General features: G+C 34.3%; 92 protein-coding genes, 2 tRNA genes, 2 rRNA genes and 1 riboswitch (1 of these 97 running past the window's edge). Of the genes, 33 read left to right on the top strand and 63 right to left on the bottom strand.

Going from position 1 to position 115343, the window contains the following annotated elements; all coding sequences use genetic code 11:
• Position 1: 1 nt before the first annotated feature.
• From ACSV4D_RS05795 to ACSV4D_RS05820, 6 genes are all read right to left on the bottom strand, one after another.
• Positions 2 to 2888: ribosomal RNA gene (locus ACSV4D_RS05795) — 23S ribosomal RNA — on the bottom strand.
• 216 nt (positions 2889 to 3104) lie between these two features.
• Positions 3105 to 3178 (bottom strand) — tRNA-Ala (locus ACSV4D_RS05800).
• Between the two features lie 149 nt (positions 3179 to 3327).
• Positions 3328 to 3401, bottom strand: a tRNA-Ile gene (locus ACSV4D_RS05805).
• A 134-nt stretch (positions 3402 to 3535) separates the two neighbouring features.
• Positions 3536 to 5049: ribosomal RNA gene (locus ACSV4D_RS05810) — 16S ribosomal RNA — on the bottom strand.
• The 16S and 23S rRNA genes sit together here with 2 tRNA genes alongside, the layout of an rRNA operon.
• Before the next feature lie 797 nt (positions 5050 to 5846).
• The gene (locus tag ACSV4D_RS05815; RefSeq protein ID WP_439227482.1) at positions 5847 to 7082 is read right to left on the bottom strand and encodes an ABC transporter permease; all 1236 of its coding nucleotides are present in this window, start codon (positions 7080 to 7082) and stop codon (positions 5847 to 5849) included.
• A gap of 118 nt (positions 7083 to 7200) precedes the next feature.
• Positions 7201 to 7698 (bottom strand): YkgJ family cysteine cluster protein, encoded by a 498-nt coding sequence (locus ACSV4D_RS05820; RefSeq protein WP_439227483.1) that lies wholly within the window; start codon positions 7696 to 7698, stop codon positions 7201 to 7203.
• 78 nt (positions 7699 to 7776) lie between these two features.
• On the opposite strand from ACSV4D_RS05820, the gene ACSV4D_RS05825 reads away from it, so the two are divergent.
• Complete coding sequence (locus tag ACSV4D_RS05825) at positions 7777 to 8481, top strand: class I SAM-dependent methyltransferase (protein ID WP_439227484.1); 705 nt, start codon at positions 7777 to 7779, stop codon at positions 8479 to 8481.
• A 46-nt stretch (positions 8482 to 8527) separates the two neighbouring features.
• Here ACSV4D_RS05825 and ACSV4D_RS05830 read toward each other — a convergent pair whose 3' ends face one another.
• The 8 genes from ACSV4D_RS05830 to ACSV4D_RS05865 form a co-directional block, all read right to left on the bottom strand.
• The gene (locus tag ACSV4D_RS05830; RefSeq protein ID WP_439227485.1) at positions 8528 to 9160 is read right to left on the bottom strand and encodes a 7-carboxy-7-deazaguanine synthase QueE; all 633 of its coding nucleotides are present in this window, start codon (positions 9158 to 9160) and stop codon (positions 8528 to 8530) included.
• 128 nt (positions 9161 to 9288) lie between these two features.
• Positions 9289 to 10959 carry a tetratricopeptide repeat protein gene (locus ACSV4D_RS05835; protein WP_439227486.1) on the bottom strand — a complete coding sequence of 557 codons (1671 nt, stop codon included), beginning with the start codon at positions 10957 to 10959 and terminating at the stop codon, positions 9289 to 9291.
• A 50-nt stretch (positions 10960 to 11009) separates the two neighbouring features.
• Positions 11010 to 11915 carry a PstS family phosphate ABC transporter substrate-binding protein gene (locus ACSV4D_RS05840; protein WP_439227487.1) on the bottom strand — a complete coding sequence of 302 codons (906 nt, stop codon included), beginning with the start codon at positions 11913 to 11915 and terminating at the stop codon, positions 11010 to 11012.
• Positions 11916 to 11917: 2 nt separating this feature from the next.
• The gene (locus tag ACSV4D_RS05845) at positions 11918 to 12148 is read right to left on the bottom strand and encodes a hypothetical protein (protein ID WP_408081843.1); all 231 of its coding nucleotides are present in this window, start codon (positions 12146 to 12148) and stop codon (positions 11918 to 11920) included.
• Entirely contained in the window at positions 12148 to 12960 is an 813-nt protein-coding gene (locus tag ACSV4D_RS05850; protein WP_439227488.1) for an energy transducer TonB, read from the bottom strand. The genes ACSV4D_RS05845 and ACSV4D_RS05850 overlap by 1 nt, the downstream gene beginning before the upstream one ends.
• 39 nt (positions 12961 to 12999) lie before the next feature.
• Positions 13000 to 13551, bottom strand: coding sequence for an ExbD/TolR family protein (locus ACSV4D_RS05855; protein ID WP_408081841.1), 552 nt, complete (start codon positions 13549 to 13551; stop codon positions 13000 to 13002).
• A 21-nt stretch (positions 13552 to 13572) separates the two neighbouring features.
• The gene (locus tag ACSV4D_RS05860) at positions 13573 to 14211 is read right to left on the bottom strand and encodes an ExbD/TolR family protein (protein WP_408081840.1); all 639 of its coding nucleotides are present in this window, start codon (positions 14209 to 14211) and stop codon (positions 13573 to 13575) included.
• Between the two features lie 40 nt (positions 14212 to 14251).
• A complete protein-coding gene (locus tag ACSV4D_RS05865; protein WP_408081839.1) occupies positions 14252 to 15070 on the bottom strand; it encodes a MotA/TolQ/ExbB proton channel family protein in 819 nt (272 codons plus the stop codon).
• Between the two features lie 383 nt (positions 15071 to 15453).
• Between ACSV4D_RS05865 and ACSV4D_RS05870 the strand changes: the two genes are divergently transcribed.
• Entirely contained in the window at positions 15454 to 16986 is a 1533-nt protein-coding gene (locus tag ACSV4D_RS05870; RefSeq protein ID WP_408081838.1) for a helicase HerA-like domain-containing protein, read from the top strand.
• A 66-nt stretch (positions 16987 to 17052) separates the two neighbouring features.
• On the opposite strand, the gene ACSV4D_RS05875 is transcribed toward ACSV4D_RS05870, so the two are convergent.
• Entirely contained in the window at positions 17053 to 18390 is a 1338-nt protein-coding gene (locus ACSV4D_RS05875) for an FAD-dependent oxidoreductase (protein ID WP_408081837.1), read from the bottom strand.
• A 263-nt stretch (positions 18391 to 18653) separates the two neighbouring features.
• Between ACSV4D_RS05875 and ACSV4D_RS05880 the strand changes: the two genes are divergently transcribed.
• Positions 18654 to 20471 (top strand): hypothetical protein, encoded by a 1818-nt coding sequence (locus tag ACSV4D_RS05880; RefSeq protein ID WP_439227489.1) that lies wholly within the window; start codon positions 18654 to 18656, stop codon positions 20469 to 20471.
• A gap of 59 nt (positions 20472 to 20530) precedes the next feature.
• On the opposite strand, the gene kynU is transcribed toward ACSV4D_RS05880, so the two are convergent.
• Positions 20531 to 21808 (bottom strand): kynureninase, encoded by a 1278-nt coding sequence (gene kynU / locus ACSV4D_RS05885; protein ID WP_439227490.1) that lies wholly within the window; start codon positions 21806 to 21808, stop codon positions 20531 to 20533.
• Positions 21809 to 21954: 146 nt separating this feature from the next.
• Between kynU and ACSV4D_RS05890 the strand changes: the two genes are divergently transcribed.
• Positions 21955 to 22689 (top strand): SIMPL domain-containing protein, encoded by a 735-nt coding sequence (locus tag ACSV4D_RS05890; RefSeq protein WP_408081834.1) that lies wholly within the window; start codon positions 21955 to 21957, stop codon positions 22687 to 22689.
• A gap of 84 nt (positions 22690 to 22773) precedes the next feature.
• Here the strand turns inward: ACSV4D_RS05890 and queA are convergent, their stop codons facing one another.
• The 11 genes from queA to rsgA all read right to left on the bottom strand — a co-directional run bounded on the left by queA (position 22774) and on the right by rsgA (position 37876).
• Positions 22774 to 23823, bottom strand: a complete 1050-nt coding sequence (queA, locus tag ACSV4D_RS05895) for a tRNA preQ1(34) S-adenosylmethionine ribosyltransferase-isomerase QueA (RefSeq protein ID WP_408081833.1) — start codon at positions 23821 to 23823, stop codon at positions 22774 to 22776.
• A 171-nt stretch (positions 23824 to 23994) separates the two neighbouring features.
• A complete protein-coding gene (gene aroA, locus ACSV4D_RS05900) occupies positions 23995 to 25224 on the bottom strand; it encodes a 3-phosphoshikimate 1-carboxyvinyltransferase (RefSeq protein WP_439227491.1) in 1230 nt (409 codons plus the stop codon).
• Positions 25225 to 25337: 113 nt separating this feature from the next.
• Positions 25338 to 25664, bottom strand: a complete 327-nt coding sequence (locus ACSV4D_RS05905) for a nucleotide pyrophosphohydrolase (RefSeq protein ID WP_035661076.1) — start codon at positions 25662 to 25664, stop codon at positions 25338 to 25340.
• 3 nt (positions 25665 to 25667) lie between these two features.
• Positions 25668 to 27668: a DUF3857 domain-containing protein gene (locus ACSV4D_RS05910; protein ID WP_439227492.1), complete on the bottom strand. Its 2001-nt coding sequence runs from the start codon at positions 27666 to 27668 to the stop codon at positions 25668 to 25670.
• A 4-nt stretch (positions 27669 to 27672) separates the two neighbouring features.
• The gene (locus ACSV4D_RS05915) at positions 27673 to 29694 is read right to left on the bottom strand and encodes a DUF3857 domain-containing protein (protein WP_439227493.1); all 2022 of its coding nucleotides are present in this window, start codon (positions 29692 to 29694) and stop codon (positions 27673 to 27675) included.
• Between the two features lie 6 nt (positions 29695 to 29700).
• Entirely contained in the window at positions 29701 to 31611 is a 1911-nt protein-coding gene (locus ACSV4D_RS05920; RefSeq protein WP_439227494.1) for a DUF3857 domain-containing protein, read from the bottom strand.
• Positions 31612 to 31752: 141 nt separating this feature from the next.
• The gene (locus tag ACSV4D_RS05925) at positions 31753 to 33258 is read right to left on the bottom strand and encodes an ATP-binding protein (protein WP_439227495.1); all 1506 of its coding nucleotides are present in this window, start codon (positions 33256 to 33258) and stop codon (positions 31753 to 31755) included.
• A 259-nt stretch (positions 33259 to 33517) separates the two neighbouring features.
• On the bottom strand, positions 33518 to 33898 hold the full coding sequence (locus ACSV4D_RS05930; protein WP_439227496.1) for a DUF7793 family protein: 381 nt from the start codon (positions 33896 to 33898) through the stop codon (positions 33518 to 33520).
• A 22-nt stretch (positions 33899 to 33920) separates the two neighbouring features.
• Positions 33921 to 36338 (bottom strand): aminotransferase class I/II-fold pyridoxal phosphate-dependent enzyme, encoded by a 2418-nt coding sequence (locus ACSV4D_RS05935; protein WP_439227497.1) that lies wholly within the window; start codon positions 36336 to 36338, stop codon positions 33921 to 33923.
• Positions 36339 to 36446: 108 nt separating this feature from the next.
• Entirely contained in the window at positions 36447 to 36899 is a 453-nt protein-coding gene (gene dtd, locus ACSV4D_RS05940; protein ID WP_439227498.1) for a D-aminoacyl-tRNA deacylase, read from the bottom strand.
• The gene (rsgA, locus tag ACSV4D_RS05945; RefSeq protein ID WP_439227499.1) at positions 36899 to 37876 is read right to left on the bottom strand and encodes a ribosome small subunit-dependent GTPase A; all 978 of its coding nucleotides are present in this window, start codon (positions 37874 to 37876) and stop codon (positions 36899 to 36901) included. The genes dtd and rsgA overlap by 1 nt, the downstream gene beginning before the upstream one ends.
• A gap of 290 nt (positions 37877 to 38166) precedes the next feature.
• On the opposite strand from rsgA, the gene ACSV4D_RS05950 reads away from it, so the two are divergent.
• A complete protein-coding gene (locus ACSV4D_RS05950; protein WP_439227500.1) occupies positions 38167 to 38742 on the top strand; it encodes a DUF3667 domain-containing protein in 576 nt (191 codons plus the stop codon).
• Between the two features lie 128 nt (positions 38743 to 38870).
• On the opposite strand, the gene ACSV4D_RS05955 is transcribed toward ACSV4D_RS05950, so the two are convergent.
• The 6 genes from ACSV4D_RS05955 to ACSV4D_RS05980 all read right to left on the bottom strand — a co-directional run bounded on the left by ACSV4D_RS05955 (position 38871) and on the right by ACSV4D_RS05980 (position 44803).
• Positions 38871 to 39395 (bottom strand): hypothetical protein, encoded by a 525-nt coding sequence (locus ACSV4D_RS05955; RefSeq protein WP_408081822.1) that lies wholly within the window; start codon positions 39393 to 39395, stop codon positions 38871 to 38873.
• 88 nt (positions 39396 to 39483) lie between these two features.
• Positions 39484 to 40563, bottom strand: coding sequence for a chorismate mutase (locus tag ACSV4D_RS05960; RefSeq protein ID WP_408081821.1), 1080 nt, complete (start codon positions 40561 to 40563; stop codon positions 39484 to 39486).
• Between the two features lie 54 nt (positions 40564 to 40617).
• On the bottom strand, positions 40618 to 41475 hold the full coding sequence (locus tag ACSV4D_RS05965; RefSeq protein WP_408081820.1) for a prephenate dehydrogenase: 858 nt from the start codon (positions 41473 to 41475) through the stop codon (positions 40618 to 40620).
• Between the two features lie 4 nt (positions 41476 to 41479).
• Positions 41480 to 42625 carry a pyridoxal phosphate-dependent aminotransferase gene (locus ACSV4D_RS05970; RefSeq protein ID WP_439227501.1) on the bottom strand — a complete coding sequence of 382 codons (1146 nt, stop codon included), beginning with the start codon at positions 42623 to 42625 and terminating at the stop codon, positions 41480 to 41482.
• Between the two features lie 80 nt (positions 42626 to 42705).
• Positions 42706 to 43533 carry a prephenate dehydratase gene (locus ACSV4D_RS05975; RefSeq protein WP_439227502.1) on the bottom strand — a complete coding sequence of 276 codons (828 nt, stop codon included), beginning with the start codon at positions 43531 to 43533 and terminating at the stop codon, positions 42706 to 42708.
• 259 nt (positions 43534 to 43792) lie between these two features.
• Positions 43793 to 44803, bottom strand: a complete 1011-nt coding sequence (locus tag ACSV4D_RS05980) for a M20/M25/M40 family metallo-hydrolase (RefSeq protein WP_439227503.1) — start codon at positions 44801 to 44803, stop codon at positions 43793 to 43795.
• 36 nt (positions 44804 to 44839) lie between these two features.
• On the opposite strand from ACSV4D_RS05980, the gene gldA reads away from it, so the two are divergent.
• A complete protein-coding gene (gene gldA / locus ACSV4D_RS05985) occupies positions 44840 to 45736 on the top strand; it encodes a gliding motility-associated ABC transporter ATP-binding subunit GldA (protein ID WP_408081816.1) in 897 nt (298 codons plus the stop codon).
• Positions 45737 to 45857: 121 nt separating this feature from the next.
• Positions 45858 to 46259, top strand: coding sequence for an energy transducer TonB (locus ACSV4D_RS05990; protein ID WP_439227504.1), 402 nt, complete (start codon positions 45858 to 45860; stop codon positions 46257 to 46259).
• Between the two features lie 187 nt (positions 46260 to 46446).
• On the opposite strand, the gene metF is transcribed toward ACSV4D_RS05990, so the two are convergent.
• From metF to ACSV4D_RS06040, 10 genes are all read right to left on the bottom strand, one after another.
• Positions 46447 to 47400, bottom strand: a complete 954-nt coding sequence (gene metF / locus ACSV4D_RS05995; RefSeq protein ID WP_439227505.1) for a methylenetetrahydrofolate reductase [NAD(P)H] — start codon at positions 47398 to 47400, stop codon at positions 46447 to 46449.
• A 124-nt stretch (positions 47401 to 47524) separates the two neighbouring features.
• Positions 47525 to 50206 carry a methionine synthase gene (metH, locus tag ACSV4D_RS06000; protein WP_439227506.1) on the bottom strand — a complete coding sequence of 894 codons (2682 nt, stop codon included), beginning with the start codon at positions 50204 to 50206 and terminating at the stop codon, positions 47525 to 47527.
• 234 nt (positions 50207 to 50440) lie between these two features.
• Positions 50441 to 51187 carry a hypothetical protein gene (locus tag ACSV4D_RS06005; protein WP_439227507.1) on the bottom strand — a complete coding sequence of 249 codons (747 nt, stop codon included), beginning with the start codon at positions 51185 to 51187 and terminating at the stop codon, positions 50441 to 50443.
• Positions 51188 to 51223: 36 nt separating this feature from the next.
• Complete coding sequence (locus ACSV4D_RS06010) at positions 51224 to 52273, bottom strand: homocysteine S-methyltransferase family protein (protein ID WP_439227508.1); 1050 nt, start codon at positions 52271 to 52273, stop codon at positions 51224 to 51226.
• Positions 52274 to 52522: 249 nt separating this feature from the next.
• Positions 52523 to 53575: an NAD(P)/FAD-dependent oxidoreductase gene (locus tag ACSV4D_RS06015; RefSeq protein WP_408081810.1), complete on the bottom strand. Its 1053-nt coding sequence runs from the start codon at positions 53573 to 53575 to the stop codon at positions 52523 to 52525.
• Between the two features lie 107 nt (positions 53576 to 53682).
• Positions 53683 to 54303: a precorrin-2 dehydrogenase/sirohydrochlorin ferrochelatase family protein gene (locus ACSV4D_RS06020; protein WP_439227509.1), complete on the bottom strand. Its 621-nt coding sequence runs from the start codon at positions 54301 to 54303 to the stop codon at positions 53683 to 53685.
• A gap of 10 nt (positions 54304 to 54313) precedes the next feature.
• Positions 54314 to 56404 carry a nitrite reductase gene (locus tag ACSV4D_RS06025; RefSeq protein WP_439227510.1) on the bottom strand — a complete coding sequence of 697 codons (2091 nt, stop codon included), beginning with the start codon at positions 56402 to 56404 and terminating at the stop codon, positions 54314 to 54316.
• Between the two features lie 67 nt (positions 56405 to 56471).
• Positions 56472 to 57716, bottom strand: coding sequence for a sulfate adenylyltransferase subunit 1 (locus tag ACSV4D_RS06030; protein ID WP_408081807.1), 1245 nt, complete (start codon positions 57714 to 57716; stop codon positions 56472 to 56474).
• Between the two features lie 97 nt (positions 57717 to 57813).
• Positions 57814 to 58713 (bottom strand): sulfate adenylyltransferase subunit CysD, encoded by a 900-nt coding sequence (gene cysD, locus ACSV4D_RS06035; protein ID WP_408081806.1) that lies wholly within the window; start codon positions 58711 to 58713, stop codon positions 57814 to 57816.
• 91 nt (positions 58714 to 58804) lie between these two features.
• Positions 58805 to 59506 carry a phosphoadenylyl-sulfate reductase gene (locus ACSV4D_RS06040; protein WP_439227511.1) on the bottom strand — a complete coding sequence of 234 codons (702 nt, stop codon included), beginning with the start codon at positions 59504 to 59506 and terminating at the stop codon, positions 58805 to 58807.
• A gap of 307 nt (positions 59507 to 59813) precedes the next feature.
• On the opposite strand from ACSV4D_RS06040, the gene ACSV4D_RS06045 reads away from it, so the two are divergent.
• Entirely contained in the window at positions 59814 to 60596 is a 783-nt protein-coding gene (locus tag ACSV4D_RS06045; protein WP_439227512.1) for a sulfite exporter TauE/SafE family protein, read from the top strand.
• Between the two features lie 78 nt (positions 60597 to 60674).
• Here the strand turns inward: ACSV4D_RS06045 and ACSV4D_RS06050 are convergent, their stop codons facing one another.
• From ACSV4D_RS06050 to ACSV4D_RS06080, 7 genes are all read right to left on the bottom strand, one after another.
• Positions 60675 to 61085, bottom strand: coding sequence for an RrF2 family transcriptional regulator (locus tag ACSV4D_RS06050; protein WP_439227513.1), 411 nt, complete (start codon positions 61083 to 61085; stop codon positions 60675 to 60677).
• A 140-nt stretch (positions 61086 to 61225) separates the two neighbouring features.
• Positions 61226 to 62398, bottom strand: coding sequence for a trans-sulfuration enzyme family protein (locus ACSV4D_RS06055; protein ID WP_408081801.1), 1173 nt, complete (start codon positions 62396 to 62398; stop codon positions 61226 to 61228).
• 114 nt (positions 62399 to 62512) lie between these two features.
• Positions 62513 to 62944 carry an OsmC family protein gene (locus tag ACSV4D_RS06060; RefSeq protein ID WP_439227514.1) on the bottom strand — a complete coding sequence of 144 codons (432 nt, stop codon included), beginning with the start codon at positions 62942 to 62944 and terminating at the stop codon, positions 62513 to 62515.
• A gap of 36 nt (positions 62945 to 62980) precedes the next feature.
• Positions 62981 to 63277: a hypothetical protein gene (locus tag ACSV4D_RS06065; protein WP_408081799.1), complete on the bottom strand. Its 297-nt coding sequence runs from the start codon at positions 63275 to 63277 to the stop codon at positions 62981 to 62983.
• An 11-nt stretch (positions 63278 to 63288) separates the two neighbouring features.
• Positions 63289 to 66675: a bifunctional aspartate kinase/homoserine dehydrogenase I gene (gene thrA, locus ACSV4D_RS06070; RefSeq protein WP_439227515.1), complete on the bottom strand. Its 3387-nt coding sequence runs from the start codon at positions 66673 to 66675 to the stop codon at positions 63289 to 63291.
• A 65-nt stretch (positions 66676 to 66740) separates the two neighbouring features.
• Positions 66741 to 66844, bottom strand: a riboswitch (SAM riboswitch).
• Positions 66845 to 67017: 173 nt separating this feature from the next.
• Positions 67018 to 67224 (bottom strand): hypothetical protein, encoded by a 207-nt coding sequence (locus tag ACSV4D_RS06075; RefSeq protein WP_408081798.1) that lies wholly within the window; start codon positions 67222 to 67224, stop codon positions 67018 to 67020.
• A 645-nt stretch (positions 67225 to 67869) separates the two neighbouring features.
• On the bottom strand, positions 67870 to 69144 hold the full coding sequence (locus tag ACSV4D_RS06080; RefSeq protein ID WP_439227516.1) for an O-acetylhomoserine aminocarboxypropyltransferase/cysteine synthase family protein: 1275 nt from the start codon (positions 69142 to 69144) through the stop codon (positions 67870 to 67872).
• 470 nt (positions 69145 to 69614) lie between these two features.
• On the opposite strand from ACSV4D_RS06080, the gene metK reads away from it, so the two are divergent.
• The 3 genes from metK (at position 69615) to ACSV4D_RS06095 (ending at position 73483) form a co-directional block, all read left to right on the top strand.
• On the top strand, positions 69615 to 70865 hold the full coding sequence (gene metK, locus ACSV4D_RS06085) for a methionine adenosyltransferase (protein WP_408081796.1): 1251 nt from the start codon (positions 69615 to 69617) through the stop codon (positions 70863 to 70865).
• Positions 70866 to 70953: 88 nt separating this feature from the next.
• Positions 70954 to 72711 (top strand): DUF4153 domain-containing protein, encoded by a 1758-nt coding sequence (locus tag ACSV4D_RS06090; protein WP_439227517.1) that lies wholly within the window; start codon positions 70954 to 70956, stop codon positions 72709 to 72711.
• A 157-nt stretch (positions 72712 to 72868) separates the two neighbouring features.
• Positions 72869 to 73483: a deoxynucleoside kinase gene (locus ACSV4D_RS06095; RefSeq protein ID WP_408081794.1), complete on the top strand. Its 615-nt coding sequence runs from the start codon at positions 72869 to 72871 to the stop codon at positions 73481 to 73483.
• 51 nt (positions 73484 to 73534) lie between these two features.
• Here the strand turns inward: ACSV4D_RS06095 and ACSV4D_RS06100 are convergent, their stop codons facing one another.
• From ACSV4D_RS06100 to ACSV4D_RS06115, 4 genes are all read right to left on the bottom strand, one after another.
• Entirely contained in the window at positions 73535 to 76018 is a 2484-nt protein-coding gene (locus tag ACSV4D_RS06100; RefSeq protein ID WP_439227518.1) for a sodium-translocating pyrophosphatase, read from the bottom strand.
• A gap of 110 nt (positions 76019 to 76128) precedes the next feature.
• Complete coding sequence (locus tag ACSV4D_RS06105; RefSeq protein ID WP_439227519.1) at positions 76129 to 76659, bottom strand: inorganic diphosphatase; 531 nt, start codon at positions 76657 to 76659, stop codon at positions 76129 to 76131.
• 117 nt (positions 76660 to 76776) lie between these two features.
• Positions 76777 to 79263 carry a DUF5686 family protein gene (locus ACSV4D_RS06110; protein ID WP_439227520.1) on the bottom strand — a complete coding sequence of 829 codons (2487 nt, stop codon included), beginning with the start codon at positions 79261 to 79263 and terminating at the stop codon, positions 76777 to 76779.
• A gap of 69 nt (positions 79264 to 79332) precedes the next feature.
• The gene (locus ACSV4D_RS06115; RefSeq protein ID WP_439227521.1) at positions 79333 to 80310 is read right to left on the bottom strand and encodes a pyruvate dehydrogenase complex E1 component subunit beta; all 978 of its coding nucleotides are present in this window, start codon (positions 80308 to 80310) and stop codon (positions 79333 to 79335) included.
• A 265-nt stretch (positions 80311 to 80575) separates the two neighbouring features.
• Here ACSV4D_RS06115 and ACSV4D_RS06120 point away from each other — a divergent pair, with 265 nt between their 5' ends.
• The 4 genes from ACSV4D_RS06120 (at position 80576) to ACSV4D_RS06135 (ending at position 84076) form a co-directional block, all read left to right on the top strand.
• A complete protein-coding gene (locus ACSV4D_RS06120; protein ID WP_439227522.1) occupies positions 80576 to 81322 on the top strand; it encodes an electron transfer flavoprotein subunit beta/FixA family protein in 747 nt (248 codons plus the stop codon).
• A gap of 139 nt (positions 81323 to 81461) precedes the next feature.
• A complete protein-coding gene (locus ACSV4D_RS06125) occupies positions 81462 to 82430 on the top strand; it encodes an electron transfer flavoprotein subunit alpha/FixB family protein (RefSeq protein WP_408081788.1) in 969 nt (322 codons plus the stop codon).
• Positions 82431 to 82566: 136 nt separating this feature from the next.
• The gene (locus tag ACSV4D_RS06130; RefSeq protein ID WP_408081787.1) at positions 82567 to 83187 is read left to right on the top strand and encodes a bifunctional nuclease domain-containing protein; all 621 of its coding nucleotides are present in this window, start codon (positions 82567 to 82569) and stop codon (positions 83185 to 83187) included.
• A 64-nt stretch (positions 83188 to 83251) separates the two neighbouring features.
• Positions 83252 to 84076: a thymidylate synthase gene (locus ACSV4D_RS06135; protein ID WP_408081786.1), complete on the top strand. Its 825-nt coding sequence runs from the start codon at positions 83252 to 83254 to the stop codon at positions 84074 to 84076.
• Between the two features lie 15 nt (positions 84077 to 84091).
• Here ACSV4D_RS06135 and ACSV4D_RS06140 read toward each other — a convergent pair whose 3' ends face one another.
• On the bottom strand, positions 84092 to 84388 hold the full coding sequence (locus ACSV4D_RS06140) for an isoamylase early set domain-containing protein (protein ID WP_408081785.1): 297 nt from the start codon (positions 84386 to 84388) through the stop codon (positions 84092 to 84094).
• A 239-nt stretch (positions 84389 to 84627) separates the two neighbouring features.
• On the opposite strand from ACSV4D_RS06140, the gene ACSV4D_RS06145 reads away from it, so the two are divergent.
• The 4 genes from ACSV4D_RS06145 to ACSV4D_RS06160 all read left to right on the top strand — a co-directional run bounded on the left by ACSV4D_RS06145 (position 84628) and on the right by ACSV4D_RS06160 (position 87456).
• Positions 84628 to 84972, top strand: coding sequence for a 2TM domain-containing protein (locus ACSV4D_RS06145; RefSeq protein WP_408081784.1), 345 nt, complete (start codon positions 84628 to 84630; stop codon positions 84970 to 84972).
• Entirely contained in the window at positions 84972 to 85472 is a 501-nt protein-coding gene (locus tag ACSV4D_RS06150; protein ID WP_439227523.1) for a dihydrofolate reductase, read from the top strand. The genes ACSV4D_RS06145 and ACSV4D_RS06150 overlap by 1 nt, the downstream gene beginning before the upstream one ends.
• A 535-nt stretch (positions 85473 to 86007) precedes the next feature.
• The gene (ubiE, locus tag ACSV4D_RS06155) at positions 86008 to 86745 is read left to right on the top strand and encodes a bifunctional demethylmenaquinone methyltransferase/2-methoxy-6-polyprenyl-1,4-benzoquinol methylase UbiE (protein WP_439227524.1); all 738 of its coding nucleotides are present in this window, start codon (positions 86008 to 86010) and stop codon (positions 86743 to 86745) included.
• A 9-nt stretch (positions 86746 to 86754) separates the two neighbouring features.
• Positions 86755 to 87456, top strand: coding sequence for a porin family protein (locus ACSV4D_RS06160; protein ID WP_439227525.1), 702 nt, complete (start codon positions 86755 to 86757; stop codon positions 87454 to 87456).
• Here the strand turns inward: ACSV4D_RS06160 and ACSV4D_RS06165 are convergent.
• The gene (locus tag ACSV4D_RS06165) at positions 87453 to 88184 is read right to left on the bottom strand and encodes a TrmH family RNA methyltransferase (RefSeq protein ID WP_439227526.1); all 732 of its coding nucleotides are present in this window, start codon (positions 88182 to 88184) and stop codon (positions 87453 to 87455) included. The two genes, ACSV4D_RS06160 and ACSV4D_RS06165, sit on opposite strands and share 4 nt — an antisense overlap.
• Before the next feature lie 37 nt (positions 88185 to 88221).
• On the opposite strand from ACSV4D_RS06165, the gene ACSV4D_RS06170 reads away from it, so the two are divergent.
• From ACSV4D_RS06170 to ACSV4D_RS06185, 4 genes are all read left to right on the top strand, one after another.
• A complete protein-coding gene (locus tag ACSV4D_RS06170) occupies positions 88222 to 90777 on the top strand; it encodes a BamA/TamA family outer membrane protein (protein ID WP_439227527.1) in 2556 nt (851 codons plus the stop codon).
• 60 nt (positions 90778 to 90837) lie between these two features.
• On the top strand, positions 90838 to 91905 hold the full coding sequence (gene fbaA / locus ACSV4D_RS06175) for a class II fructose-bisphosphate aldolase (protein ID WP_439227528.1): 1068 nt from the start codon (positions 90838 to 90840) through the stop codon (positions 91903 to 91905).
• Between the two features lie 82 nt (positions 91906 to 91987).
• On the top strand, positions 91988 to 92845 hold the full coding sequence (gene accD / locus ACSV4D_RS06180) for an acetyl-CoA carboxylase, carboxyltransferase subunit beta (RefSeq protein ID WP_439227529.1): 858 nt from the start codon (positions 91988 to 91990) through the stop codon (positions 92843 to 92845).
• Positions 92846 to 93001: 156 nt separating this feature from the next.
• A complete protein-coding gene (locus ACSV4D_RS06185; RefSeq protein WP_439227530.1) occupies positions 93002 to 93817 on the top strand; it encodes a hypothetical protein in 816 nt (271 codons plus the stop codon).
• Positions 93818 to 94063: 246 nt separating this feature from the next.
• Here the strand turns inward: ACSV4D_RS06185 and ACSV4D_RS06190 are convergent, their stop codons facing one another.
• Positions 94064 to 95314 carry an ABC transporter permease gene (locus ACSV4D_RS06190; RefSeq protein WP_439227531.1) on the bottom strand — a complete coding sequence of 417 codons (1251 nt, stop codon included), beginning with the start codon at positions 95312 to 95314 and terminating at the stop codon, positions 94064 to 94066.
• 195 nt (positions 95315 to 95509) lie between these two features.
• On the opposite strand from ACSV4D_RS06190, the gene purH reads away from it, so the two are divergent.
• The 6 genes from purH to rodA all read left to right on the top strand — a co-directional run bounded on the left by purH (position 95510) and on the right by rodA (position 102716).
• Positions 95510 to 97036, top strand: a complete 1527-nt coding sequence (gene purH / locus ACSV4D_RS06195) for a bifunctional phosphoribosylaminoimidazolecarboxamide formyltransferase/IMP cyclohydrolase (RefSeq protein ID WP_439227532.1) — start codon at positions 95510 to 95512, stop codon at positions 97034 to 97036.
• A 54-nt stretch (positions 97037 to 97090) separates the two neighbouring features.
• The gene (locus ACSV4D_RS06200) at positions 97091 to 98119 is read left to right on the top strand and encodes a rod shape-determining protein (RefSeq protein ID WP_408081772.1); all 1029 of its coding nucleotides are present in this window, start codon (positions 97091 to 97093) and stop codon (positions 98117 to 98119) included.
• 82 nt (positions 98120 to 98201) lie between these two features.
• The gene (gene mreC, locus ACSV4D_RS06205; protein ID WP_408081771.1) at positions 98202 to 99029 is read left to right on the top strand and encodes a rod shape-determining protein MreC; all 828 of its coding nucleotides are present in this window, start codon (positions 98202 to 98204) and stop codon (positions 99027 to 99029) included.
• Entirely contained in the window at positions 99022 to 99528 is a 507-nt protein-coding gene (locus ACSV4D_RS06210) for a rod shape-determining protein MreD (protein WP_408081770.1), read from the top strand. The genes mreC and ACSV4D_RS06210 overlap by 8 nt, the downstream gene beginning before the upstream one ends.
• Positions 99525 to 101468 (top strand): penicillin-binding protein 2, encoded by a 1944-nt coding sequence (gene mrdA / locus ACSV4D_RS06215; RefSeq protein ID WP_408081769.1) that lies wholly within the window; start codon positions 99525 to 99527, stop codon positions 101466 to 101468. Before ACSV4D_RS06210 ends, mrdA begins: the two co-directional genes overlap by 4 nt.
• A gap of 15 nt (positions 101469 to 101483) precedes the next feature.
• A complete protein-coding gene (gene rodA / locus ACSV4D_RS06220; RefSeq protein WP_408081768.1) occupies positions 101484 to 102716 on the top strand; it encodes a rod shape-determining protein RodA in 1233 nt (410 codons plus the stop codon).
• A 21-nt stretch (positions 102717 to 102737) separates the two neighbouring features.
• Here rodA and ACSV4D_RS06225 read toward each other — a convergent pair whose 3' ends face one another.
• Together ACSV4D_RS06225 and ACSV4D_RS06230 are read right to left on the bottom strand one after the other, a co-directional pair.
• Entirely contained in the window at positions 102738 to 103568 is an 831-nt protein-coding gene (locus ACSV4D_RS06225; RefSeq protein WP_439227533.1) for a DNA/RNA non-specific endonuclease, read from the bottom strand.
• 83 nt (positions 103569 to 103651) lie between these two features.
• Positions 103652 to 105913 (bottom strand): carboxy terminal-processing peptidase, encoded by a 2262-nt coding sequence (locus tag ACSV4D_RS06230; RefSeq protein WP_408081766.1) that lies wholly within the window; start codon positions 105911 to 105913, stop codon positions 103652 to 103654.
• A 183-nt stretch (positions 105914 to 106096) separates the two neighbouring features.
• Between ACSV4D_RS06230 and surE the strand changes: the two genes are divergently transcribed.
• The 4 genes from surE to ACSV4D_RS06250 all read left to right on the top strand — a co-directional run bounded on the left by surE (position 106097) and on the right by ACSV4D_RS06250 (position 110642).
• The gene (surE, locus tag ACSV4D_RS06235) at positions 106097 to 106876 is read left to right on the top strand and encodes a 5'/3'-nucleotidase SurE (protein ID WP_439227534.1); all 780 of its coding nucleotides are present in this window, start codon (positions 106097 to 106099) and stop codon (positions 106874 to 106876) included.
• An 85-nt stretch (positions 106877 to 106961) separates the two neighbouring features.
• Positions 106962 to 108077, top strand: a complete 1116-nt coding sequence (gene lpxB / locus ACSV4D_RS06240; protein WP_439227690.1) for a lipid-A-disaccharide synthase — start codon at positions 106962 to 106964, stop codon at positions 108075 to 108077.
• The gene (locus ACSV4D_RS06245) at positions 108070 to 108576 is read left to right on the top strand and encodes a C40 family peptidase (protein WP_408081764.1); all 507 of its coding nucleotides are present in this window, start codon (positions 108070 to 108072) and stop codon (positions 108574 to 108576) included. The genes lpxB and ACSV4D_RS06245 overlap by 8 nt, the downstream gene beginning before the upstream one ends.
• A 38-nt stretch (positions 108577 to 108614) precedes the next feature.
• Complete coding sequence (locus tag ACSV4D_RS06250; protein ID WP_439227535.1) at positions 108615 to 110642, top strand: ComEC/Rec2 family competence protein; 2028 nt, start codon at positions 108615 to 108617, stop codon at positions 110640 to 110642.
• A 15-nt stretch (positions 110643 to 110657) separates the two neighbouring features.
• On the opposite strand, the gene ACSV4D_RS06255 is transcribed toward ACSV4D_RS06250, so the two are convergent.
• The 4 genes in view from ACSV4D_RS06255 to ACSV4D_RS06270 are tightly spaced (at most 46 nt apart) and all read right to left on the bottom strand, a layout consistent with a single transcriptional unit that may run on beyond the window.
• On the bottom strand, positions 110658 to 111125 hold the full coding sequence (locus tag ACSV4D_RS06255) for a thioredoxin family protein (protein ID WP_408081762.1): 468 nt from the start codon (positions 111123 to 111125) through the stop codon (positions 110658 to 110660).
• Positions 111126 to 111171: 46 nt separating this feature from the next.
• A complete protein-coding gene (locus ACSV4D_RS06260; protein WP_439227536.1) occupies positions 111172 to 112977 on the bottom strand; it encodes a peptide MFS transporter in 1806 nt (601 codons plus the stop codon).
• A gap of 5 nt (positions 112978 to 112982) precedes the next feature.
• Complete coding sequence (locus ACSV4D_RS06265; RefSeq protein ID WP_439227537.1) at positions 112983 to 114527, bottom strand: peptide MFS transporter; 1545 nt, start codon at positions 114525 to 114527, stop codon at positions 112983 to 112985.
• A 14-nt stretch (positions 114528 to 114541) separates the two neighbouring features.
• On the bottom strand, positions 114542 to 115343 hold the 3' end of the coding sequence (locus ACSV4D_RS06270; RefSeq protein ID WP_439227538.1) for a S9 family peptidase. 1364 nt of this gene lie beyond the right edge of the window; the window shows 802 of its 2166 coding nt (coding positions 1365–2166); its start codon lies off the right edge, out of view; it ends in the stop codon at positions 114542 to 114544.

Here is a 115343-nt window from a genome sequence, read left to right on the forward strand (position 1 = left end):
TGTACATAAGCTTACAGGTTATTAGTACTACTCGACTATGACATTACTGCCTTTACATCTATAGCCTATCAACGTGGTCATCTCCCACGACCTTTAAAAGAAATCTCATCTTGTGGTGGGTTTCGCGCTTATATGCTTTCAGCGCTTATCCCTTCCAAACGTAGCTACTCTGCGGTGCCACTGGCGTGACAACAGATACACTAGAGGTTTGTCCAATTCGGTCCTCTCGTACTAGAATCAGATCCACTCAAATTTCTAACGCCCACAGTAGATAGAGACCGAACTGTCTCACGACGTTCTGAACCCAGCTCGCGTGCCACTTTAATGGGCGAACAGCCCAACCCTTGGGACCTTCTCCAGCCCCAGGATGTGACGAGCCGACATCGAGGTGCCAAACCCCCCCGTCGATATGAGCTCTTGGGGGAGATCAGCCTGTTATCCCCGGCGTACCTTTTATCCTTTGAGCGATGGCCCTTCCATGCGGAACCACCGGATCACTATGCTCTACTTTCGTACCTGATCGACCTGTATGTCTCTCAGTCAAGCTCCCTTATGCCATTGCACTCTTCGCACGGTTACCAAGCGTACTGAGGGAACCTTTAGAAGCCTCCGTTACTCTTTTGGAGGCGACCACCCCAGTCAAACTACCCACCAAGCAATGTCCTCTCTAAAAGAGAGTTAGGCCTCAGATAAACAAAGGGTTGTATTTCAACAATGACTCCACAACGCCTGGCGACGCCACTTCATAGTCTCCAACCTATCCTACACATCATTTATCCAAGGTCAATACTAAGCTATAGTAAAGGTGCACAGGGTCTTTTCGTCCCACTGCGGGTAAACGGCATCTTCACCGTTACTACAATTTCACCGAGCTCATGGCTGAGACAGTGTCCAGATCGTTACACCATTCGTGCAGGTCGGAACTTACCCGACAAGGAATTTCGCTACCTTAGGACCGTTATAGTTACGGCCGCCGTTTACTGGGGCTTCAATTCAATGCTTCTCCGAAGATAACATCTCCTCTTAACCTTCCAGCACCGGGCAGGTGTCAGGCCCTATACTTCATCTTACGATTTGGCAGAGCCCTGTGTTTTTGATAAACAGTCGCCTGGACCTCTTCACTGCGGCCTCGTTATCGCTAACGAGGCGACCCTTCTCCCGAAGTTACGGGTCTATTTTGCCTAATTCCTTAGCCATGAATCTCTCGAGCACCTTAGAATTCTCATCTCGACTACCTGTGTCGGTTTGCGGTACGGGTACTATTAACCTGAAGTTTAGAGGTTTTTCTTGGAAGCCCTTAGGTACACTATCTCTTTGTCCGAAGACGCCGAGTACTATCGTATTTCCCCAAGCCGCGTGGATTTGCCTGCGCAGCCTATAGGTACGTACTTTAACGAACTATTCCGTCAGTTCGCGGTACTTTCATCACTCCGTCACCCCATCACAGTTAAAAGTAGTACGGGAATATTAACCCGTTGGCCATCGACTGTCCCTTTCGGGTTCGCCTTAGGTCCCGACTAACCCACAGCTGATTAGCATAGCTGTGGAAACCTTAGTCTTTCGGTGTGCGGGTTTCTCGCCCGCATTATCGTTACTTATGCCTACATTTTCTTTTCTAACCAGTCCAGCATGCTTTACAACACACCTTCAACCCTGTTAGAATGCTCCCCTACCACTTTGTATTACTACAAAATCCATAGCTTCGGTAATATACTTATGCCCGATTATTATCCATGCTCGTCCGCTCGACTAGTGAGCTGTTACGCACTCTTTAAATGAATGGCTGCTTCCAAGCCAACATCCTAGCTGTCTGGGCAGACAAACCGCGTTCTTTCAACTTAGTATATATTTGGGGACCTTAGCTGATGGTCTGGGTTCTTTCCCTCTCGGACTTGGACCTTAGCACCCAAGCCCTCACTGCTGGTAAACATTATATAGCATTCGGAGTTTGTCAGGAATTGGTAGGCGGTGAAGCCCCCGCATCCAATCAGTAGCTCTACCTCTATATAACTTATAACCAGCGCTGCACCTAAATGCATTTCGGGGAGTACGAGCTATTTCCGAGTTTGATTGGCCTTTCACCCCTACCCACAGATCATCCCAAGACTTTTCAACGTCAACGGGTTCGGTCCTCCACTGTGTGTTACCACAGCTTCAACCTGTCCATGGGTAGATCACACGGTTTCGCGTCTAACACTACTGACTAAAGCGCCCTATTCAGACTCGCTTTCGCTACGGATCCGTGGCTTAACCACTTATCCTTGCCAGCAACGTTAACTCGTAGGCTCATTATGCAAAAGGCACGCCGTCACCCCACGAAAGGGCTCCGACCGCTTGTAAGCGTATGGTTTCAGGATCTATTTCACTCCGTTATTCACGGTTCTTTTCACCTTTCCCTCACGGTACTGGTTCACTATCGGTCTCTCAGGAGTATTTAGCCTTAGCGGATGGTCCCGCCAAATTCAGACAGGGTTTCACGTGCCCCGCCCTACTCAGGATACCACTATTTATTATACTCGTTACCCATACGGGACTATCACCCTCTGTGGTGTCACTTTCCAGTAACTTCCGGTTCCTTGTACATAAAATATCGTGGTCCTACAACCCCAACATTGCCGTAACAACATTGGTTTGGGCTAATCCGCGTTCGCTCGCCACTACTTACGGAATCACTTTTGTTTTCTTCTCCTCCGCCTACTTAGATGTTTCAGTTCAGCGGGTTTGCCCACCTATCGGTGTACTATGTCTTCAACATAGTGGGTTGCCCCATTCAGGTATTTACGGATCAAATCTTGTGTGCAGATCCCCGTAACTTTTCGCAGCTTATCACGCCTTTCTTCGCCTCTGAGAGCCTAGGCATCCCCCATACGCCCTTATTTTGCTTATTGTACTTTTTTCTAGTGATTAGTCATTAGTAGTTAGTGATTAGCCCAAGCTAATTACTTTTCTCTAGTTACTAATTACTAAAAAGTGTTCTTTCTACTTTTTAATATTTTTCTTATCTCAATATGTCAATGAACTTTTTCTTTAGAGGAAAGAGCAAAGATAAAAGAACAAAGACTAAATCTTTTTTCTTTTCTCTTGTTTCTATCTTCTTTAGATAGTGGAGAATAACGGAGTCGAACCGTTGACCTCCTGCGTGCAAGGCAGGCGCTCTAGCCAGCTGAGCTAATCCCCCAATTTTTAGTTGTCAGTTAACAGTTTTCAGTTAACAGTACTTAAAACGGTTACTCAACCTCTAAAATTTCCTTTATTTAAGCTTTTTACAGTTCTTTTTAATCTTTTAATTTTAAAATCTTTCAATCTTTAAATTTTTAGCTTAAAAAGTAGTCCCGGGCAGACTCGAACTGCCGACCCCTACATTATCAGTGTAGTACTCTAACCAGCTGAGCTACGAGACTCTGTTTTTACTTAAATTCTTATTCTTTTTTTTAAATTAACAGCAAGAGTAATAAAACTTTTAAATCCTAAACCAAAAGACCTTTTCGTCTTTTTCCTAAAGGTGTTGTTTGCACAACTAACAATTAGGCTCTAGAAAGGAGGTGTTCCAGCCGCACCTTCCGGTACGGCTACCTTGTTACGACTTAGCCCTAGTTACCAGTTTTACCCTAGGCAGCTCCTTGCGGTCACCGACTTCAGGCACCCCCAGCTTCCATGGCTTGACGGGCGGTGTGTACAAGGCCCGGGAACGTATTCACCGGATCATGGCTGATATCCGATTACTAGCGATTCCAGCTTCACGGAGTCGAGTTGCAGACTCCGATCCGAACTGTGACCGGCTTTATAGATTCGCTCCTGGTCACCCAGTGGCTGCTCTCTGTACCGGCCATTGTAGCACGTGTGTAGCCCAAGGCGTAAGGGCCGTGATGATTTGACGTCATCCCCACCTTCCTCACAGTTTGCACTGGCAGTCTCGTTAGAGTTCCCGACATGACTCGATGGCAACTAACAACAGGGGTTGCGCTCGTTATAGGACTTAACCTGACACCTCACGGCACGAGCTGACGACAACCATGCAGCACCTTGTAAATTGTCTTGCGAAAAGTCTGTTTCCAAACCGGTCAATCTACATTTAAGCCTTGGTAAGGTTCCTCGCGTATCATCGAATTAAACCACATGCTCCACCGCTTGTGCGGGCCCCCGTCAATTCCTTTGAGTTTCAAACTTGCGTTCGTACTCCCCAGGTGGGATACTTATCACTTTCGCTTAGCCACTGAAGTTGCCCCCAACAGCTAGTATCCATCGTTTACGGCGTGGACTACCAGGGTATCTAATCCTGTTCGCTACCCACGCTTTCGTCCATCAGCGTCAATCAATTAGTAGTAACCTGCCTTCGCAATTGGTATTCCATGTAATCTCTAAGCATTTCACCGCTACACTACATATTCTAGTTACTTCCTAATTATTCAAGTCCTACAGTATCAATGGCAGTTTCCCCGTTGAGCGGGGAGATTTCACCACTGACTTATAAGACCGCCTACGGACCCTTTAAACCCAATGATTCCGGATAACGCTTGGATCCTCCGTATTACCGCGGCTGCTGGCACGGAGTTAGCCGATCCTTATTCTTACGATACCGTCAAGCTCCTTCACGAAGGAGTGTTTCTTCTCGTACAAAAGCAGTTTACAATCCATAGGACCGTCATCCTGCACGCGGCATGGCTGGTTCAGACTTGCGTCCATTGACCAATATTCCTCACTGCTGCCTCCCGTAGGAGTCTGGTCCGTGTCTCAGTACCAGTGTGGGGGATCTCCCTCTCAGGACCCCTACCCATCGTTGCCATGGTAAGCCGTTACCTTACCATCTAGCTAATGGGACGCATGCTCATCTTTTGCCGTTGTGACTTTAATTATAATATGATGCCATACTATAATACTATGAGGTATTAATCCAAATTTCTCTGGGCTATCCCTCTGCAAAAGGTAGATTGCATACGCGTTACGCACCCGTGCGCCGGTCTCTAGTTCCGAAAAACTATACCCCTCGACTTGCATGTGTTAAGCCTGCCGCTAGCGTTCATCCTGAGCCAGGATCAAACTCTTCATCGTATATTATGCGTCCGCCGTGGCGGACTATTTATTTTTGACTCAAGCTCTATTGGTTCATTCTGAATCTATCGATTCTATTACTCTTATTTTATTTGTTCCGATTTGCATCGGAACGGCTGTCAATTCAATATGTCTACGAACGTGTATTCTTCTTTTCGCTTGTTTCTCAAAGCGGCTGCAAAAGTACAACTATTTTATTTACTCGCAAGAAAAATTTAAAGTTTTTTTTCGATTTATTTCTCGAAGTTCAACTCCATCTTCCTTGTCAGTATTTCAAATAACTTGCGTGTTTTGCGGGGCGCAAATGTAAAACGTAAATTAATTTCTCGCAAGCTTTTTTTGAACTTTTTTTCAAACTTTCGTTTGATTTAAATTCGTTTTTCTTGCCAGTCTTTATATGAACGTCTGCGTTGTTGCGGGTGCAAAAGTAGTTACTTCATACCGTTATTCAATACTTTTAAACCAACTATTTTTAATCTTTTTTTTAACTCACTGAAAATACACCACTTGGATTTTAGGTTTTTTATCATTTGTAAGAATTTAGAAAAAAAATATTACCCTATTTCAACACGATTTCCATGAAAAAACAGAGACCCGCAGAGCATTTTTGAATCAAATACCACTCTTTACTATATATTAATGATGAACATTTTTCTTGTAAGCACCATCCCCTAGCCCTGATAGCAGCGGAAACCCTTACTTGCCGGGGTTCGGCGAGTAAGATTGAAGCGGATAGCAGGAAAGAGCTACATAAAAAAGATCAAAAAAACAACGAATACTGTTTGTAACAACCTGCATTAATCGAAACGAATTGCTTTTACAGGTGTAATTTTAGTTATGATATAGGAAGGAATTAGCAAAACCAAAAAACAAACCCCAACCGTTAAAAGATTCAACAACAAAATATAAAAAACATTTATATATACTGGCGCTTCATTTACATAGTAATTTTCAGGATTAAGCTCAATAATTCCAAAGTATTTTTGAATAAGCAAAATACTCACACCTATTAAATTCCCCCAGAGCAATCCGCGAAAGATTAAATAAGAAGCATTATAAAGAAACATTTTTCTGATAGACCAGTTATTTGCACCAATAGCCTTTAAGATTCCTATCATTTGAGTTCGTTCCAAAATCAAAACCAACAATGCCACTACCATATTTATAGTTGCTACCAATATCATTATAATTAGTATAACAACAATATTAAAGTCAAACAATTGTAACCATTCAAAAATATAACTGTATTTTTCTACAATCGTTTTTGCATCCAAAGTAGAACCTGTATGCTCATACACTTTTTCTCCAACTTCTTTTATATCATCAAAATCATTCACAAAAACTTCAAACCCCCCTACCTGATCTGGTTTCCACTTATTTATTCGTTGCATGTGCCTGATATCGCCTAACACATAAGTAGCATCAAATTCCTGAAAACCAGAATTAAAAATTCCGACAATCTTAAATCTTCTTACATTAGGCAGCTTATTCTCCCCTTCTTTCATGAAGAATGTATTAAAACGATCTCCAACTTTAAGCTTTAATCTATTTGCCAGATATTGAGAAATCAACACCTCAGAATTAAGAGCATCTACTAAATTAGGCAATCTGCCCGAAACAAGATATTCACTAATATTATCCCATTTATAGTCAGCACCAACACCCTTAAAAACAATTCCCTCAAATGCATCAGCTGTTCTTATAATTCCGGCCTTACTGGCAACAGCCTGAATATGATTTACTTCAGGAACCGAATTGAATTTTGGATAAAATTTTTGATTCTTGGACACCGGAACCAAAGTTGTTTCCGACTGATTACTATCATAGTTAGCAATGATGATATGACCATTGAAGGCTGAGATTTTCTCTCTGATTTTTTGCTGAAGACCAATACCTGTCGCCACAGACACAATCATCATAATCATTCCGATTGCAATAGCTGAAATTGCAATTTTTATTATAGGTGCAGAGATACTGCTTTTATTTTCTTTAGCAGTTATTAATCTTTTTGCGATGAAATATTCTAGATTCAAGTGTTCTAATTTCAAAATTGATTTTCAAAAATACTGTTTTATTCTTGCTTATTAAGAGAACTTACAAGAAAAAAAGCAATCAAAGAACAACAATGCATATATCCGCAAACAAAATCACTTACAACGGTAATTTCCTTTTCATTTCTTCGACAATATTATATACTGCCGGACAAATAGAAATATTTTTTATTGTTATTGCTGAAATTTGCTGAAACTTTTTCCTGTCAGTATGAGGAAATTCACGACAAGCCTTAGGACGCACATCATAAATAAAACAAGTGTTATCGGAATCTAAAAAAGAACAAGGAAGAGTCTGTAACACATAATCATTATCTTCATCAATGCGTAAATACTGATCAATAAACTGTTGTGGTTTCTGACGAAGATGCTTTGCTATGCGCTCGATATCGGCAGAAGTAAACAACGGACCGGTTGTTTTACAACAATTAGCACATTCCAGACAGTTTGTTTTTTTAAATTCAGCCTCATGCAAATCCTGCATTATATAATCTAAATTCTTCGGCGTTTTCTTTTTAAGCTTATCAAAATACTTTTTATTCTCGAGTTGCTTATCTTTGGCCAGCTTTTGTAGTATGTCGATTTGTGGATTTGCCAATTTAATTACTTGATAAATGAGCTGCAAAATTACACAAAAACGAATTAACAAATAACCGAATCAACAAAATAAAGTACCATGAAAGACCTTTTTGGCAAAGCTATTCTAGACTACCAAACAAATAATACTCCGGAAGATTTGATTACCGAAACAACTATTTCAGAAGAAGACGAAATGAGTGTTACTTATTTATTTAGAAATTTCAATGAAATGCCAGCTATAGAACAAAAGGCATTACAAATGGCAAAAGGGAAAGTTCTGGATATCGGCTGTGGCGCAGGAAGCCATAGTTTGTATTTACAAAACGAAAGAAAATTAGAAACTACAGCAATTGACATTTCTCCAAATGCCATACAGGTATGTCAACTTCGTGGTCTAAAAAATGCTTTTGTCCAAGATATTTTGACTTTCGAAAATGAAAAATTCGACAGCATTCTACTTTTAATGAACGGAACAGGAATTTTTGGTACTCTAAAAAACACTCCTAAATTTCTTCAAAAATTAAAGTTTTTATTAAATCCTGGAGGACAAATTTTAATTGACAGCTCCGATATCATTTATATGTTTGACGAAGACGAAGACGGTGCTTACGAAATTCCTGCCAATGTCTATTATGGAGAATTGGAATTTACAATTAGCTACAAAGGAGAAAAAGAAGACACTTTCCCCTGGCTTTATCTGGATTACAACACACTTCAAAATGCCGCAAATGACAATGGATTGCAATGCGAATTGATTTCAGAAGGCGAACATTATGATTATCTGGCAAAGCTATCGATATAAAAAGCACAAAAAAATCCCAAACACTGAAATTAGTTTGGGATTTCTATTATGGTATATTCAAATATTTATGTGTTTGCAACGAAACCCTCCATTTTGGATTATTCATCACATAATCTACAATTAAAGGAGTCATTTCTTCTTTTTTACTCCATTCGGGCTGCAAAAACAAAATGGCATTCTTATTTACTTTCTGCGCTTGCTCTTCAGCAAAAACAAAATCGTGCTTATTATGAATAATTACTTTTAATTCGTGAGCAGCATTATAAACTGTTTCTGTTGGCAACTTGTTTTTTTTTGGCGAAAGACAAATCCAATCCCAAGAACCTGAAAGCGGATAAGCACCCGACGTTTCTATATGAACTTTTAGATTTCTACTTTTCAGCTTATGTGTCAATAGCGTCATATCCCACATTAATGGCTCACCACCAGTAACAACTATTGTGTCAGCATACTTATCTGCATTATCTACAATCTGATGAATATTTGTAGGAGGATGTAATTCAGCATTCCAGCTTTCTTTGACATCGCACCAGTGGCATCCCACATCACACCCGCCAATTCTAATAAAATAAGCTGCTGTTCCCGTATGAAATCCTTCTCCCTGAATAGTATAAAATTCCTCCATCAAAGGCAACATAGCACCTTTGTTCACTTCTAATTGAATTTCTTTTGATAGCATTTTTTCAAGTTAAGGGAGCAAAGATAACTAATTTACAAAAGACATCGCTCAATAAACTACAAATGCTTACCATAGAAATCTAAAAAAGCCAGTATTTCTACTGGCTTTCATCATTTTATTTAAATCAATTACTGGAGTGTCTTCAATGCCTGAATTGAATATTCATTTGTAGGATCAACTTCTAAAGCTTTATTAAAATACTCTATCGCTTTAGGTTTATCAAAGTTAGCATATCCTGCAGCCATAGTACTGTAAGCTTCGACTAATTTTGCTTTAACCGTTGGTTTAGCTAATTCTTCAGCCCCTTTAGCAGTAACATGGTCTATATATTCCTGATAATACTTAATCATCGCCTGATCATCTTCTAACAAACTATTGGTTCTTGCTCTGGACACATACGCATCAACAGTTTCAGGAGAAGCTTCTAATACATTTCCATAAGCAATATCAGCTTTCTTCAATGCAATAGTATCTCTTTCAGCCACAGGTTTTCCTGCATTATCAAAATAAATTGCATTTCCTAAATAATAATTATCAATCAAGAAACTTCTGCTTTCTTTATAAGAAGTAGCAATCTCTAAAATAGCTGCTGCTTCCTTAAACATTTTTTTCTCGTAATATTCCTTACCTAAATCACCTAAACCGTCAGCCACAGAAGGCTCCAGTTCAACCGCTTTCTTAATAAGCTCGATTCCCTCTGCATACAATGCCGGATCTACAGCAGTTGCATCAGCATTAGTTCCTTTTTTAATTTTAGCCTGTCCTAAATATAAATAATCCAAAGAAATTACTTTATTAGATGGGCTTTTAATAAAATCTTCCAATGAAGAAATAGCCTCATCAATATGACCGTTTTCAAAAGCAGCATAACCTAAATATCTAAGAATCCTTGGATTTACTTTATCCAATTCTTTCATTTTGTTAGCCTCAATTTCTAAAGCTTTATAATCTTTTGCTAAGATTAAGAAATCAGCATGTCTCATACGGGAATCTAATGAATAATCTGTAAGAGTCATATATTTTTCATAATAAGACAAAGCTTCTTTTATATACTGATCGTAACGACCAGGTACATTTAATGCCCAGTAATAATAAGTTTCAGCTAATTCTCTGTAAACCGGAGCATAATTAGGACTTAAAGCAATTACCTCATTGTAAGCAGCTACAGCTTCCTGATAAGCTTTGGCTCCTTTTAACAAAACACCTAACTGTACTTTTGCTCTAATCAAACTATTGTCGGCCTGAAAAGCATTACGGTAATTTGAAAATGCCTGATTCTGATTTTTGTCTCCATAATATGCATCTCCAAAAGTTAAAAGAACTTGTGGTTCATCAGCATTTTTTTCTTTTGCTAATTCTAAAGTAGCAAGAGCAGCTTTATAATCCGGATTAGAATTATTCATATAAGCTTTAGCAATATAAATATATTCTTCGAAATCTTTTTTACGCATTTCTTTTTTTACAGATTCGAATTTAGCTTTTGCTGCTGTTGGATTATTGTTTTCCAAATCAATTTGCCCCAGTCCAATATTATTAAAATGAGCATTGTCTTTCGCTTTCAAACCTTCATCGTAAGTAATCTTGGCTGAATCAGCAATACTTTGTTTTAAATAAATATTTCCTAACAGAAAATAGGCTTTACCTTCAGAAGGATCTCCTTTTATAATTGATTTTAAAGATGTTTTTGCTTTTTGAAATTGCTCTGCATCAATTTGCTTTTTTACTTCATCAATATCTTGCGCATGCAACAGAGAAGCAGATGCAAAAAGTGCAACACTTAAAAATTTAATTTTGTTCATTGTAACTTTATTTAATTTATTCATTTTCATATTTCACTCTCATTATTATTTCAATTTGTTTTAATCAAAATTTTTCTACCAGGCATATTAGCCGGTAAAAGCCCCGATTTCAAAACAATTCTTTGTCCGATTTCACCCGCTAAAAATGAAGAAAACCCCATCCCTAATCCTGAATAACCCTGACAATTAATAATAAACAAATCACGTGCCAAAGGATAAGTTCCTTCTGCCAAATTGTTTTGAGAAGGCGCAAAATAAGAATTTTTATTTAAACCTTCAACATCCAAGACGTTAATATTAGTTAAATAATCATTAATATTAGCTGTAGGCTGAAACAACCAATTAACACCAATAACACCTATCATACCTTCATTTTCAGCTACAAATTTGATAACCTCTTCATTAGACTTAAAAGAATACACCCACTTTTTAGGCAATTCCGAAATTCCTGCTAAAGCCGTAAAATAACGAACAGTACTTGAATTGGGATTATCAAAAACCAAACCTTCAATCTTAGTCTCAAGATCACCCTTGAGAAAAGCCACAATATCTTTAACAGCAATTAAAGTATCCGATTCTTTTTTATTGGAGATTAAAGCAATGGCATCAGTAGCGAATTTAGTGGTCTTAGGTTTAATTTTTGCTTTTTCAAAAAACTTTAGTTCGTCGGGATTCAAAGGTCTTGACATTACCACAACACGAGAAGTATCTTTAAGCAAAGATTGCATTAATTCCTTTTCGGATTTAGCTTCAAGAATAATTTTTGCCTTATAAGTACTTTCAAAAACAGCTATCTGATCTTCAACTAAAGGTTTTACTGTCTCGTCTACAAGTATCGTAATCGTACCTTTAAGAATTGATTCTTTATCTTTTTGAGAGTTTGATTGCTTACATGAAATAAAAAAAACTATTCCAAAAAACAAAAGACCCAACCATAACAGTGCTATTTTTTTCATACCTATTCTTTATTATCATTAATAATTCTTATGCATCGAATAAAAGCATACACAATCAAAAGCAGTCCAAAAGCAATTCTGTAATTCTTTGGCATATCCAATGGCAAATCCTTCATAAACAGAACAATCAAACCTAAAATCAGATAGATTACAAAAAACAAAATGGCTATAACGAGAAGAAATCGCTCTTTAAGCGATTTCTTCTGAATGTTTATAATAAATCTCTTTAACATTAATCCTGACTTACAATTGTAATTGGCAGAGAGTACAATACCCTAACCGGTTTTCCGTTTTGGATTCCCGGATTCCATTTTGGGCATTTTTGCAGAACTCTTATCGCTTCTTTTCCTGTTCCATAACCAATATCTCTCAATACTTTAATATCAGTTAAAGACCCGTCTTTCTCAACAACAAAAGTCACATAAACTTTACCTTTTAGACCACCTTCATCCGGTGTACGATAGTTTTTACCAACAAAAGAATAAAATTTATCCATACCACCCGGAAACTCAGGCTTTACTTCAATACCGGCAGTGTTATAAACCTGATCATCAGACTCTTCTACTACCTGACTTGTTTTAGGACCTTTTCCAGCCGGAGCTACAGTTAATACCGCATCAGGATCTCCCTTGATTGTTTCTGCTCCGATTTTCTTGTCTTTGATTTCTTCAATCTTAGGTGGCTCTTCTACTACCTCTTCAGCCTTCGCCACAACTGGCTTAACAAATTTCACCTGATCTACTGCCGGTGGCGGTGGTGGCGGTGGTGGCGCATTCAATTTTGGAGGCTCTACCTTCTTAGGAGGCAATTTAACATCTGTAAGCTTAACTACTTTTACTGAAACATCCTCTTCTTCTTCCCCTTTAGGAATCATGCTGATAATAAGAGGAGCGCTAACCGCCAGACTAAAAAATAAAGCCCCAATGATAAGTGCCTTAGTTGATGTCTTACCGCTAGACTTTCTCAAGTCATAAGCTCCATAAAGTTTATTACGTCCTTCAAAAACGATATCAACCCATGAATTTTTTAATATATCTAATTTCATTTTTCTTAATTATTAGGTTATTAAGAAATAAGATTGCTCTTATTTTCCTTCTAACAATTTTTGTTCCTCAGGTAAAAAATCATTACTGATTGTATAGGTAGGAATTGCTGAAATTGCCATTTCATCTAAAATATCAACAACGTTTTTGTAAGTTGACTTTTTAGTAGGTTTAATAATAACAATCATTCCCTGATCAGGCTTCCCTTTAGCTGCAGTATAGGCCGCAACTTCTTTTTTTCTTTTCAACAATTCTTTACGAATTCCTTCTTTACCGTAAGCAATTTCTTTTGGTACCATCGGAGTATTAATTATACCCATATAATAGTACATTTTATCATTATCTCCCAACATGACAGTCATCGTACGATTCTCATCAACCTTCATATCTTTCGATTCTTCTTTGGGGTTTTTATCTGGCAAACCTAAACTCATCGCTTGAGGTTTTGATAACGAAGTGGTAAGCATAAAGAAAGTAATTAGCAAGAAAGCTAAATCCACCATAGCAGTTAAATCTACCTTCGAATTTTGTTTTTTACTTCTTACTTTGCCGCCTTTTCCACCACCACTGTCGCCGGTATTTAATTCAGCCATTTTAGTGTGTTTTTTTTTTAATTAAAAATCTTTTCCTCTTAATCCGGTTACTAAGCTAAAAGTATTTACATTTTGATCTTGCAAAATATCCATTATCTTTCTGATAACAGGATACTCTTCTTTAGCATCGCCTTTTATTGCAATCTGCAATTCTTGCTTACTTCCTATAGAATTATTATACTCATTATTAGCTTTACGAGCATTATAAATCCATTCTTTCAATTGATTATCAAGAGAATCCATGGGAATACCAGGTTGATCTGCTTTTATTCTGTCCGCAGATTTCATATCGATAATTTGCTTCAGACTTCCTATTGGCACACCAAAATCAGACATTAATGCAAATTTATCTTTATCCTCATCTGAAAAAGTAACTCCGTACTTTTCGGACATCAACTCTAATGTTCTTTTACGAACATCCTTGCCTTTTAAATCAAAAAACACTTTATTTTTACCATTATCTTTACCTACAATAACTGTTGCTAAATCTGAATCCGGCAACTTTACTTGCGTGGTTGATGCAGGTGTATCCACAGGCAGTGCCTCAGGAATTTTAGCAGTAGCTGTCAAAATAAAGAAGGTAAGCAAAAGGAATGCAACATCACACATGGCAGTCATGTCTGTCGATGTCGACTTCTTTTTCATTTTTATTTTAGCCATTCTTTTTATTTTTTATTTTGATACAATGATATCAAAATGATTATTGTTTCAAGCTTCCTCTGAACTTTCTGTATGTATTTACGATTGTAGTTCCTGCCTCATCAATTGAATAAGTTAAATCATCAATTTTTGAAGTAAAGAAGTTGTAAGCAATAATTGCCAAAATAGAAGTAGCAATACCTGTTGCTGTATTAACAAGTGCTTCAGAAATACCAGTTGCAAGTGCCGCCTGATCCGGAGTTCCTGCAGAAGCTAATGCACCAAACGCTTTAATCATCCCTGATACTGTACCTAATAACCCACCAAGTGTACCTAAAGATACTAATGAAGAAATAATAGTCATATTTTTCTCTAACATTGGCATTTCAAGAGAAGTAACCTCTTCTACTTCTTTATGGATAGTTTCAGAAGCTTCCTCACTGTTGAATCCTTCTTTCTTAACATCCTGATATTTCACTAATGCTGATTTAATTGCATTTGCAACTGAACCTTGTTGTTTATCACAAGCAGCAATAGCCTCTTCAATATGCCCACCTTTGATGCTTGATTGTACTGACGCCATGAAAGTATCTAAATTCCCTTTACCAGCAGCTTTAGTAATTACAAAAAATCTCTCAATAGAAAAAGTGATTACCATTAATAACATTCCTAATAAACATGGTACAATGATTCCTCCGTGATAAACCATTCCCAGCGTATTAATTGGGTGACCAGTTTCTGGATTTCCTCCCTCAAAGTTAGCAGGCGACCCCATAACAAATTTCCAAATCAAAATTCCCACCACCACACATAATACAATAATGATTCCTGAAACCATTCCTCCACCTTTTGAACTGCTTTCTTTTTTAACGTTTGCCATTTTTTTTTAAATTTTAATAGTTTTAAATAATTTTATTTTAGTTATTATTAACTTGTAGTCCCGCAAATTTATATGTTTAGTTCAAATAAAAAAATTTTTTTTCGTTATATTCAAATTAATCATTTGTAAATTGGTGTTAAAAAAAACTAAACATTGTTTTATTATCAATATCATCATAAAAATTCAAAGATTTTGATAAAATAATTTATTAAATTATGCATTTATAGCGCAATATTTCAACATCTGATTTCTTTATAAAAAAATAGATTTTTTTAATATTTAACAAAAAAAAAGGCTTAAAATTACAGTATATACTAATATTACACCACTCAAACAGTATTAAACACAGTACATCTAAACTTTTCAAATTAACTTAGATTCTTATGAAAGAAACCGAAAAATTCATCGAAAGTATCATTAAGGGATACCAATTTAAAGGAGAAAGCATTTTATTAGGAAGCGCTATATTAGAAGGAGAAACTTTAAGCGAAGCTGCTGTAAAAATCCCATTAAAGACATTAAACAGACACGGATTAATTGCCGGAGCAACCGGAACAGGCAAAACAAAGACGATACAAGTACTGTCAGAACAATTATCCTCTTTTGGAATTCCTGTTTTAATGATGGACATCAAGGGTGATTTTAGCGGAATTGCCAAAGAAGGAGAAGAGAAAATTTTTATAACTGAACGGCATAATAAAATCAACATTCCTTATAAAACAGCTAAATTCCCTGTTGAATTACTAAGTTTATCCGAACAAAGCGGTGTACGTTTACGAGCAACAGTATCAGAATTTGGTCCCGTATTATTCTCACGAATACTCGATTTAAATGATACTCAGTCAGGTGTTGTTTCTATTATATTCAAGTATTGTGATGACAACAAGATGCCCTTGCTTGATCTTAAAGATTTCAAAAAAGTCATTAATTATATTATAGAAGAAGGAAAAGAAGAAATCACTCAGAATTATGGCAAAATCTCTACCTCTACTACTGGTATTATTTTAAGAAAAATCATAGAACTAGAACAACAGGGAGGCGAACTTTTTTTTGGAGAAATGTCTTTTGATATTCATGATTTAATGCGAATTGATGAAGAAGGAAAGGGATATATAAATATTCTTCGTCTGACAGACATTCAGGATAAGCCTAAATTATTTTCTACATTCATGCTGAGTTTACTAGCAGAAGTATACCAGCAAATGCCCGAAAAGGGAGACGCAGAACAACCTGAATTAATCATTTTTATTGATGAAGCACACTTAATATTCAAAGAAGCCAGCAAAACTCTATTAGACCAAATTGAAACTATTGTAAAATTAATCCGCTCCAAAGGCATTGGAATTTATTTTATCACTCAGAACCCAATGGATGTTCCAAGCGGTATATTAGCGCAATTAGGTTTAAAAATCCAACATGCTTTAAGAGCTTTTACGGCTAAGGACCGACAGGCTATAAAACAAACAGCAGATAATTATCCCAGCTCTGATTTTTACAACACCAGCGAAATAATAACTAGTTTAGGTATTGGCGAAGCGCTGGTAACAGCTTTAAACGAAAAAGGAATTCCAACACCTTTAGCCGCAACAATGTTAAGAGCACCAATGAGCAGAATGGATGTACTAACCGAAAGTGAAATTCAGGAAATTAATACGAATTCAAGATTAGTAAAAAAATACAGTGAAAATATAGACCGCGAAAGTGCTTATGAAATTTTAAATAAAAAGATTGCTGAGGCAGAAACCGAACAAGCAAAGAAGGAAGCAGAAGAAAAAGAAGTAAAACAAACAAGAACCTCCACCAGACAAGCACCAAGCACCACAGAAGTAGTAGGAAAATCTGTTTTAAAAGTATTAACAAGTGCCACTTTCATAAGAGGAGCCTTTGGAATTTTATCTAAAATTCTAAAGAAATAAGATCAATATCAACATCAAAAATCAATTTCATTCTAGCTATTGGAATTGATTTTTGATATTGATTTTTTATTGTAACAACTCTAAAATCTTATTCTCGACTTCGGCAGAATCCCAAACAGATTCAATATTATCCATTTTTAAAACTTCTTCCATAATCGTATTTTGATAATCCCCAATTGCCAGAGCTTCCACATATGGACGATCACTGAAAGTTACTCTGCTGTACAGCGGAATCCATTTATCAGGATGTTTTTCAGAAAACCATTTTTCAATCTTCTTTTGCAACAAAAATTTATCATCTGCGGTTTTAGAACTCATTTCCATAAAATTACGATACGACAGTTCAGCAATTGCATCTGCATTAGGTTTACGGGATTTTTGGTACTCCGAAAAAATACGTTCCCAGTCTTCTCCATATTCCAAAATCATTTCATAAAGTACCGTTATATCTTCAAAACCAGCATTCATCCCTTGTCCATAAAACGGAACAATCGCATGACAGGCGTCTCCTATCAAAGCTATTTTATCTTCATACGTCCAGGGATAACACTTCATAGTCACTAAAGTGCTTGTTGGATTTTTGAAAAAATCTTCGGCTAGATTTGGAATTACTTCAACTGAATCCGGGAAGTTTTTTTCAAAAAAAGCTTCCACATCTTTTCTGTCTGTCAAAGAAGCAAATGAATTTTCTCCTTCAAAAGGCATAAATAAAGTACAGGTAAAACTCCCGTCTAAATTAGACAACGCTATCAACATATACTCACCACGAGGCCAGATATGAAAAGAGTTCTTATCTAATTTATGGGATCCATCCGCATTAGCAGGAATATTCAATTCTTTGTACCCGATATTTAAAAATTCCTGTGAATAATTAAACATACTCTGACGTTGCATACGGTGACGAATTCTTGAAAAAGCGCCATCGGCCCCAAAAACCATATCGTATTTTCGTTCTTCCCACTCTCCTCTTTCTGTTTCTCCAATATGCAAAGTAGCCGTAGCTAAGGTTACATCCCAAATTTTTTGTTCAAAGAAAAATTCGGCACCCGCCTGTTCAGCAAGATCAATCATTTTCCTGTTCAATGTTCCCCGCGAAATAGAATAAATACTTTCTCCCTCTTGTCCGTAATTTTGAAACTTCAAATCATCCACAAGATGAATTGCTCTTTTATCCATCGGAATTGCAATTTCCCTGACAGCATCTCCTACTCCAACACCGTCTAATGCTTTCCAGCCGCGGTTTGACATGGCCAGATTAATAGAACGACCTGAGAATTGTATTTTTCTAATATCCGGACTTCGATCATAAATATGAACCGTATGCCCTGCTTTTTTTAAGTAAATAGCTAATAGGGAACCTACTAAACCAGAACCTACTACCGCTATTTTTTTGGGAGTTTGCATTGTTTTTTTTATAAAAAGTTAGGCAAAATTACTGATTTATTATTTGAACAACGCTCTATAACCTCAGTTTTTACTTGAATTTCAGATATATTTTGTTAATCAATTATTATTACAGATACTCTAACTCAAAATCGCATCGTCTATTTTATCTAATGTAAAAATCTCAAAGATAAGTTAGTATCTCCAACACCAATATGATATTTATCAGTTTTTAAGCCAATGCTTTTTATAAACTTTGCACTAATTATAATGAATGTAATAACATGACAGAAAACTCAAAACCACTACACAATTTCCATATTCCGGTTATGGGATTAGCATATACCATAGACAGCCCTATCCGAGTGGCTCATTATGGAATTTCATCTGTAATTTCTATAGCAGATGATGAACTGATTGAAAAAATGAATGCCTTTTACCATCAAAAATTCAATCTTCCATATCAGGAAATATCTCAAAAAGTTTCCGATTACAGAGCCAAACGCATCACTTCTTATTTGAATTTAGTAGATCGGATTGTAAAAGAAAAATTTGAAAATTTTAAAAATGAATTGGTCGAAAGCAAAGAATGCTTAGAAAACTATATTACCATGTTGCCCAATAAATCTGAAATCAAAAAAGGGCTGCAATCTTTTATTGATGAAGGATTTCATTGGAAAGAAAATATTAAAAATTACATAGAAAAACATTTATCTGCCGGAGCTGTTGATGTTAATATTATGACCAAATTAGACAAAGACAATTTTGAAAACAAGGAACAATTGCCTGTTATTTTCAATGATGCCCATGCGGCTCTTCGAGGTTTTGCCTATAGTACGGTAAATTCATCCATTGTACTTTCGGCAGGAATGAATCCGAGATTATATAGTTACTTTGAAAATTTTGATGCTTTTTTCCCTGATGAGAATAATCAGTTAAAAAAGAAAATCACTTTAAAAGTGAGCGACTTTCGATCGGCAATGATACAGGGAAATTTTTTAGCCAAAAAAGGACTTTGGGTTTCAGAATACCGAATCGAATCAGGATTAAATTGTGGCGGACATGCCTTTGCTACCGAAGGTCTTTTATTAGGTCCTATTATGGAAGAATTCAGAGAAAAAAAAGAACAACTCGTACAATCCGCTCATGAATTGATGGTAAAAGCTTTAGAACAAAAAGGAAAAAACATTCCTGAACAACCTTTAGACTTGAGAATTACAGTTCAGGGTGGTGTAGGAACTTCGGAAGAACATGATTTTTTGTTGAATTATTATCAGGCGGATTCTGTGGGTTGGGGAACTCCTTTCCTATTAGTTCCTGAAGCAACATCCGTTGATCCGGATACCCGTAAGCTATTGATAAATGCGAAAGAAAAAGACTTGTATTTAAGCCATATTTCGCCTTTGGGAGTTCCGTTCAACACTTTGAGAGGCACTACAAACGAAATTATCAAACAAAAACGCATTCAGGAAAGAAAAGCCGGTAGTTCGTGTCCTAAAAAATTCTTAGCATTAAGCAAAGACAGCCAAGGCAATGGAATTTGTACCGCTTCGAAGAAATACCAAGATGGAAAACTGGAGGAATTAGAAGCTACTAAAAACATTCTTTCAATAGCCAATTATGAAAAAGAAAAACACAGGATTACCGAAAAATCATGTCTTTGTGTAGGTTTAGCCAATGCTTCTTATTTGGAAAACAACATAAAAATTAAAGGTCAGGATCAAGGAGTCGTGATTTGTCCGGGACCTAATATGGCTTATTTCGATCAGGAAGTTTCACTTTCTAAAATGCTGCAGCATATTTATGGAAATACAACGGTTTTAAGAACTACAAATCGTCCTCATTTTTTTGTAAAAGAACTAAAAATGTACATCGACTATTTAAAAAGTGATATTCAGACTATTGGTAACGAAATAAATAATGCAAAAACTAAAAAACTGGAATCTTTTAAAAACAATCTTTTAGAAGGAATTGCATATTACCAAATTTTATTCATTAATGTTCCTGATTTTCAAAGCACAAAAAAAGAAATAATGAGCCAATTCGAATACTATAAAAAGGAATTGCAATCTATCGAAATCCCCAAATTAGAAATAGCTTGATCTAAAAAAGCCATGAATTCAGGAGCATATATGTATTCCTGAATTCGTGGCTTCACGAGTTATTTTTCTAAAATTCCTTTTTTTAATATTTGTCCAAAATGGTACATATCTTCAAAAGAACAATATAAAGGAACCGGCGCCAGACGAATGACATTAGGCTCTCTCCAATCAGTAATCACACCGTTTTTCATTAAATAATCAAATAAACTACGCCCTTCACCATGAAGAAAAACGGATAATTGACTGGCTCTTTCGGCTGGATTTGATGGTGTAATAATTTCAAAATTACTATCGACTTCCTTGTCAATTTCGTGCAGAATGAATTCTAAGTATGCTGTAATTTTATCTCTTTTTTCAATCAGCGCTTCCATTCCTATTTTGGCAAACATTTCTACCGAAGCCAGATAAGGAGCCAAAGACAAAACCGGTAAATTACTAATTTGCCAGCCATCAGCGCCCTGAACTGGATCAAAATCAGGTTCCATTTTAAAACGCCGCTCTTTATTATGTCCCCACCATCCGGCAAACCTTGGCAAATCCGGATTATTATGATGTTTCTCGTGAACAAAACAACCGGAAGCATTTCCTGGTCCTGAATTCATATATTTATAACTGCACCAGGCGGCAAAATCTACATTCCAATCATGCAATTCTAATTTAACATTCCCTGCTGCATGTGCTAAATCCCAACCTACGTAAGCTCCTACTGCTTTTCCCGCAGCTGTAATGGCTTTCATATCAAAAACCTGACCCGTGTAATAATTTACTCCGCCTATTAAAACCAAAGCCAGTTCCTCTCCAACTTCGTCAATTTTAGCAATTACATCTTCTGTACGAATATTATGTTCTCCATCACGCCGTTTCACTTCTACAATTGCATCTTCGGGCTTAAAACCATGAAAACCGACCTGACTTTGAAACATATACTGATCCGAAGGAAAGGCTTTTTCTTCGCAAATAATCTTAAATCTGTTTTTGGTAGGACGGTAAAAAGAAACCATCAGCAAATGGAGGTTTACCGTAAGAGTATTCATTACCGTAACTTCAGACGGTTTTGCACCTACAATTTTACTCAAAGGCTCAGCAAAACGTTCCTGATAATCCCACCAGGGTTTTTTAGCATAAAAATGACCTTCAACCGCAAGATTTGCCCAGTCATTCATAATTTCGTCAATATAAGCTTTAGTACGTTTGGGCTGTAAGCCTAAGGAATTACCTGTAAAATAAATAACCTTTTTATTATTTACTTCAGGAAAATAAAATTCGTTTCTGTATTTGTGTAAAGGATCCTGCGAATCCAATTGCTGCGCAAATGCTCTGGTATTTTCAAAAATCATAATGTGACTTGCATTTTGTTTTGTAAAAGTAACTAAAAAAGGAAAAACTACCTTATAAAGAATCCTATCAAAATTAAATTACAGTTAAATCATGAGGCTTCAAAACCATATTTTATTATATTTGATTGAATCTAAACCCTTTTGTTATGCTTAAAAACAACCTCAATGTGATCATTATTGCTATTGCAATGGTAACATCAGCCTATTTATTTTCGAATGCGTTTCAGAATCGGAATAAAAACACTGATACGATAAGTGTAACGGGATTAGGAAAAACTGATTTTGTTTCAGACTTAATTGTCTGGAGTGGTTCCTTTTCCAGAAAAAGCCCTACGTTAAAAGAAGCCTATGCCTCATTAGATGCCGACAGAGAAAAAATTAAAAGTTATTTATCCGGCAAAGGGATTACAGCCAGTGAAATCGTTTTTTCGGCAGTAAATTTCAATAAAGATTATGAGACTACTTATAACGAAAACGGAACGGTCAGACAAACTCTTTTTAGCGGATTCACCTTAACTCAAAGTGTCACTATTCAATCTAAAGAAGTCAATAAAATTGAAGATGTATCAAGACAATCCAGTGAATTAATCAATTCAGGTATCGAATTTTACTCTAATGCACCTGAATATTATTACACTAAACTGGCGGAATTAAAGATAAAAATGATTGCCGAAGCTACAAAAGATGCCAGCACCAGAGCTAAAAGCATTGCTGAAAATGCAGATGCTGATTTAGGAAATTTAAAAAAATCAGACATGGGGGTTTTCCAGATTATTGGTCAGAATTCCTCTGAAGATTATTCATATGGTGGCTCTTTTAACACACAATCTAAAAACAAAACAGCAACTATTACGGTTCGATTAGTATATCAGGTTGATTAGACTAAAATCTTTTTTAAAACAAAAAACTCGTCTCATTTTTTAGAACGAGACGAGTTTTTTTTAGTGAATTAACCTTTATTGTGATTAGATGATTAACATTGCATCACCGTAAGAATAGAATTTATATTTTTCTTTGATTGCTTCTTCATAAGCTTTTTTCATTAAATCATGACCACAGAATGCTGAAATCATCATTAATAAAGTTGATTTTGGAGTATGAAAATTAGTAATCATACAAGTTGCCACACTAAAATCATGCGGTGGAAAGATGAATTTATTGGTCCATCCTTCAAAAGGATTTAAGGTATTTTGTGAAGAAACAGAACTTTCGATAGCACGCATTGATGTAGTTCCTACAGCACATACACGCTTTCTTTTTCCTTTTGCCTCGTTAACAATATCACAAGCTTCCTGAGTAATTTTTAATTCCTCAGAATCCATTTTATGTTTAGACAAATCTTCTACCTCAACCGGGTTGAAAGTTCCTAAACCTACGTGAAGGGTAACTTCTGCAAATTTAACTCCTTTAATTTCCAATCGCTTTAATAAATGCTTGGAAAAGTGCAATCCTGCAGTTGGTGCTGCCACAGCTCCTTCTTCTTTAGCATAAATTGTCTGGTAACGTTCCGCATCTTCCGGAGTTACCTCTCTGTTGATATATTTAGGAATTGGAGTTTCTCCAAGTTCAGTAAGTTTATTTCTGAATTCTTCATAAGAACCATCATAAAGAAAACGTAATGTTCTTCCTCGGGAAGTTGTATTATCAATCACCTCTGCAACTAATGAATCATCATCCCCAAAATACAATTTGTTCCCGATTCTGATTTTACGTGCAGGATCTACTAATACGTCCCAAAGACGTTGTTCCGCATTTAATTCTCTTAACAAAAACACTTCAATTCTTGCTCCTGTTTTTTCTTTATTCCCGTATAAACGAGCAGGAAAAACTTTAGTGTTGTTCAAAATCATTACATCTCCATCGTCAAAATAATCGATAACATCTTTGAACATTTTGTGCTCGATGGTTTGTTTTTTACGATCAATAACCATTAAACGAGCTTCATCTCTGTTTTCTGCTGGAAACTCAGCCAGAAGTTCTTTGGGTAAGTCAAAATTAAAATGTGATAATTTCATATTATAGATTAAATTGTAGATTTTAGATTTTAGTTTACAAACAACTAAAAAATCTTTCGGCTGCAAATATACGATTGTGAAACAGGCGTTGTCAAGTATTTTGCTGTTTAATTTAAAATTAAAACAACAAAGTCTCAAAGAGTCAGTATTTTAAGGATGTAACCAGAAGTTTTACCCAACCAAATCAGAAACTTTATAACCTAATTTTTCCATATCAGTCCAAAAATCAGGATATGATTTAGAAACTACATCGGCATTTTCGATGATAATCGGCACTTTTAAGGCTAATGGAGCAAAAGCCATAGCCATTCTGTGATCATTATAAGTCCCAATACGAATGTTTGAATTAATATCTGAAGTAGCGACTAAAGTCAAACTATCGTTAGTTACTGAAATATTAGCACCTAGTTTACTCAACTCAATACGCAAAGCTTCTAGCCTGTCGGTTTCTTTAATTTTTAAGGTATGAAGACCTGTAAGGTGACAACCAATTCCTAAACCAAGACAGGTAACCACAATAGTTTGCGCAATGTCCGGAGTATGATTCAAATCGAAAGTGACATCTTCGTATTTGAATTTTTTAGTTTTTGTTAAAGTAATAGTATCGCCATTAAACTGAGTTTCAACACCCATTTCTTTATAGATTGTTACTAAAGCCGAATCCCCTTGCAAGCTAGATTCTTTGTAGCTTGTTAATGAAATAGAAGCTTCGTCTGACAGAGCTGCCAAACTAAAAAAGTAAGAAGCCGAACTCCAATCGGACTCCACAGTCATTACTTTTGATTCTACATCTTGTTGAGGCCATACTTTAATTACATTGCCCTCAAAACTGGTTTGAATATTTAGATCATTCAATAAAGCCAGCGTCATTTTGATATAAGGAATAGAAGTGATTTCTCCTTCCAACGTTAGCTCGATACCGTTTTCTAATTTGGGAGCTACTAATAATAAAGCTGAAATGTACTGACTGCTTACATTAGCAGCCATATTTACTTTAGCCTTAGTGATTTTTTGTCCTTTAATTTTAATGGGCGGATACCCTTCTTCTTTTAAAAAAGAAATATCGGCTCCTAACTGACGTAAAGCTTCCACCAAAATTTTCACAGGACGCTCCTGCATACGGCTGGAACCGGTTAAAACCACTTCGCGACCTTCTTTTACCGCAAAATAAGCAGTAAGAAAACGCATAGCTGTTCCTGCATGATGAATATCTACTACTTCTTCATTCCCGCTCAATGCCATTTGCATTACTTCGCTATCATCAGAATTAGAGGTATTCGCCAAAGTAATATTAGGGAACAAAGCCTGCAATAATAATAATCTGTTCGTTTCGCTTTTAGATCCTGTAACTGCTATCTGAGCATTTAGGTTGTTATTAGTTGCCTGAAGTAGTAAATTCATTTTTAAAATTATTAGTGATAAAATTACTCGTTAATGTCTATGCAATTAACGTATATAATTTGAGGGCGCAATTTAGCACTCCTCACTCACAATTCATAATTCGCAACAGATATTTATTTCAATTTCTCGTTGTTTTTGTGACGGTCTTTATCGCGAACCGATTTCAAATCCATTTTTTTATCAAAAGCAGCTTGCAAATCGATTCCCGTTTGATTTGCCAAACACAACACTACAAAAACCACATCGGCTAGTTCTTCGCCTAAATCTTTATTCTTATCTGATTCTTTTTCCGATTGCTCACCATAACGTCTCGCAATAATTCGGGCTACCTCTCCTACTTCTTCCGTAAGCTGAGCCATATTAGTTAATTCGTTAAAATAACGAACACCGTGTTCTTTTATCCAGGTATCTACGTCTAGTTGGGCGTTTTTTAAGTTCATTTTTTATATTCTTTTAAGCACTATTTTTTCATGTTGCATTTCAATCATTTTTTGATAGAAACTTTTTAAACCCTCATAAAGATCCGCAGCAGCGATTCCAATGTTTATTTCTTTTGAAACAGCTATCTGAATATTATCCCCATTCACGACACTATTGACAGAAAAAATTAAAGACTTGTCCTCAGTTGCCATCTTTAGTTGTTTAGGAATAGACTCCACTTCATAGCCTTCCGGAATTTTAAAATTCAAATTGTATTTTTCTTGTCGCGGATATCCAAAATACACAGGCATTTTTCTTTTTTCCTGAACAAAAGGATTTTTATCTATTGTAAAAAATAACATTGGATTAATATACATCTTTCCTCCTATAACTTCACAATGATTATTAGTGGCAAAAGTAAATTTTTCAACAACAGCTTTTGACAAATTTATATCCTTATTTTCGACACTATAATCACTTATGCTAATTCCATTAAACTCATTTTCTTTTTTTTCAAGATAATTTTCGCTTTTCATATTAGCTTCTCTTTCTCTAAAAACCAGTGCCTCATAATCTGTTTTCTGCACTAAATATTTTCCGGATATACTACCGTCATCAGCAACAGAAACTATTAAATTAAAAAACTCCTTCGATGGCTTATCAGGTATTAGTTTTATCTCCTCAGAAGTTTCATCCTGTCGTATGAGTCTTCCATTCCAGTTTAATGCATATAAAGGTAAAACATTGTTGGTGGTATATTTGTTAGCTGCATCTAATAAAATCCTTTCACCGTTAACTTCAACAGCAGCGACAACATAATTAAAAACAGTTCTGTTAGGAAAAACAGGAATTCCATGTTCAACAGTACTTAATAAGACAGGATTAGCTGTAATCCCTGCCAAATTCAGCATATTTATTAGGTTAAAATTAATTTCAGCAACATTTCCTGTCCTGTCAAGATAAGCTTGTTTCACTCCTTTATCGGTGTAATATCCGTATTTGCCATTCCAGTTCATTTTATTTTGAATAAACTGGAAAACAATATTTGTTTTTTCAGAATCCGATATAGTTTTATCCTGATTATTGATAATTCTCTTTAAATCTTCTATAAGATACAATCGCTCCTGTAATTCTTTACCAAAAGTTTTATCGGCATAAATGGTTCTTGCTACACCATCCCATGTTTGAGAATAATCTTTGACCGGCTGATTAGGATACCTGGTTGTCTCTAACTCATATTGCAACGATGATTTATAATTATTGATATTATCTACATAATTTTCTTTCAACAACGGTGGTACATCATCTACATCGAACGTTGACTTTATTTGCTTATAACTAAATGATGATGTCTGTTTGTATTCATTGTCATAAGTTTGAGAAGCATATTCCATCTTGGAATCTGATTTTACTTTTACATAGCCCGTAAGTAATGGTTTGTAAATGAAATATTCCGGAATTTCACTACAATATTCTACATGATTTGCCGGGATAGGATATTGAATCTGAAACACAGGAAATTTAGTTAAATTCTCCGATATAATGATGTATTTAAGCTCAATAACCGATCCCACTTTTACATTAGGCATTGTTATTGTTGCTTTTTTCCAGTTTTCATTAACATTATCTTTAAAAGTACCTTCATTATTTAGTTTAGTTTTTACTATAGACCCATTTTCAATATTATAGGTAACTCCGTCAGAAAAACGAACCATTTCATCACTTAAATTCTGATACCCCACATAGTATGGAATTTCAAAATTAGCCCAATCTAAACCTTCTTTTTTGTATATTTTAATTCTAATCTGGATTTCATGATTAACATAAAAACCCTTTTTAATATCATAATTAAAATATGTTCGTCCTCTTTTAAATAATATAGCCCCAACTGCTGAAGAGTCTTTTGGATGTATTTTTTCTTTTAGTTCTCCAATAGAAACTTTTCCTAATCGAAAGTCCTGTGCGTTTATACTAAGAACCATCAAAAGCAACAAAACCGTAATCATTAAAATCTTATTTTTCATGGTTTCAGATTTTAGTTAAAACGATTTTTTCATTCTGCTTTTCAATCATTTTTTGATAATACGATTTTAAAGCTATATAATCTTCTGAAAGAACCATAGAAGAATTTATTTGATTTGAAACCGAAACCTGAATAAAATCTTCATTCAAATTAGTTAAATATCTAAACACACCTAAATCGTCATTCATTTTCAATGTTACAGACTGAGGTAAGCTCTCTACTTTATAACCCTTAGGTATTTGAATATTCACAGCATACTTGTCCTGAAAAGGATAACCATAATCTACCGGATATTCTCTGACATCCTGCTTAAAAGGATTTTGTCTTCGGGTAAGAAACAATAAAGGATTAATATAAATTTTACCACCTATAATCTCACTTAAATTATTCCCTGTAAAAGAATAAGTTTCAATTACAGGTAAATTAATTTCTTTGTCATTTTGTATAGAATACTCATTTATTTCAATTTTATTATTGTTGTTTTCTAATTTTTCAAGATAATCGTCCTTCTTAACGCCCTTCATTTCGTTTCTAAAAACCATTGCAGTATGTGCTGTTTTTTGACTCCTCAATTTTCCTAAAACTTCTCCTTTATCATTAATTGAATAATTCAAAGCTTTTAGTTCCAGAGAGGATTTTTTAGGCATTAAATCCACAGCTGTTGAAGTTCCGTCTTTTCTAATCAGTCTTCCTAACCAATTTAAAGTTCTAAAAGGCAAAACATCTGGCTCTGAAAAAGGATCGGATCCATCTAATAAAACCATGTTATCCCCATTTTCAACGGCGGCAATTACATAATTAAAAGCAGTTCTGTTAGGGAAAAACGAAATCCCATTAGATCTTGTACTCAACAAAACCGGATTAGCATTTAAGCCTGCATACCGGAGCATTGCTGTAAGCATTAAATTAATTTCGGCTATATTTCCTGTTTTATCCTTATAAGCTTTTTTTACTCCATCATTACAGGAATAACCATAATACTCATTCCACTTCACAGCCGATTTTACAAATTTTAATATTGCAGCGATTTTTTCCTGTTGTGTATTTAAACCGGAAAGAATAACTTTTAAATCATCTTCAAAATATCCTGTTTTATTTAATTCAGGACCAAAATCTTCATACTCATATATTGTTTTTACTACAGCCTCCCAATTATTCGAATACATTTTCTGCATAGTATTAGGAAATTTAGTCATAGATAATTCCTGCTCCAAACTAGTGGTGTAATTTCTGATGTTATTAACAAAAGCTTCATCTTGTATAGCCGGCATATTCTCGGCCAAATAAGTTGTTTTTGTTTCTGTATAGTCTATATCCTCGCTTGTATAATTAGTACTTACTGGTCCACCAAAACCGTTAGCTACTCTTTCCTTAGAATCAATTCTTATTGACCTTGAATTCTTAACAACATTTATTGTTGGACGTATAAATCCTTTCACATTAGTATTGAAAACAAAATATTCAGGAACATAATTACTATATTCCGAATAATTTACCGGGATATCTGATTGAAAATGCCAATCTTTAGGACTTCCTATATTAGGGGAATGCAAGGTATATTGATATTCAATTATTGAACCTTCTTTAACATTCGGCATTGTTATTTTTTTTTGTCCCCAATATTTATTTATTACCTCATCAAATTCTCCATCACTTTTGAGTTTTGTTTTTTCTATTTTACCGTCTACCAAATTATATGTTACTGTTTCTGAAAACGAAACCTTTTCTCTTAAATTATTAACTAAATAATAGCTGACTTTTTTATTAGCCCAATCATAACCTTCTTTTTTGTAGATTTTTATTCTGGTTTTAACCACTAACTCTATTTCGAAACCTTTATCCTGGCTGTAAACAAACCTATTTTCTGCTTTTTCAAAAAGAACCGCTGCTACTGCCGAAGAATCTTTCGGATGTTTTTTCTCTTTTAATTCTTCAACAGAAACTTTACCCAGTCGAAAGTCCTGTCCTTTAGAACTAAAAATTATCAAAAAGAAAAAAACAGTGGTTAATAAAAAATTTGTTCTCATATACTTTTAGATTTTGGTTAAAATAATTTTAGCATTATCATTTCTGGAAACCTGTTCCATAAAAAGACGGTATTGATCATATTCAGTATTAGAATAAAAACCTTTATGGATATGTAAGGTTCTTCTATAAACTAAATGATTGGTATCTTTTTTTAAAATTTCAGTCTTATACTCCCCGAACTTAGAATTTAATTCAAAATTAGACGGCAGAAATTCAATAGCAAACCCAGTTGGTAACATCAATGCTATCTCATCTACATCCACATATCCACGCTGAATTTCAAATGGGTTTTTACGATTCCTTATTCTCTTAACACCACCAGTATTTTGATTGTAAGCATTAATAACAAAAATCATCTTTGCCCCCGAAACCGTTGCATAACTGGCCGCATTCATGGTAACATCTTCTACAAAAACCACTTTATTTTTATCATTATAGAAATTGATTTTAGCTAATTTCAAATTATTAATACTACTCCAATAGTCTTTATAATGCATTTCTTTTTGATTAGGCTGGCTGTTTTCTAATCCGGCTTTGTTACTGTATTGAAAACCTTCTGATGCAATAGTTATATTCCCTGACAGATTCCCTTTCTCATCAATGCTGTAAGTTCCTTTGCTGTCCTGCAAATTATCTTTATCTTCATAAACTTTAGTTCTGACGATTTCCCCTCCAGTTGGTTTTACTACTAATACGGATCTGTCATCTGTAAATTTACCCTGATATCCAAAAGGATTATCCTGACTGGTACATTCCAACCATATATACCCCTCTTTATCCGGTATTGCTAAAATCATATGATCACCCTGTATCGAAACAAAATCAGCAATAATATCTCTTTTATAAGTATCGCCGTAAAGAATAGTATTGTAAGATGGAACATCGACTACATCCAAAAGTGCTCTGGTATAATTGGTTAATGCTTTACAATCTCCATAACCCAAACGATCAACATCATTAGCCAGCATAGGTTTCCATCCTCCTATTCCCACCTGAATACTTACATATCTTGATTTTTTCTGAACATAATCATATACAATCCGGGCTTTACTAACAGGATTTTTTTCATCCCCTACAAGTGCTTTAATTTTATTAACTGTTTCAGGAGACAGCTGAGTGGTACCTTTTAAAATTTCATCATAATACCATTTTCCAAATTCTTCCCAGGATTTTGCAGTACCATCTTCACCTTCAAGATGAAACTTTTCTAAGCTCATCATTAATCGCGGAAAAATTGTTGAAGCAGCACAATAAGGTTCTTTCTTTTGAGCAAAAATTGCTGCAGCCTTATAACTCAGCTGCGTATTTGTATCTACTGTTTTCTGAATATTAAATCCTGAAAAATTAAATTCTTTACTCTTAAAACCAAGATCATCCGGATAAGACACATTTAGGATACTTTGTTCTGTCCCAACAAGAAAATCCTTAACAGGAAACCAGCTAGGAATAAAAGCAGTATTTGAAGTTTCTACTTCGCTATCATAAATTACAGTAAAAGGATATTGCACAGGAGTATAATCTAAATAAATATACCTAGCATCTGAAAAAAGAGTGCTCCCACTTATCGCACTTACGTCTTTAAAATCTTTCTTTTTGATTTTTTTAATTTCATTACCAAAAGCATTGATAATTTTTGCTTCTACACTTTTAACCGAAGTCGTTTTGTCATAATTTTCAAAAGCATCAATAGCCGACAAGCCATTTTCATTAAAAACAGTTATAATTTTGTGAGTTCTAATGGTCATGCTTTTTTGGGAAGAAATAACGATATCCAATTGATTTAATCGGATTACTGCGTTTGCATTTTCTTTTAAACTATCCGCAATAAGAGAGACGGCATATTCATTTTTCTGAGCCTGTAGTTTACATAAAAAAAACAACAGTACTATAACAAACCAATTTCTTGTGATTTTCATAATGAATTTAAGAATAGATAGAATTATCAAAAATAGAAAAAATCAGACAAAACACAAATAATCTGATATTTATTATTAAGATACTTATTATTAATATGAAATAAAAAACCGGATTGTCTAAATCAGAGGAGAAGTTTTGCTTTAATTTTTCTTTTCAAGCAATTCTATAATAATCTGATGCAATTCTTCTGGATTAAACGGTTTTGAAACATAACGGTTAATACCCACTGCTTTACAGGCTTCATCGACCAAACCTGTTACCACAGCAGACAATGCTATAATGGGAGTATTTTTCTTAGTATGATTTTTCAGGTCTCTAATGGCCGAAGCTGCTTCGTAACCATTCATTACAGGCATCATCAGATCCATTAAAATCAAGTCAAAATCTTCTTTCATCAAGGCCTCAATTGCTAATTTTCCGTTAGCAACAATCACACAATCCATATTAAACTGTGATAATACTTTTTGCGTCAACATTTGATTCACATGATTGTCTTCGGCTAATAAAATCTTAATTTTTCTTTTCCGGTTACCTTGTACCGGCTTTTTTTCATTTTTTACTAACTCTTCTGATGCCTCAAAATAATATGCTCCTTTAGGGAATGGAAGCAATACTGTAAATTTAGTTCCTACATTTAATTTACTTTTTACCTGAATGTCGCCATTCATCATATCGATTATTTTTTTAACAATCGCCAAGCCCAGACCTGTTCCGTTTTCAATCTCCGCAACACTATTACTGACCTGAATATAAGGATTAAAAATACCCTGTAACTGATCCGAAGGTATTCCTATACCGGTATCTTTTACAATTATTTTTATAAGATAAGATTCATCTTCTTCAATCAGTCTGATTTTTAAACGGATTTTACCTCTTTCAGGAGTAAATTTGACTGAATTGCTTATTAAATTAAACAATATTTGAGAAATTCTAACTGAATCTCCAATAAGTATTGCAGGCACATTACTATTTGTTAATACCTGAAAATCTATATTTTTCTCTTGTGCTTTAATTGCAAAAGAGTCATAAATTAACCGGGTAAGCTGAGATAAACTAAATGGTTTGTTAGTAAGTATTATTTTCCCTGATTCTATTTTGGCTAAGTCCAAAATATCATTAATGATGACCAGCAAAATATCTCCTGACATTTTAATGAAATCTAACTGTTGTTTTTGTTCAGGATTTAACGACGGATTATTCAACAACAAGTTTGTAAAACCTAAAATTCCATTAAGAGGTGTTCTAATTTCATGGCTCATATTAGACAAGAACTGATCTCTTGCTGAAGCCAGCTGCTCAGAACGGTCTTTTTCTTTTACTAATTTTTCATTTATAGATTCTAATAGTTTTTTAGAAACCATGACATCTTTTAATTCTTCCACATAAGTATTAAACCCCATGCAAAAGACATCTAATTCATCATTAGCATCCGAAACAGGCAGATAATTAAAAAAATCACCTGCATAACAGTTAGACATCTGCTCAATAATACCTTCTGTTCTGTTCTTTTTTGAAGTCATTTTTTCAGATAAAAAGACTAATTCTTCATAAACATCATCCAAAGTATCTCCATGAGTGAGTTGCTCCTGAAACTCATCTTCATTTATAGACCGTACTAAGGCTAATATTTTCTCTAATTTAGACATTTGATATTTATCTCATTAACTTCATTAAAAACTATTTTTCGCATACAAAAATAAACGAAAACAAATCTTACTTATTAAAACCGAAAGATAGTAATTGTCTTTCAAAAAAAAGAACATTTTGCAATAATTTTAAATTAAAATATTTACAATGCCATACTAAATCAAAAATCAAGTACTTAGTAACTTAAAAATTAACCGATTATTTTTTTAATGTAATTTTCTTTCATACTTTCTAATTAACTCTAATCTGTCACAATTATTATATTTTTTCCTGAATTTCTCTCAACCAATTCACTGCATTCTCTTGCTTAGTAAAGCCTTTTAAAGGAATTATAGGTCTTTTTAATTTCATAAAAGCATTGAGAGTAAATTTTGTAATATGAGAATTCAATAATACTGCACAGGCATGTAAATATTCCTGTCCGTGAATATCGGCATAATCACGGGCATCTTTATCATAGGATTTAATGCCATCAAAATCATAACACCAATATTGTTTTTCACCGGCTGATATCTGATGACGCAAATCAATTAAGATTTTTACTTTTTCTATATCAATAATCACCGGTTTTTTAAATTGAGAATAAAGAATACCATCTTCTATCCAAAATTTAACAAAATCATTTGCCACTTCTTTCATATTCGCAATTTATTTTTTGTATTCAACCTACGTTTGAATACGATTCAATTAGTTCTAAATTATAAGTTTCGTCTACCTTTAAATAAGCCCATGTAGGAATTGTCAAAGCTAAATATTTTTGCTTTTCAAAATCAGCTGTCAGTCCTAAATATGTGATTTTTTTATTAAGATCATTTCCCCTCTTTACCATTTGAAACATTGCCTGTTTATATACATGATGTGAATCGATATAATTATAATCCAATCCAACAATTAACGGACAATAATGATGATCTCCAACATAACTAAAAACAACAGCAACTAACTGATTATTCTCCTTCAGACTAATTTCAATAAATTCCCATTCTTTGTATTTAGAAAGAATTTCAGGCATTTTAGCCGGATACTGAAAAAAGTTATAGGAATAATTCGCTTTCTTAACATTTTCAAATAAATTAAAATACAAAATTGCTTCTTTATCTGTAATTTCATTTTTAATTTTTATTTCAAACTTGTCCAGATTTCTAATGGCATATTGTTTAATATTATCACGTTTCTTTTTGGATTTTATCAGTGTCATTAAATCATCAGGAGTTTCCCATTTAGGATTCTGAATAACATTAGTATTTGGCATTCTCATTTTGGCGAATCCTTCCTCTTCTATTATTTGAGTAAGTATATTCTCTTTTTCAAAATCTCTAAATATAACAGTTGTCGCCTTAATCTCTTTTTTTGTTTTTGATACAAAATCAAATAAACAATTAACCGAATTTCTCCATTCAGGATGTTGCGTATCCTGATAAATAAAATCACCCTCACAAAACAAAGACCCCATTGCCAAAGTTTTAGAACATAAATAATACGGATCAGTCTTACGTACTTCTTCTATTTGTTTAGACACATTTTCCGGCGCAACTATATCGTCCTTATAAATGGCCCCTGTAAAAAAAGTAGCTAATATTACCTTAGCTGCTTTATCTCTAACTATAATATAATGAAAACTCCAGTTTTCTTCCGGCTTCTCATTATCGGAAAAAATTTCTTCCATTGCCCGCATTCCTGAATGACTGATATTTCCTCTGTCCTGAAACATACAGTCCCAATCGGCAGGATTTATATCATGTATACTTGTATATTCTTCAACAACTAAGTTCGAATTATTTATCGGTTTAATTAATGAATTATTTGCCTTTTTTTTCAAATGAAATCCAAATTCCTGATACACTCTTTCAACACGATCTCCTTCTTCTTCAATCGCTTTAGGCAAATGATATGCCATCGCATCAGTCAACAGCTCAATATCAGCTTTTGTATTATGACGGGTTAATGTAAATCGAAGTCCTGATTTATCATTAGGTACCACCGGAAAAGTAGCTGTGTTCACATAAATTCCTTGCTGTAAAATACGATGAACAAAATTACGCGTTACTTTATTCAAACCACTCCCTATAAAATAAATAGGAGAATCCGGTGATGAAATATTAGGCAGATTTTTTTCTTTTAAACACCCATTCATGTAATGCATCAAATCTCTCAATTCAGCTTGATAGGTATAAATATCATTTGACAAATGAATTTTTGCAGAAGCAATAGCCGCACCAGCACTCGCTGGCGATAGCGGATGAGAATAACTTAATGGGCCTCCAAAAATATCGGTTCTTCTGTACATCTCCGAATCAGCAAAAATAGCCGTTCCTCCTACACAACCAAACCCCTTAGCCAATGTTGAAATTATAACAATACGTTCGTTAACTCCTAATTGCTCATAAATATAGCCTGCACCATTTTTTCCAGCCCAACCCATTCCATGTGCATCATCAAAATACAAATGCAATTTAGGATATTTGTCCAGTAACTGTTTTAAAATAGTGGTATCCGGTAAATCGCCGTGCATTGAATAAACCCCATCAGCCATATACCAGATACGGTTGTATTTGTTGTAGTTTTCCCGAATCATTTCTTCCAGCATTTCATAATTAGAATGCCTTACCATTTTTACTTCTGTACCTAGTAATTTAGCATTTTTACAAGGGAATTGTACACTAAAGTGAACCTGCTGATCCAGAATTATTAAATCGTCAGGTTTAATGATAGTAGCAATTACAGAAATATGTGCATTGGATGTTGATGTATAACAAATCACCTTGTTTCCATCAAAAACCTGAGACATTAATTCTTCCAGTTCCTGAATATAAGTGGGACGTATATAAGCCCGGGACATCGATAATTGTGTTCCAAACTTTTTTGTTAACTCAATTGAACCCGCTATCAAATCGGGATGAGTTTCTAAAGCTAAATACCCACAGGTTCCAAAATTTATTAAATCACGACCTTTAATCCTGAATTTTTCACCATTAAAACTTTGTTCCTCCGAATTAATATGCATGATTCCTTTTTCCTTTGCAGAGGTCCACATATTATCAACAACATCTAAATAATTATTATGGTTTATTTTGGCCAAGATTCTTGTCTTTATTAAGTTATAACGAGGTCTTAAATTTGTTGCAACCTCAAATTTAACAATTAAAAAACAATAAAAAAATCAATGGGAAAGTATACTACAAAAAAGCTATTCCTTGTTTTTAGTATCCATGATAATAGTTACTGGACCATCATTAATTAAGCTCACTTTCATATCGGCTCCAAACTGACCAGTTTGCACTTTTTTACCGATTTCCTGTTCTAATTTTTGAACAAAATTTTCATAAAGCGGAATAGCAATTTCAGGCTTTGATGCCTTAATATAAGAAGGGCGATTTCCTTTTTTAGTAGCTGCATGCAATGTAAACTGACTTACCACAATAATATCGCCATCAATATCCTGAACCGATAAGTTCATAATATCATTTTCATCACCAAAAATGCGAAGCTTAGCGATTTTAGCCGTTAGCCAATCAATATCTTCCTGAGTATCGGCATCTTCAATACCTACAAGAACCAATAACCCTTTTTGAATCGAAGCTACTATTTGGGAATCTATCGTAACAGAAGCTTCAGTAATTCTTTGAATGACTGCTCTCATTAACCTCTGGATTTATCGCTGTTTTTCCTGTCATCATCATAAATATCTGTTCGATAATGCTCATCATCACCCTCTAATAGTTTTAGGTAACTATTATAACGGGACCAGGAAATCTCTTCGTTTTCCAAGGCTTCTTTTACAGCACATTTGGGTTCTTCTTTATGCAAGCAATTATTAAACTTGCATTTATCTTTTAGTTTAAAAAACTCGGGAAAATAATCACTGATTTCTTCTTTTTCCATATCAACCACTCCAAAACCACGAATTCCTGGCGTATCGATAATTTTGGCACCAAAAGAAAGATCAAACATTTCAGCAAAAGTTGTAGTATGTTGTCCTTGCGAATGCGAATCTGAAATTTGTTTGGTTTTTAAATTCAAGCCCGGTTCGATAGCATTTACTAAAGTGGATTTCCCCACTCCAGAATGACCAGAGAACATGCTCACTTTATCTTTCATTAAAGCAGTCAATTTATCTAAGCCTTTGCCTTCCTGAGCAGAAACACGCAAACATTGATAGCCTATTTTTTCGTAAGTATATTGTAAAAACAGTTGTTCATCTAAAGCCTCTTCATCAAAAGTGTCTATTTTATTAAAAACTAAAATAGCCTCAATTCCATAAGCTTCAGCAGTTACTAAAAACCGATCTATAAAACTAGTCGTTGTAGGCGGATTATTAATCGTGACTAATAAAAAAACAATATCAATATTAGAAGCAATAATATGCGTTTGTTTAGAAAGATTAACCGATTTTCGAACAATATAATTTTTCCTGTCCTGAATGGTATTAATCACTCCTGTAACTTGATCATTAGATTCTTCCAGTTCAAAATCAACCCGGTCGCCCACAGCTATAGGATTAGTACTTTTAATACCTTTCATCCTAAACTTTCCTTTTATCCTGCAATCCACAAAATTCCCTTCATCGGATTTTACGGTGTACCAGCTTCCTGTTGATTTATAAACGATTCCTGTCATTTGCAATTTTAGATTTCTGAATTCAGATTTTAGATTAGAATGTTTGCAAAGATAAAATTTTGTTTTAGGTTTACAGTTGAAAGTGCTTTTTATCTATTAAAAAGGTTTGATTTCTATCAAAATGACTTTGGTAACAATATCTTACTCAATAATATAATTGATAAACAATGGATGTAATATGCAAAAACTGTGGTCAAATTTACACTGGACATTATTGTAATAATTGTGGACAGCCCGCAGCCACACATCAATTAAATTCTCATTTTTTATGGTAAGAAATCCGACGCAGCTTGCTACATTTTGATATTGGAATTTTATACTCTGTCAAACAACTATTCACAAGACCTGGTCATTCTATAAGAGAATTTATTGAAGGAAAGCGTGTTAGACATTTCAAACCCATTTCTTTAGTTCTTTTAATGGCAACATTATATGGTTTTTTGTATCATTATTATAATATTAGATTTTCAAACACTACTTCTGGAACGGGTGTGGATTCTGCTGAATTTAATAACTGGATGGGTAGTCATTATGCTTGGGTAACACTTTTGACTATTCCGCTTTACACTATTGGAACCAAGATTGCTTTTAAAAAACAACGTTATAATCTAGTTGAATATTTCATTCTTAACACCTACATCGCCTCTCAAAGGCTAATCGTTCATATTGCCCTATTCCCTTTACTTTATTTTTACAATGGAACGAGCACAATGAGAACTATTACTCTAATTATTTACATTATTGATACGGTATTCATTTTTTGGGTTAATGGACAATTTTTTAATAATTTAAGCCTGAAAAGAACATTCTTATTGACTTTATTAGGCCAATTATTATTTTTAATTAGCTTGACTATAACAATTTAATATCTATTTTTATCTACGAAGCAGTAATAAACTAAGCTTTTCAATGAAAATTTAGCATAAAAAAATCCCTTTAACTTTTTTAAGTCAAAGGGATTTCTGCTTTTATGAATAAAAAATACTGTACCAAATTAGTACTTATACCCAATACCTTTTTTAATAGCCTGAGAACCACCTAATTGATTAGAATTAAAACCAACCGTCGCTTTATCAGCGGTCATTAATATAAATGGGCAACCAACAATTGCAGCTGCTTTTTTTAATTTCATTTCCGCTTTTTTATCTGCCGTATTTCCAGTATGATAATTAATCAAACCTGTTTTACCTCTAACTTCTTCTCCTTTTTTAAGACCAGCTGCATATCCTTTATCTTCTAAAATAACTACTTTTTCCCAATCTTCTTCTCCTTTAATCTCAATTTTATCCGTAATATTCTCTACACGACCACTTTTTCCATAGACAATTTTTTCAACTGCATATTTGCTTAAAGTATTTTCAGCATCTTCTCCGTCATATTTAAACACAATTGTATATTCTTCAAGTTTTACAACTTTTCCGTTCACAGTTTCTCCATTGTGTTTTGTAATCACATCATTCTGAGCATTCATAACATTTAAACCTAAAATCAAAGCACCGACTAGTAAAATTCTTTTCATAGTTATTTTTTTAATTATTTGACAATGCAATGATACAAAAAAACCTACAATCACTTGTAGGTTTTTTATAAATATGATTAAAATTCAATTATCCGTTGATAATTTTTTCCTGGTGTTCAATACTTTCCTGGTGAATTGATTTGAATAATTTAGTAATAAATTCTTCTGACAATCCTTTTTTAGAACCTTCTGCCACCATTTTCTCCTGGATTTCATTCCAACGGTTGTTTTGCAACACAGCTACATTGTTCTCTTTTTTCACCTGACCAATTTCGTCAGCTACTTTCATTCTTTTTCCTAAAAGCTCTAATAAATTAGCATCTAAAACGTCGATGTTAGCTCTTAATTTTGTCATTTTATTTTCAAAATCGCTATCTCCGCTTACTTTTCTAATTTTTAAGTCTTTCAGGATTTGTTTTAACGCATCTGGAGTAACTTGTTGAGCAGCATCAGACCAGGCGTTATCCGGATCAATATGCGTTTCGATAATCATACCATCATAGTTCAAATCCAAAGCTTCCTGAGTTACTTCAAGAATCATGTTACGGTTTCCAGTAATATGAGATGGATCGATGATTAATGGTAAATCAGGGAATTTATTTTGCAATTCGATAGCAATTTGCCATTCCGGAATATTTCTGTATTTTGTTTTCTCATAAGTAGAGAAACCTCTGTGAATAACTCCTAAATTTTTGATACCAGCCATGTGTAAACGCTCCACACCACCTAACCATAAAGCCATATCAGGGTTTACCGGGTTTTTAACCAATACAATTTTATCAGTACCTGCTAATGTATCAGCAATTTCCTGAACTGCAAATGGGTTCGCTGTTGTACGAGCTCCAACCCATAATACATCGATATCATATTCTAAAGCTAATTTACAGTGAGCAGCAGTAGCAACCTCAGTTCCCATCAACAATCCTGTTTCTTCTTTAGCTTTTTTCAACCATTTTAATCCTATTTCTCCAATTCCTTCAAATCCTCCCGGACGAGTTCTTGGTTTCCAAATTCCTGCTCTAAAAACGCTTACGTCAGAATTTTTCAATTCGTGAGCAATTTTCAATACTTGCTCTTCTGTTTCAGCACTACAAGGTCCTGCTATCACAAATGGATGATTCAATTTGAAAGCATCCAACCAATTTCTCATTTCTTTCTTGTTTTCCATTTTTTTTAATTATTTATTTCCTTTTTTTATTGTGTTGTTTTTATTTTCTGTTCTCTATTTTTTAACGCTTATTCCGTTTAATATTTCTCTAATTTTATTTACACTGGCCATTTCATCATATATCGCTTTGTAATCATCCTGAGCTAATAAATCTCTAAATTGTGACAGATTAGAAATATACTCTTCTAATGATTCCAAAACCTGAGCTTTATTTTGTTCAAAGATTGGTGTCCACATTGCCGGTGAACTTTTGGCTAATCGCACCGTACTTTCGAAACCGGAACCCGCCATGTCAAAAATATCCTGTTCGTGCTTTTCTTTTTCAATTACCGTCTTTCCTAACATAAAGGAACTGATGTGCGATAAATGCGAGACATAAGCAATATGTTTATCATGTGATTTTGGATCCATATAACGTATACGCATTCCCAGATTTTTAAAAACTTCTAATGCTTTTTCCTGTAACTTGAAAGCCGTTTTTTCTACTTCGCAAATGATATTTGTTTTATCTCTGAACAAATTTCTCAATGCTGCCGAAGGCCCTGAAAATTCCGTCCCTGCAATAGGATGAGTTGCAATAAAATTTCTTCGTTTAGGATGATTTGCTATTGCTTTGCAAATTGGATTCTTTGTCGAACCCACTTCTAAAACAATGGCGTTATCATCAACCAAATCCAGCACTTGAGGTAATAAACTAATAGCAACATTTACAGGAACCGAAACAATTACAAAATCAGCCTGAGCTAAATCTTCCATTGTAGCCGCAACATCAATAACACCTAACTTCAATGCTTGTTCAACATGGTTTTCATTAGTGTCTATTCCGTAAATTGTAGCTTCAGGATAAAGTGCTTTGATGTCTAAAACCATCGAACCCCCTATTAATCCTATACCTATTACAAATACTTTCATTTTATTAAAATCTGTCTATTGCTTCCTGTACTTTTTCTTCTTTTACACATAATGCAAATCGAATATATCCTTCTCCATTAGAACCAAAAATAGTTCCCGGTGCAATAAAAATATATTTCTCATGCAAAATCTGATCAATGAATTGCTCCGCTGATTGTATTCCTTCCGGCAATTTAGCCCAAACAAATAATCCAACACCTTCCTTATATACTTTACAACCTAGTTTTTCAGCCAATTGCTCGGTTAAAACACGGCGTTTTTTATACATTTCATTCATGGAATCAAACCATGATTGAGAGCTCTTTAATGCTTCGATAGCGCCTTTTTGAATTCCATAAAACATTCCGCTATCCATATTACTTTTAACTCTTAAAACAGCATCGATTAAATCCGCATTTCCGGAAACCATTCCTACACGCCATCCTGCCATGTTAAAAGTCTTGCTCAAAGAATTTAACTCTAAAGCTACATCCTTAGCTCCTTCCACCTGCAACAAACTCATAGGATTGTCGTTCAAAACAAAACTATACGGATTGTCATTTACTAACAATATGTTGTGTTTTTTAGCAAATGCTACTAACTTTTCAAATAAGTTTAAACTTCCTCTGGCTCCTGTAGGCATGTGAGGATAACCTATCCACATTAACTTTACCTTAGATAAATCTAATTGTTCTAAAGCTTCAAAATCAGGTTCCCAGTTATTACTTTCTTTTAAATCATAATAAACAGCTTTTGCTCCTACTAAATTCGTTACCGAAGTATAGGTTGGATAACCCGGATTAGGAATCAAAACCTGATCACCTTCATTTAAGAAAGCTAATGAAATATGCATAATTCCTTCTTTCGAACCCATCAAAGGTAAAATCTCTGAATTAGGATTTAGATCGACATCAAAATTATTCTTATAAAAATCAGCTATGCTTTTTCTTAGCTCAGGTAAACCCTGATAGCTTTGATAACCATGTGCATTTTCATCTTGTATTGCTAATGCAACCGCATCAATTACAGCCTTTGAAGGGGCTAAATCCGGACTTCCAATTCCCATATTGATAATTGGTTTTCCTTCTGAAGCCAACTGCCTTACTTCTCTCAATTTTGATGAAAAGTAGTATTCCTCAACTGTATTTAATCTATTTGCTGTTGTAATCATTTTATTCTCTTGATATTGAACTATTCCCGACATTCCTGAATCGATAATCTGCTTTGCTTTATTTTTTAAATCAAAAATAATTAAGGCTTTGTGTTTCTGTACTCTCCCAAAACTTTAAAATATTCTGCCATTATTGCTAACAATGATTTTGCTTTAGCATAATCTTCATACTTTTCAAAAGTAACATCCACAAAAAAGGAATACTTCCAGGGCGTTTCAATTTTTGGCAACGACTGAATTTTAGTCAAATTCATTTTACAATCACTCATCACATTCAAAACTGCCGCTAAACTTCCGCGTTTATGATCCAGTTCAAATTTTAAAGAAGCTCTGTTAATTTCGTTTTCCGGCACAAATGAATTCTCCTTTTTTATAATAACAAAACGCGTCATGTTATTTTTTATCGTTTGAATCTCCGGAGCTAAAATCTCCAAATCATACATTTCAGCTGCTGTTTTACTTGCAATTGCAGCCACTCCTTTTAGCTGTTTTTCCTGAATTCTGCGAGCCGTTTCTGCAGTATCTTTATCTTCAACTAATTTGATGTGCGGATATTTTTTCAGGAAATCCATACACTGCAATAACGCCATTGGATGCGAATAAACTTCTTTGATGTCTGAAATATCCTGTCCTTTTAAAGCCATCAGATTTTGATGAATTCTTAAATAATGCTCCCCAATAATATGTAAATTATTCTTGTCAATTAATGCATAGTTTGGAATAATTGGACCTGCGATAGAATTTTCTATAGCCATTACAGCCTGGCTTGATTTACCAGACAAAAGGCTGTCTACTAATTCATCAAAAGACAGACACTCATCTACCTCTACATTTTGCTCATAATATTCCTGAGCCACCTGATGATGAAAAGAACCTAGTATACCTTGTATCGCAATTTTTGTTTCCATTTAATCAAAAAAAAATCCTGATTTTCATCAGGATTGTATATTAGTTTTATTTGTTTTTTATTATATTTTCAAATTACCATAGCACAATCCTTATCTCTCGCTAAAGAAATAAAAAGAAAAGCTAAAATAGAAACGGTTATTTGACATCTTAATTAAATATTATTCTCTCGAATGATTATTTTTAACGCTGGCAAATATATAACATATTTACAATTGCACAAAAAATATTTTTGTTTTTTTTTTCAAAAAAACAAAAAAGCTATTTAATCACTCTCGAAGGAGTATCTTCTCCCCTAATAATACTTGTTGAACTTGTAGCTATAGCTTTAATTATCTCAGTCATATTATTTAAGTCCAATGTCTCAACCTCATCCGACAACTGATGATAATTAGGTTCCACATCCATTTTAGAAGTAGATATCGTATGCGCGGGCACTCCTAAAGCAGCTAATCTGGCATTATCTGAACGATAAAATAAATTCTGACTTGGGTACGGGTCCGGATTAAAATTAAAATTAGAACCTTTTAAATTTCGCTGTAAAATCTTTCCGAAATCTGATTTTTCAAAACCTGTTATATAAGCAGAATTTTTTCCCCACTTACTTTCAGTACCAATCATTTCAATATTAAACATAGCAACTACCTGTTTCGGATTAATATTATCAGAAAAAAACTTTGCCCCAAAACCACCTACTTCTTCTCCGGTAAAAGCAACAAAAATAATTGTCCTTTCATTTTGATTATTTTCTTTAAAATATTTAGCCAATGCTATTACTGCAGTAGTTCCGGAAGCATCATCATTTGCTCCATTATACACTTTGTCTTTTCCCTTTCTCTCCAAACCCAAATGATCATAGTGTGCTGAAAAAACAACATATTCTTCCGGTTTGGTTCGACCTAAAAGCACTCCAATGACATTATTTGCTTTTTTACCTTTTACATTAAACTCTTGTCGATAATTCTGCAAATCTCCATAAAAAGAAAGTCCTATATTTTTAAACTCATCTTCAATAAAGACAGATGCTTTTTCTATGCCTGGAGTAAAAATTGCTCTCCCCTCCATTTCATCTGCGGCTAATTTTGTTTCGATTCTAACAACATTATTTTTGTCAATCGTTGGCTGAATTTGCGCTTGAGAAACACACCCTAAAAAGAGCCCTAATAAAATACTAGTTTTTTTCATATGTAAATTTAAGAAGTGATTATTGACAACATTCAAATATAGGAATCCAAACAATACATTTTTAAAATTCTTAAAATAATAATTCAAACAAATTTCTGTTTACTTTTGCAAACAAAAAAGAGCATGTCAATAGAAGTAAAAAATATTTCCAAAAGTTATGGCAACCAAAAAGCTTTGGACAGCATTTCATTTACTATAAAAAAAGGAGAAATTGTAGGCTTTCTGGGACCAAATGGAGCTGGGAAATCAACCTTGATGAAAATATTGACCACTTATCTTGCCGCCGATGAAGGAAATGCTTTAGTAAACGGACAGGATATAATCACTAATCCAAAAGCGGTTCAGCTTTCTATTGGCTATCTACCGGAACATAATCCGTTATATCTGGATTTATACGTGAGAGAATATCTGGCTTTTAATGCCGATGTTTACAAAGTTTCCAAAAATAGAATTGATGAAGTTATTGCGTTAACAGGATTAAACCAGGAAGCTCACAAAAAAATAGGCCAACTTTCTAAAGGCTATCGCCAACGTGTAGGATTAGCGAATGCTCTATTGCATAATCCTGATGTATTAATTCTGGATGAACCTACAACCGGATTAGATCCAAACCAATTATTAGAAATACGCAACGTTATTAAAAATGCAGGAAAAGACAAAACCGTTTTTCTTTCTACGCATATCATGCAGGAAGTAGAAGCCATTTGCGACCGTGTTATTATCATTGACAAAGGAAAAATTGTTGCCGATAAAAAATTAGACTATTTAATCTCCGAAGACAAACAACAAATCATTGAAGTCGAATTTGATTATAAAATCGAAGAACAAGCCATTGCTAAAATTGAAAATTTAGTCTCTTTTAAAAATACGCACGACATGACTTGGCAACTCACATTCCAATCCGAAAAAGACATGCGCCCAGCTGTTTTCGACTTTGCCACTGCCAATGGTTTAAAAACATTACAACTGAACCAAAAGAATAAAAACCTAGAAGCTATTTTTAGGGAAATCACTAAGTAAGCCGGCAGATTTCAGATAGCAGTCAAAGTTTACAAACAAAAAAAATAAGCATACTTTTAATTGAAGTAATAAATAATTCAAAATAAGGAATATATTTATAAAAAAATTAAAAATCTTTTAAATGAAAAACTTTTTACTACTAGCAGTTTTATTTTTTTCGATACAATTAGGCTACGGACAAGAAAGAACAATACATCCTAATCAGAATTCTCTCTATAATTCGGCCGGAATAGACGTAAAACCAGATTTCCCCGGAGGAATCAAAAAGTTTCACAAGTACGTTGCAAAAAATTACATAACCCCTGGTGAAGCTAAAGAAATAAAAGGAAAAGTATATGTAACTTTTGTAGTTGAAGTAGACGGAAGCCTCTCTGATATAAAGGTTTTACGAGATCTAGGCTTTGGTACAGGAAAAGAGGCAATTCGTGTTTTAGAACAAAGTCCAAAATGGATTCCGGGACAAAAAAAAGGAATGCAAGTTAGAACTCTTTTTAGTTTACCGATTTCTATTAATGGATTTTAATTTAAAAAAAAGATTTCTTAATTAACTAAAAAAGCATCGTCTCTTGTGGAAACAATGCTTTTTTTTGACATAAAACCAACTGTTTTTGTATAAAATCAAATGCCCTAGCGCAGATAGCAGTAAAAATCCTTTTCTTATCTCTTTTTGGAGATAAGAAAAGATTGTAACGAATAGCTGGATAAAGCTCCTAAAAAATCGCGCTTGCTATTTTATGAATATTATCTGACTTACCCATTGAATAATAATGCAGACAAGGCACGCCAAATTCAATTAATTCTTTTGACTGCTGAATAGCAAACTCTACCCCTATCTGACGAACAGCAGTATTGTCTTTTGCATTTTCAATTTCGCTAATCAGACTTTCAGGCATATCCAGCCAAAAAACCTGTGGCAATAACTGCAAATGACGTTTTACGGCTACTGGTTTAATTCCCGGAATAATAGGTACGGTAATTCCGATAGCACGAGCCGCTTCAACAAACCTGAAATAACGCTGATTATCAAAAAACATCTGCGTTACCACATAATCAGCACCGGCATCTACTTTTTCTTTCAGTCTTTTCAAATCGGCTTCTAAACTTGGTGCTTCAATGTGTTTTTCAGGATAACCTGCTACACCTACACAAAAATCAGGCGCATTAGCAATAGGTAATTCTCCATGTAAAAACTTACCGGCATTCATTGCCTTAATTTGTTTTACTAAATCTACAGCGTATTGATTTCCACCAATGGCAGGTTCAAAATATTTTTCACCTTTCATTGGATCTCCACGCAAAGCCACTAAATTATCAATGTTTAAATAATGACAATCTACTAATAAATATTCAGTTTCTTCTTTGGTAAAACCACCACACAATACGTGTGGAATAGCATCCACACCATATTTATGCTGGATAGAAGCACAAATACCAACTGTTCCCGGGCGCATACGTGTAATTCGACGGTCAAAAAGCCCGTCTTTTTCAATATACACATACTCTTCTCTCGAAGTCGTTACATCAATAAATGGCGGTTTAAACTCCATTAATGGATCAATATTTACGTATAAATCATTGATGTTACTTCCTTTTTGAGGCGGTACAATTTCAAAGGAAAATAATGTTTTTCCCTTTGCGTTTTCTATATGCTGTGTTACTTTCATTTTTCCTCCCCCAACCCCTCCGAAGGAGGGGAGACTGGGTGTTGTTATTTAATTGAACAATTATTTTTTCCTCATCGACTCATCGACTCATCGACTCCTCCCCTTTGGGGAGGCTGGGTGGGGATTAATCTGCTATATTAGGACTCAACCATCTTGTGGCTTTGTCTGTTGAAATACTTCTGCGTTTTGCGTAATCAATCACCTGATCTTCTTTGATTTTCCCCAATCCGAAATACCTGCTTTCAGGATTAGCAAAATAATACCCCGATACCGAAGCTGCCGGCCACATGGCCATACTTTCGGTCAAAGTTACACCAATTTCTTCTTCTACTTTTAACAATTTCCAAATGGTTGGTTTCTCTAAGTGATCCGGACAAGCCGGATATCCAGGTGCCGGACGAATTCCTGCATACACTTCTTCAATCATGGCTTCCGTTGTTAAAGACTCATCCGGTGCATAACCCCAAATTTCTTTACGGATTTGCTCGTGTAAATATTCCGCAAATGCCTCCGCCAGACGATCTCCTAAAGCTTTGACCATAATCGAATTGTAATCATCCAGATTATCACGGTATTCATCAGCCCATTCGTCAACTCCAAAACCTGTTGTTACACAAAAAGCGCCCATATAATCCGTTACTCCATTATCTTTTGGCGCAATAAAATCGGCCAAAGCGATATTTGGCGCTCCTTTAGTTTTTTGTGCTTGCTGACGCAAAGTCAGGAATTTTTCTAACTCTTTTCCGTTTTCGTCATACAATTGAATATCATCATCATTTACTTGGTTTGCCGGATATATCCCGTAAATTCCTTTAGCAACGAATTTTTTCTCTTTCAAAATCACTTCTAACATGGCTTTTGCATCAGCAAAAACTGAAGAAGCTTGTTCCCCCACTACTTCATCCGTTAAGATTGCCGGATATTTCCCGAACAATTCCCAAGTTCTAAAAAACGGTGTCCAGTCAATATAAGGTACTAACACATCCAAATCTACCTCGAAACTTTTAGTCCCAATGAAATTTGGTTTTTTTGGCGTATAGTTTGCCCAATCCAACTGTAATTTATTTTTACGGGCGTCTTCTATACTCAGGAAATTTTTATCTCTCGAACGATTCAAAAACTGCTCTCTAAACGCATCGTATTCTTCACGAATTCCAGCCGTATAAGTTTCTTTATTATGATCTAATAAATTTCCTGCAACGGTTACCGCTCTCGATGCATCGTTTACGTGAATTACGGTTGCTTTGTATTGTGGTGCAATTTTCACAGCAGTATGCGCACGCGAAGTGGTTGCTCCACCAATCATTACTGGTATTTTCATGTCTCTTCTATCCAATTCTTTGGCAAGAAATACCATTTCGTCCAACGAAGGCGTAATCAAACCGCTCAAACCGATAATATCTACTTCATGTTCTAATGCAGCAGCAATAATTTTTTCCGGAGCTACCATGACACCAAGGTCAATGATTTCATAATTATTACAAGCCAATACCACCGAAACAATGTTTTTCCCAATATCATGTACATCTCCTTTTACGGTTGCCATTAATATTTTTCCATTCCCTTCTTTGTCTCCTACCTGTTTGGCCGCTTCAATAAATGGCAGTAAATAGGCCACCGCTTTTTTCATGACACGTGCCGATTTTACTACCTGTGGTAAGAACATTTTTCCGGAACCAAACAAATCTCCAACCACATTCATACCTGCCATCAAATTGATTTCGATAACCTCAATTGGTTTGGCTGCCGCTAGTCGTGCTTCTTCTACATCTTCTTCAATAAAAGTATCAATACCTTTTACTAAAGAGTGGGTGATTCTTTCCTGAACAGTTCCAAAACGCCATTCCTGCACTTCCTTTTCATTTGTTTTAGGACCTCCTTTTACATTCTCAGCAAAATCCAGCAAACGTTCCGTAGCATCATCGCGTCTATCTAAAATCACATCTTCTACATGTTCTAATAAGTCTTTTGGAATATCATCATAAATGGTCAACATTTCCGGATTAACAATTCCCATTGTCATTCCGTTTTGAATGGCATGGTACAGAAAAACCGAGTGCATGGCTTCACGAACTACATCGTTTCCTCTAAAAGAGAAAGACACATTACTCACACCACCACTAATGTGCGCGTGCGGTAAATTCTCGCGAACCCACTTCGTTCCTCTAAAGAAATCCAAGGCATTCAAACGGTGTTCTTCCATTCCTGTTGCCACCGGAAATATATTCAAATCGAAAATAATATCTTCAGGCGGAAAACCAACTTTGTTTACCAAAATATCATAGGAACGTTGGCAAATCTCTACTCTACGGTCGTAATTATCCGCCTGACCTACTTCGTCAAAAGCCATGATAATTGCCGCTGCACCGTAACGCTTGATTAATTTAGCATGATGAATAAATTGTTCTTCGCCTTCTTTCAACGAAATTGAATTTACCACACATTTTCCTTGTGCTACTTTCAACCCCGCTTCAATAATATGCCATTTAGAGCTGTCAATCATGATAGGCACACGGGCAATATCCGGTTCGGCAGCAATTAAATTCAGGAATTTCACCATCGCATATTCACCATCAAGCATTCCCTCATCCATGTTGATATCGATGATTTGCGCTCCACCTTCTACCTGCTGTCTGGCGATATCTAAGGCTTCATCGTATTTCTCTTCTTTTATCAAACGAAGAAATTTACGAGAACCTGTTACATTGGTACGCTCTCCCACGTTTACAAAAACACTTTCCGGCGTAATAATCAACGGTTCCAATCCCGATAAAACTAAATTTTTTCTTGCTTCTGCTTCTGCCATTTTTTTATTTTATTTTTATTCGTCCAAGTCATTGCGAGGAACGAAGCAATCTCACTATCTGTATTCTCATTTTGTCATTCCTACGAAGGAGGAATCGCATCCTTTGCTCTCGTTATGTGATTCCTCCTTCGTAGGAATGACACAAACTGAACTTTTTTTATTCTCTGTGCGGGCACGGATTCCAAATCCGCGCTATCGGGAGTTGCAAAACCGAGCTATATATTAAATAAACTTTTAAGCTGGTAAAACACATAAAGTTAAATCCATTGCATGTTCATTTTTATAATCTGATTCGGGAGTCCGAACATGAACAAGTATATTTACAAAACTGCCTATTAAATTTGGCGTTATTACAAAGCGAAACTTGTTTGACTTTTGCACCAATAGAAAATCTGATCCTAATGCAGATAAACAATATTCAATTTCTCTATCTTTAGGATCGTTAGCTTCAATATTTATTTCATACTCATCTCCTTCTCGTAATATAGGCCGCTCACTTCTTTCTAAAATTGATTTTCCCCAAGAATTTCCAAGATTATCAGTAATACGGACTATTTCAATAAAAAAATCTTCTTTCATGTTATTCTTATTATGAAATATTGTAATAGTATTTTTCAAATCCATTACTATTCCTGACAATAAATTCTCTTGACTTTTAATCAATTGTCTACCATGAGCAATAGTATTTCTGTACTTTTCAACTTCTTGAAAAAAAACTAACCACCTTTTTTTATCATTTAAAACAGGTAAAAAACTTTCCCAATTCTTATCTATAATTGTTTGCAAATCATAAAAATCAGAATAAAAAATTATCCTATTTTCAAAAAGAATTCCATTATTTTTTTTCTGTTCAATATTTCTCTTTTCAATCCATTGATTAATTCTATTCTCAGTAACCTTATACTTTCCTACATCCTTATCCCCACCTCCAAGAATATTTATAATTAATCTTCTTAGCGTATTTTCATACTCATTTATCATACAAATACATTTAGAAAAGATTAATAAAATGGCTCACTACAAACTCGCCGTCGATACTCTTGGCTTATACTCACTTGCAGCTTCTGCAATCAAACGGATATGATCTGGGGTTGTACCGCAACAACCACCAATGATATTTACCAAATTATCTTCTAAATATTCTTTAATAAAAGCCTGCATCTGCTCTGGTGTTTCGTCATATTCCCCAAAGGCATTTGGCAATCCGGCATTAGGATGTGCTGAAACATTAAAAGAAGTATGCGAAGACAGGGTTTGCAAATAGGGTTTTAACAAATCGGCACCTAAAGCGCAATTGAAACCAACACTCAACAACGGAATGTGTGAAACCGAAATCAAGAATGCCTCTACTGTTTGTCCTGAAAGCGTTCTTCCTGAAGCATCGGTAATGGTTCCAGAAACCATGATTGGAATATCAATTCCGCGTTCTTCTTTTACTTCTTCGATGGCAAAAAGTGCTGCTTTTGCATTTAGTGTATCAAAAATGGTTTCAACCAATAATAAATCACTTCCTCCATCCATCAGCGCCTCTACCTGTTGTTTGTAAGCAATACGCAAATCATCAAAAGTTACCGCTCTGTATCCAGGATCATTCACATCTGGAGACATAGATGCCGTACGGTTTGTTGGTCCGATCGAACCCGCTACAAAACGAGGTTTCTCCGGATTTTTGGCGGTGAATTCATCGGCTACTTCACGCGCAATTTTTGCCGACTCGTAGTTTAACTCATACACCAAGTCTTCCATGTGATAATCGGCCATACCGATTGTTGTGCCTGAGAACGTATTGGTTTCCACAATATCGGCTCCTGCTTCAAAATAAGCAGCATGCACCTCAGCAATGGCTTTGGGTTGCGTAAGCGACAATAAATCGTTGTTTCCTTTTAGGGAATGCGGAAAATCTTTGAAGCGTTCGCCTCTAAAATCTTCTTCCGAAAAATTGTAGCGTTGCAACATGGTTCCCATGGCTCCGTCTAAAACGAGTATTCTTTTTTTGATTTCTTCCTGAATATTCCCCCTAACCCCCGAAGGGGGAACTCCTGTATTGTCTTTTAAATCTTTTGTCATCAGTTGTTATTTTTTAACCCCCAAGGATTTAGTAAATTAAATACTAATCAAAACTTTACATTCCCCCTTTGGGGGCTAGGGGGATTTTGGAAATGCAAAGTAAAGCAATAGCCTTACCACTTGCAAGTGTTTTTTTTCAGGTCACTTAGTTGCTTAGACCCTAAGATTTTAAGTCATTTAGAAACTAAAAAGGTTCTGAGTTACTAAAAAAACTTAGCAACTCAGAACCTCAGTATCAGTAACTTTATTTTAGTTAATCGCTTTTACGACTGCTTTAGGTGCTTCTTTACGAGTTCCGTCAAATCCATCCACTCCTGATACAGTTGTGTATTTCAACACATAACGTTTTCCTGGATTAATGATTTGGTATGCCGCCTGACACATTAAAGTAGCTTCGTGGAAACCACAAAGGATTAACTTTAATTTCCCTGGGTACGTATTGATATCTCCGATAGCGAAGATTCCGGGAATATTAGTTTGGTAATCCAAAGCATTATTTACTTTAATCGCGTTTTTCTCGATTTCTAATCCCCAATTTCCGATAGGTCCTAATTTAGGCGTTAATCCGAAAAGTGGAATAAAATAATCGCAATCAATTTTACGGTGTGCTCCGTTTTCATCTAAATCGATAGATTCTACGTGCTCCGCTCCGTTGATTCCCACTACCTCAGCAGGAGTGATCATACGGATTTTTCCGGCATCTTTTAATTCCTGTACTTTTTCAACAGAATCTAAAGCACCACGGAATTCATTACGACGGTGAACTAAAGTCACTTCTGAAGCTACATCAGCTAAGAAAATACTCCAGTCTAAAGCAGAATCTCCTCCTCCGGCGATAACTACACGTTTGTTTCTGAATTCTTCCGGGTTTTTAATAAAGTATTTTACTCCTTTATCTTCGTAAAAATTGATTCCGTCAATTAATGGTTTTCTTGGTTCAAAACTTCCTAAACCACCTGCAATAGCAATTACTTTAGCATGAAATTCTGTACCTTCATTAGAAGTTACGATAAAAGTACCGTCTTCTTGCTTTTCGATTGTTTCAGCGCGTTCTCCCAAAGTAAAACCTGGTTCAAACTGCTTGATTTGTTCCATCAAATTATCCACTAAATCTCCAGCTAATACTTCTGGAAAACCCGGGATATCATAGATTGGTTTTTTAGGATACAATTCAGCCAATTGACCACCTGGTTGTGGCAATGCATCTAAGATGTGGCATTTTAATTTTAACAATCCTGCTTCAAAAACGGCAAATAAACCAGTTGGACCGGCTCCTATTATAAGGATATCTGTTTCAATCATTTTCTATTTATTTATAATCATTCTTAATAACTGCAAAGAAACGAAAAAAAATCAAATCTATTAGCTGATTTATACCATTCGTTTTTTTACAAATTACACTTTACTATTTATTTTTTTAATGATTGAGTAATCTCATTCATTTTTTGAACCTTATCTTCAAAATCTCCTTTTAAAGTTTTGCGATACTCATTTAAGTTTTGTACCATTTTATTAATATCCTCCGGAATCACTTCCTCAAAAAACTCTCTCAGGCGTTTTGCTGTTGTAGGTGACTTTCCATTGGTAGAAATAGCAATTTTCACATTGCCTTTGGTTACAATTCCACCTAAATAATAATCACATAAATCCGGTGTATCAGCGATATTGCAAATCAAATATCTTTTTCGCGACAACTCATACACCCGTTTATTTACTTTTAAATCATCAGTACAGGCAATGACCATATGGCGCTTTTTTAGCATTTTTTTCCTGAATCTTTTCTGAGTCAGTTTTACGGAAGTATGTGCTTCGGCAAGACTAACTAATTCTGGTAAAAAACGGGGAGCAACCACTTCGACATTTGCATTAGGACTAGACTTAAGCAAGAAAGACAGTTTTTCTAAACCTACATTTCCTCCACCAACAATAAGTACGCTAAGGTTGTGTAATTTTAAAAATACCGGATACAATTCATTACGCTCTTGTGCTGCTGATTGTAAACCACTCTCTGTTGCATCTTTCTTGCTCATGATATTTTGATTATGCTTTTGCTAAATCTGCTGCTCTGTATGCTTCTAATTTTTCAAAAAACGTAATCGCTTCCTGAATGTATTGTTTTGCGAAAGCTTCTGTTGGTTCATTTTTATTGATTTGGTACACTAAATCTTTGAAAGAAGATCCCAATTCAATTTTATTTGCATCAACAAAAACAGTGTCAAATGAATCAACGATTCCAGCGTGTGTATTTGTTTTTTGTTTTTCAGCTAACAATAATGCTTTAGCTCCATTTACAAATCCGGCATAAGCTAAGTAAATAGCATCTGACCATTTATTTTCACTCAAGACTGCATTAGCAGAATCTATTTTTTCTTTAGCTTCGAATAACAAAGTCGCTACTAAGTCGATCACTACACCGGCACATTCTCCAACACCAACTGCTTTTACGTAGTTATCTGCATTACCCCAATCCACAAAATCTTCTTCGGTAAGATTAGTAACATCTGCTAATGGTTTTAAGAATTCGTAGAAATACTTTTCACCTTTAGCATCATAATAATCAAGAAACTTCGCTCCATTAGCATTTGCTTCAAAATCATTTAAAATTAAACGCAAAGCTTCTGGTCCACGACGGCTAGGAATTTTGATTACCTTATCGGCAAAACGACCATTTCCGTTTGTTAAATTTCCACCACCTAATAATACTTGTAAAGCTGGTGCTACTAGTTTCCCTGCATTGATAGACATTCCCTGGAAACCAATTTCAGCCATGTTGTGTTGCCCACAAGCATTCATACAGCCACTAATTTTAATAGCAATTTCGGTGTTATTAAGATATTGTGAGTATTCTGTTTTCAACACTCTTTCTAATTCATCAGCAATACCAGTACTACTTGCAATCCCTAAATTACAGGTATCAGTTCCAGGACAAGCTGTAATATCACCAATTGTGTTGTATCCTAAATTAACCATATCTAATTTGGCTAATTCCTGATAGAAGAACGGTAAGTTTTCTTCTTTAATATTACGGATTACAATGTTTTGACGTAATGAGAAACGCAATTCATTAGCTCCGTAGTTTTTGATCAAATCAGCTAATAATCTTGCTTTGTCAATATAAAAATCTCCTAAAAGCACTTTTACACCAATAGCCACATAACCTGCTTGTTTTTGCGCAATAACATTTGATTTTTTCCAAGCTTCAAAAGCTGTTACATCTTCAATAGTAACTGTTGGTACTTCTAATACAGGTTCCGTAATAGGTCCTTCAAAAGCTGCAGTATCTATTTCATAAGAATGAAATGGTAACGCTTTTTTCTCTTCTTCAACCAAACGCAAGAATTCATCACGACCTAGGTCTTTGATTAAGAATTTCAAACGTGCTTTTAGACGTTTTGCTCTTTCTCCATAACGGTCAAAAATACGAATTACACCTTCGGCAGTTGGAATAATTTGGTTTACAGGCACAAATTCAGAAAGTAATTCGGCATGAGAAGGTTGTGAACCTAAACCACCACCTAACATGATTTTGAATCCTTTTTGTCCATCAACAATTCTAGGAATAAATCCTAAATCGTGTAAATAACTCAAAGCCGTATCCTTCTCAGAAGATGAGAACGAAATTTTGAATTTACGTCCCATTTCCTGACAGATAGGGTTACGCAATAAATATTGGAATAAAGCGTGAGCATAAGGGGTTACATCAAATGGTTCATCCACATCCACACCTGCTAATTCACTTCCAGTAATATTACGAACGGTGTTTCCACAAGCTTCTCTTAATGTAATATCGTCTTTAGCCAAATCTGCCCAAAGTTCAGGAGTTCTGTCCAAACTTACATAGTGAATCTGGATATCCTGACGCGTAGTTATGTGTAAACGACCTGTAGAATATTTTTCTGAAACATCAGTAATTCTTCTTAATTGCTCGCTCGTTACTTTTCCGTAAGGCAATTTAATACGAATCATTTGCACTCCTTCCTGACGTTGCCCGTAAATACCGCGAGCTAAACGAAGACTACGAAAACGCTCGTCATCAATTTTTCCGCCACGGAATGCATGTATCTTTTTTTCTAAATCGATAATTTCCTGTTGAACTATCGGATTTTCTATTTCTGTTCTAAAACTTTCCATTTCTTTTACTTTTACCATTCACCGCTGTCATCAGCTTGAAGAATGGTTGTTGTTTTTAAGGCTAAAATTATCTAATAAACCCTACTCCTGCAGTTGTATTAGTATTAGGATCAATCAAAATAAACGCTCCATTTGACTTATTCTCTTCGTAAGTATCAAAATATAAAGCTTTACTTAATTTAATAGTTACCTCACCAATTTCGTTAATAGCTAATTGGGAAGCCGGAGTAGTACCTGAATAATCAGTAGCAATTATATTATTAATACTATCCACTTTTGCTAAAACTCTGTTCGTATTGTGTTGAATCAGATATTTAGTTCCAGGAACTAATTTTTTGCTGTCCATCCAACAAACCGTTGTTGTAATGTCTTTTTCTATCTTTGGCAACTCATCTGATTTTACAATCATATCTCCTCTGGTCACATTGATGTCATTTTCTAACTCAATAGTGATTGAAGAACCTGCAACTGCTTCGTCAAATTGCTGATCAAAGAAACGAATGTTAGATACTTTAGATTCAGTTAAAGATGGCAATACTGTTACAGCATCTCCCACTTTGATATTGTTTCCGTATAATTTTCCGGCATAACCTCTAAAATCGTGGTACTCTTCCGTTTTAGGACGAATAACTGTCTGAACCGGGAAACGTGTTTTACCCGTATCATAAATATCTTTTGACTCTAAAGCTTCTAAATGCTGTAAGATTGTTTGTCCGGTATACCAAGGCATTTTCCCTAATGAATCCACAACATTATCACCTGTTAATGCACTTAAAGGAATATAGCTTACATTTTGCTCTTTATAATCGCTTTTTTCATTCAATGCCTGGAAATCAGCTTTGATTTTATTGAATACTTCCTCAGAATAATCCACTAAATCCATTTTGTTTACAGCAACTATAACATCTTTTACTCTCAATAAATTATTGATAAAAAAGTGACGGTACGTTTGCTCAATTACTCCTTTACGGGCATCAATCAAAATGATAGACACCTGAGAAGTTGAAGCACCTGTAACCATGTTACGAGTGTATTCTACATGACCAGGAGTATCGGCGATAATATAACTCTTCTTAGCAGTAGAAAAATAAATATGGGCTACATCAATAGTAATTCCTTGTTCTCTTTCAGCAACTAATCCATCAGTCGCCAATGAAAAGTCTAAATAATCATAGCCTTTTTGTTTACTGCTTTTTTCAATTGCTTCTAATTTATCGGTAGTTAAAGATTGTGTATCGTATAATAATCTCCCGATTAATGTACTCTTTCCGTCATCTACACTTCCTGCCGTTGCTATTTTTAAAACTTCCATTTTATATTTTTTGTTTCAGGTTTAAAGTTTCAAGTTCTAAAAACTCCTTTCCTTAAATCTTTTAATTTTTAAATCCTTAAATCTTTCAATTACTATTTTAAAAGTATCCTTGTTGTTTTCTTTTTTCCATTGCAGCCTCAGAACGTTTGTCGTCAATACGTGCTCCACGTTCTGAAATAGTAGAAGCTCTGATTTCACCAACAACTTCAGAAATTGTGGCAGCGTAAGAATCCACCGCAGCGGTACAACTCATATCTCCAACAGTTCTAAAACGAACAATTCTCTCTTCAACAACCTCATCCTCATCCTGATAAACAAATGGAGAATGTGACCAAATCATTCCGTCTCTTATAAACACTTTACGTTTGTGTGAAAAATAAATGGATGGAATCTCAATTTGCTCTTGCTCAATATAACTCCAGACATCAAGTTCTGTCCAGTTTGAAATAGGGAACACACGTACATTTTGCCCATTTTCAATTTTTCCGTTTAACAAATCAAACAATTCAGGACGCTGATTTTTTTCATCCCACTGACCAAAATCATCACGAACAGAGAAAATACGTTCTTTCGCTCTGGCTTTTTCTTCATCACGACGCGCTCCACCAATACAAGCATCAAATTTAAACTCTTCAATAGCATCTAAAAGTGTTGTAGTCTGCAAACTGTTTCTGCTGGAATATTTTCCGGTTTCTTCAACTACTTTTCCTTCATCAATAGCATCCTGAACATTTCGAACGATTAATTCCAATCCCAGTTCCTCTACTAATTTATCTCTAAATGCAATAGTTTCCGGAAAGTTATGTCCTGTATCAACATGTAATAACGGAAAAGGAATTTTAGCCGGAAAAAAAGCTTTTTGCGCTAATCTCACTAATGTAATAGAATCTTTCCCTCCGGAAAAAAGCAGTACTGGCTTTTCAAATTGAGAAATAACTTCTCTGAATATGTAAATCGCTTCGCTCTCTAAAGCATTTGTTTTTAAAACTGAACTCATTTTTTTAATTTAAAAATTGAAAGATTTAATGATTATAAAATTCTCTGCATTCTAAAATCTATTCTCTTTATTCTGTTATCTTTTCTCTTTATTATTTTCCGTGCAAACCACACTCTTTATGACTTTGTTCCCAGTACCATCTTCCCGCTCTTATATCTTCACCCGGCGCTACAGCACGTGTACAAGGAGCACAACCAATACTTATAAAACCTTTTTTGTGCAGACTGTTTTGTGGAACATTATTATCATCAATGTATTTTTGAACTTCCTCTAATGTCCATTTTAATAATGGATTGAATTTTACGAGGTCAAAATTAGCATCATATTCAAACAAATGCAAATCGCTTCTGTTTTCTGACTGCTCTGCTCTTAAACCCGTTATCCAGATTTTATTTCCGGCTAATGCTTTTTTCAACGGCACTACTTTACGGATAAAACAACATTCTTTTCTGTTTTCAACAGACTCAAAAAAACTATTAGGCCCTTTTTTCTCTAACAATTCCTCTACCGCCTTGGCTTCCGGAAAATACACTTTAATAGGTAATTTGTATTTTTTTTGTGTTCTGTGAAAAACATCATAGGTTTCCTGAAAAAGACGACCGGTATCAAGAGTAAAAATAGTTATCGGAGCCTGACTCTTTGCAATTATTGCGGTTATCACCTGATCTTCCTGACCAAAAGAAGTTGAAAAAACCACCTGATCTTTATATTCATTAGCCAAAAAAGCAAAAGTTTCCTCTATAGAGAAATCTTTGGTTTTTTCTAACAATGCCTGAACTATAGCTGTACTCATTTTATTTTTATTTTAATCCAAATCTATTACCCTATCGGTTTAGTAGATTACTCCGCAAAAGTACTACTTATTTCGAAATTACAAAACAATATCACAGTTTTTTTAATATTGAAACTCAATAGGTATCAACACATTAAATCTTCAGCACATCTAAACAATACTATTTTTGACTTTTATTACTTTACACAGCTTATAAAAATGGGAATTTTAGATATTAATTGGTTCGATTCTAAAATATTTTTACAAACTCTACTTCGCCTATAGGATTATTATAAAATAATTGTATTTTTGTCAAAAAATTTAATTTATGGATTTTCAAATAGGTTTAGTTATTGCTGGTTTGGTCGTGGGTTTTGTTGTTGGACTCACTGGTGTAGGCGGAGGCTCTCTGATGACTCCTATCTTACTATGGTTCGGAATCCCTCCAACAACCGCCGTTGGAACCGACTTATTATATGCAGCATATACTAAAATGGCCGGTGTATTTGTACACAATAAAAAAAAGAACATCAACTGGAAAATAACCGGGTTTTTATCTTTAGGAAGTATTCCCGCAGCTCTTTTAACTTTATGGATATTAGACAATATAAAAACAGATGTAACAACGATAAACCAGGTTATCAAATACAGTTTAGGATGGGCGCTGCTATTTACGTCAGTAGCTATTTTATTCAAAACAAAAATTGCTAAATTTTCAAAAAAACATGCCGGAGATAAGTTTCATCATGAGAGCAAAACGCAAAATATATTAACTATTGCCATTGGAATCATGCTGGGTGCGACAGTAACATTAACCTCTATAGGAGCCGGAGCATTAGGGACGGTAACTTTATTTTTCCTGTATCCGCTTTTACCAACTCCAAAATTAGTTGGTACCGAGATTGCTCATGCCGTACCTTTAACTCTTGTTGCAGGTATAGGACACGCCTCAATGGGAAATATGGATTATTTATTATTAGGACAATTATTAATGGGATCGCTTCCGGGAATTTTTGTAGGAAGTATGTTAAGCGGAAAAATCCCTGACTTATACCTAAGAAACGCCATAGCCATCATGTTGTTTTTTGCAGGATACAAATTAATTTTCTAAATAGGAAAATCAATTTACAGAAAAGCCCTTTCATTACTTTTTTAATGAAAGGGCTTTTTTTATGGCAGAATAACTTGTTTAAAAAGCGATATCAGCCAGCGTATTATTTTCCAAAATCATCAGGGTATTATCACGTACTTCTGTCATCAGTTTTCTAACCGCACAACTAGCTTCATCGGTGCAATCATCACAAGGCTCATAGAAATTATGACTGGCACAAGGCAACAAAGCAATAGGTCCTTCCAAAATCCTATACACTTTTGCCATATTAATATTCTTTGGTTCTTTGATTAAATAATAACCGCCACCTTTTCCTTTTTTAGCTCCTAAAAATCCTGAATGACGCAATAGCAACAGAATACTTTCCAAAAACTTAATCGAAATATTTTCAGACTTTGCAATATCTGCAATAGCAACCGGCGTCTGATCTTCCTGGCGTGCCAAAAAAGTCAAAGCTTTAATTCCGTATTTTGTTTTCTTTGAAAGCATTTTAAATTTAGATGTATTACAATCTATTTTTCTTCATTAATAACAAAAATATGTTTTTTGAATTAATAAACACAAAAAAAACGATTTTTGATTTACAGAAAATCTGAAATCAAAAATCGTTACCATTAAATCTTGAATAACTAAGAAAGCGCCTGCTCTAAATCGGCAATGACATCTTTTACGGTTTCTAAACCAACAGAAACACGTACCAACCCTTCTGTAATCCCAACAGCTAATTTTTCTTCCGTTGACAATTTACTATGTGTTGTTGAAGCAGGATGTGTGACAATTGTTTTAGCATCTCCAATATTTGCTGAAAGCGAACATAATTTTATTTTGTCCAAAAACGCTCTTCCAGCCTCAATACCACCTTTAATTTCAAAAGCAATAATATTTCCGCCTAAAAGCATTTGTTTTTTAGCCACTTCATATTTAGGATGCGACTTCAAAAACGGATATTTCACGCTGTTTACATTCGGGTGACTTTCCAAAAACTCGGCCACTTTCATTGCATTTTCGCAATGTCTGTCCACACGAAGCGACAAGGTTTCTAAACTCTTCGACAATACCCAGGCATTAAATGGCGACATTGCAGGACCTGTATTTCGGGAGAAAAGGTAAATCTGACGAATCAAATCGGCGTTACCAACGGCAACCCCACCTAAAACACGCCCTTGACCATCCATTAATTTGGTAGCCGAATGAATCACAATATGTGCTCCGTACTTAATAGGCTGTTGAATGTATGGTGTTGCAAAACAGTTGTCAATAATTAAAATCAGATTGTGTTTTTTAGCAATTTGTCCTAACAATTCTAAATCAACCACATCCACACCAGGATTTGTTGGTGTCTCAGCATATAAAATCTTAGTGTTTGGCTGAATAAAACTCTCGATTGTTTCCGGCTGATTGATATCAAAATAAGAAGTGGTAATATTCCATTTTGGGAAATACGTCATGAACAATGCATGCGTAGAACCAAAAACACTTCCCGCCGAAACAATATGATCACCAGAACTCAACAAAGCTGCAAAAGTTGAATAAATAGCTGCCATTCCGGTTGCAAAAGCATAACCAGCTTCGGCGCCTTCCATAGCACAAACCTTATCTACAAACTCCGTTGTGTTTGGATTGCTGAAACGACTGTAAATATTACGCACTTTTTCCTCAGTAAAAGAAGCTCTCATATCCTCAGCATCTTCAAAAACAAAGCTTGAAGATAAAAACAAAGGTGTTGAATGTTCCTGATACTGTGTTTTATCAATATGTGTTCTTATGGCTTGAGTTTCAAAACCAAATTCTTGTTCATCCATTCTATTTTAGTTTAAAGTTTAAAGTTTAAAGTTTATCGAAATGACGATACAATTTAAACTCAAAACTAATTATTTTTAATCTCTTTTAAAAAACTACTTACTAATAGCCAAAGACTATTTAACTAATTCTACTCCATTCAAAATCACTTTATAATGAATAGTTGCAGTAGGTTCTACTGTTTTAGAAACCGAGCAATATTTTTCGAATGACAATTGCGCTGCTTTAGCCGCTTTGTCTTCTTTAATATTTCCTTCCAAAGAAAAAACCACATAAATATCTTTGAATGGTTTTGCTTCTCCTACCTGAACGCGCTCTCCTTCAACATCCGCTTTGAAAGAAGTAATTTCCTGACGTTGCTTTTTCAGAATCGAAATCATATCAATTCCGCTACATCCTGCCACTCCCATCAATACCAATTCCATAGGACTTGGTCCCATATCATTTCCTCCAAAATCCGGGCGTGCATCTACATTTACTATATGTCCACGTTCATTTTTCAATTGAAAGTGGAAGTTTTCGTTTACTCTGTCTAATGTTATTTTCATTGTGCTGTTTTTATTTTTTACCTTTTATCATCAAAGTTAAGTTCCTTTTATGGACAAAACCGATTTTATAGACTGTTCTTTCAAATGAAGAAACTTTTTTCGCTCTTCATCCTGCTTAAAATTCTCGAAATCTTCTTCAGAAGCAAATTCCACCAAATGAATTTCATACGGTTTTTCAATATTACCTTCAATATAACTTTTCTCATCAGGTCTAACCCGAAGCAATAATTGTCCATTATACTTCAAAATTGTTGGAATGGCTATAGCTTCAAACTGGTGAAAAACTTCTTCCTTTCCTTCAAATACGTATATAAATTGTGTTATAAATATCATTTGCTAAAATCTTATCCTTTGTCAGACAATCTTAAAATATCTCCAAAAACACCTCTCGCCGTTACTGCCGAACCAGCTCCAGCTCCTTGAATTACGATTGGTCTGTCTCCGTAAGATTCTGTATAAATCTCGAAAAATGAATCCGAACCTTTCAATCCCCCTAAAGCCGTATCAGAAGGAACAGAAACTAATTTAACTTCTAATATTCCTTTGTCATTTTGCAAATCTCCGGACAATTCTCCTATATAACGCAACACGTGATTAGGCTTTTGATTTTCTTTTATTGTATTATAAATTGGATCAAACTCTTTTAGTTTGGTTAGAAAATCAGCTACATTCCCTTCCCGTAAATGTTCCGGAATCAGGTTCTGAATGGCAACCTCATCAAATTCATTTTGCAAATCCAATTCGCGTGCTAAAATCAATAATTTTCTACCTACGTCGTTTCCGCATAAATCTTCTCTTGGATCCGGTTCGGTATATCCGTTATCAATTGCTTCTTTCAAAATATCGCTAAACGGAACATCTTTAGCCGAAAAATTATTAAACAAATAACTTAACGTTCCGGAGAAAACTCCTTTGATCTTCGTGATGTTTTCACCTGAAAGATGCAATAATTTAATCGTATCAATTAATGGTAATCCTGCACCAACATTCGTTTCATACAAATAATTCTTTTGATTATCAACTAACACTTTTCGTAATTCTTTATAAAAACCGTAACTCAATGTATTAGCGACTTTATTCGAAGAAACTAAATCGAATCCATTTTCCACTAATGGAATATAATTTTCCACAAATGCAGCACTTGCTGTATTATCAACCGCAATTAAATTCTCTAAATGATGCTCATTAGCATAAGCAATAACATCATTTATTGTATAAGAGAAACCATTGGTTTGTATTTCATTGATCCAATTTGGTGTTACGCCATCTTTGTTTAATAAAACACTTTTAGAATTTGCAATAGCAAAAACATTCAGTTTGATGTCTTTTCGGTTCTCAATAGCAACCGCTGATTCTAAAATTTGATTAATGAGCGTTCCACCGACTAATCCATGACCAAAAACGGCAATATTGATTTTTTTAGCTACCCCAAAAATCTCTCCGTGAATAACATTTAGTGCTTTATTCAGCTCTGATTTATGCACAACCAAACTCACATTTTTTCCGGTCACCGTATTATTAAACAAAATAGGTACAATTTTATTACGAATCAAAGCCGTATAAGGTTTATGAAACGTACTCAAATCCTGTCCAATGATTGAAATCACAGAAACATCATCCGTTACCGAAATTTTATTAACATCCTTAGAGTAGAAATCATTTTCAAACTCTTTTTCTAATTCAATCATTGCTTTAGTAGCTTCTCCGGAATTAACAACCAGACCGATTCCTCTTTCGGAAGAACCCTGAGAAATAATACTCACACTGATATTATTATCTCCCATTACTTTAAAAATACGGGCATCAACACCTGTTTTTCCTAATAATCCACGTCCTTCTAAGTTTACCAAAGCGACATTCTCTAAAACAGAAAGTGTCTTAATCCCTTCCTGATTTGACTTTGAGGTTATAAGTGTTCCTTTGTTTTCATTATTAAAAGTATTTAAAATTCGCAACGGAATATTTTTTTCTAATAATGGAATAATCGTTTTGGCATGTAAAATGGTAGCACCAAAATTAGCCATCTCATTGGCTTCATTATACGATAAATGCTCGATTTTTTTAGCATCCGGAACCATCTCAGGATTGGCAGTATATATTCCGTCAACATGAGTATAATTTTGTAACTCTTCGGCATTGATGTAATTCGCAATCAAAGAAGCCGTATAATTGCTTCCGTTTCTGCCTAAAGTAGTCGTTTCATTTTTGGAATTCGAACCTATAAAACCGGTAATTACTAAAACAGCATCTTTATTTTCTTTGAAAAACTGAATAACATTTTTCTTAGAAACAGCATCTAAAGGCTGAGCATCCCCAAAATTCGAATCGGTTATAATTAATTCTCTTGTATCGGCTAATTTTGCAGAAATTCCTTTTTGCTTCAGTAAAAACACTAACAATTTAGCCGAAAGTAATTCGCCCTGAGCTAATATCTGGTCACGGATTTTAGCACTAAAATCACCAATCAGACTTACTCCTTCAAACAGATTATCCAACTTAGCAAACTCATGAGAAAAATCAACAGCCTCAAATCCGTCTTTCTGATAACTTTTAAAGCTTTCCAGCAAAGGCTTGTAATTTCCGTTTTTGGCAGCAATCAACAGAATATCATCCAACTCATCCGTTGCATTTCCTCTTGCAGAAACTACAATTGCAATTTTTTCTTCCTGCTTTATTTTATCAACAATAATATCCAAAACTTTATTGATACCTTCGCCATTGGCCAAAGATTTACCGCCGAACTTTACTACTTTCATCTGTTTTTTATTTTTGAAAACAACCTCTAATAAATTGTCTAATTGTTCGTATTCCATTAAAAAGGCATCGTGCCCGTGTTGAGAATCAATCTCGCTGTAGAATACATTATTTTTAAATTTTTTAATCTCATTGTAGGTTTCCCTATTCTCTTTTGCCGTAAAAAACAAATCCGAATTAATGCCTACAATATATATATTAGCTTCCACTTTTGAAATAACATCTTCTAAAGATCCACGGTTACGGGTAATATCAATCGTTTTCAGCAATTGATTCATCATTTTATAAGCGGAAAGCTGAAATCGTTTTTCTAATTTTTCACCGTGATAATTTAACCAGCTTTCTACCTGGAAAGTTTCCAGTTTTTCAGTGGTATTTCTATTAAACTTTTCTTTAAAAGACTCTGGCGTTCTGTAACATAACATCGCATGAATGCGGGCGTCTTCAATTGGTTTTTTAGAATTATTAAGAATTTTTTCCTGTAAATAACAATTAGCAATCAACCAGTCAGTTGATTTCCAATCGGTGGCAATAGGAATAAAATTCTGTGCCAATTTAGGTTCCAATGCCAAAATTTCCCAGGCAATTCCGCCTCCTACAGAACCGCCTATAAGCGCAAACAAATTATCAATTTTTAAAATGCGAAGCCCTTCAATAAAAATACGGGCAATATCTCTGGCAATAAAATCCTGATAATTTTCAATTATAATAGAATTGAATCCATTTCCAGGCACATCAAAAGCAATTATAGTATATTTTCTGACATCAATAGTTTTGTCAATTCCAACCAAATCGTTCCACCAGCCGGCTTCTCCAACAACTTGTGAATTTCCGGTCAGGGCATGATTAATCAAAATAACAGGTGCTGTATGCAAAGGCGCACCAAAAACCTGGTACGAAAGATTCAGAGAGGGGTATTTTGCACCATTCTCGGTGACAAAATCAGATATAATAAGATGTAATGGTTTATTTTCCAATTTCAAATCTTTAAAAGGATTGATGATGGAAACATTAGAAAGAAAGTCAGAAGTAAACTTTATTGTCGTTATCTTTTCCGCTGTGCGGATAGAATGTAGCACCTTCTTCGTTTGCAAAGGGTTGCTAAGCTTTCATTGGGTCTATTCCCTCGAGCTTTCTTTATAACATTTCAATACGTTTATGAACTTTCAGGACACAAAGTAACTACTATTTTTTCAAACAAACAAATTTTGCTGATTTACTTTTAAAACAGCTGTAACAAAACAAACAAACGCAAGCCATTACTGAACACAAAATTCAGAAATCACCTGCGTTTGAAACCTATATTTACAATGCTATGTTTAGATAAAAAGTGTTTCATTTTCTTTAGAATACATCAAAAACGTTAAAGAATCAGATGCCTTTTTTTGTTCTTTAAAATCAGCATCCGCATTAATACCAAATCTATTATTTGTTAATTCTATTCTATTTTCTTTTTCTTCATTGTTATTAGTCCTTATCTCCCTGATAAAGTCTAATGCTCTAGTGATTAATCTTCTTGTGTTCATGATGTTTAAATTTAATTAATTATTGACTATTGTTGTTTGTGATTTAAATATATTCCTAAATAAAAAACCCTTTTGGATTATTATACCAAAAGGGTTTATATACTATAAACGATTCTTTTGGATATCAACAGACCAGCATCTTTGCGCAAAGCATAGAGACTGTAAACTGTTTTTGCTGTTTAATGTTAATAATAATCATCTATTATTCTTTTTTTGAATTTTAATTATTTGTCTTTTTAACAAAAAAGCCTCCCGATTTTTCAGGAGGCTTTTGCTATATATTTTAATCTTATTTGAATAAATAAATTAAGCTATCGCACTCCTGCAGATTTCCTTAGTCTGAACCATCGATTTTATACAAATAATAAAATTCATTTTGTCTTTTTATTTAGAGTCACAAAGATATAAATTATTCTTTACAACCCGTATTTTTTTAAAGATTTTTTCTGTTAGAATAACTAATTAACAGTTCTTTATGTTTTTTAACGACAATTTACTATTGTCAACCAAAAATACAAACCAAACAAGAGCTTTTTTACTCCAGAAAATTTAAAAATTAACTCTATTCCACTCTTTTGATTTGTTATTTCAAAGATATAACCGAAAACACAATTAGATATTAATTCTATTTTAAATTAATATTAATTATAAAGTATCAAAAACAGCTTTTAAATCAGCTTTTAAATCATCGATATCTTCAAGACCTACTGACAATCGAATTAAATCTTTAGAAACTCCTGAAGTTAATTGTTGCTCTTCTGATAACTGCTGATGTGTAGTGCTTGCCGGATGAATAACCAATGATTTGGTGTCACCTATATTGGCCAGCAATGAAAACAATTTTGTTTCATCGGCTACTTTTTTAGCAGCATCAAAACCGCCTTTTAATCCAAAAGTTAATAATCCGCTTTGCCCTTTTGGTAAATATTGTTGTGCTAAATCATAATACTTGCTGGATTTCAATCCCGGATAATTTACCCAGGCTACCTGATCCTGAGATTCTAACCATTGTGCCAGTTCCAGCGCATTCTGACTGTGTTTCCGGATACGTACTGATAAAGTTTCTAATCCCTGAATAATCTGAAACGCATTAAACGGGCTCAAAGCTGCTCCGTAATCACGCAAACCTTCAATTCTGACTTTAGCAATAAAAGCTGCAGCTCCTAATGCTTCGTGATAAACTAATCCGTGATAACCAGCATTAGGCTCTGTAAATTCAGGAAAACGACCACTGCTCCAGTCAAATGTTCCCGCATCAACAATAGCACCTCCTAATGAAGTTCCGTTTCCGGCAATATATTTTGTCAAAGAATGAATAACAATATTTGCCCCATGCTCAATTGGTCGCAATAAAGCCGGAGAAGCTACCGTATTATCAACAATCAACGGTACTTTTATTTTTTTTGCTTCTGCCGAGATTGCTTTTAAATCCAACACATCTAATTTTGGATTTCCTAAACTTTCCACAAAAAACAATTTTGTATTTGCTGTAGCGGCTTTAGCAAAATTAGCCGCATCTGAAGGATCTACAAAAGTGGTTGTAATTCCCAAACGAGGTAAAGTTGAACTAAATAAATTAAAAGTTCCTCCGTACAAACTGCTGGAAGCCACAATATGATCTCCGGTTTTAAGTATGGCTAACAACGCTGTAAAGATCGCTGCTGTTCCTGAAGCAGTAACTACTGCTGCAATTCCACCTTCTAAAGCAGCCAGACGCTGTTCTAAAATATCATTAGTAGGATTGTTCAATCTTGTGTAAATATAACCCGGTTCTGCCAGACCAAATAAATTAGCCGCATGTTCTGAATTATTAAACACATAAGAAGAAGTCTGATAAATAGGAACAGCTCTTGTTCCGGCGTGTTTTGTCACATCATGTCCTGCATGTAAAGCATTAGTTTCAAATTTTAAGGTACTCATGTCTATTTTGTTTATGATTAATTAGTAAAAAAAAAGCCTCCAGGTTTCCCGGGAGGCTTTGCTAAATCTATATTTTAAATTTAAGCAATAGTGAACCCGCAGAATATATTCTGTTTCATGGTACACATCATTGCTTTTGATATTTTCATTTTTTTTTAAATTTCTGAATCAAATTTACGTAAGTATTTTTTCAAAATCCTATTATTTTTAAATAAATTAACATTTTTCAAGCCTGCTTTTTTTCTTTAAAAAATTAGCTAAGATTAATTTACATTTCAAAAATGGTTTCATACCTTTGCACCTCAAAATACAAGAGGAAAAATTTGAACTGATTGCAACCTCTTCATAATGAAACGAATTCATTATGAGTACTGAAAAATTTTCAGTAGAAAAAAATGCTAAAGCAGAAACTCTCCTTTAGTCCTTTTTGCAATTATTTTTCCTCGCTTAATTTATAAAAAATTATAATTATGGCCTATTTATTTACGTCAGAATCTGTGAGTGAAGGACATCCGGATAAAATTGCGGATCAAATTTCAGATGCTTTAATTGATAATTTCCTGGCATTTGATGCTGACTCAAAAGTTGCCTGCGAAACTTTAGTAACAACTGGTCAGGTGATTCTTGCCGGAGAGGTGAAATCAAATACATATCTTGATGTTCAGCAAATTGCCCGTGATGTAATCAAAAAAATTGGTTATACCAAAAGCGAATATATGTTTGAAGCTAATTCATGCGGTATTCTTTCGGCTATTCACGAACAATCAGCAGATATTAATCAGGGGGTTGACCGTAAAAGTCCTGAAGAGCAAGGAGCGGGTGATCAGGGAATGATGTTTGGTTATGCTACTAATGAAACTGAAAACTACATGCCTCTGGCTCTTGATTTATCTCATAAACTTTTAAAAGAACTGGCTGCTTTAAGACGTGAAAATAATGAAATTACTTATTTACGTCCGGATGCTAAATCTCAGGTAACTTTAGAATACAGTGATGACAATATCCCTGTTCGCATTGACGCAATCGTAATCTCTACGCAACATGATGATTTTGATGAAGAAGCTGCGATGCTTGCTAAAATCAAAAAAGACATTGTTGAGATTTTGATTCCGAGAATCATTGCTAAAAACCCGGAACATGCTCACTTATTTAATGATAAAATCAACTACCATATTAACCCAACAGGAAAATTCGTAATTGGAGGACCTCACGGAGATACCGGATTAACAGGAAGAAAAATCATTGTTGATACTTACGGTGGAAAAGGAGCTCATGGTGGTGGTGCTTTCTCCGGAAAAGACCCAAGTAAGGTAGACCGTAGTGCAGCTTATGCGACACGTCATATCGCTAAAAACTTAGTTGCAGCAGGTGTTGCTGATGAAATTCTGGTACAGGTTTCTTATGCAATTGGTGTTGCCGAACCAATGGGTATATTTATTGAAACTTACGGAACTTCCAAAGTGAATTTAACAAATGGAGAAATTGCTAAAAAAGTGGAAGCTATTTTTGACATGCGTCCTTACTTTATCGAGCAACGTTTAAAATTAAGAAATCCTATTTACAGCGAAACAGCAGCTTACGGACACATGGGACGTACTCCTGAAGTTGTTACAAAAACTTTCTCAGCTCCCGGAGGTGAAGAAAAAACTGTAACTGTTGAATTGTTTACCTGGGAAAAACTGGACTATGTTGACCAGATAAAAACAGCATTTGGATTATAACATCTATCATACTATTACATTAAGGCTGCCTTTTTAGGCAGCCTTTTTTTGTAGGATTATTTTTTGTTACTTAGTAAAAAAATAATCTATGGCTTCATTTCCTTCTTTTCAAAAAATAATCAAAGAAACGCATACTACTTTTTTACGATTTCCACTCGAAATTATTATTGCTATTACCGGTACCATTTTCGCAATTGATGCTACTAATGAAACCAATCGACATACTGAAGAGTTGTTTACGAAAATTATTATGGGATGCTCCCTGTGTCTGGTTTTGTTCTTATCAATTTCTTTATACTTTCTAAATGATAAAAAAAGTAGCATACTCCGATTTATTAGTAGTTTAATTTCAGGGGCTTTGGTTTTTGTGTTCGTATTTCAATTTTCAGAACGTATCAAGCAATTCGAAACCTATCAGTTTCTGGCGCTCAATCTGGCTTTGCATTTACTGGTTTCTTTTGCTGCATTTATTAATAAAAAATATAATGAAGGTGCTTTTTGGGAATTTAACAAACAACTCTTCCTTCGTATCCTGACTTCAGCTTTATACAGTATAGTTATTTATGCGGGACTTTCATTTGCTTTACTGGCAACTCATCATTTATTTAATATTGATTATTACAATGAAATTTACCTTGATTTATTTTATGTGATTTTTGGAATCTTTAATACCGTATTTTTTCTTTCCGGCATTCCAGAAACAAACAACCCAAATGCACCATTACACTTAAACTACCCGATTACTTTAAAAAAATTCACTCAGTTTGTCCTAATCCCTTTAATTAGTATCTATTTCTTGATTTTATTATCTTATGAAATAAAAATTATTGCTTTATTTTCTCTGCCTGTAGGATGGGTTTCTAATTTGATTTTAGTTTTTGCCATTTTTGGAGTTCTTTCTTTATTATTAATTCACCCTATTGCAAATGAGAAAGGAAATGTTTGGATGCGTACCTTTCACAAATGGTTTTATTATTTATTAGTTCCTCTGATAGGACTTTTATTTTGGGCCATTTTGTACAGAATCAATCTTTATGGATTTACACATGAACGCTATTACGTATTAGCACTTTCGATTTGGCTGACTATTTTAACAGTATATTTTATTTTTAATCAAAAATCTCAAATAAGATTTATACCTATTAGCATGTGTCTGATTGCCCTGTTTACTATTTTAGGTCCGCAAAGCGCCGATTCGGTTTCAAAAAGAAGCCAGTTAGATCGCTTTGAAAATTATATTACGAGACAAAAATCTACTTTAACTATTGAAGAAGAAAAAGACTTAAGCAGCATTGTAAGCTTTATTAACGACAATTACGGCATCAAAGAATTAATTCCTATCGCTAACAAATTAGCTGATTTAAATAAAAAAGACAAAAACCCAGGCGATTCTCAAATCATGGAAGTCCTGGGCTACACTTATCGCGGGAGATACTATAATGAAAATGATAAAAAAGAAAATTTTTATTACAGCTATTACAATGCTGACGGAATGAATATTGAAAAAGTTCAGGGATATGACTTTGCTTTTGAAATAAGCAATAACAATAATTTAAACTGTGAAAATTGTTTGGATTTAAATGGAAAAAAATATTCAATTACCTACAGTAAAAAGGATTATGGAATTGAATTAAAAATCAATAATGATATCATTCCGCTACCAATAAATAATTTCATTCTGCAAAACAAAACTTTGCTTCATGATAATAACAAAAAAATCGTCCAGACAGTTATCACCAAAGATTATGACATTCAATTGAATTACCGGTCCTTAGATGGAGAAAACAAAGACAACAAAATAACACTAAACTGGTTTTCTATAAATGCTTTATTAAAAATGAAGTAAAATATAAGAATGGTATATCTCAAAAAAACATCTGAATTTCAATAAAAAACCTGTTTTTAATCAAAATAATTTAGTTTAAAAAAAAGAGTGACAAAGTTTAAAATTTACCTATTTTTACAAATCAATAAGTAAAAACCCCTAAAATCGTAACACCGTAATGCACATAGCAGTAGCAGGAAATATAGGATCAGGAAAAACCACTTTAACCGCTTTACTATCCAAAAACTTTAAATGGGAACCGCATTATGAAGATGTAGTAGACAACCCTTATCTGGATGATTTTTATCACCAAATGGAACGCTGGTCTTTCAACCTCCAAATTTATTTCCTCAACAGTCGTTTTCGTCAGGTGATGCAAATTCGCGAAAGTGGAAAAAAGGTAATTCAGGATCGCACCATTTATGAAGATGCTTACATCTTTGCTCCCAATCTTTACGCCATGGGATTAATGACGAACCGTGATTTCCAAAATTATTCTACTCTTTTTGAGCTAATGGAATCTACTGTGAAAGCACCTGATTTATTAATTTACCTCAGAAGTTCTATTCCAAATTTAGTGGGACAAATCCACAAACGAGGACGCGAATATGAAAACTCTATTTCGATTGATTATCTAAGCCGTCTGAATGAACGCTACGAGGCCTGGATTCACACCTATAACAAAGGAAAATTACTAATTATTGATGTCGATAAAATTAACTTTGTTGACAATCCGGAAGACTTAGGAAACATCATTGAACGCATCAACGCCGAATTAAACGGATTGTTTTAAATTCATATAAAAAATGCCCCGTAATTGCGGGGCATTTTTTATATGATAAATTTACTTTTTATGAGCACAACAACTTCCTTTAGAAGTTCCTGAAGGTATAATAAACTTTCCATTTGCATCATAATGAGATAAGCACATTTCTTTTTGTTCAGGAGTGCATTGCAAACTATCACACATTTTAGCACATTCCTCTTTAGACATTGTTGCCATTTTAGACATATCACAATGTCCTATCGTAGCATGATTATGATGCTCACAGTTTTTATTGGTACAACCTTTGGCAATGCATTCTTCTTCAGACATAGAAGTACAAGTTCCGATAGTCCTGCAACAAGAAGCAGTTGTTGCAATGGTATGGCTTCCATTTCCCAGAATGGGAGCAATAACTAAGCCTATCAAACAAGTTAACTTAATTAAAATATTCATTGAAGGTCCGGAAGTATCTTTAAAAGGATCCCCAACAGTATCGCCTGTTACTGCTGCTTTATGCGCATCAGAACCTTTATAGGTCATTTCTCCATTAATCATTACTCCTGCTTCAAAAGATTTCTTTGCATTATCCCACGCACCTCCTGCATTGTTTTGAAAAACAGCCCAAAGCACTCCGGAAACTGTTACACCAGCCATATAACCTCCAAGCATTTCGGCAATTAACTGGTTATTGCTTCCATAAACTAATTTACCCAGTAAAACAATTGCTATTGGAAAACCGATTGTCAAAACTCCCGGTAACATCATTTCGCGAAGCGCCGCTTTGGTAGAAATATCTACGCATTTAGCATATTCCGGTTTTGCCGTTCCTTCCATAATCCCCGGAATTTCTTTGAACTGGCGACGTACTTCATACACCATATCCATTGCTGCTTTTCCAACTGAATTCATTGCTAAAGCCGAAAAAACCACCGGAATCATTCCGCCTACAAATAACATCGCTAAAACTGGTGCTTTAAAAATATTAATTCCGTCAATTCCTGTAAAAGTGACATATGCAGCAAATAATGCTAATGAGGTCAAAGCTGCTGAAGCAATAGCAAAACCTTTACCGGTTGCTGCGGTAGTATTCCCTACTGAATCTAAAATATCAGTACGGGTACGAACTTCTTTAGGCAATTCACTCATTTCGGCAATTCCGCCGGCATTATCTGAAATAGGACCAAAAGCATCAATAGCTAATTGCATGGCTGTTGTAGCCATCATAGCCGAAGCTGCTAAAGCTACTCCGTAAAAACCAGCCAAAGCATAAGAAGACCAAATTGCTGCTGCAAATAATAAAACGGTAGGAAAAGTAGAAATCATTCCCGTAGCTAAACCTGCAATTACGTTTGTTCCTGCTCCTGTTGAAGATTTCTGAACAATTGCCATCACTGGTTTTGTTCCGAGGCCTGTATAATATTCTGTCACAGATGAAATTACGCCACCTACAACCAAACCAATGATTGTCGCATAAAAAACACGCATCGAAGAAATATCCTGACTCCCTTCACCAAAAAACTCCATTTTCATGGTTTGAGGCAGCATATACTGAACTAAAAAGAAACAACTCACTGCTGTTAAAACAATGGCAACCCAGTTCCCAATATTCAAAGCTTTTTGAACCTGAGCTTCCTTAGCATTATCATCTGAAATTTTCACTAATAATGTTCCAATAATAGAAAATAAAATTCCAAAACCTGCAATAGACATTGGTAATAAAATAGGGCCAATTCCGCCAAAAGCATCCTGAATATTTCCGCCCATATCTTTAATAACATAGTTTCCTAAAACCATAGCTGCCAAAACGGTTGCCACATAAGAACCAAACAAATCAGCTCCCATTCCGGCAACATCACCAACATTATCACCAACATTATCAGCAATAGTAGCCGGATTTCTTGGATCATCTTCCGGAATTCCTGCTTCTACTTTCCCAACTAAATCGGCTCCTACATCGGCAGCTTTAGTATAAATACCGCCACCCACACGGGCAAAAAGAGCTATAGACTCCGCTCCGAGCGAGAACCCTGCTAATGTTTCCAGAACAATAGTCATGTCTTCTGTAGAAGTCCATGTTCCGTCCATAAAAAAATGAAAAAAGAAAATAAAGAAAGAAGTTAATCCTAAAACAGCTAAACCGGCCACACCCAATCCCATTACAGTTCCGCCGCCAAAAGAAACTTTTAAAGCCTGAGGTAAACTGGTACGGGCTGCCTGAGTAGTTCGAACATTAGTTTTAGTGGCGATTTTCATACCCATATTTCCCGCTAATGCAGAAAAAAATGCGCCAATTATAAAGGCAATTACGATCAATAAGTGTGTTTTAACACCCGGCAAAAAAGTAATCCCTGCTAAAACAATACTGGCAAAAAACACAAAAACAGCCAGTAAACGGTATTCTGCTTTAAGAAAAGCCAGAGCACCTTCATAAATATAATCAGAAATTGAAGCCATTTTGCCGTCGCCGGGATCTTGTTTCAGTACCCAGGCACGTTTAACAAACATAAAAATAAGTCCTAATAATGCCATAAAAACTGGCACCCAAATCATAATTGCATTCATAAATTCGTTTTGGTTTAAGGTTAATATTCAACAGTATACGAACGAATTTAAACAAAAAAAGCAATACTCCGGAGGAATATTGCTTTTTTTATAAAATATACAGGTAAAAATTATTTAATACTAAATAATCCTCCCGGTTTGTTTTCAATTGCATTAAATCGATCTGTACATTCTTTGATGATGTTTTTAGCCTCGCTTAAATTACCCCAGCCTTCAACATCTACCTTTTTATTTTCAAGATCTTTATACACCTGAAAAAAGTGTTCAATTTCTTTTAGCAAATGAGGGTTTACATCTGACAAATCATTCAATGAATTCCAGATAGGATCAGAAACAGGTACGCAAATAATTTTTTCGTCCGGACCTTTATCATCTGCCATGTGAAAAACTCCAATAGGCTTTACTTCTATCACACATCCCGGGAATGTTGGTTCATTAATCAAAACCAATACATCAAGAGGATCTCCGTCTAAGGCTAATGTTTCAGGAATAAATCCGTAATCAGCAGGATACATCATCGAAGAAAATAACATTCTGTCAAAACGCATTCTTTTAATTTCGAAGTCGTATTCATATTTATTTCTACTTCCTCTTGGAATTTCGATTAAAACATCGAAAGTGTTTATTTTGTCTGCAGTCATTTTTATTTATTATCTTAAGTTGAATTTATTTGGGCACAAAAGTAATTTAAATCCTCTTTTATAGCAAAACATTTCTATTTAAAAGACATTCAAATTATTCTTTTACTTTTTGTTTATCTAGAAATAAAATCCGAAGGAACCTTTTACAGAAAATCGTTGGGTATCAGGTGTGTTTAAATAATTTCCACGCCAGGCAAAATCAATTCTGAAAACTTTAAAAATATTCCCTATTCCGGCACTGTATTCCCAATATATATCTTCTGGTGCTACATAGGTTAATCCGGAAGCATTTATAGCCCTGTTAGCGTCTGAAATAGTTCCGTAAACGGCTCGTGCACCTATAATTTCTCTCCAGTTTAACTTTCGCATAAAAGGAATTCTGGAAAACAAACGTCCCTGAAAATTATGTTCCCATTGCAGTGTTGCATACTGATCAGAAACAAATTCATAAAAGTTAAGATTACTAAAGGTATTCTCGATTGTAAAGTAAGATTGATTTCCCGGAATCACACTCAACAATCCTAATGGGACTGTTCCGTAAATTTTACCTAATTCTAATGTGAGATCAGTTCGCCCTAAAGGTCCTATGATTACTGGCTGTTTGTAATACAATTGCAGTTTATCATAATTAAAATCACTATCCAGCAAACCTTTAAAACCATGACTGTAATTGATAAAAAAGCGACTAAAAGGACTGTCTACATTGCTTCTTTCTACTCCGTAACCAATCGTTTTTCTGTTAGGGGTGAATTCCACCTGAAAATTTACTTCGGATTGTTTTACATCACTTCTGGTTGTCGTTTGTGAGGCATCAGTAAAATAATCCAGACTAAAAGTATCTGAAGCCGATTCTAAAGTTCTATATGAAAATCCGGTTTGAAAAGTCAAATTTTTAACGGGCTCTATTTCTACAGCTGCATTAGACAAATTTATATTAGTAAGCTTTCCATTATTTCCTGTTGAAAACAACGAAGATGAAGCAAAACTTCTTCCTAAAACATCATTCGTAGTAGTCAAACTCGCCCCTATTTGTTCTACATCCCGCCTGTTTCCTGCTGAAATAATAATTCGCTTTTTCTTATCAATCATCCATTTTCCGGACAATCCGTATTTAAATTTATTATCATCAAACCCATAAGCAGTATATCCTTGCAATCTCCATGGATCATTAGGACCAAAATACGTTCTTCCTCCGGTGCGGATTCTGATACCTTCTACTTCATTGTAACCAAATGTGGAAAAAATAGGTCCGTAATCAAAATGCCCAAACTGAATGTAACCGCTTCCCAGTATAGAGACCAGATTATATAATTGCTTGAATTTTTTTACCGTTTGTAAGGTATCCAGCATTTTATAAATACCTCTTTCGTCTTTATTCAGGTTCTCAAAACGATTTTCATCCCAATATCTATCGGATTTATTATAGACCTCATTATCAATAAAATTGACTTCTTCTTTATAGAAAGAAACCGGTTTTTCAATATTAAATTGATGATTCTGATACAAAGTAGTTCGTTTTCCATATACTCCTTTTGATGCTTCTTTTTTATTTAAAGCAAAATCAGACATCATATGATCACGAGTCAACAAGAAAACAGAATCATTTTGCACCTCAAATTCCTGTTCGATATAAATATCTTTGACCCAGTTAATATTAGCACTCTTAGTAACTGCCATATTAATTTTTTTGATTGCAAAAGTGGTATCGTTAACCCAGAAATCTCCTTTAAAAGTCAGCTCATTTTTTCTTCTTGGATAAAATAAAATATTGTAGCACCATTTTTCATCAATAAAAGCACTGTCAGTCAGTACATAATTATAGACATCAATTCCTGTTTTAGATAACGGACTGGTAAAGCTTTTATCAAAAAAAGTTAAATGATTATTATAGATATCATAATCCGAATACAAATCTTTCACAAAAGATAAAATTTGCTGATTATCACTAAATCCGGAATTCTTGTTAGCTTTCAGTTTCTCTTTTACCTTATTAAGCTTATTACTTCCGTAAACATCTGACAAAGATTCGTTTATAAAAATAGGCAAATAAGTTTTCCCTGTAACTTTAGAAGTATCGACATGCTTAAAAACAAACTCCATTCCTTTAAAGAGTTTACTTTTCATAAAAGCACTATCAATAGTGTTCATGTCAAATTCCACTTTTTCATACTTTTCCATTTGATACTGATCAAACTGGTACAATCCGTTCTTTCGCTTTCGTTCCCAAATTTTTCTCAGAATATCTAATGCCGGATTATTTTTTTTGGAAGTTTTTCCGGTATAAATAACGACTTCTTTTAATTCTTCGGTATCTTTAAGTATAACCTTAAAATTATAGTTTACGGCTTTTTCTAACGTGATTTCACTATCAGAAAATCCTACTGAAGTAACTTTCAGAGTAGTAAAAGTTTTAGGAGATTCAATATAAAAACGACCGTCTTCATTGGACATTACCCCTAAATTAGCTCCTTTCAACACTACATTTGCGAAAGGAACCGGCTGATTGGATTTATCAACTACTATACCGCTCACTTTGGTCTGAGCAAAAAGGCTTGAAAAAACAGTGCATATAAATAATGCTAAAAAAAGGTATTTCTTATCCATGTAGTAAATTTAAAAAAAAAGCTTCATCAAACTAACGTAAGATGAAGCTTCAATAGTATCTGATATGTATTATTTATACATTACTTTCTTTACTGCTTTTACAACATCAGCTGCATTAGGCAACCAATCTTTCAACAATACAGGAGAATAAGGTGCCGGTGTATCAGCAGTTGTAATTCTCTGAATTGGAGCGTCAAGAAAATCAAAAGCCTGTTCCTGAACAACATAAGTAATCTCAGAAGAAATACTGGCAAACGGCCAGGCTTCTTCAAGAACAACTAAACGATTTGTTTTCTTAACTGATTTTAAGATAGCATCTTTATCCATTGGACGAACCGTTCTTAAATCGATAATTTCACAAGATATTCCCTCTTTAGCCAATTCATCTGTAGCAATAAATGCTTCTTTGATAATTTTTCCAAAAGAAACAATAGTTACATCAGTCCCTTCTCTTTTCACATCAGCAACTCCAATAGGAATTACATATTCTCCATCAGGAACTTCACCTTTGTCACCATACATTTGCTCCGATTCCATGAAAATCACCGGATCATTATCACGAATGGCAGATTTTAAAAGTCCTTTTGCATCATACGGATTTGATGGAACAATTACTTTAAGCCCAGGAGTATTAGCAAACCAGTTTTCTAAAGCCTGAGAGTGAGTAGCTCCTAATTGCCCTGCAGAAGCTGTTGGTCCACGAAAAACGATAGGCACATCAAATTGTCCACCTGTCATCTGACGCATCTTGGCAGCGTTATTAATAATCTGATCAATACCTACTAAACAGAAGTTAAAAGTCATGTATTCTACAATTGGTCGGCAACCATTCATGGCAGAACCTACGGCTATTCCAGTAAAACCAAGTTCAGCAATTGGAGTATCAATAACTCTTTTTTCACCAAACTCAGCAAGCATTCCTTTCGAAGCTTTGTATGCTCCATTGTATTCTGCAACTTCTTCGCCCATTAAATATATGGATTCATCGTGACGCATTTCTTCGCTCATCGCTTCACAAATGGCCTCTCTAAATTGTATTGTTCTCATATTTATATTGTATGTTGAATTTTCTGAAGAGCAAAAATAAATATTTTAAACCATTTAATGCATAAATTAACTTAAATAATCCGCCCTAAAATCTAACATCTTATTGTTGGTATGTGAATATCCCGCATTTATACTGTTATTTCTTCCTTTTCAAAACAACAAAAAACAACAGTCTCTCATTGGTAAGTGTTTATTGATGACTAATTATTCGAAATATTGTTCTAATTTTGTAATTCAATCTACGAATATTATAAAATATCCAAACATGAAAATACTAGTTTGCATCAGTCATGTTCCTGATACTACCTCAAAAATTAATTTTACTAACGCTGATACTGAATTTGATATTAACGGCGTACAATATGTTATCAATCCAAATGATGAGTTCGGACTAACACGTGCCATCTGGTTTCAGGAGCAACAAGGAGCTACTGTCACTGTAGTAAATGTTGGCGGACCGGAAACTGAACCTACATTAAGAAAAGCCTTAGCCATTGGAGCTAATGACGCAATTCGTATCAACGCTAAGCCTACCGATGGTTTTTTTGTTGCTAAACAATTAGCCGAAGTAATCAAAAATGGCGGTTATGATTTAATCATCGCAGGAAAAGAATCCTTAGATTATAACGGAGGAATGGTTCCGGGAATGGTTGCCGGAATTTTAGGATATAATTTCCTGAATTCATGTATCAATATCACTGTTGATGGTTCAAATGTAAAAGCTGTACGTGAAATTGATGGCGGAAAAGAAACTATTACAACTTCATTACCATTAATTATCGGAGGACAAAAAGGTATTGTTGAAGAAAAAGATTTACGCATTCCGAATATGAGAGGTATTATGACTGCCAGAACAAAAACTTTAAATGTTTTTGAACCGATTGAAGCTACTGTAAATACAAAAGCGGTAAAATTTGAAAAACCAGCTCCAAAATCAGCAATCAAAATGGTCTCTGCAGATAATTTAGACGAATTAATTAATTTGTTACACAACGAAGCAAAGGTTATTTAAGATTTTAAATTGCAGATTTTAGATTGCAAACTGCAGTTTAAAACCTCTCTTAATCCTTAACTTAAAATATAATATAAATCGAGTTTTTAGTTTCCAGATTCTGAAATCTGAAATCTAAATTCTGAAATCTGAAATCATCATGTCAATATTAATATATGCCGAATCAGCCGAAGGAAAATTCAAAAAAGTAGCCTTTGAAATTGCTTCCTATGCTAAAAAAGTAGCTGAATCCCTTGGAACAACTGTTACTGCTTTAACGGTAAACATCGAAAATGTTTCTGAATTATCTAAATACGGAGTAGACAAAGTATTAAAAGTAAGCAACGATAAATTAACTGAATTTAACGCAAAAGCTTACGCTGACGTTATAAAGCAAGCTGCTCAACAGGAAAATACAAAACTTGTAATTCTTTCTTCCAGCACAAACAGCATCTATCTTTCTTCCTTACTGGCGGTAAGTTTAGAAGCCGGATTTGCTTCAAATGTGGTTGGACTACCGGTAAGCACCAGCCCGTTTCAGGTAAAAAGAAATGCTTTTTCTAACAAAGCATTCAACATAACCGAAATCAATACCGATGTAAAAGTAATTGGCTTAGCTAAAAACTCTTATGGGATTTTTGAAAACGCATCAGCTTTAACTGAAGAAACATTCAGTCCAAACATTGGAGACAATGATTTTGGAATAAAAACAGAATCCGTTGAAAAGTCATCAGGAAAAGTTGCTATTGCTGATGCCGACATTGTAGTTTCCGGCGGTCGCGGATTAAAAGGCCCGGAAAACTGGGGCTTAATCGAAGATTTAGCTGCTGTTTTAGGAGCTGCAACAGCTTGTTCTAAACCAGTTTCAGACTTAGGATGGAGACCACATGCAGAACACGTAGGACAAACAGGAAAACCGGTTGCTACTAATTTATATATTGCAGTTGGAATTTCCGGAGCCATCCAGCACATTGCAGGAATCAATGCTTCAAAAGTAAAAGTGGTTATCAATACAGATCCTGAAGCTCCTTTCTTTAAAGTGGCTGACTACGGAATTGTAGGTGATGCATTTGAGGTTGTTCCTGAATTAATTGAAAAACTAAAGGTATTCAAAGCACAAAACTCATAATACTATTTTCAATCTAAAAATTCTGCCCAGTAAAATAAGATAGTTGTATCTTTGCTTATTGGCAGATTTTTTAATTAATATTGCAGCCGGAAAATAATTTCAAACAAAAAAACCTACATTTTTCATTTCAACAATTATGAGCTTAGTCAAACTATCCATAAAAGGAATTTCATACAGCCAAACACAAAATGGGGCCTACGCTTTGATTTTGAATGAAGTAGACGGCGAGAGAAAATTACCTATTGTAATAGGAGCTTTCGAAGCACAATCCATTGCTATTGCTTTAGAAAAAGAGATAAAACCACCACGTCCGCTAACCCACGATTTGTTTAAAAATTTTGCTGAGCGATTTGACATTGTAGTAAAACAAGTTATCATTCACAAACTTGTTGATGGCGTATTTTACTCCAGTATCATTTGCGAAAGAGATAAAATTGAAGAGATTATAGATGCTCGAACTTCTGATGCTATAGCTTTAGCCCTTCGTTTTAACGCTCCTATTTTTACCTATAAAAATATTCTGGACAAAGCCGGTATTTATCTTAAAACAAATCCTTCAGAAACCGATAAAGAAAATCAGGAAATGGATGATATTATTTCCAATCCGGAATCTTTTACAGGCGAAGCAGAAAGCGGAAGAGCTTACATCAAATACAGTCTTCAGGAATTAAATGATTTATTAATTCAGGCTGTTGAACAGGAAGATTATGAAAAAGCCGCAAAAATAAGAGACGAAATTTCAAAAAGAGAATCATAATGGATAATTTGGTTATTTGTTAATTCGAATAACCAAATTAGCAATAACCAAATCAACATTAGTAATGAAGCAATATTTAGATTTAGTAAAACATGTGATGGAAAACGGCTGCCAGAAAGGTGACCGTACAGGAACAGGAACTAAAAGTGTTTTTGGTTATCAAATGCGTTTCGATTTGAGCGAAGGTTTCCCAATGGTTACTACCAAAAAATTACACCTTAAATCTATTATACACGAATTACTGTGGTTTCTTAAAGGGGAAACTAACATTAGTTATCTTAAAGAAAACGGAGTAAAAATATGGGATGCATGGGCGGATAAAAACGGAGACTTAGGTCCTGTATATGGTCACCAATGGCGTAATTGGAATAGTGAAGAAATCGATCAGATCTCGGATTTAATTCAGGAATTAAAAACAAATCCTAACAGTCGCAGAATGCTGGTTTCAGCATGGAATCCTTCGGTATTACCGGATACCACAAAATCTTTTGAAGAAAATGTAGCTAACAATAAAGCTGCTTTACCTCCCTGTCATGCCTTTTTTCAGTTTTATGTAGCCAATGGAAAATTATCCTGCCAGCTATATCAAAGAAGTGCTGACATCTTTTTAGGCGTTCCATTTAACATTGCTTCTTACGCCTTACTTACTATGATGATTGCACAGGTATGCGATCTGGAACCGGGTGAATTCATCCATACTTTTGGTGATGCACACATTTATAACAATCATTTTGAACAAATCGAATTGCAGTTATCACGTGAACCAAAACCATTACCAAAAATGATTTTAAATCCCGAAATAAAAGACATTTTTGATTTCAGCTATAATGATTTTACCCTCGTGGGCTACGAACCTCACGAGACCATAAAAGGAAACGTAGCGGTATAAAAAAAGCGTTTTAGATTATACCTCTAAAACGCTGTTTTCAGCTCCTGCAAATTCGTTCCACTTAAAAGAATCCGCTTCACTTTCGTTGATATATTTACCGTCAACTAAATATTTAAATTCATAAGCGGTATCTTTATTTAAATCAAAAACCCCCTTAAAAGTACCATTTTTCAATTTACTTAAAGTACCTGCTTCAGGATTCCAATTGTTAAAATCGCCTACAACAGAAACTTCTGCAGCTTCTTTTGCCTCAATAGAAAATGTAACTTTACAAACTGGTTTTGATTTTATAAATTGTTTTTTAATTGACATAACTGTTTCATTTTTAGATTTATGAAACAAAGTAAAACATTTTAATTGAAGTTTTAACATTCAAAAGAACGATTTAGCATAATACTTAATAAAATGTTAAAAACTAGCAAATTAAGCAAATATTGAAGGATTAAATTTTTAAAAAACAAAAAAGCATAAAGCTAAATTCTATTTATTCTCCTGCGCTAACAAGCATTTCCAAATTAAATTTTATCTTTATAGTCAAAAAAAAGCAGCCTATGAAATCAGATCAACATGAATTATACGAATATGCCAGAAAACGTATAAAACAAAAAAAAAGGGTTTATTTTCATTTTGTTTTATTGTTTTTAGCAGGCATCTTTTTATTTGTATCGACAAAAGTTTTTCACTTTAATGAAAATGCAAATTGGCATATCTGGTTAATTACAGCATGGTTATTTTTATTTATTTTACACTTTATAAAAGTTTTTATAACCGATCGTTTTATGAGTAAGAATTGGGAAAGAGAACAAATCGATCGTTTAGTTGCCAGACAACAACAAAAAATTGACGAATTAAGCAATCAATTAAACGAAGAACATCCTACTATAAATAAGCATTAATGATTACAATGATTGCAGCTGCTGCTGAAAACAAGGCTCTGGGAAAAGACAACCAATTAATCTGGCATTTACCTAATGACTTTAAACGATTTAAAAGCCTGACTACGGGACATCATATTATAATGGGAAGAAAAACTTTTGAGAGTTTTCCAAAGCCTCTTCCTAACCGCACACATATTATAATAACCCGGCAAAACGATTATCAGGCAGAAGGCTGTATAATTGTTGACAGTATTGAAAAAGCTATTGAAAAATGTCCTAAAAACGAAGAGTCTTTTATTATTGGCGGAGGAGAAATTTATAAATTAGCCATTCCTTTTTCCGATAAAATTGAACTTACGGTAGTACATCATCACTTTGATGCAGATGCTTTTTTCCCAGAAATAAATCCGGAAGACTGGGAATTAACCCATAAAGAATTTCAATCTAAAGATGAAAAACACCTTTATGACTACAGTTTTGAAACATATATCAGAAAACAAAAAACACCTCCACAATAAGAGGTGTTTTTTTATTTGCTACAATAATTTAGAAAAAAATGTTCTATTCCTGAAAGACAATCTGACATAATAATATCAAATTTACAAATACCAAACTCATCCCCGAAAGGAAAATGATTTTGTTTGCAATCTTTTGAGAAAACATCTCAAAAAACCCCTTAATACCAAATACCACAAAGGTACTAAAGGAAATAAAGATAAAAATTTCCAAAAACAAATTTAATCCTAAGAACGTATTCTGCGTTTCTTTTAAATTACCGCTTTTATATAAAACGGCACCATCAAAATAGCTGACAAGAACAAATGAAACTATCAACGCAAAAAACAGCCATCTGAGTTGAATCATTAATTCCTTATTAATTATTGTAAACAAAATCATGCAGTAAACTTCTGCATTATAAATCAGTCGTACAATACCCACTTTTAGTGATATTTGCAAACAAATTCACACAATGAATCAGATGAACAGTAAATTGAAAATCAATTTGAGCTCTAATTTAAAAGGCATTATAGTATATTTGTGAAAATTTAAAAAATGTCAAAAAATATCACCCCTTATAAAGACTCTGAATTAGGTAAAAAAGAGCAGGTAGCACAGATGTTTGATACCATTTCAGGAAACTATGACAATCTGAATCGCGTTATTTCTTTTGGAATTGATGTTAAATGGAGGAAGAAAGTTTTAAAAATAGTTACGGACAGTCAACCTAAAACCATCTTAGATATTGCTACAGGAACAGGTGATTTAGCTATTTTAATGGCCAACACCAATGCCGAAAAAATTACAGGTCTGGATATTTCGGCTGGAATGCTGGAAGTAGGGGTAAAAAAAATTGCTCAGAAAAATCTATCCAACAGAATCGAAATGATTCTTGGCGACTCAGAGAAAATTCCTTTCGGCGACAATTATTTTGACGCCATCACAGTTGCATTCGGTGTTCGAAACTTTGAAAACTTAGAAAAAGGTTTAGCTGAAATATTACGTGTTTTAAAACCAAATGGAACTTTTGTCATTCTGGAAACATCAGTTCCTGACCAAACCCCTTACAAGCAGGGATACCGTTTTTACACCAAAAACATCCTTCCTCTTATTGGTAAATTATTTTCTAAAGACAATGTTGCTTATGGTTATTTATCTGAATCTGCAGCTGCATTTCCATATGGTGAAGCATTAAACAATATTTTAAGAAAAATTGGGTTTATAGATGTAAAAGCAATGCCACAAACTTTTGGAGTTGCCACTATTTATGTAGCATCAAAAAAAATAATCTAAGTTAATTACATGAAAAAAACAGCTGTCTTTACTTTATTCCTGCTTAGTTTTTTAGGATATTCACAATCTAAAGGAATGTTTAGTAAAGATCCTATTATCCATTTGGAAAATTTTCAAAAACAGCGACTTTATTTTGGATATTATTTAGGTTTTAACTCCTTTGATTTCAAAGTTGATTACAAAACCGTAGGTCCGGATATTCAGGTAAAAAAAACAACGGGATTTAATGTAGGAGTTGTAGCTGATTTAAAACTGCAGGAATACATCAATCTGCGATTCGAACCCGGTTTGTATTATACTAAAAGAACATTACATTATCCCAACTTTACTAATGAAACTGATGCTGTAAGAGATGTGAACAGTACATACATTCATTTTCCTTTACTGGTAAAATTCTCTTCTGTGAGAACAGGAAATATACGTCCGTATATTTTAGGAGGATTATCAACTACTCTTAATTTATCCTCAAATTCAAAATCTATTGACGATAACGAGCAGCAAAAATTCCGAGTAAAATCCTGGAGTACTAATTATGAATTAGGTTTTGGAATTGACTTTTTCTCTGAGTATTTTATTTTTTCTCCTTCAATAAGAGGTTGTTTTAGCCTAAAAGATGAACTTATCCGGGACAATGACCCAAACAGCCCGTGGACAGGAAATATAGAATCTCTTAAAAGCAGAGCTATATTTATTAACTTCACTTTTCACTAAGCTAAATTTCGTTTAAACTCACTCAATACAATTGCAGTTGCTGTAGCTACATTTAAACTTTCTGTTTTTTGTAAATCACCAAACCGCGGAATTGAAATCCGTTTTTCTATTAATTCTTCAACTCCTTCTGATATACCATTCGCTTCATTTCCCATAATAATAACTCCTTGCTGAGGCAGATTACTCTGATAAATATTTTCTCCATCCATAAAAGTACCAAAAACGGTTAAATCAGTTTCTGCAATATAATGCTCAAGATCAACATAGGCTACATTCACTCTTGTAATAGAACCCATAGTCGCCTGAACCACTTTTGGATTATAAATATCGACTGTTTCTTTCGAGCAAACCACCTGCCGGACTCCAAACCAGTCACACAAACGTAAAATTGTTCCTAAATTTCCCGGATCCCGGATATCGTCTAAAGCAATTATCAAACCCGAAGTAGCTATTTCTTTTTCCTGAGGTATTTTAAAAACGGCCAAACAACTATTAGGAGTTGCCAGCGCACTAATTTTTTTCAGATCATTTTCATGAATCAACGATTTTTTAATTCCTGAAACTTCTTCAAAATCATATTGGGTAGTATACAAATGTTCCAGTTCAAAATTTGAGTCTAAAAGCTCCTGAATTACCTTTACACCTTCTGCAAAAAATAATTGATGACTAATCCGATACTTTTTTTGCTGTAAACTAGTTATAAGTTTTATTTGGTTTTTACTAACCATAAAAATATGTACTTTTGAATTAAATATTTTAGACCTCTTGAAAAAAATTTCAACAAAAATATCACTATTTATTCTAATAGGAATAATTATATCTGCCTGTAACGCTGAAAAAAGAGTTCCGGACGGCAAACAACTACTTTTAAGGAATCAGATTGTAGTAAATGGCAAAAAAACCAATGATGAAGATGCTCACAACCAATTGTATCAAAAACCAAACGGAACCTTACTGGGATTTCGTTTGCGATTGAATTTATACAATTTAGCTAATTTAAATCCTGATTCTACTTATCAGGCAAAATTCACAAATAACCCCGGAAAATACGAACGAAAAGCCAAATGGTTATCAGCAAAACAAGTAGACCGGTTAGGAAAATCTTTTTTTTACAGCGGAATTCATGAATTTTTAAAAAACACTGGTGAACCGCCAGTAATTATTGACACTGCAAAAACTAAAAAATCACTTTCCAGACTTAGGTATTATTATTTTAACAATGGTTTTTTTGATGTTAAAACCAGTTACACACAAGATACTATCAGTGAGAAAAGAGGTAAAATAAAATACAGCATTACAACGAATAAAGCGTATTTCCTGGACTCAATAAAGGCAACTATCAGTTCACCGGACTTAGATTCGCTATACAATAACGCTAAAGAGGATGCCCTTATAAAGTCAGGAAATCAATATAAAACAGCCGATTTTACTGAAGAAAAAAACCGTCTTACCACTTATTTCAGAAATCACGGCGCTTATTATTTTCAGCCTACTTCTATTATTTTTGACATTGACACTATCGGTCAGAAAAACAAAGCGAATGTAAATGTAAATATTGGCGACTACAGCTATCAGGATAAAGATTCTACGAAAACAGAAAAATTTAAATTATATAAAATCAGTAGTGTAGACATTTATACGGATTATCTGCCAAATACCAGCAAGCAAAACATAACTGACAGTACTACGTACCAAAATTTCAACCTGTACAGCCGTGATAAATTAAAATACAAACCATATGCTATAACTGATGCTATTTTTATCACTAAAGGAACCGTTTTTGCCGATTACAAAACCGTATTAACATCACGGTATTTAACCAATCTTAAAATATTTAATCCGCCAAGTATTCAATATGAAGTAGATAAAAAAGACAGTCTTAACAATTCTCTTATTGCTAAAATTTATTTAACACCCAGAAAAAAATATAGTTTTCAGGCTTCATTTGACTTAACTCATTCTAATATTCAGGATATTGGGATTTCATTTAGTCCTTCTCTTAGTATCCGAAATATTTTTAATGGAGCTGAAACATTCGAAATTTCCACAAGAGCAAACATTGGTTCATCCAGAGATTTAGCCAATCCAAACAATCAGTTTTTCAACGTATCAGAATATGGTGTTGACTTCAAATTAAATTTCCCAAGAATATTTATGCCTTTTTCTACGGAAAAAATAATACCCAAAAGCATGATTCCATCAACATTGATTGGTATAGGTTATGCTACGCAAAAAAATATCGGATTAGATAAAGAAAATTTCACAGGAACTTTTTCATACAACTGGAATCCCAAAAGATACAATACTGCCCGTTTTGACCTTTTTAATGTTCAGTTTGTACGTAATTTAAATTCATCTAATTATTTTAATGTCTACGGCTCCTCTTACAATGCTTTAAATGAAATTGCGCAAAACTACAATGCAGACAGCAGCTATTTCAACGAAAATAATGATCTGATAATAGAATCCGGAACAAAAGCTTTTACAAGAGATGTTTTAGACGGAAATCAAAATTTCATCCCATCTGACAACGATTTAAAAGAAGTGAGAAGTATTGAGGAAAGAAGAGTGCGACTGACTGAAAATGATTTTATTTTGGCCACTAATTTTTCATTCAGCAAAACCACAAAAACAGATTTAGCCGACAACACTTTCTATCTTTTCAAAACCAAAATAGAATCGGCCGGTTCTCTTTTATCATTAATAGGAAATGCTGCCAATTTAAAAAAGAATCAAAATGGAAACCGCGAAATATTTGATTTAGAATATTCGGAATACATTAAAACAGAATTCGATTATATCAAACATTGGGATCTGAGTCATGAAAAAGTACTGGCGGTACGTAGTTTTTTTGGTATAGCTATCCCTTTTGGTAATTCTGATTATATTCCGTTTTCCCGAAGTTATTTTTCAGGAGGTTCCAATGATAACCGTGCCTGGCAACCTTATAGTTTAGGACCGGGACGAAGTGGAGCCACAAATGATTTTAACGAAGCCAATATGAAAATTGCTGCAAGCGCCGAATTCAGGTTTAAAATTTTAGGTGATTTAAAAGGTGCATTATTTGCGGATGCAGGAAACATCTGGAATGTTTTTGACAATGTCACCGATGAGAAATCAACTTTTAATAATTTTTCCAGTTTAAAAGATATTGCATTAGGTTCCGGATTTGGTCTTCGATATGATTTAAACTTTTTTGTTGTCCGATTTGATTTTGGTTTCAAAACCTATAATCCCGCTGATGAATCAGGTAAAAAATGGTTTAGAGACTACAATTTTGGGAACTCAGTTTTAAATTTTGGAATAAATTATCCGTTCTAATGCTAATAAATTCTTATTTTTGCAATCTAAAACTAAAATCTAACAAAAACAAAAAACAAAATGGCACACAACATTAAAGCAGGTGTAGCAACTGGAGATCAGGTACAGGAAATTTTTAATTATGCAAAAGAAAAAGGCTTTGCACTTCCGGCTGTAAACGTCACAGGATCTAACACAATTAACGGAGTTCTTGAAACAGCTGCAAAATTAAACGCACCGGTTATCATACAATTCTCTAACGGAGGAGCACAATTCAATGCAGGAAAAGGACTTTCTAATACAGGAGAAAAAGCAGCTATTGCAGGTGCAATTGCAGGAGCTAAAAGCATCCACGCTTTAGCAGAAGCTTACGGAGCAACTGTAATTTTGCATACTGACCACTGCGCTAAAAAATTATTACCATGGATTGATGGTTTATTAGATGCATCCGAAGAACATTTCGCTGCTACCGGAAAATCATTATTCAGTTCTCATATGATTGACTTATCAGAAGAGCCAATCGAAGAAAACATCGAAATTTGCAAAACTTACTTAGAAAGAATGAGCAAAATTGGGATGACATTAGAAATCGAACTTGGAATTACAGGTGGTGAAGAAGATGGTGTTGACAACTCTGATGTTGACAGCTCAAAATTATACACACAACCAGAAGAAGTAGCTTATGCTTACGAAGAACTTTCTAAAGTAAGTCCTAAATTTACAATTGCTGCAGCTTTTGGAAACGTTCACGGTGTTTACAAACCAGGAAACGTAAAATTAACTCCGAAAATCTTAAAAAATTCCCAGGATTTCGTTCAGGCAAAATTCAACACAGGACATAATCCGGTAGATTTTGTTTTCCATGGTGGTTCAGGTTCTACACTTGAAGAAATCAGAGAAGGAATCAGCTACGGAGTAATCAAAATGAATATTGATACCGATTTACAATTTGCTTTCACTGAAGGAATTCGTGATTTCATGGTAGACAACCTTGATTATTTAAAAACTCAGATTGGTAATCCTACCGGAGCTGATGCACCAAATAAAAAATATTATGACCCAAGAAAATGGTTGCGTGAAGGAGAAGTAACTTTCAATGCAAGACTTGAGCAGGCATTTGCTGACTTGAATAATGTAAATACACTATAATTTTAGATTTCTGGTTGTAGATTTTAGATTTCATAAAGTCTAAAATCTAAAACCTAAAGTCTAAAATCTAAAATCTAAAAAAATGGCTTGGTTTAAAAGACACGAAAAAGGAATCACAACTCCTACCGAACAGAAAATGGACGTTCCAAAAGGGCTTTGGTACAAATCTCCTACAGGAAAAATTATTGATGCTGATGAACTGGAACGCAACTTATTTGTAAGTCCGGAAGATGGTTTCCATGTAAGAATAGGCAGTGCTACTTATTTCGAAATCTTATTTGACAACAATGAATTTACTGAATTAGACCCAAACATTACGTCTAAAGACCCTTTACATTTTGTTGACACAAAAAAATATGAGGATCGCCTGAAAGATGTTATGGATAAAACCAAACTAAAAGACGCAGTGCGTACCGGAGTGGGTAAATCCAAAGGAAAAGATTTAGTAATTTGCTGTATGGATTTTGCCTTCATTGGTGGTTCTATGGGAGCTGTTGTAGGAGAAAAAATAGCCAGAGGAATTGATTATGCCATCAAAAACAAATTACCATTTGTTATGATTTCTAAATCAGGAGGAGCCAGAATGATGGAAGCTGCTTATTCTTTAATGCAGTTGGCTAAAACATCTGTTAAACTTGCTCAACTTTCCGAAGCTAAATTACCTTACATCTCTTTGTGTACTGATCCAACTACCGGAGGAACAACTGCTTCTTATGCTATGTTAGGAGACATCAACATTGCGGAACCCGGTGCCTTAATTGGTTTTGCCGGACCACGTGTTGTTAAAGATACTACAGGTAAAGATTTACCGGAAGGTTTCCAGACCGCCGAATTCCTTTTAGAGCACGGTTTCTTAGACTTTATCACGCCAAGAAAAGAATTGAAAGACAAGATTAACTTGTATATTGATTTGATTCAGAATAATGAAATTAGAAACTAAACGTTTCAATTTTAACAAATCTAAAATCCCGTTTACAATGTAAACGGGATTTTTTTTACAAACTTTTCAGAAAATATTGTAAGAATATTTCATATATTTGATAAAGAAAAAAATTTAGTGACAATACTATTTAGATAACGTAAAAATGAAATGAAATTGGAATTAAAAGATATTATTATTGCAATAATAATTATTATGGTTGCATTAAGTGCAGGACTATTATCTGCCTATCAATATATAGATAGCACAAAAAAGGAGAAAGAAAATGAAAAAACTACACAACAGTTAATAAAAGCTCAACAAAAAATTAACAATATAAACCATCAGATTTCTAATGCACAACAAACGTCTTTAAATTTATCTAAGGAACTTAAGATTGCTCAACAAAAATCACTGGAAAAATCAGAAGAATTAATTAATGCTCAATTCAAAATTAACCACCTACAATCTGAAATGATTAATCAAGTTTTAGGTAAAGGATATCCTAGGCTAAAATTAATGAATGCACAAGGTTCAAATTTTAAAATTTATTTAGAACCTAGTACAAATTATCCAATATTTAAAGTGTCTATTAAACTATCAGATTCTAAGAAATTACTTAATTGCCAATTCTCGAACTATCCTGATAAGATTGTTGTAAATAAATCTTGTTACGATGATTCATTACTATTACAATCATACCATCCTTTAGATTTAATAGGTAATCAAATAACATTTATAGATTCAGAAATTCCAAAGAAAAATTACTATTTAATGACTGAATTTATTTGTAAAAACATAATTGTGGTTCAATACTCAATTATAAAATACGATAAACAAAACCTTCACCACGATTATCGAATATATGAAATTTCTAAATCTGATTCAAGCTTTTCAAGATTGTTAGAAAATACTAATAAAGAGATAACAGATGAAGTCTATAAAGAAAACTTTCTTCTTGAAAAAACAATTATTATTGACTCTTCAAAATAAAATAGCCACCAATCGTGAGCAAAATCCTTTTCGTTCGAAACAGTAAATTTTCACGCAAATTACTCAAAAGTTATCTGCTAAAATCTGCGTGCTGTTTTTAATACCCATACCGACCCAAGCATCTTGCTTGTGAACACAAAGAATTTCACAAACTAGGTGGAATTTGATAATGAGATTGCTTCGTTCCGATAGCTATCGGAACTCGCAATGACTCTGAAATCTAAATTCTGCAATCTAAAATTAAAACTACATCCCTGTTCTAATCGCTTCCACAGGATCTAACCGTGATGCTGAAATAGCCGGTAAAATTCCTGAAATCAATCCTATGATTCCAGCTAATCCTGTCCCGAGGAGAATATTACCCAAGCCTAAAACAAATTCAAAATCTAATGCTTTTGTTAAACCAACAGCAATTCCCCAAACCAGCAATAAACCAATTGCACCGCCGATTACAGATAAAATTATCGCTTCGAATAAAAATTGGAATAAAATAAACCTGTTCTTCGCCCCTAATGATTTTTGGATTCCTATTAAATGCGTACGCTCTTTTACCGAAACGAACATGATATTTGCAATTCCGAATCCACCAACCAATAGTGAAAATCCACTGATAACCCAGCCTCCTAATTTCATACTTCCAATAATCCCATCAATAAAATCAGTAAATCCTGAGAAAACATTGATAAAAAAATTGTCCATTTCCCCTGCTTTAATACCACGATAAGCACGTAATTTTTGCGAAATCTCTGCTTTGTAAGCTTCCATATCTACACCATCTACAGGCTTAAAAACAATTACATTAGTCAAAGAAGTATTATTATCCCCAAACTTTTGCCTTATAAAATTAACCGGAAGATAAGCCGAAGAATCATTACTGTCACCAAAAAGTCCAGCTCCTTTTTTAGTCAGCACCCCTATTACTGTAAAACGCTGCCCATACAACCGAACATCTTTCCCTATTGGATCTACACCATCAAACAAAGTAGTAGCAATTTCGCTCCCAATCACCACCACCTTAGCTCCTGAATTACCTTCTGCCTCATTATAAAACCTTCCTTTTTCAAATTCCAGACGTTCAATATCTACAAATTCATAGGAAACAGGAACAATATTAACATCACTCACCAATTTCGAATCGTATTTTATTGTCTCACTTTTTGTAAATATCTGATACCCCAGCTCGGCTGTATTGGTCATTGTACCCTTCAGATAAATATATTCGTCATATTTCACATTAGGAAATTGTTCTCTTTTCCATTTTGGAATATCAGAAGGTCCAAAAGAAAATTTCATTAAATAAATGGTATTTTTATCCAGGCCGCTTAAATCATTGGTAATCTTTCTGTCTAATGAATCTACTGCCGCCAAAACGGCTATTATAGAAAAAATACCAATGGTGACTCCAAGCAACGAAAGTAAGGTTCTCAGTTTATTATTACGCAATGCATTGATAGCAAATGCAAAGCTTTCTTTTAACAATCGAAGATATAGTAACATAAAAAAACCATTTTTAAGAAGGTAAAATTCTGTAAATATTATTCAAAAACCTAATATAAAATTGGTTTAACATAATAAAATACAGCTATTTCCCTAAGATTTAAAAAAAGTTAACTAAATATAAATTATCTTATTTTCAGATAGCTAATTTTCACATTAAAAAACTACTTTTGCATTTTATAATTAAAACTATTCATGAGCACATCTAAAACAATTCAATCTGCATTAATTTCGGTTTTCTCGAAAGAAGGTCTTGAGCCTATTGTTAAATTCTTACACAGTCAAAATGTAACTCTTTACTCTACAGGAGGAACAGAAGATTTTATAAAAAATTTAGGCATACCTGTTGTAGCTGTTGAAGACATTACTGCATTTCCTGAAATTTTAGGCGGAAGAGTAAAAACATTACACCCAAAAATTTTCGGAGGAATCCTCAACCGTCAGGACAATGAAAGTGATGTTCAACAAATGCAGGAATTCAACATTCCGCAGATTGATTTAGTTATTGTTGATTTGTACCCGTTTGAAAAAACAGTAGCATCCGGAGCAAGTGAACAAGATATTATTGAAAAAATTGATATCGGAGGAATTTCATTGATTCGCGCAGCCGCTAAAAACTTTAAAGACACTGTAATTGTACCATCTATGAACGAATATACTTTGTTCTTAGACATGATTACCAAACAAAACGGAGCAACTACTCTGGAAGACAGAAAATTATTAGCTACTAAAGCGTTCCATGTATCTTCACATTATGACGGAGCGATTTTTAGTTACTTTAATACTGATGAAACTATCTATAAAGCCAGTATTGCTGACGGTCAGGTATTGCGTTACGGAGAAAATCCACATCAGAAAGGATTTTTCTTTGGAGATTTTGACGCTATGTTCAAAAAATTACACGGAAAAGAATTATCATACAATAACTTATTAGATGTAGATGCGGCAGTTAATTTGATTAACGAATTCAAAACTGACGGTCCTACATTTGCAATATTAAAACACAACAACGCTTGTGGATTAGCCTCCAGAAACACTATTAGCGAAGCCTATGTAGCAGCATTAGCCTGCGATCCAACTTCTGCATTTGGAGGAGTTTTAATTTCAAATACTAAAATTGATGTGGCCACAGCTACTGAAATTAACAAATTATTCTGCGAAGTGGTAATTGCTCCTGAGTATGATGCTGAAGCAGTAACAATTTTACAAGAAAAGAAAAACAGAATTATTCTGGTTCAAAATGATGTTGAATTACCACAAAAACAAGTTCGTACCTGTCTTAACGGATTATTAATTCAGGAAAGAAATAACATTACGGACAATAAAAAAGATTTAACTACCGTTACCACTACAAGTCCGACAGAACAGGAAATTGAAGATTTAATTTTCGCTTCTAAAATTTGTAAAAACACCAAATCAAACACAATCGTTTTTGCTAAAAACGGGACTTTAATTTCATCCGGAACAGGACAAACTTCAAGAGTAGACGCATTACAACAGGCAGTTGAGAAAGCAAAACATTTTGGATTTGATTTAACAGGAGCATCTATGGCAAGTGATGCTTTCTTCCCATTTCCGGACTGTGTAGCTCTTGCAAAAGAAGCTGGAATTACAGCAGTAATTCAGCCAGGCGGATCAATTAAAGACCAGTTAAGCATCGACTATTGCAACGAAAATAATTTGGCAATGGTATTTACCGGAACACGTCATTTTAAACATTAATTTGACTAACTTTGTACGCTCCTAATTTATAACTTTTAAACCCCTAAAAAACTTATGGGATTTTTTGATTTCATGACCGAGGATATTGCGATAGACCTTGGTACCGCAAACACACTAATCATTCACAATGATAAGGTAGTTATTGATAGTCCATCTATCGTTGCCCGTGACAGGATCTCAGGCAAAATCATTGCTGTTGGAAAAGAAGCCAACCTGATGCAAGGTAAAACTCATGAAAACATTAAAACTATAAGGCCTTTAAAGGACGGTGTAATTGCTGATTTTGATGCTTCTGAAAAGATGATTAATATGTTTATCAAAAGCATCCCGGCATTAAAAAAGAAAATGTTTACACCGGCATTAAGAATGGTGGTTTGTATTCCATCCGGAATTACTGAAGTGGAAATGAGAGCCGTAAAAGAATCTTGTGAACGCGTAAACGGAAAAGAAGTATACCTGATTCATGAGCCAATGGCAGCTGCAATCGGTATCGGTATAGACATCATGCAGCCAAAAGGAAACATGATTGTTGATATTGGAGGTGGTACAACTGAAATTGCTGTAATCGCATTAGGCGGAATTGTATGTGATAAATCGGTAAAAATTGCCGGTGATGTTTTCACTAACGACATTGTGTATTACATGCGTACCCAACACAATTTATTTGTGGGTGAAAGTACAGCTGAAAAAATAAAAATCCAGATTGGAGCTGCCATTGAAGATTTAGAAACTCCTCCTGAAGACATGTCTGTACAAGGAAGAGATTTATTGACTGGTAAACCTAAACAAGTAGATGTCTCTTATAGAGAAATTGCAAAAGCATTAGATAAATCAATCCAGCGAATTGAAGATGCGGTAATGGAAACGTTATCTCAGACCCCACCGGAGTTAGCTGCTGATATCTACAATACCGGAATTTATCTTGCAGGTGGTGGTTCTATGCTAAGAGGTCTTGATAAGCGTATTTCTCAAAAAACAGATTTACCTGTATATATTGCAGAAGATCCTTTAAGAGCAGTAGTAAGAGGAACAGGAATGGCACTGAAAAATATTGGAAAATTCAAAAGCATCTTAATAAAATAAGAGATTTATTTAATTTATAAACTATAACAGTTCAGCAATTAAACACCAGAGCCTATTTTGAAATCAATAATCAAATAAGAGAATGCAGCAAATATTCAATTTTATATTCAAAAACAGTACCAGACTACTGTTTTTGCTGTTATTATGCGTTTCGCTTTTGCTTACGATACAGTCTCATTCTTACCATAAAAGCAGAATTATCAGTTCTGCAAATTTTTTAACGGGCGGTGTTTATGAAAAGATAAATAATATTACTGAATATTTAAATCTGAAAACAGAAAACGATGCTTTGGCACTTGAAAACGCCAGACTTAAAAGTGTTCTCTTCAACATGAAGGATACTTTGACCGTAAAACGACTGGAAAATATGAAAAATATTGCTCCGGAAGACGTTTTGGTATCAAAAGTAATTCACAACACCTATAATACACACGAAAACTTCTTAACCTTAAATTCTGGCTCAAACGACGGTGTAAAGGCGGATATGGGAGTTATAAACAGCTTGGGGATTGTAGGAATCATAGACAGAACATCTCCTAAATACTCCACGGTAATAAGCATTCTGAACGTTAAATCACAAATTAACGCTAAGATTAAAAAATCAAATCATTTTGGTTCATTGACCTGGAATGGAAAAAACACTGGTTTCGTTCAGTTATTAGACGTTCCCCGATTAGCATCTGTCAGAAAAGGGGATACAATTGTAACCGGAGGACAGTCGGTTATTTTTCCTGAGAACATTAACATTGGTACAATCCATAATATTTATATTGATTCTGTTACTAACTATTACACATTAAATATCCGATTATTTAATGATATGACTAATTTAGGTCATGTTTACATTATTAAAAGTAAAGACAGAGATGAAGTTAATAATTTAGAAAAAACGAGTAAAAAAGATGAATAGCACTTTGTTAGTCAATATTTTTCGGTTTATTTTGTTATTAGCCGTACAGATTATCATATTTAACAATATGACTTTCTTAGGTTACATAATGCCTTTACCCTACATTCTGTTCATTATTTTATATCCTGTAAATTCTAACAGAGCATCTCTGTTAATAAGCAGTTTTTTACTGGGGTTAACAATGGATTTTTTCTCTAATTCAGGAGGAATTCATGCTACAGCCTGTCTTATTTTAGCTTTTTACAGACCCTATTTATTTAAATTTGCTTTTGGTGTGAGTTATGAATACCAAACCATTAAATTAAACGAATCATTAACACCAGAAAGGTTTTCATTTATCCTCCTCGCCGTGGTAATTCATCATTTTACCCTTTTCATTTTAGAGGCATTTCAGGTTAGTTTCATTTGGGACATTCTGATTAGAACCTTACTGAGTACTGTATTTACAATAATTAGTTGTATTATTATAATATACCTTATTAAGCCCAATAAACGATGAGAAAACTTCTGCTGCCATCAATCATTATCATTGCAGCAATTTTGCTACTAATTCGGATTTTTTATTTGCAGGTAATCAATGATACTTTCAAATTAAAATCGGAGAATAATGCTATAAAAATACAATATGAATACCCCGAACGAGGATATATTTATGACCGAAACGGAAAACTTCTGGTAGCTAATCAGCCTTCTTACGACATTATGGTGATTCCCAGAGAAATAAAAAATCTGGATACTTTAGAATTCTGCAAATTACTGGATGTTACAAAAGAAGATTTTTTAGAAAAAATTGCTAAAGCAAAAATCTACAGTCCGCGACTTCCTTCGGTATTTTTACCTCAATTAAACAAAAGTGAATTTGCAGCTTTTCAGGAAAAAATTCGAAAATTTGAAGGTTTCTATTTTCAAAAACGTTCGCTTCGGGATTATGAAGTAGATTTTGGCGCCAATATTTTTGGTTTTATCACTCAGGTAAACGAAAGAGTAATTGAAAAACATCCCTATTATAAAAGTGGTGACTTAATAGGTAAACAAGGGGTTGAAGAATATTATGAAGAAATTCTTCGCGGTATAAAAGGAGTTAAATATTTCCAGAAAGATAAATATAATCGACTAATAGGTTCTTACAAAGAAGGCAAATATGACACTATTGCAGTCCAGGGAGAAGATATCAATCTGACTATTGATGCCGAAATTCAGCGTTATGGAGAACAATTAATGGTCAATAAAAGAGGTGGTATTGTGGCGATAGAACCTAAAACTGGAGAAATTCTGGCGTTAGTAACCGCACCTTCTTATGACCCTTCTATTTTAGTGGGAAGACAGCGTTCTAAAAATTATACGTTATTGTATTATGATTCTATTGCAAAACCATTATATGACAGAGGATTATTAGCCGAATATCCGCCAGGTTCTCCTTTTAAAATACTGACAGGATTAGCAGCACTTCAGGAAGGTGTTATTGACGAAAACACCACTGTATCTTGCCATCACGGTTTTAGTTACGCCAGAGGACGATTTATGGGATGTCACTGTCAGGGTGGTGCATTACAACTTCACAGAGGAATATACCAGTCCTGCAACTCTTATTTTGCTACAGCATATATGAAAACCATTAATAAATATGTGAAGCCTTCTTATGCCGTAGATGTGTGGAGCAATCATATTAAAAGTTTTGGTTTGGGGCAATTCATGGGATATGATTTGCCTACAGGAAGAAGAGGAAATATCCCTACTTCTAAAACATACAAACGCATTTATCCTAATGGAGGCTGGAGAAGTACTACCATTGTATCTAATGCTATTGGACAAGGTGAAGTCCTGATGACCCCAATTCAACTAGCTAATATGATGGCCACTGTAGCTAATGAAGGTTATTATTACACTCCTCATATCATCAAAAAAATAAAAGGCGGTGCTATTGATCCAAAATTCAGAGAAAAGCATGTAACTACTATAAGTAAAGAATTTTATAAACCTATAATAAGCGGTTTATTTGACGTATACAATTTAGGAACCGCGAGATCGTTAAGAGTTGATGGTATTGATATATGCGGAAAAACAGGAACCGCAGAAAACTTTGCGAAGATTGGAGGTAAAAGAGTCCAATTACAGGATCATTCTATTTTTGTTGCTTTTGCACCAAAAGATAATCCCAAAATCGCTATAGCTGTCTTAGTAGAAAACGGAGGCTTTGGAGCTTCTATAGCAGGTCCAATTGCCAGCCTGATGATTGAAAAATATTTGAGAAAAAAAATCAGCAGAATAGATTTAGAAAAAAGAATTTTTGAGAAAAGTTTAAAAGATCAATATGCTAAATTAGGAGGAATGAATGAAGCCAGTGCTATAGAAACCACTCCGAAAGACAGTACAAGCCTGCGTAAATACAAAGAGGTTAAAACAAATACGGTAACTGATACCACCAAAAAAAATAATTAAGAGATTCTTTTACAAATGAAAAATCAAAGTGTAAAGAAAAATATTGACTGGATATGTATCATCATCTATAGTGCATTAGTGATAATGGGGTGGTTAAACATCTACTCTTCATCACTATCCTCTATCGAAGATACGTATCAAAAACAATTGATATTTATTTTATTGACTATTCCTTTGATCTTTATTATTCTCGCTGTTGATGGAAAATTTTATGAAAAATATGCCAGCGTTATTTACATAATAGGATTATTATCTCTCGCCGGATTATTTGTTTTTGGTAAAACGATTAAAGGACAGACTAACTGGTACTCTTTTGGTTCTTTTGGTATTCAGCCTTCCGAATTTGTAAAAACAGCTACTTCCCTTGCTATAGCAAAATATTTAAGTGACAGCCAGATTAATCTAAAAGACACAAACCGACAAATTCAGGTGCTTTGCATTCTGGGCTTACCAATCTTACTTATCGTTCCTCATGACCCGGGAAGTGCTTTAATTTATTGTATGATTCTTATTGTTTTATATCGAGAAGGATTACCTGCCTGGTATATCTGGACAGGATTTATAGCCATTTTGTTATTTGTATTCACCTTGATATTTGAACCTGTATATGTTATATTATTTGCTTTACTAACTACTATTATTGTCTATTTTAAATCGAGACTGGCAGATAGAAATATTGTAGCGAGCAGTATTCTCTTTGTCCTAATGTCAGGATTTGTTTTATCTGTAGATTATGTTTTTGACAATGTTTTCAAACAGCATCATAGAGACCGTTTTAATATCCTGCTTGGTAAAACCGTCGACTTAAAAGGAATTGGTTATAACACCAACCAGTCGGAAATTGCTATTGGGTCAGGAGGCTGGTTTGGTAAAGGCTTTCTGGAAGGAACTCAGACCAAGGGCGGCTTTGTACCGGAACAGCATACTGATTATATTTTCACCACAGTAGGAGAAGAATGGGGTTTTATTGGTTCACTTGTTGTTGTAGGGCTTTTTGTAACCTTAATTTTAAGAATTATATATTTGGCCGAAAGGCAGAAAACGAAATTCAGCCGGGTATATGGTTATTGTACCGCCGGAATTTTATTTATTCACTTTTTTGTTAATATTGCGATGGTTATTGGAATTTTCCCCACTATCGGAGTTCCGCTTCCCTTCTTTTCTTACGGAGGTTCCGGATTATGGGGATTTACGATTCTGCTTTTTATTTTCCTTAAAATGGATGCTAATAAAGTAAATGAGTGGTAATACTACTTTAAATTAATACGGTTATTTAGCAATCCAGGAAGTAAGATTTACATTCTTTTCTAAATCATTCTCTATACTGTCATCTAATTTTGGGAAGAAATCAATTCCGGTCATACCTTCTAATTTATCAACTGAAACCACATAATCGTAAATTGGCTTACTGCTTTTTTTATTAGGAATCAGAAAAGCCAGCATCTTGTAATTTCCTTTAGAATGCTTCAAAAGAATTTTATAGAAATAGTCAGGAACAATTACTTTTTCTTTCCCAACAGACTTTGAACTTCCTTTTAAAACGCCGCCTGTCACTATAATTAACCCGTTATTTTCAACTGCCCAAAACCGTACTTTCTGTTCCAGTCTATTCCAGATTCCGGCATTAAAATCATGATTTTGAGGACTTATATTCGAAGTATAAAAAGTATCATTATACGCCTCAATATCAAACTCCATATCGGCAGCCGGACATAAATGACCTTTATCAAAACCTGACTTTTTATAATTTCTCCAATCTGCTGATTTAGTTTTCACTTTAGGATCCTCAATAAAAAAAGGACGTTTAAAATCACTATTCTTAATGTAACTTTTCTTTAATTCATAAGCGACCCACTCTGCCTGTTCCGCTTTTTCGTTGTAAGACAACGTAAAATAGTTATGTTCTACAATTTGCGAAGTTGTTGATGTGGGCAAATAAAAAGCCAAATCTTTTACTGAAACCTTAACATTATCATAATCTGAATTAACAACGGATATATCTGAATTTTGTATTTCAATTTTATTATTCCAGATAGCTTCTTTACATGATAAAAGCACAAATCCAAAAACAATAACTCCAAAAATAAATTTCTTTTTCATAAATATTAAGCTCTATTCTAATAAAAAAACGCTTTGGAAACTACTAAATTCCCAAAGCGCTTTATTATTTTCTCTTATCTTTTTTAATTTGTTTTAGCTAATTTTTCTTTTTTTAGTTTACTGGCGTGAACGGGCGTTTTTTTCAAATTAATTTTAGTCTGTAAGTCATCCAGCACATTCAATGCTTCTTCTACATAAATATCTTTAGATAAACTCTCGTGCCAGCGGTCTCTCTTTTCTTTTAAGACATTATCCTTACTCATTTGTTCTGTTTCATATGGTAAAGACGTAAATTTCAAATCATTTTTATAATCAAAAATAGGCTTGTACTTTTTAGCCTTCTCTTCAATAGCACTTTGTGCTTTTCTAAACTTATCAATGTTCAGGCTATATTCATTTTCTTCACTTCTGGAATCAATCCATTTGGCATTCTCTTCAATCAGCTTAAATTGCGGATTAGCAGCAATACGCTGTTTACTATGCAAAATTGCAGTGGCAAAATTGCCATTATTATTCCACACAGAATAATCAGCAGGATCAATTTTGTCCCAAGGCATTGCATTTTCCACATCACGCTCTCCCATTTTCAGGTAAGAATACCTGTCCGGCATCACCACATCACTGCTTACTCCCTCTAATTGTGTAGAACCTCCATTGATTCTGTAGAATTTTTGAGTAGTAGTTTTAAGCGCTCCTAAATCTCCAAGTTCATTGCTACGTACAAATTGATTCAGATCAATCACATTTTGAACTGTTCCTTTACCATATGTCTGCTTACTTCCAATGATTACTCCACGTTTATAATCCTGAATAGCTGCTGCCAGAATTTCAGAGGCTGAAGCGGAAAAACTATTGACCATAATTACTAATGGTCCGTCCCACTCTATCTTTTTATCTCTGTCGTATAAAACCTCTTTTTTTCTTCCTGCTGATTTAATCTGAACAATAGGTCCTTGTTCAATGAATAATCCTGCAATATCTACAACAGTCGACAAAGATCCTCCTCCGTCATCACGAACATCTAAAACGATACCATCAACCTTAGCTTCTTTTAAGCGTTCTACTTCTAAAGCAATATCTTTTCCTGCATCTCTTCCTTCTTTGTTTTCAAAATTGATATAGAATTTAGGAAGGTAAATCACACCATATTTTAGTCCGTTTTTAGTAACAACACTGGATTTAGCATAAGTTTCTTCAATTTCTACAATATCTCTGATTATAGAAATTACTTTAATAGTACCGTCAACTTTTTTAATAGTCAAACGCACTTCAGTTCCTTTTGGCCCTTTGATTTTTTTTACCACATCATCAAGACGCATTCCTACCACATCTACCGGTTGACCGTTACCCTGAGCTACTTTCATAATCACATCTCCCGCCTCAAGCTGTTTTCCTCTCCAGGCTGGTCCTCCTGAAATCAGTTCGGAGATTTCAGTATAATCGTTTTTCTTTTGTAAACGTGCACCAATACCTTCTAAAGTACCACTGATACTTACATCAAAACGTTCTTTCTCCTCAGGAGCAAAATAGTTAGTATGCGGGTCAAAACGGGCTGTAATAGAATTGATATAAACAGAAAACCAGTCATTTCTATCCAAATCTTTCATGAATCCAAAATATTCATCCAGAGATTTCGATGTATTTTCACGAGTTTCTTTTTCTAATTCTTCAAAAGATTTCGGCTTGCTATCTGCTACTGATTCTTTTTCATCCACTTGAGTTGTTTCTTCTTCCTCTAATGGATTTCCCGGAATGGCAACTTCTTCTTTAGAAACCTTACCTTTATTTTCCTGAATTTTCAATTTATCTGTCAGTGAAGAAAGCGTTGTTAACTTTAACTGTTTTCTCCAGCGTTCTTTTAAATCAGCTTCATCTTTAGCATAAGGAGCTTTTTCATAATCAGTATTAAAACTTTCATCAACAGTAAAGTCAAACGGTGATTTTAAAATTTCTTTATAAAATCCCTGACTTTCTTTCATTCTCTGCATCAGACGCTCATAAGATAAAGTAAAAAATGTCAGGTCTTTATTAATCAGTTCGTCATCAAGTTCTAATTCATATTTTGAAAATTCATCAATATCAGATTGCAGAAAGAAACGTTTTGAAGGATCTAAAGCCTGAATATAATCCTTATAAACACCTTTAGAGAAAGCATCATCAATAGCTGCAGGATCATAATGCCCTTTTTCTATTACAAATGTTAGTAATTCTAAAAGTAATTTATCTTTATCGGGGTCGGTTTCAGAAGCCGATTTTATTTTAAAAGCAAATAGTGATACCGATAAAATAACAACGGCAAGAAGTAATTTATAATTTCTCTTCATAAGACTAATAATAGTATTCATCCAAATTTTTAAACTAAGTTACGGGAAAAACTATGCCAAGGATAATAAGGCATCCCTAATTTTTTGTTAAAGATATAAAAATGTTTTTTTTACAATAGCAATAATCATGCAACTAAATTAATTTTAGTTACTTTGTTTAAAATTTTTCTTCCTGAGAATTTTTGTTAAAAAAACTATTACAAAATGACAAAGAGTAAACCCTTAATTTTAATTACAAATGATGATGGTGTAACGGCACCCGGAATCAAGGCTTTGATAGCTGTTATGAAAGAAATTGGAGATATTGTAATAGTAGCACCTGACAAACCGCAAAGTGGAATGGCACATGCCATTACAACCAGTGAGACATTATTTTTAAATAAAATTTCGACCGAAAAAGATCCTTTTCCGATTTACAGCTGCTCCGGCACTCCGGTAGATTGCGTAAAAATAGCGGTAAAAGAAGTACTTAAAAGAAAGCCTGATTTATGTGTTTCCGGTGTTAACCATGGTTCTAATTCTGCTATAAATGTTATTTATTCAGGAACAATGAGCGCCGTAATTGAAGCCGGAATTGAAGGAATTCCTGCTGTAGGATTTTCTCTTTCCGATTTTAACTGGAATGCTAATTTTGAAGAAATCAAGCCTTTTATTCGAAAAATAGCTTTAGAAACGCTACAAAACAAATTACCTAAAGATGTAGTTTTAAATGTTAATTTTCCAAAGCTAAAACAAAAAGAAATTAAAGGAATCCGGATATGCCGCCAGGCAAAAGCTTTCTGGGCTGCAAAATTTCACAAAAGAAAAACACCGCATGATCGCGATTACTACTGGTTATCAGGTGAATTTACCAATCCGGATCAGGGTGAAGATACTGATGAGTGGGCCTTAAATAACGGATACATATCTATTGTTCCGGTTCAGTTTGATTTAACGGCATATCACGCTACAAAACAGCTGAATACCTGGAACTGGAACGAATAAATAAAAAGTTTAAAAAAGTCTCTTTATTTGATTCCTCAAAATGGAATGGTTAATTTTGAATACTGATTATAATAAGCAGCTTAAAATGAAATACTACATTATAGCCGGAGAGGCATCAGGTGATTTGCATGGTTCTAATTTAATGAAAGCTATTTTCAAACAAGATTCCAATGCTGAAATCCGGTTTTGGGGTGGCGATTTAATGCAGAAAACAGGAGGAACTTTAGTAAAACACTATCGGGAATTAGCATTTATGGGCTTTGTAGAAGTGCTGTTTAATTTAAAAACTATTTTAAATAATATTAAATTTTGTAAAGCAGACATTCAGCAATTTCAGCCTGATGTTATTATTTTTATTGATTATCCCGGTTTTAACATGCGTATTGCACAATGGGCTAAACAAAAGGGTATTCCCACACACTACTACATTTCTCCGCAAATATGGGCCTGGAAGGAAAACCGAATTAAAGCGATTAAAAGAGATGTAGACAAAATGTATGTGATTTTACCTTTTGAAAAAAACTTTTACGAAGACAAACATCATTATCCGGTAGAATTTGTGGGACATCCGCTTATTGATGCCATTCAAAATCAAAAACCAATAGAAGCTGCTACTTTTAGAACTGAAAACAATTTAAGTGAAAAACCTATTATTGCGTTACTGCCCGGAAGCCGAAAACAAGAAATCACTAAAATGCTTTCGGTGATGCTTAGCGTAGCAGATGATTTTCCGGATTATCAGTTTGTAATTGCAGGAGCTCCGGGTCAGGAATTTTCTTTTTACGAAAAGTTTATTACCAAAAATAATATCCGATTTACTGCTAACAAGACGTATGATTTGTTAAAAATTGCTCACGCTGCCTTAGTTACTTCGGGTACAGCAACTTTAGAAACAGCGCTTTTTAAAGTTCCGGAAGTGGTTTGTTATAAAGGAAGCTGGATTTCCTACCAAATCGCAAAACGCATTATTACCTTAAAATACATCTCATTAGTTAACTTAATTATGGATGAAGAGGTAGTAACCGAATTAATTCAGGACGACTGCAATACTAAAAACATAAAAAAGGAGTTAACTAAAATACTGGATTCCCAATACCGCCAAAATCTATTAGCTAAATACGATATATTAGAACAAAAGCTGGGCGGAACCGGAGCAAGCGAAAAAACAGCTCAATTAATTATTGCCAATTTAAATGCATAGTAAAAGCCTTTTAAAACCGTTATTGTATTTCATTCTTTTACCAATTATCTTTACTTCCTGTAAATCCACCGCAGTAGCAACCGGCAAAAAAGAAAAAAATAACAGCTTGCATCTGGCTGATAAAATAATCAAAACTGCCTCGGAGAATCTGGGTGCTCCATACAAATATGCCGGAACCACAAAATCAGGTTTTGATTGTTCCGGATTGGTTTTTTCCACTTTTAATCAATATGACATTAAACTCCCGCGAAGTTCTGCAGAGCAATCTAAAGTGGGAATTGATTTAGGAAAAAATCTTTCGAAAGCTCAAAAAGGAGATTTAATCTTTTTTAAAACCAATGGGCGGAGTAAAATCAATCATGTAGGCATTATAACTGAAACTAAAGATGACGAAGTGCAGTTTATTCACTCTTCCACTTCCAGAGGAGTCATAATTTCCTCAACCAAAGAAGCTTACTATGATAAAACTTTTACACAGCTGAGCAGAATTTTACCTTAAAAAAAGATTACTCTATAGAAAATTCGTACTTTAGAATCATGAAAGTATTTGAATTTCCATTGGCAAGAATCACAATAAGTTTTCTACTGGGAATTCTGACTGCTTTTACTTGTCGTCCCAATCCAAAATGGATTTTCGGATTTCTTATTTGTTTCTTATTACTAACATGTTTTTTTATTTTTTTAGTCCGCAAAAGCCGCAAGAACAAACGCTATACTTCTCTGCTTTGCTATTTCATTTCTTTCCTTACCGGAATAAGCAGTTTGATAATTCAGACTGATTCTTTTCAAAAAGACAATTACAGTAATCACAAAACCGTTTTTGAAAAAGAGCATTCTGTTACACTGGTTATCAGAGAAAAATTAAAAAACACTACTTACAATCAGCGTTACATCGCTTTGATTAAATCGATAGACCATAAAAATTACAGTGGGAAAATTTTACTGAATATCTCTAAAGAAAGTACTTTACAAACACTACAGACAGGAAACATTTTACGCATTCAGGCTTATATTCAAAAAAACAAAAAGCCTGATAATCCTAATCAGTTTAATTATGGTAGTTATCTTGATAAAAAGCAAATCTATGCCCAGATATATGCTAATCTAACAGCTATTGAACTAAGTTCTGAATTACAAAAAGACAGCTGGTTTTACATTGCCAAAATCAGAACCCGAATAACTGATAATTTACAAAAAGCACATTTTGACCCAACAGCACTAACAGTAGCCGCCGCTTTAATTTTAGGTCAAAGACAGGATATCGATCCCGGGATTGTTCAGGATTATCAATATGCAGGTGCCATTCATATTTTGTCGGTTTCCGGATTGCATGTTGGTTTTATTTTTTTATTTCTAAATTTTATACTCATCCCAATTCCAAATACCCGAAAAGGGTCATTTTTAAAATTAAGCATAATATTAAGCTGTTTGTTCATTTTTGCATTCGTTGCCGGTCTATCGCCTTCTATTGTCCGATCGGTTACCATGTTTTCTTTTGTTGCCATTGGATTACATCTTAGAAGAAGCGTGAATATCTACCATACCTTATTAGTATCAATATTATTGATCTTACTTTTTCAGCCCTATTTCCTGTTTGATGCCGGATTTCAATTGAGTTATTTAGCGGTGTTTTTTATTGTTTGGTTCCAACCTGTTTTATCGCAACTTTGGAAACCAAAAAACAAAACAGCAAAATACAGCTGGGATATTTTAACGGTTTCATTCGCTGCTCAAATAGGGACTCTGCCTTTAAGTTTGTACTATTTTCATCAATTTCCGGGGTTATTTTTCATCACTAATCTGGCAGTTATCCCATTATTAAGTTTTATAATGTTTCTGGGAATTATAGTAATGGCATTTTCAGCAATAAATTTTACCCCTTTTTGGTTAACAAAACCGCTGGAATGGAGCATTTATTTACTGAATAAAATCATCAATACTGTAGCTTCATTTGAACAATTTATTATCAAAGACATTCCTTTTAATTTCAGTCTGCTTACTTTTAGCTACCTTTTAATTATTGCCTTTATAATCTGGTTTAAAAAGCCGTATTTTAAAAGTTTAGCATTCGCATTACTTAGCATTATTTTATGTCAGCTAACATTCCTAAGTAACAAATGGCAAATTCAGCATCAGGAAGAATGGCTTGTTTTTAATCAAAAAAGAAACAGCCTCATAATTCAGCGACAGGGAAATGAAGTTGTTGTTTATTCTAAAGATAGTGCTGTCGCAAAAAACAAAATGCTTAACTCTTATTTAATTGCAAATTTTTGCCGTATAAAAAATCAAAAAGAAATACAGCACGTGGCATATTTCAAAGCGAATAAAATTCTTATTCTGGACAGTGCCGGTATTTTTCCGGAAAACACAAAACCGGATATTATTCTGCTCACCCAATCGCCTAAAATAAATATCGACCGTATCCTCTTATCTTTACAGCCAAAACTGGTAATTGCGGATGGCTCTAATTATAAATCGATGTTACCGCAATGGGAAATGAGTTGTAAGAAACAAAAAATCCCTTTTCACGCTACTGCCGAAAAGGGATACTTTCAATTAAAATAATTGTATTCTCTAATTTTATTTCTGACTTAAAATTCCGTTAGCCACTTCTAACCAGGCAACCGGGCCACCGGGAACATAACCTGTTTTTCCAAGTGGTTGTAAATTAAATTTCTCATCCTTCTTCTCACCTCTAACGAAGTAAACTGTCGGATACCCCACAATCCCTAACACACCTCTAATCTGGTTATACTCCTGTCTAATCTCTTGGGCTTGAGGTGTCCTTGTTGGATCATCTATTTCAACCAATATCACTTTTTCTTTTGCCCATTTAGTAAATTCGGGTGTTGTTAAAACTTCTTTCTGCAAACGCATACACCATGTACACCAATCACTTCCGGTAAAAAACATGAGTAATGGCTTATTTTCTTTATTCCCTATTGCAATAGCTTCCTTAACATCTGTATGCCATGTTAATTCTTCTTTTTGTGCCTGAGCAGAAACTATACCAATACAGAAAACAGCAATTAAATATATTTTTTTCATAATTTTCTATTTTGTTCGAATAGTCAACAAATATAATGCCTAATTTTTATTTCACACCGTGCATTAACTTTTTAATTACCGGAGACATTCCAATTGAGAACAAAGCGACCAAAATTGAAATAATTGTTAACATCCAGAAAAAGTAACTCAATCCATGCTCATTGGCAATTTTATCAATATTTTCTCCAAACATACCTGCTCCTTTCATTCCGATAGCTACTGCCAAATACCACACACCAAACATAAAGGCAATCATACGAGCCGGAACCAACTTACTCACATAAGAAAGTCCAACTGGCGAAATACACAATTCTCCCATTGTGTGAAAAAGGTAAACCAAAATCAACCAGATCATACTTACTGAAGCTGTTTTTGCCCCTGGTTCAATACCATTTGCACCAAAAGCCACGCAAGCCATCCCTAATGCCAGTAATCCCATTCCGATTCCGTATTTTAAATTTGCGGAAGGATTGTATTTACTTTCCCACCATTTTGAAAATAACGGAGCCAAAGAGATGATGAATAATGAATTTAAAGTAGAAAACCATGTTGCCGGAACTTCTGTTAAAGCAGTGGCCACTTTTTCAATTTTTAATCTTTCCAAAGTTGAATCAGATAAGGATAAATATCCTGCAGTATAATAATCTTTAGTAAGCATCCATATTGCAATTGCCCATAATATGATAAAACTTATACTCAATATGATATTGGCAACAGCATAATATTTGAAAGTCTGTTTGAATAATAAAATTAAAACCCAAGTAATAATAATTAAAGGTAAAATAGTAATTAATGAATTGACAACCAAAAAGATTACACTCCAGTTACCCACTAAAATACGATCGGTATAATCACTTGCAAATATGGTCAAACTATTTGGAGACTGCTCAAAAATAGCCCAGAAGAAAATAGTCAGAAAAGCGAAGAAGGTTACTGCTATTAGTTTTTCTTTGGTGATTTTAGAATACTGTGTAAATCTGTAAATTAATAATATAATAAAAACAATCAAAGCCGAAACAATTGCAATCGAGTTCCCATCAGATCCCAGAAAAGAAAAAAGATTTATCTTTCCTCCTGATATTTTTGATGCTGGATCATTTAGAAGCCATAATAAAGCTACAATTGAAGAGAAAGCTATTGCTACTAATTGCAAGGGAGAAAAAGGATTTCTTTTATCCAAATCCAAAGCCTCAGCTTTTGCTTTACTCTCCTTGTTCGGTTTTAGGCCAATATCACCGAAGATATTTTGAGACAGCCAAAACTGCAGCATTCCGAAGAACATAAAAATCCCTGCTAATCCAAAACCATAACTCCAACCTACCTTTTCACCTAAATAACCACAAAGTAAAATTCCGAAGAAAGCTCCGGCATTTACGCCCATGTAAAATAATGTATATGCTCCGTCTTTCTTTTCAGGACGATCTTTATACATTTCCGAAATGATAGAGGTCATGTTAGGCTTGAAAAAACCATTTCCAAAAACCAACAAAACCAATCCAAGATAAATAGAAAATTCCGTTTCAACAGCCATAGATGCATGTCCTAAAGTCATCAAAACTGCCCCGACAACAACTGCCCATCGAAAGCCAATTACTTTATCGGCAAAATAACCTCCAAGCATTGTAGAGAGATACACTAATCCCACGTAAGAACCGAAAAGTGCAGAAGCATTTTCACGAGTCCATCCCCAACCGCCATCTATAAAAGAAGTGGTTAAAAATAATATTAACAGAGAACGCATTCCGTAAAATGAAAAACGCTCCCACATCTCTGTAAAAAACAAAACGAATAAACCGGCAGGATGACCTAAAACGGTACTCTTAAAAAATTGATCTGTATTATTCTGACTCATCTATATTAATTATTTAATTCTTTATCAACTCCGTGCATTAATTTTTTAATTACTGGTGAAAGTACAAATAGCACAACTCCAAAACCAATTCCTGTATAAAAAAGATATTCAAAAAGCACTAAGTAACTTTGTTTTGCTAAATTTAAGTCAGGAGCCGTACCATTTGAAGTATCTACTGAAGCGATATTTGCTAAAATTGATGCAATAAATTCGGAACTTGCTGTTGCCAAAAACCACACCCCCATCATAAAACCTACAATTTTTGCCGGTGATAATTTTGTTACAGCAGAAAGCCCAACAGGAGACAAGCATAATTCTCCACATGTATGTAGAAAGTAAGTTAGTATTAACCAAATCATAGCTACTTTTCCAAGTCCTGATAAACTAATCCCTAAAACCAAAGAACCAAAACCTAATCCCACGAGCAATAAAGCCATAGAAAACTTCACAGCCGTATTTGGATTATATTTCCCAAGTTTCACCCATAACCAGGCAAAAACAGGCGCTAACAAAATAATAAATAATGCATTAAAGCTTAGAAATTGCCCAGCAGAAATAGTGTGCCCAAAAAAGTCCCTATCCAAAATTCTGTCAGCAAATAAATTTAATGATGTGTAAGCCTGTTCGAATAATGCCCAGAAAATAACAGTGAAAACAATCAAAATTGTCAAAGCAATCAACTGTTCTCTGGCTTTTTTATCTAATTGTGTAATACTATAATAAACAATATAAACAAACGAAGCGGCTCCGGCTATCATTAAAGAATAAGATACAGCTTCATGTCGCTGCACCATCTGCCAAAAAATTAATGCTGATAGAACACTCAGAAAATAAATAATCCATTCGTTTTTTAATCCAAAAGATTTCTTTTCTAATAATTCCGGCACTTTTGATTCTCCTTTTCCTTTCAACAATTTTTTTCCTGAAATAAAAGTCAACAAACCAAAAAGCATTCCTACCCCAGCAGCTCCAAATCCGTAACTCCATCCATACTTTTCTCCAAGCCATACACAAATTAAAGTAGCTAAAAAAGAACCAAGATTTATTCCCATATAGAATAAGGTAAACCCGGAGTCTCTTCTTTTATCACCCACTTCATAAAGTTCTCCAACTAATGAAGATATATTCGCTTTAAGGAAACCGACACCAACAATTATAAGAGACAGTGAAAAATAAAATATCTGTAATGCTAAATCATCTCTTGTGATTTCACCCGTTACTGATTGCGTAGCAGCATTCCCTTCATAAGCCATTCCAAGATGTCCTAATACCAGCATTATTCCTCCAAAAACAATGGCTTTACGAAATCCTAAATACCGGTCTGCAATAAAACCTCCAATTACCGGAACTGCATATACAAGGGCTGCATAACTTCCAATTAACAAATTCCCATTTACATCTGTAAAAAGATGGTAACGAGTTAAATAAAAAATCAACAAAGCTTTCATTCCATAAAATGAAAAACGTTCCCACATTTCTGTAAAAAACAATATAAAAAGGGCTTTTGGATGTCCAAAAAAATCTTCTTTGTTTACTGAGTCATTTGTCATAAAGCGTTGATTATTTATAAATTTTCATTTATAAAGTTAGTCATTTTATTAAACAACTGAATCCGGGTCATTCCCCCATAAATTCCGTGATTACAATCCGGATAAATCTGAGAATCAAATTGTTTATTGGCTTTTATCAAAGCATTCATCATTTCCATAGAATTTTGAAGATGCACATTATCATCAGCGCTTCCGTGAATTAAAAGATATTTCCCTTTTAACTGAGCAGCAAAATTAATAGGTGAATTATCATCATATCCACCTGGATTCTCCTGTGGAGTATGAAGGTACCTTTCGGTATAAACGGAATCGTAAAAACGCCAGTTAGTAACCGGAGCTACTGCAATCGCCATTTTAAAAACATCATTTCCTTTCAAAATACAATTGGAAGCCATAAATCCACCATATGACCAGCCAAAAATTCCTATTCTGTTTTTGTCCACATAAGGATAATTCCCAATCACTTTAGCAGCATCAATCTGATCTTCAACTTCGTATTTTCCCAGTTGCAACTGTGTTACTTTTTTAAATTCAGCACCTTTAAAACCAGTTCCTCTTCCGTCCACACACACTACAATATATCCTTGCTGCGAAAGCATTAAACACCAGTAATCATCCAGAGAATTCCATTGATTCGCTACTTGCTGAGAACCCGGTCCCGAATACTGCGTCATAAATACAGGATACTTTTTAGATACATCAAAATCTTTTGGTTTAATCATCCAGGCATTTAATTCAATTCCTTTCTCTGTCTTTAAAACAAAAAACTCTTTTTCAGGTAAATTGTATTCTTTCAACCGTTGTGTTAAAGCAGCA

Origin of the sequence: Flavobacterium sp. ARAG 55.4, assembly GCF_051846875.1 — a bacterium.
GTDB lineage: Bacteria > Bacteroidota > Bacteroidia > Flavobacteriales > Flavobacteriaceae > Flavobacterium > Flavobacterium plantiphilum.

Excerpts from the sequence above, each read along its gene's own strand:
- ACSV4D_RS05825 (WP_439227484.1), top strand. The coding sequence starts at position 7,777 with ATGAAAGACCTTTTTGGCAAAGCTATTCTAGACTACCAAACAAATAAT.
- ACSV4D_RS05830 (WP_439227485.1), bottom strand. The coding sequence starts at position 9,160 with ATGCTATCAAAAGAAATTCAATTAGAAGTGAACAAAGGTGCTATGTTG.
- ACSV4D_RS05835 (WP_439227486.1), bottom strand. The coding sequence starts at position 10,959 with ATGAACAAAATTAAATTTTTAAGTGTTGCACTTTTTGCATCTGCTTCT.
- ACSV4D_RS05840 (WP_439227487.1), bottom strand. The coding sequence starts at position 11,915 with ATGAAAAAAATAGCACTGTTATGGTTGGGTCTTTTGTTTTTTGGAATA.
- ACSV4D_RS05845 (WP_408081843.1), bottom strand. The coding sequence starts at position 12,148 with ATGTTAAAGAGATTTATTATAAACATTCAGAAGAAATCGCTTAAAGAG.
- ACSV4D_RS05850 (WP_439227488.1), bottom strand. The coding sequence starts at position 12,960 with ATGAAATTAGATATATTAAAAAATTCATGGGTTGATATCGTTTTTGAA.
- ACSV4D_RS05855 (WP_408081841.1), bottom strand. The coding sequence starts at position 13,551 with ATGGCTGAATTAAATACCGGCGACAGTGGTGGTGGAAAAGGCGGCAAA.
- ACSV4D_RS05860 (WP_408081840.1), bottom strand. The coding sequence starts at position 14,211 with ATGGCTAAAATAAAAATGAAAAAGAAGTCGACATCGACAGACATGACT.
- ACSV4D_RS05865 (WP_408081839.1), bottom strand. The coding sequence starts at position 15,070 with ATGGCAAACGTTAAAAAAGAAAGCAGTTCAAAAGGTGGAGGAATGGTT.
- ACSV4D_RS05870 (WP_408081838.1), top strand. The coding sequence starts at position 15,454 with ATGAAAGAAACCGAAAAATTCATCGAAAGTATCATTAAGGGATACCAA.
- ACSV4D_RS05875 (WP_408081837.1), bottom strand. The coding sequence starts at position 18,390 with ATGCAAACTCCCAAAAAAATAGCGGTAGTAGGTTCTGGTTTAGTAGGT.
- ACSV4D_RS05880 (WP_439227489.1), top strand. The coding sequence starts at position 18,654 with ATGACAGAAAACTCAAAACCACTACACAATTTCCATATTCCGGTTATG.
- kynU (WP_439227490.1), bottom strand. The coding sequence starts at position 21,808 with ATGATTTTTGAAAATACCAGAGCATTTGCGCAGCAATTGGATTCGCAG.
- ACSV4D_RS05890 (WP_408081834.1), top strand. The coding sequence starts at position 21,955 with ATGCTTAAAAACAACCTCAATGTGATCATTATTGCTATTGCAATGGTA.
- queA (WP_408081833.1), bottom strand. The coding sequence starts at position 23,823 with ATGAAATTATCACATTTTAATTTTGACTTACCCAAAGAACTTCTGGCT.
- aroA (WP_439227491.1), bottom strand. The coding sequence starts at position 25,224 with ATGAATTTACTACTTCAGGCAACTAATAACAACCTAAATGCTCAGATA.
- ACSV4D_RS05905 (WP_035661076.1), bottom strand. The coding sequence starts at position 25,664 with ATGAACTTAAAAAACGCCCAACTAGACGTAGATACCTGGATAAAAGAA.
- ACSV4D_RS05910 (WP_439227492.1), bottom strand. The coding sequence starts at position 27,668 with ATGAAAAATAAGATTTTAATGATTACGGTTTTGTTGCTTTTGATGGTT.
- ACSV4D_RS05915 (WP_439227493.1), bottom strand. The coding sequence starts at position 29,694 with ATGAGAACAAATTTTTTATTAACCACTGTTTTTTTCTTTTTGATAATT.
- ACSV4D_RS05920 (WP_439227494.1), bottom strand. The coding sequence starts at position 31,611 with ATGAAAATCACAAGAAATTGGTTTGTTATAGTACTGTTGTTTTTTTTA.
- ACSV4D_RS05925 (WP_439227495.1), bottom strand. The coding sequence starts at position 33,258 with ATGTCTAAATTAGAGAAAATATTAGCCTTAGTACGGTCTATAAATGAA.
- ACSV4D_RS05930 (WP_439227496.1), bottom strand. The coding sequence starts at position 33,898 with ATGAAAGAAGTGGCAAATGATTTTGTTAAATTTTGGATAGAAGATGGT.
- dtd (WP_439227498.1), bottom strand. The coding sequence starts at position 36,899 with ATGAGAGCAGTCATTCAAAGAATTACTGAAGCTTCTGTTACGATAGAT.
- rsgA (WP_439227499.1), bottom strand. The coding sequence starts at position 37,876 with ATGACAGGAATCGTTTATAAATCAACAGGAAGCTGGTACACCGTAAAA.
- ACSV4D_RS05955 (WP_408081822.1), bottom strand. The coding sequence starts at position 39,395 with ATGAAAAGAATTTTACTAGTCGGTGCTTTGATTTTAGGTTTAAATGTT.
- ACSV4D_RS05960 (WP_408081821.1), bottom strand. The coding sequence starts at position 40,563 with ATGGAAAACAAGAAAGAAATGAGAAATTGGTTGGATGCTTTCAAATTG.
- ACSV4D_RS05965 (WP_408081820.1), bottom strand. The coding sequence starts at position 41,475 with ATGAAAGTATTTGTAATAGGTATAGGATTAATAGGGGGTTCGATGGTT.
- ACSV4D_RS05970 (WP_439227501.1), bottom strand. The coding sequence starts at position 42,625 with ATGATTACAACAGCAAATAGATTAAATACAGTTGAGGAATACTACTTT.
- ACSV4D_RS05975 (WP_439227502.1), bottom strand. The coding sequence starts at position 43,533 with ATGGAAACAAAAATTGCGATACAAGGTATACTAGGTTCTTTTCATCAT.
- gldA (WP_408081816.1), top strand. The coding sequence starts at position 44,840 with ATGTCAATAGAAGTAAAAAATATTTCCAAAAGTTATGGCAACCAAAAA.
- ACSV4D_RS05990 (WP_439227504.1), top strand. The coding sequence starts at position 45,858 with ATGAAAAACTTTTTACTACTAGCAGTTTTATTTTTTTCGATACAATTA.
- metF (WP_439227505.1), bottom strand. The coding sequence starts at position 47,400 with ATGAAAGTAACACAGCATATAGAAAACGCAAAGGGAAAAACATTATTT.
- metH (WP_439227506.1), bottom strand. The coding sequence starts at position 50,206 with ATGGCAGAAGCAGAAGCAAGAAAAAATTTAGTTTTATCGGGATTGGAA.
- ACSV4D_RS06005 (WP_439227507.1), bottom strand. The coding sequence starts at position 51,187 with ATGATAAATGAGTATGAAAATACGCTAAGAAGATTAATTATAAATATT.
- ACSV4D_RS06010 (WP_439227508.1), bottom strand. The coding sequence starts at position 52,273 with ATGACAAAAGATTTAAAAGACAATACAGGAGTTCCCCCTTCGGGGGTT.
- ACSV4D_RS06015 (WP_408081810.1), bottom strand. The coding sequence starts at position 53,575 with ATGATTGAAACAGATATCCTTATAATAGGAGCCGGTCCAACTGGTTTA.
- ACSV4D_RS06020 (WP_439227509.1), bottom strand. The coding sequence starts at position 54,303 with ATGAGCAAGAAAGATGCAACAGAGAGTGGTTTACAATCAGCAGCACAA.
- ACSV4D_RS06025 (WP_439227510.1), bottom strand. The coding sequence starts at position 56,404 with ATGGAAAGTTTTAGAACAGAAATAGAAAATCCGATAGTTCAACAGGAA.
- ACSV4D_RS06030 (WP_408081807.1), bottom strand. The coding sequence starts at position 57,716 with ATGGAAGTTTTAAAAATAGCAACGGCAGGAAGTGTAGATGACGGAAAG.
- cysD (WP_408081806.1), bottom strand. The coding sequence starts at position 58,713 with ATGAGTTCAGTTTTAAAAACAAATGCTTTAGAGAGCGAAGCGATTTAC.
- ACSV4D_RS06040 (WP_439227511.1), bottom strand. The coding sequence starts at position 59,506 with ATGAGTACAGCTATAGTTCAGGCATTGTTAGAAAAAACCAAAGATTTC.
- ACSV4D_RS06045 (WP_439227512.1), top strand. The coding sequence starts at position 59,814 with ATGGATTTTCAAATAGGTTTAGTTATTGCTGGTTTGGTCGTGGGTTTT.
- ACSV4D_RS06050 (WP_439227513.1), bottom strand. The coding sequence starts at position 61,085 with ATGCTTTCAAAGAAAACAAAATACGGAATTAAAGCTTTGACTTTTTTG.
- ACSV4D_RS06055 (WP_408081801.1), bottom strand. The coding sequence starts at position 62,398 with ATGGATGAACAAGAATTTGGTTTTGAAACTCAAGCCATAAGAACACAT.
- ACSV4D_RS06060 (WP_439227514.1), bottom strand. The coding sequence starts at position 62,944 with ATGAAAATAACATTAGACAGAGTAAACGAAAACTTCCACTTTCAATTG.
- ACSV4D_RS06065 (WP_408081799.1), bottom strand. The coding sequence starts at position 63,277 with ATGATATTTATAACACAATTTATATACGTATTTGAAGGAAAGGAAGAA.
- ACSV4D_RS06075 (WP_408081798.1), bottom strand. The coding sequence starts at position 67,224 with ATGAACACAAGAAGATTAATCACTAGAGCATTAGACTTTATCAGGGAG.
- ACSV4D_RS06080 (WP_439227516.1), bottom strand. The coding sequence starts at position 69,144 with ATGAGTACCTTAAAATTTGAAACTAATGCTTTACATGCAGGACATGAT.
- metK (WP_408081796.1), top strand. The coding sequence starts at position 69,615 with ATGGCCTATTTATTTACGTCAGAATCTGTGAGTGAAGGACATCCGGAT.
- ACSV4D_RS06090 (WP_439227517.1), top strand. The coding sequence starts at position 70,954 with ATGGCTTCATTTCCTTCTTTTCAAAAAATAATCAAAGAAACGCATACT.
- ACSV4D_RS06095 (WP_408081794.1), top strand. The coding sequence starts at position 72,869 with ATGCACATAGCAGTAGCAGGAAATATAGGATCAGGAAAAACCACTTTA.
- ACSV4D_RS06100 (WP_439227518.1), bottom strand. The coding sequence starts at position 76,018 with ATGAATGCAATTATGATTTGGGTGCCAGTTTTTATGGCATTATTAGGA.
- ACSV4D_RS06105 (WP_439227519.1), bottom strand. The coding sequence starts at position 76,659 with ATGACTGCAGACAAAATAAACACTTTCGATGTTTTAATCGAAATTCCA.
- ACSV4D_RS06110 (WP_439227520.1), bottom strand. The coding sequence starts at position 79,263 with ATGGATAAGAAATACCTTTTTTTAGCATTATTTATATGCACTGTTTTT.
- ACSV4D_RS06115 (WP_439227521.1), bottom strand. The coding sequence starts at position 80,310 with ATGAGAACAATACAATTTAGAGAGGCCATTTGTGAAGCGATGAGCGAA.
- ACSV4D_RS06120 (WP_439227522.1), top strand. The coding sequence starts at position 80,576 with ATGAAAATACTAGTTTGCATCAGTCATGTTCCTGATACTACCTCAAAA.
- ACSV4D_RS06125 (WP_408081788.1), top strand. The coding sequence starts at position 81,462 with ATGTCAATATTAATATATGCCGAATCAGCCGAAGGAAAATTCAAAAAA.
- ACSV4D_RS06130 (WP_408081787.1), top strand. The coding sequence starts at position 82,567 with ATGAGCTTAGTCAAACTATCCATAAAAGGAATTTCATACAGCCAAACA.
- ACSV4D_RS06135 (WP_408081786.1), top strand. The coding sequence starts at position 83,252 with ATGAAGCAATATTTAGATTTAGTAAAACATGTGATGGAAAACGGCTGC.
- ACSV4D_RS06140 (WP_408081785.1), bottom strand. The coding sequence starts at position 84,388 with ATGTCAATTAAAAAACAATTTATAAAATCAAAACCAGTTTGTAAAGTT.
- ACSV4D_RS06145 (WP_408081784.1), top strand. The coding sequence starts at position 84,628 with ATGAAATCAGATCAACATGAATTATACGAATATGCCAGAAAACGTATA.
- ACSV4D_RS06150 (WP_439227523.1), top strand. The coding sequence starts at position 84,972 with ATGATTACAATGATTGCAGCTGCTGCTGAAAACAAGGCTCTGGGAAAA.
- ubiE (WP_439227524.1), top strand. The coding sequence starts at position 86,008 with ATGTCAAAAAATATCACCCCTTATAAAGACTCTGAATTAGGTAAAAAA.
- ACSV4D_RS06160 (WP_439227525.1), top strand. The coding sequence starts at position 86,755 with ATGAAAAAAACAGCTGTCTTTACTTTATTCCTGCTTAGTTTTTTAGGA.
- ACSV4D_RS06165 (WP_439227526.1), bottom strand. The coding sequence starts at position 88,184 with ATGGTTAGTAAAAACCAAATAAAACTTATAACTAGTTTACAGCAAAAA.
- fbaA (WP_439227528.1), top strand. The coding sequence starts at position 90,838 with ATGGCACACAACATTAAAGCAGGTGTAGCAACTGGAGATCAGGTACAG.
- accD (WP_439227529.1), top strand. The coding sequence starts at position 91,988 with ATGGCTTGGTTTAAAAGACACGAAAAAGGAATCACAACTCCTACCGAA.
- ACSV4D_RS06190 (WP_439227531.1), bottom strand. The coding sequence starts at position 95,314 with ATGTTACTATATCTTCGATTGTTAAAAGAAAGCTTTGCATTTGCTATC.
- purH (WP_439227532.1), top strand. The coding sequence starts at position 95,510 with ATGAGCACATCTAAAACAATTCAATCTGCATTAATTTCGGTTTTCTCG.
- ACSV4D_RS06200 (WP_408081772.1), top strand. The coding sequence starts at position 97,091 with ATGGGATTTTTTGATTTCATGACCGAGGATATTGCGATAGACCTTGGT.
- mreC (WP_408081771.1), top strand. The coding sequence starts at position 98,202 with ATGCAGCAAATATTCAATTTTATATTCAAAAACAGTACCAGACTACTG.
- ACSV4D_RS06210 (WP_408081770.1), top strand. The coding sequence starts at position 99,022 with ATGAATAGCACTTTGTTAGTCAATATTTTTCGGTTTATTTTGTTATTA.
- mrdA (WP_408081769.1), top strand. The coding sequence starts at position 99,525 with ATGAGAAAACTTCTGCTGCCATCAATCATTATCATTGCAGCAATTTTG.
- rodA (WP_408081768.1), top strand. The coding sequence starts at position 101,484 with ATGAAAAATCAAAGTGTAAAGAAAAATATTGACTGGATATGTATCATC.
- ACSV4D_RS06225 (WP_439227533.1), bottom strand. The coding sequence starts at position 103,568 with ATGAAAAAGAAATTTATTTTTGGAGTTATTGTTTTTGGATTTGTGCTT.
- ACSV4D_RS06230 (WP_408081766.1), bottom strand. The coding sequence starts at position 105,913 with ATGAATACTATTATTAGTCTTATGAAGAGAAATTATAAATTACTTCTT.
- surE (WP_439227534.1), top strand. The coding sequence starts at position 106,097 with ATGACAAAGAGTAAACCCTTAATTTTAATTACAAATGATGATGGTGTA.
- lpxB (WP_439227690.1), top strand. The coding sequence starts at position 106,962 with ATGAAATACTACATTATAGCCGGAGAGGCATCAGGTGATTTGCATGGT.
- ACSV4D_RS06245 (WP_408081764.1), top strand. The coding sequence starts at position 108,070 with ATGCATAGTAAAAGCCTTTTAAAACCGTTATTGTATTTCATTCTTTTA.
- ACSV4D_RS06250 (WP_439227535.1), top strand. The coding sequence starts at position 108,615 with ATGAAAGTATTTGAATTTCCATTGGCAAGAATCACAATAAGTTTTCTA.
- ACSV4D_RS06255 (WP_408081762.1), bottom strand. The coding sequence starts at position 111,125 with ATGAAAAAAATATATTTAATTGCTGTTTTCTGTATTGGTATAGTTTCT.
- ACSV4D_RS06260 (WP_439227536.1), bottom strand. The coding sequence starts at position 112,977 with ATGAGTCAGAATAATACAGATCAATTTTTTAAGAGTACCGTTTTAGGT.
- ACSV4D_RS06265 (WP_439227537.1), bottom strand. The coding sequence starts at position 114,527 with ATGACAAATGACTCAGTAAACAAAGAAGATTTTTTTGGACATCCAAAA.